96 protein-coding genes, 1 tRNA gene and 2 pseudogenes are annotated in these 115,343 nt (G+C 57.1%); 66 read left to right on the plus strand and 33 right to left on the minus strand.

Annotated features, from left to right (window positions below; all coding sequences use genetic code 11):
• Nucleotides 1-395: OprD family outer membrane porin (locus HGO40_RS01965; protein ID WP_502943179.1), on the minus strand; the 395-nt coding region annotated here is incomplete at its 3' end.
• Between the two features lie 907 nt (nucleotides 396-1,302).
• Here HGO40_RS01965 and HGO40_RS01970 point away from each other — a divergent pair.
• The gene (locus HGO40_RS01970) at nucleotides 1,303-1,647 is read left to right on the plus strand and encodes a DUF6124 family protein (RefSeq protein WP_250961645.1); all 345 of its coding nucleotides are present in this window, start codon (nucleotides 1,303-1,305) and stop codon (nucleotides 1,645-1,647) included.
• Nucleotides 1,648-1,876: 229 nt separating this feature from the next.
• On the plus strand, nucleotides 1,877-2,497 hold the full coding sequence (locus HGO40_RS01975) for a TetR/AcrR family transcriptional regulator (protein WP_250961646.1): 621 nt from the start codon (nucleotides 1,877-1,879) through the stop codon (nucleotides 2,495-2,497).
• Between the two features lie 144 nt (nucleotides 2,498-2,641).
• Here the strand turns inward: HGO40_RS01975 and preA are convergent, their stop codons facing one another.
• The 3 genes from preA to hydA form a co-directional block, all read right to left on the minus strand.
• A complete protein-coding gene (preA, locus tag HGO40_RS01980) occupies nucleotides 2,642-3,916 on the minus strand; it encodes an NAD-dependent dihydropyrimidine dehydrogenase subunit PreA (RefSeq protein WP_250961647.1) in 1,275 nt (424 codons plus the stop codon).
• Nucleotides 3,917-5,284 carry an NAD(P)-dependent oxidoreductase gene (locus HGO40_RS01985; protein WP_250961648.1) on the minus strand — a complete coding sequence of 456 codons (1,368 nt, stop codon included), beginning with the start codon at nucleotides 5,282-5,284 and terminating at the stop codon, nucleotides 3,917-3,919.
• A gap of 182 nt (nucleotides 5,285-5,466) precedes the next feature.
• The gene (gene hydA, locus HGO40_RS01990) at nucleotides 5,467-6,906 is read right to left on the minus strand and encodes a dihydropyrimidinase (RefSeq protein ID WP_250961649.1); all 1,440 of its coding nucleotides are present in this window, start codon (nucleotides 6,904-6,906) and stop codon (nucleotides 5,467-5,469) included.
• A gap of 607 nt (nucleotides 6,907-7,513) precedes the next feature.
• Here hydA and HGO40_RS01995 point away from each other — a divergent pair.
• The 4 genes from HGO40_RS01995 (at nucleotide 7,514) to HGO40_RS02010 (ending at nucleotide 12,488) form a co-directional block, all read left to right on the plus strand.
• Nucleotides 7,514-8,998 (plus strand): NCS1 family nucleobase:cation symporter-1, encoded by a 1,485-nt coding sequence (locus HGO40_RS01995; RefSeq protein ID WP_250961650.1) that lies wholly within the window; start codon nucleotides 7,514-7,516, stop codon nucleotides 8,996-8,998.
• 150 nt (nucleotides 8,999-9,148) lie between these two features.
• Complete coding sequence (locus tag HGO40_RS02000; RefSeq protein ID WP_250961651.1) at nucleotides 9,149-10,432, plus strand: Zn-dependent hydrolase; 1,284 nt, start codon at nucleotides 9,149-9,151, stop codon at nucleotides 10,430-10,432.
• A gap of 85 nt (nucleotides 10,433-10,517) precedes the next feature.
• A complete protein-coding gene (locus HGO40_RS02005) occupies nucleotides 10,518-12,002 on the plus strand; it encodes a helix-turn-helix transcriptional regulator (protein ID WP_250961652.1) in 1,485 nt (494 codons plus the stop codon).
• A gap of 240 nt (nucleotides 12,003-12,242) precedes the next feature.
• Nucleotides 12,243-12,488, plus strand: a complete 246-nt coding sequence (locus tag HGO40_RS02010) for a DUF1652 domain-containing protein (RefSeq protein ID WP_053185383.1) — start codon at nucleotides 12,243-12,245, stop codon at nucleotides 12,486-12,488.
• Nucleotides 12,489-12,669: 181 nt separating this feature from the next.
• Here the strand turns inward: HGO40_RS02010 and HGO40_RS02015 are convergent, their stop codons facing one another.
• Together HGO40_RS02015 and HGO40_RS02020 are read right to left on the minus strand one after the other, a co-directional pair.
• The gene (locus tag HGO40_RS02015) at nucleotides 12,670-14,055 is read right to left on the minus strand and encodes a sensor histidine kinase (RefSeq protein WP_250961653.1); all 1,386 of its coding nucleotides are present in this window, start codon (nucleotides 14,053-14,055) and stop codon (nucleotides 12,670-12,672) included.
• On the minus strand, nucleotides 14,033-14,716 hold the full coding sequence (locus tag HGO40_RS02020) for a response regulator transcription factor (protein WP_053122824.1): 684 nt from the start codon (nucleotides 14,714-14,716) through the stop codon (nucleotides 14,033-14,035). Before HGO40_RS02020 ends, HGO40_RS02015 begins: the two co-directional genes overlap by 23 nt.
• A gap of 276 nt (nucleotides 14,717-14,992) precedes the next feature.
• On the opposite strand from HGO40_RS02020, the gene hcnA reads away from it, so the two are divergent.
• The 3 genes from hcnA to hcnC are packed head-to-tail and all read left to right on the plus strand — an operon-like array spanning nucleotide 14,993 to nucleotide 17,974.
• On the plus strand, nucleotides 14,993-15,316 hold the full coding sequence (gene hcnA / locus HGO40_RS02025) for a cyanide-forming glycine dehydrogenase subunit HcnA (protein ID WP_250961813.1): 324 nt from the start codon (nucleotides 14,993-14,995) through the stop codon (nucleotides 15,314-15,316).
• On the plus strand, nucleotides 15,313-16,722 hold the full coding sequence (gene hcnB / locus HGO40_RS02030) for a cyanide-forming glycine dehydrogenase subunit HcnB (RefSeq protein WP_250961654.1): 1,410 nt from the start codon (nucleotides 15,313-15,315) through the stop codon (nucleotides 16,720-16,722). The genes hcnA and hcnB overlap by 4 nt, the downstream gene beginning before the upstream one ends.
• Entirely contained in the window at nucleotides 16,715-17,974 is a 1,260-nt protein-coding gene (gene hcnC, locus HGO40_RS02035) for a cyanide-forming glycine dehydrogenase subunit HcnC (protein WP_250961655.1), read from the plus strand. Before hcnB ends, hcnC begins: the two co-directional genes overlap by 8 nt.
• 75 nt (nucleotides 17,975-18,049) lie before the next feature.
• Here hcnC and HGO40_RS02040 read toward each other — a convergent pair whose 3' ends face one another.
• A complete protein-coding gene (locus HGO40_RS02040; RefSeq protein WP_250961656.1) occupies nucleotides 18,050-19,123 on the minus strand; it encodes a 3-deoxy-7-phosphoheptulonate synthase in 1,074 nt (357 codons plus the stop codon).
• A gap of 615 nt (nucleotides 19,124-19,738) precedes the next feature.
• Between HGO40_RS02040 and HGO40_RS02045 the strand changes: the two genes are divergently transcribed.
• The 10 genes from HGO40_RS02045 (at nucleotide 19,739) to HGO40_RS02090 (ending at nucleotide 28,936) form a co-directional block, all read left to right on the plus strand.
• Nucleotides 19,739-20,497: a carbon-nitrogen hydrolase family protein gene (locus HGO40_RS02045; protein WP_250961657.1), complete on the plus strand. Its 759-nt coding sequence runs from the start codon at nucleotides 19,739-19,741 to the stop codon at nucleotides 20,495-20,497.
• Between the two features lie 10 nt (nucleotides 20,498-20,507).
• Nucleotides 20,508-20,942, plus strand: a complete 435-nt coding sequence (locus HGO40_RS02050; RefSeq protein WP_250961658.1) for a GNAT family N-acetyltransferase — start codon at nucleotides 20,508-20,510, stop codon at nucleotides 20,940-20,942.
• A gap of 127 nt (nucleotides 20,943-21,069) precedes the next feature.
• The gene (gacA, locus tag HGO40_RS02055) at nucleotides 21,070-21,711 is read left to right on the plus strand and encodes a response regulator transcription factor GacA (protein ID WP_003200277.1); all 642 of its coding nucleotides are present in this window, start codon (nucleotides 21,070-21,072) and stop codon (nucleotides 21,709-21,711) included.
• A 2-nt stretch (nucleotides 21,712-21,713) separates the two neighbouring features.
• Complete coding sequence (uvrC, locus tag HGO40_RS02060; protein ID WP_250961659.1) at nucleotides 21,714-23,537, plus strand: excinuclease ABC subunit UvrC; 1,824 nt, start codon at nucleotides 21,714-21,716, stop codon at nucleotides 23,535-23,537.
• Nucleotides 23,538-23,569: 32 nt separating this feature from the next.
• Nucleotides 23,570-24,130 carry a CDP-diacylglycerol--glycerol-3-phosphate 3-phosphatidyltransferase gene (gene pgsA, locus HGO40_RS02065; RefSeq protein WP_018608070.1) on the plus strand — a complete coding sequence of 187 codons (561 nt, stop codon included), beginning with the start codon at nucleotides 23,570-23,572 and terminating at the stop codon, nucleotides 24,128-24,130.
• A 63-nt stretch (nucleotides 24,131-24,193) separates the two neighbouring features.
• Nucleotides 24,194-24,269 (plus strand) — tRNA-Gly (locus HGO40_RS02070).
• 222 nt (nucleotides 24,270-24,491) lie between these two features.
• Nucleotides 24,492-26,333, plus strand: coding sequence for a tyrosine-type recombinase/integrase (locus HGO40_RS02075; protein WP_250961660.1), 1,842 nt, complete (start codon nucleotides 24,492-24,494; stop codon nucleotides 26,331-26,333).
• A 1,014-nt stretch (nucleotides 26,334-27,347) separates the two neighbouring features.
• Complete coding sequence (locus tag HGO40_RS02080; RefSeq protein ID WP_250961661.1) at nucleotides 27,348-27,713, plus strand: hypothetical protein; 366 nt, start codon at nucleotides 27,348-27,350, stop codon at nucleotides 27,711-27,713.
• The gene (locus tag HGO40_RS02085; protein ID WP_250961662.1) at nucleotides 27,706-28,314 is read left to right on the plus strand and encodes a hypothetical protein; all 609 of its coding nucleotides are present in this window, start codon (nucleotides 27,706-27,708) and stop codon (nucleotides 28,312-28,314) included. The genes HGO40_RS02080 and HGO40_RS02085 overlap by 8 nt, the downstream gene beginning before the upstream one ends.
• Before the next feature lie 208 nt (nucleotides 28,315-28,522).
• Nucleotides 28,523-28,936 carry a hypothetical protein gene (locus HGO40_RS02090; protein WP_250961817.1) on the plus strand — a complete coding sequence of 138 codons (414 nt, stop codon included), beginning with the start codon at nucleotides 28,523-28,525 and terminating at the stop codon, nucleotides 28,934-28,936.
• A 677-nt stretch (nucleotides 28,937-29,613) separates the two neighbouring features.
• Here the strand turns inward: HGO40_RS02090 and HGO40_RS02095 are convergent.
• Complete coding sequence (locus HGO40_RS02095; RefSeq protein ID WP_250961663.1) at nucleotides 29,614-30,492, minus strand: FadR/GntR family transcriptional regulator; 879 nt, start codon at nucleotides 30,490-30,492, stop codon at nucleotides 29,614-29,616.
• A gap of 273 nt (nucleotides 30,493-30,765) precedes the next feature.
• Here HGO40_RS02095 and HGO40_RS02100 point away from each other — a divergent pair, with 273 nt between their 5' ends.
• The 3 genes from HGO40_RS02100 to HGO40_RS02110 are packed head-to-tail and all read left to right on the plus strand — an operon-like array spanning nucleotide 30,766 to nucleotide 34,069.
• A complete protein-coding gene (locus HGO40_RS02100) occupies nucleotides 30,766-31,830 on the plus strand; it encodes a phosphotransferase family protein (protein WP_250961664.1) in 1,065 nt (354 codons plus the stop codon).
• Between the two features lie 20 nt (nucleotides 31,831-31,850).
• Entirely contained in the window at nucleotides 31,851-33,020 is a 1,170-nt protein-coding gene (locus tag HGO40_RS02105; RefSeq protein ID WP_250961665.1) for an Rv3169 family protein, read from the plus strand.
• Nucleotides 33,017-34,069, plus strand: a complete 1,053-nt coding sequence (locus tag HGO40_RS02110) for a spirocyclase AveC family protein (RefSeq protein ID WP_250961666.1) — start codon at nucleotides 33,017-33,019, stop codon at nucleotides 34,067-34,069. Before HGO40_RS02105 ends, HGO40_RS02110 begins: the two co-directional genes overlap by 4 nt.
• Nucleotides 34,070-34,311: 242 nt before the next feature.
• Here HGO40_RS02110 and HGO40_RS02115 read toward each other — a convergent pair whose 3' ends face one another.
• A complete protein-coding gene (locus HGO40_RS02115) occupies nucleotides 34,312-35,088 on the minus strand; it encodes an IclR family transcriptional regulator (protein WP_250961667.1) in 777 nt (258 codons plus the stop codon).
• A gap of 335 nt (nucleotides 35,089-35,423) precedes the next feature.
• On the opposite strand from HGO40_RS02115, the gene HGO40_RS02120 reads away from it, so the two are divergent.
• From HGO40_RS02120 to HGO40_RS02185, 14 genes are all read left to right on the plus strand, one after another.
• Entirely contained in the window at nucleotides 35,424-36,338 is a 915-nt protein-coding gene (locus tag HGO40_RS02120) for an SDR family NAD(P)-dependent oxidoreductase (protein ID WP_250961668.1), read from the plus strand.
• A gap of 141 nt (nucleotides 36,339-36,479) precedes the next feature.
• A complete protein-coding gene (locus HGO40_RS02125) occupies nucleotides 36,480-37,679 on the plus strand; it encodes a cytochrome P450 (protein ID WP_250961669.1) in 1,200 nt (399 codons plus the stop codon).
• Between the two features lie 9 nt (nucleotides 37,680-37,688).
• Entirely contained in the window at nucleotides 37,689-37,853 is a 165-nt protein-coding gene (locus HGO40_RS02130; protein ID WP_250961670.1) for a rubredoxin, read from the plus strand.
• A gap of 63 nt (nucleotides 37,854-37,916) precedes the next feature.
• Nucleotides 37,917-38,714: an enoyl-CoA hydratase/isomerase family protein gene (locus tag HGO40_RS02135; protein ID WP_250961671.1), complete on the plus strand. Its 798-nt coding sequence runs from the start codon at nucleotides 37,917-37,919 to the stop codon at nucleotides 38,712-38,714.
• 28 nt (nucleotides 38,715-38,742) lie between these two features.
• Nucleotides 38,743-39,435 carry an SDR family NAD(P)-dependent oxidoreductase gene (locus HGO40_RS02140; protein ID WP_250961672.1) on the plus strand — a complete coding sequence of 231 codons (693 nt, stop codon included), beginning with the start codon at nucleotides 38,743-38,745 and terminating at the stop codon, nucleotides 39,433-39,435.
• Between the two features lie 114 nt (nucleotides 39,436-39,549).
• On the plus strand, nucleotides 39,550-40,614 hold the full coding sequence (locus HGO40_RS02145) for a hypothetical protein (protein ID WP_250961673.1): 1,065 nt from the start codon (nucleotides 39,550-39,552) through the stop codon (nucleotides 40,612-40,614).
• Between the two features lie 1,566 nt (nucleotides 40,615-42,180).
• Nucleotides 42,181-42,867: a methyl-accepting chemotaxis protein gene (locus HGO40_RS30720; protein WP_502943180.1), complete on the plus strand. Its 687-nt coding sequence runs from the start codon at nucleotides 42,181-42,183 to the stop codon at nucleotides 42,865-42,867.
• A 243-nt stretch (nucleotides 42,868-43,110) separates the two neighbouring features.
• Complete coding sequence (locus HGO40_RS02155; RefSeq protein WP_250961675.1) at nucleotides 43,111-43,923, plus strand: SDR family NAD(P)-dependent oxidoreductase; 813 nt, start codon at nucleotides 43,111-43,113, stop codon at nucleotides 43,921-43,923.
• 208 nt (nucleotides 43,924-44,131) lie between these two features.
• Nucleotides 44,132-44,938, plus strand: a complete 807-nt coding sequence (locus tag HGO40_RS02160) for an SDR family NAD(P)-dependent oxidoreductase (RefSeq protein ID WP_250961676.1) — start codon at nucleotides 44,132-44,134, stop codon at nucleotides 44,936-44,938.
• Nucleotides 44,939-45,301: 363 nt separating this feature from the next.
• A complete protein-coding gene (locus tag HGO40_RS02165; RefSeq protein ID WP_250961677.1) occupies nucleotides 45,302-46,663 on the plus strand; it encodes a DUF1329 domain-containing protein in 1,362 nt (453 codons plus the stop codon).
• Between the two features lie 221 nt (nucleotides 46,664-46,884).
• On the plus strand, nucleotides 46,885-49,221 hold the full coding sequence (locus HGO40_RS02170) for a tetratricopeptide repeat protein (protein ID WP_250961678.1): 2,337 nt from the start codon (nucleotides 46,885-46,887) through the stop codon (nucleotides 49,219-49,221).
• 467 nt (nucleotides 49,222-49,688) lie between these two features.
• Nucleotides 49,689-51,371, plus strand: coding sequence for a DUF1302 domain-containing protein (locus HGO40_RS02175; protein WP_250961679.1), 1,683 nt, complete (start codon nucleotides 49,689-49,691; stop codon nucleotides 51,369-51,371).
• Between the two features lie 219 nt (nucleotides 51,372-51,590).
• On the plus strand, nucleotides 51,591-52,691 hold the full coding sequence (locus HGO40_RS02180; protein WP_250961680.1) for a WD40/YVTN/BNR-like repeat-containing protein: 1,101 nt from the start codon (nucleotides 51,591-51,593) through the stop codon (nucleotides 52,689-52,691).
• Between the two features lie 2 nt (nucleotides 52,692-52,693).
• Nucleotides 52,694-55,201 carry an efflux RND transporter permease subunit gene (locus HGO40_RS02185; protein ID WP_250961681.1) on the plus strand — a complete coding sequence of 836 codons (2,508 nt, stop codon included), beginning with the start codon at nucleotides 52,694-52,696 and terminating at the stop codon, nucleotides 55,199-55,201.
• Between the two features lie 145 nt (nucleotides 55,202-55,346).
• Here HGO40_RS02185 and HGO40_RS02190 read toward each other — a convergent pair whose 3' ends face one another.
• Nucleotides 55,347-56,261 carry a LysR family transcriptional regulator gene (locus HGO40_RS02190; protein ID WP_250961682.1) on the minus strand — a complete coding sequence of 305 codons (915 nt, stop codon included), beginning with the start codon at nucleotides 56,259-56,261 and terminating at the stop codon, nucleotides 55,347-55,349.
• Nucleotides 56,262-56,633: 372 nt separating this feature from the next.
• On the opposite strand from HGO40_RS02190, the gene HGO40_RS02195 reads away from it, so the two are divergent.
• On the plus strand, nucleotides 56,634-58,856 hold the full coding sequence (locus HGO40_RS02195) for an arylsulfatase (protein ID WP_250961683.1): 2,223 nt from the start codon (nucleotides 56,634-56,636) through the stop codon (nucleotides 58,854-58,856).
• Nucleotides 58,857-58,879: 23 nt separating this feature from the next.
• Nucleotides 58,880-60,355 carry an aldehyde dehydrogenase family protein gene (locus HGO40_RS02200; protein ID WP_250961684.1) on the plus strand — a complete coding sequence of 492 codons (1,476 nt, stop codon included), beginning with the start codon at nucleotides 58,880-58,882 and terminating at the stop codon, nucleotides 60,353-60,355.
• Nucleotides 60,356-60,598: 243 nt separating this feature from the next.
• On the opposite strand, the gene HGO40_RS02205 is transcribed toward HGO40_RS02200, so the two are convergent.
• The 6 genes from HGO40_RS02205 to HGO40_RS02230 form a co-directional block, all read right to left on the minus strand.
• Nucleotides 60,599-61,228, minus strand: a complete 630-nt coding sequence (locus HGO40_RS02205; protein WP_250961685.1) for a TetR/AcrR family transcriptional regulator — start codon at nucleotides 61,226-61,228, stop codon at nucleotides 60,599-60,601.
• Nucleotides 61,229-61,335: 107 nt separating this feature from the next.
• Entirely contained in the window at nucleotides 61,336-62,187 is an 852-nt protein-coding gene (locus HGO40_RS02210; RefSeq protein ID WP_250961686.1) for a 3-hydroxybutyryl-CoA dehydrogenase, read from the minus strand.
• A gap of 9 nt (nucleotides 62,188-62,196) precedes the next feature.
• Nucleotides 62,197-63,378 (minus strand): acetyl-CoA C-acyltransferase family protein, encoded by a 1,182-nt coding sequence (locus HGO40_RS02215; RefSeq protein WP_250961687.1) that lies wholly within the window; start codon nucleotides 63,376-63,378, stop codon nucleotides 62,197-62,199.
• Nucleotides 63,379-63,428: 50 nt separating this feature from the next.
• Nucleotides 63,429-64,625 carry an acetyl-CoA C-acetyltransferase gene (locus tag HGO40_RS02220; protein WP_250961688.1) on the minus strand — a complete coding sequence of 399 codons (1,197 nt, stop codon included), beginning with the start codon at nucleotides 64,623-64,625 and terminating at the stop codon, nucleotides 63,429-63,431.
• 28 nt (nucleotides 64,626-64,653) lie between these two features.
• A complete protein-coding gene (locus HGO40_RS02225; RefSeq protein ID WP_502943178.1) occupies nucleotides 64,654-65,904 on the minus strand; it encodes an acetyl-CoA hydrolase/transferase family protein in 1,251 nt (416 codons plus the stop codon).
• Nucleotides 65,905-66,029: 125 nt separating this feature from the next.
• Nucleotides 66,030-67,226: an amidohydrolase family protein gene (locus HGO40_RS02230; RefSeq protein WP_250961690.1), complete on the minus strand. Its 1,197-nt coding sequence runs from the start codon at nucleotides 67,224-67,226 to the stop codon at nucleotides 66,030-66,032.
• Nucleotides 67,227-67,466: 240 nt separating this feature from the next.
• Here HGO40_RS02230 and HGO40_RS02235 point away from each other — a divergent pair, with 240 nt between their 5' ends.
• Both HGO40_RS02235 and HGO40_RS02240 read left to right on the plus strand, forming a co-directional pair.
• Nucleotides 67,467-68,138 (plus strand): hypothetical protein, encoded by a 672-nt coding sequence (locus HGO40_RS02235; protein WP_250961691.1) that lies wholly within the window; start codon nucleotides 67,467-67,469, stop codon nucleotides 68,136-68,138.
• 34 nt (nucleotides 68,139-68,172) lie between these two features.
• The gene (locus HGO40_RS02240) at nucleotides 68,173-69,111 is read left to right on the plus strand and encodes a LysR substrate-binding domain-containing protein (protein ID WP_250961692.1); all 939 of its coding nucleotides are present in this window, start codon (nucleotides 68,173-68,175) and stop codon (nucleotides 69,109-69,111) included.
• A 78-nt stretch (nucleotides 69,112-69,189) separates the two neighbouring features.
• Here the strand turns inward: HGO40_RS02240 and HGO40_RS02245 are convergent, their stop codons facing one another.
• Both HGO40_RS02245 and HGO40_RS02250 read right to left on the minus strand, forming a co-directional pair.
• A complete protein-coding gene (locus HGO40_RS02245) occupies nucleotides 69,190-70,200 on the minus strand; it encodes an NAD(P)H-dependent flavin oxidoreductase (protein WP_250961693.1) in 1,011 nt (336 codons plus the stop codon).
• A 36-nt stretch (nucleotides 70,201-70,236) separates the two neighbouring features.
• Nucleotides 70,237-70,695 (minus strand): PaaI family thioesterase, encoded by a 459-nt coding sequence (locus tag HGO40_RS02250; RefSeq protein WP_250961694.1) that lies wholly within the window; start codon nucleotides 70,693-70,695, stop codon nucleotides 70,237-70,239.
• A gap of 206 nt (nucleotides 70,696-70,901) precedes the next feature.
• Here HGO40_RS02250 and HGO40_RS02255 point away from each other — a divergent pair, with 206 nt between their 5' ends.
• A complete protein-coding gene (locus tag HGO40_RS02255; RefSeq protein WP_250961695.1) occupies nucleotides 70,902-71,651 on the plus strand; it encodes an SDR family oxidoreductase in 750 nt (249 codons plus the stop codon).
• A gap of 67 nt (nucleotides 71,652-71,718) precedes the next feature.
• Here HGO40_RS02255 and HGO40_RS02260 read toward each other — a convergent pair whose 3' ends face one another.
• From HGO40_RS02260 to HGO40_RS02275, 4 genes and pseudogenes are all read right to left on the minus strand, one after another.
• Complete coding sequence (locus tag HGO40_RS02260; protein WP_250961696.1) at nucleotides 71,719-72,192, minus strand: PaaI family thioesterase; 474 nt, start codon at nucleotides 72,190-72,192, stop codon at nucleotides 71,719-71,721.
• 16 nt (nucleotides 72,193-72,208) lie between these two features.
• Complete coding sequence (locus HGO40_RS02265; RefSeq protein ID WP_250961814.1) at nucleotides 72,209-72,985, minus strand: enoyl-CoA hydratase; 777 nt, start codon at nucleotides 72,983-72,985, stop codon at nucleotides 72,209-72,211.
• Between the two features lie 87 nt (nucleotides 72,986-73,072).
• Nucleotides 73,073-74,722 (minus strand): annotated as a pseudogene (locus HGO40_RS02270) (electron transfer flavoprotein-ubiquinone oxidoreductase).
• A 10-nt stretch (nucleotides 74,723-74,732) separates the two neighbouring features.
• Complete coding sequence (locus tag HGO40_RS02275) at nucleotides 74,733-76,652, minus strand: MFS transporter (protein WP_250961697.1); 1,920 nt, start codon at nucleotides 76,650-76,652, stop codon at nucleotides 74,733-74,735.
• Between HGO40_RS02275 and HGO40_RS02280 the strand changes: the two genes are divergently transcribed.
• Complete coding sequence (locus tag HGO40_RS02280) at nucleotides 76,651-77,448, plus strand: crotonase/enoyl-CoA hydratase family protein (RefSeq protein ID WP_250961698.1); 798 nt, start codon at nucleotides 76,651-76,653, stop codon at nucleotides 77,446-77,448. The genes HGO40_RS02275 and HGO40_RS02280 overlap by 2 nt on opposite strands.
• Nucleotides 77,449-77,464: 16 nt before the next feature.
• Entirely contained in the window at nucleotides 77,465-78,700 is a 1,236-nt protein-coding gene (locus HGO40_RS02285; protein WP_250961699.1) for a CaiB/BaiF CoA transferase family protein, read from the plus strand.
• 56 nt (nucleotides 78,701-78,756) lie between these two features.
• Here the strand turns inward: HGO40_RS02285 and HGO40_RS02290 are convergent, their stop codons facing one another.
• The 3 genes and pseudogenes from HGO40_RS02290 to HGO40_RS30730 form a co-directional block, all read right to left on the minus strand.
• Nucleotides 78,757-79,527, minus strand: coding sequence for a DUF2889 domain-containing protein (locus HGO40_RS02290; protein ID WP_250961700.1), 771 nt, complete (start codon nucleotides 79,525-79,527; stop codon nucleotides 78,757-78,759).
• 75 nt (nucleotides 79,528-79,602) lie between these two features.
• Nucleotides 79,603-80,307, minus strand: a complete 705-nt coding sequence (locus HGO40_RS30725) for a methyl-accepting chemotaxis protein (protein WP_502943181.1) — start codon at nucleotides 80,305-80,307, stop codon at nucleotides 79,603-79,605.
• Nucleotides 80,308-80,460: 153 nt separating this feature from the next.
• Nucleotides 80,461-81,303 (minus strand): annotated as a pseudogene (locus HGO40_RS30730) (HAMP domain-containing protein); the annotation flags it as partial.
• A 407-nt stretch (nucleotides 81,304-81,710) separates the two neighbouring features.
• Between HGO40_RS30730 and HGO40_RS02300 the strand changes: the two are divergent.
• From HGO40_RS02300 to HGO40_RS02330, 7 genes are all read left to right on the plus strand, one after another.
• Entirely contained in the window at nucleotides 81,711-82,691 is a 981-nt protein-coding gene (locus HGO40_RS02300; protein ID WP_250961702.1) for an NADPH:quinone oxidoreductase family protein, read from the plus strand.
• Nucleotides 82,692-82,919: 228 nt separating this feature from the next.
• A complete protein-coding gene (locus tag HGO40_RS02305) occupies nucleotides 82,920-84,713 on the plus strand; it encodes a DUF1302 domain-containing protein (RefSeq protein ID WP_250961703.1) in 1,794 nt (597 codons plus the stop codon).
• Between the two features lie 33 nt (nucleotides 84,714-84,746).
• Nucleotides 84,747-86,120: a DUF1329 domain-containing protein gene (locus HGO40_RS02310; protein ID WP_250961704.1), complete on the plus strand. Its 1,374-nt coding sequence runs from the start codon at nucleotides 84,747-84,749 to the stop codon at nucleotides 86,118-86,120.
• A gap of 114 nt (nucleotides 86,121-86,234) precedes the next feature.
• A complete protein-coding gene (locus HGO40_RS02315) occupies nucleotides 86,235-87,299 on the plus strand; it encodes a WD40/YVTN/BNR-like repeat-containing protein (RefSeq protein ID WP_250961705.1) in 1,065 nt (354 codons plus the stop codon).
• An 81-nt stretch (nucleotides 87,300-87,380) separates the two neighbouring features.
• A complete protein-coding gene (locus tag HGO40_RS02320) occupies nucleotides 87,381-89,858 on the plus strand; it encodes an efflux RND transporter permease subunit (protein WP_250961706.1) in 2,478 nt (825 codons plus the stop codon).
• Between the two features lie 80 nt (nucleotides 89,859-89,938).
• Nucleotides 89,939-90,712 carry a protein kinase family protein gene (locus HGO40_RS02325; protein ID WP_250961707.1) on the plus strand — a complete coding sequence of 258 codons (774 nt, stop codon included), beginning with the start codon at nucleotides 89,939-89,941 and terminating at the stop codon, nucleotides 90,710-90,712.
• 78 nt (nucleotides 90,713-90,790) lie between these two features.
• Entirely contained in the window at nucleotides 90,791-91,006 is a 216-nt protein-coding gene (locus HGO40_RS02330; protein ID WP_250961708.1) for a hypothetical protein, read from the plus strand.
• A gap of 65 nt (nucleotides 91,007-91,071) precedes the next feature.
• Here the strand turns inward: HGO40_RS02330 and HGO40_RS02335 are convergent, their stop codons facing one another.
• The 8 genes from HGO40_RS02335 to HGO40_RS02370 all read right to left on the minus strand — a co-directional run bounded on the left by HGO40_RS02335 (nucleotide 91,072) and on the right by HGO40_RS02370 (nucleotide 98,813).
• Entirely contained in the window at nucleotides 91,072-91,917 is an 846-nt protein-coding gene (locus HGO40_RS02335) for an oxidoreductase (RefSeq protein ID WP_250961709.1), read from the minus strand.
• A 95-nt stretch (nucleotides 91,918-92,012) separates the two neighbouring features.
• Nucleotides 92,013-92,981 (minus strand): NAD(P)H-dependent flavin oxidoreductase, encoded by a 969-nt coding sequence (locus HGO40_RS02340; RefSeq protein ID WP_250961710.1) that lies wholly within the window; start codon nucleotides 92,979-92,981, stop codon nucleotides 92,013-92,015.
• Between the two features lie 180 nt (nucleotides 92,982-93,161).
• The gene (locus tag HGO40_RS02345) at nucleotides 93,162-94,118 is read right to left on the minus strand and encodes a spirocyclase AveC family protein (protein WP_250961711.1); all 957 of its coding nucleotides are present in this window, start codon (nucleotides 94,116-94,118) and stop codon (nucleotides 93,162-93,164) included.
• Between the two features lie 74 nt (nucleotides 94,119-94,192).
• Nucleotides 94,193-94,969 carry an enoyl-CoA hydratase-related protein gene (locus HGO40_RS02350; RefSeq protein WP_353050710.1) on the minus strand — a complete coding sequence of 259 codons (777 nt, stop codon included), beginning with the start codon at nucleotides 94,967-94,969 and terminating at the stop codon, nucleotides 94,193-94,195.
• 30 nt (nucleotides 94,970-94,999) lie between these two features.
• Entirely contained in the window at nucleotides 95,000-95,764 is a 765-nt protein-coding gene (locus HGO40_RS02355; protein ID WP_250961712.1) for a glucose 1-dehydrogenase, read from the minus strand.
• Between the two features lie 50 nt (nucleotides 95,765-95,814).
• Nucleotides 95,815-97,098 carry a CaiB/BaiF CoA transferase family protein gene (locus HGO40_RS02360; protein WP_250961713.1) on the minus strand — a complete coding sequence of 428 codons (1,284 nt, stop codon included), beginning with the start codon at nucleotides 97,096-97,098 and terminating at the stop codon, nucleotides 95,815-95,817.
• Between the two features lie 2 nt (nucleotides 97,099-97,100).
• A complete protein-coding gene (locus HGO40_RS02365; protein WP_250961714.1) occupies nucleotides 97,101-97,580 on the minus strand; it encodes a MaoC family dehydratase in 480 nt (159 codons plus the stop codon).
• A gap of 60 nt (nucleotides 97,581-97,640) precedes the next feature.
• Nucleotides 97,641-98,813: an acyl-CoA dehydrogenase family protein gene (locus HGO40_RS02370; RefSeq protein ID WP_250961715.1), complete on the minus strand. Its 1,173-nt coding sequence runs from the start codon at nucleotides 98,811-98,813 to the stop codon at nucleotides 97,641-97,643.
• 442 nt (nucleotides 98,814-99,255) lie between these two features.
• On the opposite strand from HGO40_RS02370, the gene HGO40_RS02375 reads away from it, so the two are divergent.
• From HGO40_RS02375 to HGO40_RS02450, 16 genes are all read left to right on the plus strand, one after another.
• Nucleotides 99,256-99,624 carry a Zn-ribbon domain-containing OB-fold protein gene (locus HGO40_RS02375; protein WP_250961716.1) on the plus strand — a complete coding sequence of 123 codons (369 nt, stop codon included), beginning with the start codon at nucleotides 99,256-99,258 and terminating at the stop codon, nucleotides 99,622-99,624.
• An 84-nt stretch (nucleotides 99,625-99,708) separates the two neighbouring features.
• Complete coding sequence (locus HGO40_RS02380; RefSeq protein WP_250961717.1) at nucleotides 99,709-100,860, plus strand: thiolase family protein; 1,152 nt, start codon at nucleotides 99,709-99,711, stop codon at nucleotides 100,858-100,860.
• Nucleotides 100,857-101,654, plus strand: coding sequence for an enoyl-CoA hydratase/isomerase family protein (locus tag HGO40_RS02385; protein ID WP_250961718.1), 798 nt, complete (start codon nucleotides 100,857-100,859; stop codon nucleotides 101,652-101,654). The genes HGO40_RS02380 and HGO40_RS02385 overlap by 4 nt, the downstream gene beginning before the upstream one ends.
• Nucleotides 101,655-101,666: 12 nt before the next feature.
• On the plus strand, nucleotides 101,667-102,467 hold the full coding sequence (locus HGO40_RS02390; protein WP_250961719.1) for an enoyl-CoA hydratase/isomerase family protein: 801 nt from the start codon (nucleotides 101,667-101,669) through the stop codon (nucleotides 102,465-102,467).
• A gap of 10 nt (nucleotides 102,468-102,477) precedes the next feature.
• Nucleotides 102,478-103,269: an enoyl-CoA hydratase/isomerase family protein gene (locus tag HGO40_RS02395; RefSeq protein WP_250961720.1), complete on the plus strand. Its 792-nt coding sequence runs from the start codon at nucleotides 102,478-102,480 to the stop codon at nucleotides 103,267-103,269.
• A gap of 4 nt (nucleotides 103,270-103,273) precedes the next feature.
• Nucleotides 103,274-104,125: an SDR family oxidoreductase gene (locus tag HGO40_RS02400; protein ID WP_250961721.1), complete on the plus strand. Its 852-nt coding sequence runs from the start codon at nucleotides 103,274-103,276 to the stop codon at nucleotides 104,123-104,125.
• A gap of 1 nt (nucleotide 104,126) precedes the next feature.
• Nucleotides 104,127-105,272, plus strand: a complete 1,146-nt coding sequence (locus HGO40_RS02405) for a CaiB/BaiF CoA transferase family protein (protein ID WP_250961722.1) — start codon at nucleotides 104,127-104,129, stop codon at nucleotides 105,270-105,272.
• Nucleotides 105,273-105,286: 14 nt separating this feature from the next.
• Nucleotides 105,287-106,483, plus strand: coding sequence for an acyl-CoA dehydrogenase family protein (locus HGO40_RS02410; protein ID WP_250961723.1), 1,197 nt, complete (start codon nucleotides 105,287-105,289; stop codon nucleotides 106,481-106,483).
• 2 nt (nucleotides 106,484-106,485) lie between these two features.
• Nucleotides 106,486-107,640, plus strand: coding sequence for an acyl-CoA dehydrogenase family protein (locus tag HGO40_RS02415; protein WP_250961724.1), 1,155 nt, complete (start codon nucleotides 106,486-106,488; stop codon nucleotides 107,638-107,640).
• Nucleotides 107,641-107,659: 19 nt separating this feature from the next.
• The gene (locus HGO40_RS02420) at nucleotides 107,660-108,823 is read left to right on the plus strand and encodes an acyl-CoA dehydrogenase family protein (protein WP_250961725.1); all 1,164 of its coding nucleotides are present in this window, start codon (nucleotides 107,660-107,662) and stop codon (nucleotides 108,821-108,823) included.
• 12 nt (nucleotides 108,824-108,835) lie between these two features.
• The gene (locus HGO40_RS02425) at nucleotides 108,836-109,675 is read left to right on the plus strand and encodes an enoyl-CoA hydratase (protein ID WP_250961726.1); all 840 of its coding nucleotides are present in this window, start codon (nucleotides 108,836-108,838) and stop codon (nucleotides 109,673-109,675) included.
• A gap of 93 nt (nucleotides 109,676-109,768) precedes the next feature.
• Nucleotides 109,769-110,686 carry an SDR family NAD(P)-dependent oxidoreductase gene (locus tag HGO40_RS02430; protein WP_250961727.1) on the plus strand — a complete coding sequence of 306 codons (918 nt, stop codon included), beginning with the start codon at nucleotides 109,769-109,771 and terminating at the stop codon, nucleotides 110,684-110,686.
• Nucleotides 110,687-110,761: 75 nt separating this feature from the next.
• Entirely contained in the window at nucleotides 110,762-111,631 is an 870-nt protein-coding gene (locus HGO40_RS02435) for a MaoC/PaaZ C-terminal domain-containing protein (protein ID WP_250961728.1), read from the plus strand.
• Nucleotides 111,632-111,639: 8 nt separating this feature from the next.
• A complete protein-coding gene (locus tag HGO40_RS02440; protein ID WP_250961729.1) occupies nucleotides 111,640-112,836 on the plus strand; it encodes an acyl-CoA dehydrogenase family protein in 1,197 nt (398 codons plus the stop codon).
• Between the two features lie 80 nt (nucleotides 112,837-112,916).
• Nucleotides 112,917-114,047, plus strand: a complete 1,131-nt coding sequence (locus HGO40_RS02445) for an acyl-CoA dehydrogenase family protein (RefSeq protein ID WP_250961730.1) — start codon at nucleotides 112,917-112,919, stop codon at nucleotides 114,045-114,047.
• On the plus strand, nucleotides 114,048-114,914 hold the full coding sequence (locus HGO40_RS02450) for an alpha/beta fold hydrolase (protein ID WP_250961731.1): 867 nt from the start codon (nucleotides 114,048-114,050) through the stop codon (nucleotides 114,912-114,914). It begins immediately after the preceding gene.
• The last annotated feature ends 429 nt before the right edge of the window (nucleotides 114,915-115,343 follow it).

Here is a 115,343-nt window from a genome sequence, read left to right on the forward strand (position 1 = left end):
GGCCGGGAACGACCGTCGTCGGAACGCAGGATCGGCAGCACCGGCATCCATTCGCCGACCTTCAGCTCAGTCTTCGAGACCTTGGCCTTGAGAGCCACGCCCAGGCGACCGTAGTCGTCAGCCGGGCGACCGTCGTCATGAATCGGCAACAAGGACGTGTTCGCAGTACCACGGCCGCCGTCGAGCTTGACCGAGTACATCCCCAGCACATCCACGCCGAAGCCGACGGTGCCTTGGGTGAAACCGGACTTGGCGTCGAGGATGAAGCTCTGGGTCCATTCTTCGGCTTTGCCTTGGGCGTTGTTCGGGTTGGTGAAGTTGCGGTTGATGTAGAAATTGCGCAGGTTCAACGTGGCCTTGGCGTCATCGACGAAGCCTTCGGCGCTGGCGGTCATCGGCAGAAATGCGGCAAGGCTGCTGCAACCGAGCAGGACCAGAGCGGGGCTGGAGCTCAGAAGGGTACGGCGGTTTGGACGATGGTTGGGCGAAAAACGGACACGTGTGCTCACTATGGCGCTCCCTACTTTTTTGTTGTTTTTATTTGTCATACGTCGTCGTACAACATGGCGATGATTATTTGGAAGCGGCTGCTCGTTGTCAACTGGCCATTATCGGAATTATCCAACTGGGGTGTGCTTCAAAATGAGGCAGTGCAATGGCTGTCGCTGGCGCAGGCCAGGAACGAAAGCGGTGGCACCGAGTGGATACGGGGTTTGAGAATAGCGGGGAGGGGGCTTGGTTGTGCGATGACTGGTCTAAGACATTAGTCGAATGTAGGCGACCGGAAGGCTGAAGCGGGCTCTTGTGGCGAGGGAGCTTGCTCCCGCTGGACTGCGAAGCAGGCCCCGGTTTTTTGTTTCAACGCAGAAATTTTTGGGGCGGCTTCGCCACCCAGCGGGAGCAAGCTCCCTCGCCACAGAGGTGTGTTGTGAACCCTGTTTCCAGTCCAAACAGGCCTGTGTTTATCCAGACGTAGGATTGTTCGGGATTGGGCTACGTTGTCTTGCGCCGTTGCCTACAACTGCGCCAGAATCCGCCGGCTTGTGCGCCTTGGGCCAGGGTTTTATCGTTTCCGGGTCGCTGATTGAATCAGCGATCGGGTTTGGTAGCCCTGGTGTCGGTGCATAGCGTCATCTCTTGCAAGTGCGATCATGCACTTCGCTTTTTGGTGGCCATGCGCAGGGCCTCTTCGGAGGCGCCGGCTCCGATGCCCGGTCTACCAACCTTCGTATGGCCGCCACCCTTATTCGTTTGGTAGCGAAAGGGTGTTGGCTCCCTTTTAAATGCATCGGAGCTTCAACCATGTTCAAAGTAACCCCCAACCCACCCGATACAGATCCATCCAACTCAAAAGCGTTCGACGAAGCCGCCGACCGCATCCTCGACGCCTACCTCAAGCCCAAACCCAGCAAACCCGAGGCCGATCCTGGCCAACTGTTCACCGTGGTCAAAGGCGTCGACACCGAAACCCTGCTGGCCAACCTCAGCGAAAACCTGGCTTCGGCCAACGCCATGGTCAATGACCTGGCCTTCGACCTGAAAGGCTCGAGGCGCCACATTGCCCTGGGCATCCAGCAACTGATCGAACTGAGCGCAATGCTGGCAAACCGCGCGCTGGATAACGTCGAACCCCGCCAGTCGACATAACGCAAAACCCGCTTTTGTGGCGAGGGAGCTTGCTCCCGCTTGGCTGCGCAGCAGCCCCAAAATGGACTGACGCGGTTTTCCAGGGATAGCGCGCCAGCCGGTTTACGACTGCTGCGCAGCCGAGCGGGAGCAAGCTCCCTCGCCACAAAAGCTTTCCCACAAGCGGCATCGGTGTTTTCAAGAGTGGGTGAATGCTAGTCTTGACCAACGCTGTTGCCAGGGAGCCCTCATGGGCAATCACAAGATCGAGATTGGTCGCAGTAACGTCGAGAAAATCCTGTTGGCCGCCGAGAAGGTCTTCGCCGAGAAAGGTTTTGGCAGCACCGCCATGGCCGACATCGCCGCCGAAGTGCAGTTGCCGCGTTCCAACCTGCATTACTACTTCAGCACCAAGAGCGAACTGTACAGCGCCGTGCTGTTCGACCTGCTGGAAGTCTGGAAACAGGACGCCTTGTGCTTCGAAATGTGCGACGACCCGCGGGTGGTGCTCAGCAGTTACATCCGCGCCAAGATGAATCACTCCCGCAGCCGGCCCTACGGCTCTAAAGTCTGGGCCAACGAAATCATCCACGGCGCCCCGACCCTGGGCGAAGCGCTGGACGCCAGCCTCTATGACTGGGCCAAGATGAAGGAAGCGAAAATCCGCCAGTGGGTGGAGGACAAACGCATCCTGCCGGTGGAGCCTTCAAGCCTGCTCTACATGATCTGGGCCTCGACCCAGCACTACGCTGACTTCGATCATCAGATCAATATTCTCAATGACCATCAGCCGCTGTCGGACATGCAGTTCGAACGGGCGGTGCAGACGGTGACCAGTGTGATATTGCGGGGGATTGGGTTGGAGCCTTGAGTTTTTGTGGTGAAGCTGATGGCCCTATCGCGAGCAGGCTCGCTCCCACAGGGGATCGGTGGTGAACACAAAATTTGTGTTCACCACAAATCCAATGTGGGAGCGAGCCTGCTCGCGATGACGGCAGCCCAGGCACCTCAAGTTTCAAGCAGTGACATGATAGGGATTCCTCGGATCATGATTCCAATCCAAAAACGGCTTGCCGGTGTCCACCGTCACCATTTCGATGCAGTCCTGCACCGGGCAGGTGATCTGGCACAGGTTGCAGCCCACGCATTCCTCATCGATCACCTCATACACACGGGTGCCGTCCGCCTGCTTGAGGCTGGCGATGGCCTGGTGCGAGGTGTCTTCGCAGGCGATGTGGCAGCGCCCGCAACCGATGCACGCTTGCTGGTCGATCTTGGCGATGACCTGGTAGTTGATGTCCAGGTACTTCCAGTCGGTGGTGTTGCCCACCGCACGGCCGGAGAACGCTTGCAGGTTGGCGTGGCCCTGGCTGTCCATCCAACGTGACAGGCCGTCCTTCATCTCTTCGACGATGCGAAAACCATGCAGCATCGCCGCCGTGCAGACCTGCACCGCGCCGCTGCCCAGGGCAATGAATTCGGCAGCGTCGCGCCAGCTGCCGATGCCGCCGATGCCGCAGATGGGCAGGCCGTGGGTCTGCGGGTCGCGGGCAATTTCAGCGACCATGTTCAGGGCGATGGGCTTGACCGCCGAGCCGCAATAACCGCCGTGGGTGCTCTGGCTGCCGACGCTGGGCAGGGCCACCATGCGGTCCAGGTCGACGCTGGTGATGGAGTTGATGGTGTTGATCAACGACACCGCATCCGCACCGCCCCGATAGGCCGCGCGGGCGGCGACGCGGATGTCGGTGATGTTCGGCGTGAGCTTGACGATCACCGGCAGCGAGCAATAGGTCTTGCACCAGCGGGTCACTTGCTCGACGTACTCCGGCACCTGGCCGACCGCCGCGCCCATGCCCCGTTCCGGCATGCCGTGGGGGCAACCGAAGTTCAGCTCGATGCCGTCGGCACCGGTGGCTTCCACCAGGGGCAGGATGTTTTTCCAGGATTCTTCGACGCAGGGCACCATCAGCGACACGATCAACGCCCGATCCGGCCAGTCCTTTTTCACCTGGGTGATTTCCCGCAGGTTGATCTCCAGGGAACGGTCGGTGATCAGCTCGATGTTGTTGATGCCCAAGACCTCGCGATTGGCGCCGTAGTGGGCCGAGTAACGCGAGGACACGTTCACCGCCGCCGGGTCCTCCCCGAGGGTTTTCCAGACCACGCCCCCCCAGCCGGCCTCGAAGGCGCGGACGACGTTGTAGGCCTTGTCGGTGGGTGGCGCGGAGGCCAGCCAGAACGGGTTGGGGGCTTTGATGCCGGCGAAGACAATCGACAGATCGGCCATTTACGCAGCCTCCACGTTAAGCATCAGTTGAGCGTTGATCGCCTCGGCGGCGAGTTTGCCGTGCTGCACGGCCTGCACGGTGAGGTCCTGGTCGAGGCTGGTGCAATCGCCGCCGGCGTAGACCCCGGGAACGCTGGTGCGCAGGTGTTCGTCCACCAGGATCCGCCCGTCCTGGCGCTTGAGTTCCCGGGCCAGTGGGTCCACCAGCGCGTTGTCGTCGAAGGCTTGGCCGATGGCTTTGAAAATGGCGTCGGCGGGCAGGTCGAAGGTCTCGGCGCCGATGACCAGTCGGCCGTTTTCCAGGTGGGTACGGGAAAAGCGCATGCCGCGCACCTGCCCGGCGTCATCGAGCAACACCTGTTGCGGTTGGGCCCAGGTCAACAGGCGTACCTGATTGGCCTTGGCGATGTCTTGCTCGTGCAAGGTGGCGCCCATGTCCTCAAGGCCGCGGCGGTAGACCAAGTTGACGTCCCGGGCGCCGAGGCGAGCCATTTGCACGGCCATGTCGATGGCGGTGTTGCCGGCGCCGAGGACGATGCAACGGTCGGCCAGGGGCAACTGACTGAGGTCATCGGCCTGGCGCAGTTCGCGGATGTATTCGGTGGCGGCCAGCAGCCCCGGGGCTTGTTCGTCGCTCAGGCCCAGTTGTTTGCTGGCGGCCAGGCCGAGGCCGAGGAACACCGCGTCGAACTGCTGGTGCAGGTCGCTCAGGTTGAGGTTCTCGCCGAGTTTCTGGCCGTGGCGGATTTCGATGCCGCCGATGTCCAGCAGGAAGTCCAGCTCCCGTTGGGCGTAATCGTCCACCAGTTTGTACTTGGCGATCCCGTATTCGTTGAGGCCACCGGCCTTGTCGCGGGCTTCGAAAATCACCACGTCATGGCCGTGCATCGCACTGCGATGGGCACACGACAACCCCGCAGGCCCGGCGCCAACCACGGCGATGCGCTTGCCGGTGGCGGCGGCCCGTTGAAACGGGTGCGCGCTGAAGTGGGCGTTGTCCACCGCGTAGCGTTGCAGCGAGCCGATCAACACCGGGGCGCATTCATGGGCATTGTTGCGCACGCAGGCTTGCTGGCACAGGACCTCGGTGGGGCAATCCCGGGCGCAACTGCCGCCGAGGATATTGGCCGAGAGAATTGTCTGCGCCGCGCCTTGGACGTTGTCCTGGTGGATGTTGCGAATGAACGAAGGAATATCGATCTCGCTCGGACAGGCGTTCACACAGGGTGCGTCGTAGCAATACAGGCAGCGGGACGCTTCCAGGTGGGCCTGGCGTGCGTTGAGGGGCGGCGCCAGGTCGCTGAAGCGGGCGGCGAGGGTGGCCGGGTCTTCCTGGGAATGGGGGAGATGACTCAAGGGCTGGATCATGGAATGGGCCTCACGGTGTTTGAGGTGCTGCCTCTGGTGGGCAGTGGGGTTTTTCGGTTGCCTGGACTGACGCCTTCGCGAGCAGGCTCGCTCCCACACTGGATCTTGGGTGGGCGCGAAATGGGTGTGCACTGCGGATCCTGTGGGAGCGAGCCTGCTCGCGAAGGCCGAAGGCCTCGATTTCAGCGTTTCACCGCTGTTGGTTTATTCAACTCGGCCCGCTTGCTCAGCAAATCGAACACCGCCGGATACGCCGGCCGTTCGACGTAGCGCCCGGCACCGCGTTCGGCCCGCAGGTCGCCGTCGGCCCACACCAGCCGACCCTGGCTGATGGTGTGGCTGGGCACGCCGCGTACGGTCTTGCCTTCGAAGATGTTGAAGTCCACTTGCTGGTGGTGGGTCTTGGCGGAAATCGTGCGGCTGCCCTGGGGATCCCAGAGCACCAGGTCCGCGTCGGCACCGACGCGGATCGCGCCCTTGCGTGGGTAGAGGTTGAAGATTTTCGCGGTGTTGGTGGAGGTGAGGGCGACGAAGGCCTGCATCGACAATTTGCCGCTGTTGACCCCCTCGTCCCAGAGCACCGCCATGCGGTCTTCGATCCCGGCGGTGCCGTTGGGGATCTTGCTGAAGTCGTCACGTCCGGCGGCTTTCTGTTCGGCACAGAAGCAGCAATGGTCGGTGGCGGTGGTGTGCAGGTTGCCGGACTGCAGGCCACGCCAGAGTGCTTCCTGATGCCCCCGTGGGCGGAAGGGTGGACTCATCACGTAGCCGGCGGCGGTCTGCCAGTCCGGGTGGCGATAAACGCTGTCGTCCAGCAGCAAGTGCCCGGCCAGGACTTCACCGTAGACCGGCTGGCCCTTGCTGCGGGCGTAGGTGATTTCGTCCAGGGCTTCCTGGGTGGACACGTGCACCAGGTACAGCGGCGTGCCCAGGGTTTCGGCGATGCGGATGGCGCGGCTCGCGGCTTCGCCGTCCACTTGCGAAGGCCGTGACAGCGGATGGGCTTCGGGGCCGGTGATGCCTTGGGCCAGCAGCTTGCGGTGCAGGGGATACACCAGTTCGCCGTTCTCGGCGTGCACGGTGGGCACCGCGCCCAATTCCAGGCAACGCTCGAAGCTCGCGACCAAGGTGTCATCGGCGGCCATGATCGCGTTCTTGTAGGCCATGAAATGCTTGAAGCTGTTCACGCCGTGGTGGCTGACCAGCTCGGCCATTTCTTCGCGGACCTGTTCGCTCCACCAGGTGATTGCCACATGGAAGCCGTAGTCGCTGGCGCTTTTTTCGGCCCAGCCGCGCCATTGATGAAAGGCTTCCATCAGTGACTGCTGGGGGTTGGGGATCACGAAGTCGATGATCGAGGTGGTGCCCCCGGCGAGGCCCGCCGCCGTGCCGCTGTAGAAGTCTTCACTGGCGACCGTGCCCATGAACGGCAACTGCATATGGGTATGGGGATCGATGCCGCCGGGCATCAGGTATTGACCGCTGCCATCGAGCACTTCGACAGCCGCCGGAACATGCAGGTTTTGACCAATGGCCTGGATGACGCCGTCGGCGCAAAACACATCGGCGCGATAACTTTCATCATGGGTAATAACGGTGGCGCCACGGATCAACAGAGACATTCCGAGTTCCTCGCAGGCATGACCGACTGTTGTCGGTTCTTTATGTTTTATCCATCACGGTAGGTAAAGTCGTGCCGGCTTACATTCCTGTCACGACTGTCAGGATTAGACGCTAGCTGGAGTTATTGAAATGAGCAAGATTATTTTTTATAAGCTTATGCGTTAATTAACTTATTGAAAATTAAAGATTAATTTAAAAAATCACCAAAATGGTGAGCCTGCTCACCATTTTGACGCACTTGACAGGATCGTTATTTGAGCGAGATTTGTCATGGTAAATCAGCGGCTTGAAAGCGTTAGAAGTGCGGGCCAGACACCTCGCGTTGTTGCGGGCTGCACCACTTTGAATCTCCCGCTCGACAGGGCGTGAAGGTCATCTAGCCTCAATGTCGGAAAGCCGGGACTGAAACAAAGCAATCACTTGGCTTTAAAACGTTAAACATCAAAAGGTTGAAAGGGTTATATCGATCGTCCGGTCAGCTCGGCGCGTTATTCGGCACGGTTATTGAGTGCCGTCGTGGCCTGGCGGGGTGGTGGATAGCACGCGTGCAAGTACTCCGGCCATCGCCAGTCGATGAGCAAAAATAATGAAAACAGTGGAGCGGACATGACCAGATCAACAGTGACCGAGCGCGACGGATTATTCGAGCTTGAAGCCGGCAGCGACGTCCTCGACAGCCCCCGTTATAACCACGACATCGCGCCGACCAAGGTGCACGAGCGAACCTGGAACAAATGGCACATCACCGCACTGTGGGTGGGCATGGCGATCTGCGTGCCGACCTATACCCTCGGCGGCGTGCTCACCGCTTATTTCGGTTTGACGGTGGGCGAGGCGCTGCTGGCGATCCTGTTCGCCAACATCATTGTGCTGATCCCCCTGACCCTGAACGCCTTCGCCGGGACCAAGTACGGCATTCCGTTTCCGGTGCTGTTGCGCTCGTCCTTCGGCGTGATTGGCTCCAACGTGCCGTGCCTGATCCGCGCCCGGGTGGCGTGCGGTTGGTTCGGCATCCAGACGATGTTCGGCGGGTTGGCGATCCACTTGTTTCTCGGCTCGGTGTTCGAAGGCTGGAAGAGCCTGGGCGGCACCGGCGAAGTGATCGGCTTCATGGTGTTCTGGGTCATCATCCTGTGGGTGGTGTTGCGCGGTGCCGAGTCGATCAAGTGGCTGGAAACCTTGTCTGCGCCATTGCTGGTACTGGTGGGGGTGGGGCTGTTGGTGTGGGCGTTGCCCAATGTCTCGTTGACTGAACTGATGGCGGTTCCGGCCAAGCGTCCCGCAGGTGCCGGGGTGACGAGCTATTTTCTTGCCGGGCTGCCGGCCATTGTCGGCTTCTGGGCCACCCTGTCGTTGAACATTCCGGACTTCAGTCGATATGCCAAGAGCCAGAAAGCCCAGATCGTCGGGCAGATCATCGGCCTGCCGTTGACCAGGTTCCTGTTCGCCTCCCTCGGTGTGGTCATGACTGCCGCCTCGGAGAAATTGGTGGGGGTGACCGTCTCCGACCCGGTGACGTTGATCGGGCACATCCAGAGCCCGGTGTGGGTGGCGCTGGCCATGGTGCTGATCATCGTCGCCACGCTCTCGACCTACACCGCCGCCAACATTGTCTCGCCCACCAACGATTTCCAGAACCTGGCGCCGAAACTGATCGGCCGCACCAAGGCAGTGATGCTCACCGGATTGGTAGGGCTGGCGCTGATGGCCCATGAGTTGTTGAAGAAACTCGGCCTGATCGTGTCCGAGGTCAGCCTCGAGTCGGTCTATTCCAACTGGCTGCTGGGTTATTCAAGCCTGCTGGGGCCGATTGCCGGGATCATGGTGGTGGATTATTTCCTGATCAAGAAACAGCAACTGGACCTGGCCGGGTTGTACCGCGACGACATTTACCCGGCCTGGAACTGGAACGGCTTCATCGCCTTTGGCGTGCCGGTGGTATTGACGCTGTTGTCCCTGGGCAGCGATGCGTTCAGTTGGTTCTACAGCTATGGCTGGTTCACCGGCTCGGCGCTGGGTGGGGTGATTTATTACGGGTTGTGCAGCATGCAAGGGGCCAGCCCGGCGGTCGCCAAATCACCTCTGCAATAGCAGATGAATGCGGTGCCTGTGGGAGCGGGCTTGCTCGCGAATGCGGTGCGTCAATCAACATCAATGCTGACTGATACACCGCATTCGCGAGCAAGCCCGCTCCCACACTGGACCGCGTCGAAATGAGATAACTGCCTGAAGGAGATCCCCATGAACGCAGCCCTCGACGTCCTGCAATCCACCCATCAGCACATCAACCGCGACCGCCTGTGGCAATCGCTCATGGACCTGGCCCAGCTCGGCGCCACGGTCAAGGGCGGCGTGTGCCGGCTGGCCCTGACCGACCTCGACCGCCAGGCCCGCGACCTGTTCGTGCAATGGACCGAGGCGGCGGGCTGCACCGTCAGCATCGATGCGGTGGGCAATATCTTTGCCCGTCGCCCCGGGCGCAATCCGAACCTGCCACCGGTGATGACCGGCAGCCACATCGACACCCAACCCACCGGCGGCAAGTTCGATGGCTGCTTTGGCGTGCTATCCGGGCTGGAAGTGCTGCGCACCCTCAATGACCTGAACATTGAAACCGAAGCACCGTTGGAGGTGGTGGTCTGGACCAACGAAGAAGGCTCGCGCTTCGCCCCGTGCATGATGGGCTCCGGGGTGTTCGCCGAGAAATTCACCCTCGAAGAAACCCTCGCCAAGACCGACGCCGAAGGCATCAGTGTGGGCCAGGCGCTCAACGCCATCGGCTATGCCGGCCCGCGCAAGGTCAGCGGGCATCCGGTGGGGGCGTACTTCGAGGCGCACATCGAGCAGGGGCCGATCCTCGAGGATGAGGGCACGACCATCGGCGTGGTGATGGGTGCCCTGGGGCAGAAGTGGTTCGACCTGACCTTGCGTGGCGTCGAAGCCCACGCCGGCCCGACCCCGATGCACCTGCGCAAGGACGCCCTGGTGGGCGCCTCGATCATCGTCGGTGCCGTCAACCGCGCAGCCCTCGGTCATCAACCCCATGCTTGCGGCACGGTCGGTTGCCTGCAAGCCTATCCGGGGTCGCGTAACGTCATTCCCGGCGAGGTGCGCATGACCCTGGATTTCCGTCACCTGGAACCGGCGCGCCTGGATTCGATGATCGCCGAGGTCAAGCAGGTGATCGAAGACACCTGCCGGCAACACGGCCTGACCTTCGATTTGAAACCCACCGCCGACTTCCCGCCGCTGTATTTCGACCAAGGCTGCGTCGACGCCGTCCGCAGTGCTGCCCAAGGGCTGGGCCTGTCCCATCTGGACATCGTCAGCGGTGCCGGCCATGACGCGATCTTCCTTGCCGAACTGGGCCCGGCCGGAATGATCTTCGTGCCCTGCGAAGGCGGCATCAGCCACAACGAAATCGAAAACGCCGCCCCGGACGACCTCGCCGCCGGTTGCGCAGTGCTGCTGCGAGCGATGCTGGCCGCCTCCCAGGCGATTGCCGAAGGACGCATGGCGGCGTGAGGGGGCCGATGCACTATTGCAAAGCCATGTGGTCGTAACTTTCAGCGCATCCATGCTTGAAACCTACTGACCACATGGAGACCCAATGAATCAGCAAGTCCCGACCACCGATACCAACCGTCGTCAATTGCTGCAGATCATTGCCGGGCTGTCCGACGGGGTGATGTTGATCGAGGTCGACCAGACCATTGCCTGGGCCAACGCCGCAGCGTTGGCCATGCACGGCGTCGAGGACCTCAATGAGCTGGGCACCACGGCCCGGCAATACGCCCGGCGTTTTCAATTGCGTTACCGCAACAACCATCCGTTGACCGACGACAACTACCCCATCGCCCGGGTGGCCCGTGGCGATGAGTTCAGCGATGTGCTGGTGGAGGTTACGCCCAAGGCCGACCCGGATCGCACCTGGGTGCATCGGATTCGCAGCATGGTGCTGGCCGACCGTAATGGTGAGCCGGAACTGCTCGTGCTGATCCTCAGCGATGCCACCGAATGGGCCAGCGCCGAGCAGCGTTTCGAAAAGACCTTCGGGGCCAACCCGGCGCCGGCGGTGATCTGTCGTCTCAGCGACCTGCGCTACATCAAGGTCAACCCCGGGTTCCTGGAGATGACCGGCTATAGCCGTGACCAGGTGATCGGGCGTTCGGTGTACGAACTGGATGTGCTCGAAGCCGCCGAGAAGCGTGACCTGGCCATCGAGCGCCTGGGGCAGGGCGCGACCATTCCGCAAATGCAGGCTGAGTTGAAGTTGCCCGATGGCACCAGCAAGCAGGTGATCGTCGCCGGCCAGCCCCTGGACCTGCATGACGAAGACTGCATGCTGTTTTCCTTCATGGACATGGAGCCGCGCCGCAAGGCAGAGACGGCGTTGCGCCAGAGCGAGGAGCGCTTTGCCAAGTCGTTCCGCCTGTCACCCGTGCCCACGCTAGTGTGCAGCGCCGAACAACAGCTGCTGGAGATCAACGAAGCGTTTCTCCAGACCACTGGCTACGCCAGCGAAGAGCTGTTGGGTAAAACCGTGGAGGAAATCGGTTTCCTCGACAAGGCCGCCAGCGTCGCGCTGTTTGCCCGGCTGGAAAAGGCCGCCGCTGTCTCGAGCATCGACGTCAAGGTGCACAAGAAAGGCGGCGAACTGATCGATTGTGAGGGCGCTGCCGACACGGTGCTCATCCAGGACAAGCCCTGCTACTTGCTGGTGCTGATGAACATCACCGAACGCAAGCGCTCGGAACTGGAACTGGTGGCGGCGATCGAGGAGGTGATGAAGGACGCGTCCTGGTTCAGCCGGACCCTGATTGAAAAGCTGGCCAACGTGAAGAGCATCAATGCCCAAGTGCCCAGCGCATCCTTCACCGAGCTGACGGCCCGGGAGCGTGATGTACTGGGGCTCATTTGTGAGGGGCTGGCCGACAAGGAAATCGCCGCGCGCCTGAAGCTTGCGCCTAATACGGTGCGCAATCATGTGGCTACACTGTATTCGAAACTGGATGTCCATAGCCGCAGCGAGGCGATTGTCTGGGCGCGGGAGCGGGGTTTGTTCGCCAATGAATGGCGAATGAAGGCACCATGATAGCCAGTGCAAATGCACCGGGTATGCTGGTGCAAATTCAGGTTTTGCAAGGGGGGGCTGTTCCTTAGGCTGTGAGTGTGCGACATCCTCCGTGATGCCGCGTCCCCCACGAAACACTCAAGGAATACGCCTCAATGTGCTATGAACGAACCCCATACGTGAGCGACAGGATGTCTATGCGGACCAGGAGGTCGGAGCTGTCTACCGTTCATTTGCGCCCCCGGGGCTGAGGTGCATCGTATGACCCATCTGGCCCCCTTGCGTGCCCGCCTTGAAGAAAGCTTTACGCCCTTGGCCTGCGAATGCAGCCTCAATGGCGATGGCACCCTCACCGTGCGCCTGTATCACCGTGAAAGCGGTGAGGTGGACCTGGTGGTAAGCGGCATGAGTGTCGACAGCGTCCGCTCGGAAGAGAGCATCGCCAAGTTGATCGATGAGCTGCGCTACGAGCTGCAAAACACCCCGCCGCATCGCAGTGAGCCCTGATAACTAAAGATTTGGCACACCACACCCAGTGGCGAGGGAGCTTGCTCCCGCTGGGCCGCGCAGCGGCCCCAATATCTGTCGGATGCACACGCAAGCCAAACCCTATCCATCGGTTTTGCGACTGCTTCGCAGCCGAGCGGGAGCAAGCTCCCTCGCCACAGGGGCTGCTCCAGCCCTGTGTTTACAACAACGTCGCCCGGCAATCGAGCACCAACCGCGCGCCGCCGTGCTCGCTGCTGCCCACTTCCAACGTGAACCCATGCAGATTGACGATCGCCGCGACGATCGACAAACCCAGGCCGAATCCGCCGTGCTGGCTACTGCCCTCGGCGCGATAGAAACGGCGAAACACGGCCTTGCGCTCGGCCTCGGGGATGCCCGGGCCGGAGTCGAGCACTTCGATGCGCGTGCTGTCGCCCTGATCGACTCCGCGCAGGATCACGGTGCCCCCCGGCGGAGTGAACTTGATGGAATTGCTCAACAGGTTCGACACAGCCTCGAACAGCAAGGCCCGGTCGCCGTTGAGCAGGGGCAGGGCGTCGGGCGCCTCCAGGATGAAGGTCAGTTCGCCTTCCTCGGCCAGGGGCAGGTAAAAATCATGGAGTTCTTGCAGTAGCTGCAACGGATCGAGGCGCACGAAGCCCGAGCGCCGCTGCTGGTCCTCCAGTTCGGAAATCCTCAACAAACCGCGAAACCGCGCCATCAGGGTGTCGGTCTCGGCGAGCACCTGGTCCATCTGCAAAGCCTCGGCGGAGCCGTCCGGTGCTTGCTGCTGGATGCGATAAAGTTGGGCGCGCAGGCGCGTCAACGGGGTGCGCAGGTCATGGGCGATGTTGTCGCATACACCCTTGACCTCGTTCATCAAGCGTTCGATGCGTTCGAGCATGGCATTGACGATCGCCGCCAGCATGTCCAGCTCATCGCGCCGGCTCGACAATGGCAGGCGATGGGTCAGGTCGCCGGCGACGATGGCTTCGGCGCTGGCCTGCAACTGGCGAATCCGCCGCAGCGGTCGGCGGCGCAACAGGTGCCAACCCGCGACGCCCGGCAGGATCGTCAGCGATACCCCCCAGAACAGCGCGTGCAAGATGATCCGCGTCACGGCGAACAGCGAGCCGTTGTCCCGGGCCAGGACCAGCCAGCGACCGTCCTGGGTCCGGGTCGCCACCGCGTCGCAGCTGTCGGAAGGCACGCCCGGTTGATCGGAGTCGACGCAGCCACCGAGCATGTGGATCTTGCCGTCCAGCGGCAGGTCGGCGGGCACCCGCTGGATCGGTCCGCTCAAATGGCGCAATTGCGGATCGAACAGCCCGTAGGCATCGACGCCGCGCTCGTCCAGCGTCAGGCTGGCCATGAGCGCGTCTTCCAGTTGGTCGCCGTGGATCCGCGCGAACAGGTGTTGGCGTTGCATCAGGGAGTGCTTGGCCAGGCTGTCGAGGTAGCCAAACACTTCGTAATACATGACTCCCATCAGGATCGCGCTCCAGATCACGAACAGCGACCTGTACAGCGCCAGCAGACGGCTGCTGGAGGAGCGCCAGCCCTTAGCGGGGTTCAGCAATGACATAGCCGGAACCCCGTACCGTGCGAATCAGCGGTTCCAGGCCCGGCGGGTCGATTTTCTTGCGCAGGCGGCCGATGTGGACGTCGATCAGGTTGGTGCCGGGGTCGAAGTGATAACCCCAGACTTCCTCGAAGATCATCATGCGCGAGAGAATCTGGCCGCTGTTGCGCATCAGGAATTCCAGCAGCTTGTATTCGGTGGGCAGCAGGCTGAGCAGTTGTCCGTTGCGGCTGGCTTCGCGGCTGATCAGGTTCAGCTCAAGGTCGGCCACCCGCAGCGCGGTTTCCGGCTCGCGGGTGCCATTGTTGCGCCGCAGCAGCACTTCGACCCTGGCGGCCATTTCATCGGTGGCGAACGGCTTGGTCAGGTAATCGTCGCCGCCGGCCCGCAGGCCACGCACGCGTTCGTCCACATCGGAGAGGGCGCTGATCATCAGGATCGGCGTGGCCACGCCCATGGTGCGCAGGGTGGTGACAATCACCAGGCCATCGAGTTCGGGCAGCATGCGGTCGAGGGTGATGAGGTCGTAGTCGCCGCTGACTGCCCGTTCCAGGCCTTCGCGACCGTTGTCGACCCAATCGACATCCAGGCCGTTGCGGGTCAGCTCGGCAACGATTTCACGAGCGGTCACGGCGTCGTCTTCGATGGTCAGGATGCGGTTCATGGGCGGTACCCTGTAGAGAAATTGGAGCGATTGCGCAGCATTCTGCCAAAAATCAGCTGTCGGCTTCCTGAAAAAAAGTTCATGGACCGGCACACCGATTCGCTGGCCTGGATCAACACTTGGTCACAAATAATCCCTAACATGAATTTCGTGCGCACTATCATGTCGCGTCTGTTGCCCCGCTTCGGTGCGCTGTTGCCGGGTGCCGACGCGAACCGGTGAATGTGTGCCGCAAGGAGCCGAAACTTCACTGAACCTTCAAGGAAGAGCAGCATGATGCAACCTCAAGACGTTCTACGCCGAACATTCGATATCCAGCCGTTGACCCGCGCCGACATGACGGTGCGCCTGGACGGGCAAGTCGTCAACGCCGCCCGCGGGGAAACCGTCCTTACCGTCATCCAGTCCCTGGGGCAACGCCAGGTCGCCCGCAACGACCACGACCAGGTCAGCGGCGCCTGCTGCGGCATGGGTGTGTGCCAGTGCTGCCTGGTCAAGATCGACGGTCGCCACAAGCGCCGTGCCTGCCAGACCCTGGTGCGCCCTGGCATGCAGATCGAAACCCGGGTCAACCGCATCACCGAGACGGAGGCGCCATGAGCCTGGATCCGGTGATTGTCGGCGGTGGGCCGGCGGGCATGGCAACGGCCATCGAGCTGGCCTCCCACGGGGTTCGTTGCACACTGCTCGAAGAAGCGCCGCGCCTCGGTGGCGTCGTGTATCGCGGGCCGCTGCGCGATGGCGTCAGCCTCGACTACCTGGGGTCGCGCTACAGTGACGCCCTGGAGAAACTCCACGGTGAATTCCAGCAACACGCCGGCCTGATCGAGGTGCGATTAAGCAGCCGGGTCATCGGCGCCGAAGGCTTCCGGGCGCTGATGCTGCTGGATGCCGACGAGCGTCTGGGGGAGGTCGTTTATTCCCATTTGGTCCTGGCGGCCGGTTGTCATGAACGCAGCGTGCCGTTTCCTGGCTGGACGTTGCCGGGGGTGATGATGCTCGGCGGCCTGCAATTGCAGATCAAGAGCGGCGTGGTCAGGCCGCCAAGCCCGGTGGTGATCGCCGGTACCGGCCCGTTGCTGCCGCTGGTAGCCTGCCAACTGCACGCTTCGGGCGTGGCGGTGGCGGGGGTCTTCGAAGCCTGCGCGTTCGGCCGGATCGCCAAGGAAAGCCTGGCGTTGCTGAACAAGCCGCAGCTGTTCCTCGATGGCCTGAGCATGTTGGCCTATCTCAAGCTCAATCGCATTCCCGTGCGCTATGGCTGGGGCGTGGTACAGGCTGACGGCGAGGGCGAGTTGAGCCACGTCACCGTTGCGCCTTACTCCACGACCTGGGAACCCGACCTCAAACGCACCGAACAGGTGCCGGCCCAGACCCTGGCGGTTGGCTACGGGTTTATCCCGCGGACTCAATTGAGCCAGCAGATGGGCCTGGAGCACGGTTTCAGCGAGGACGGCTATTTGCGGGCGGTGTCCGATGCGTGGCAGCAAAGCAGCGAAGCGCACATTCACCTGGCCGGCGACATGGGCGGGATTCGCGGCGGTGAAGCGGCCATGCTCAGCGGGCGCATCGCAGCGCTGTCGATCCTGATGCAACGCAACGTACTCGCTCCGTCCGAGGCCCTGGCCCAACGGGAACGCTACCAGGCGCAACTGCAGCGGATCATTCGCTTTCGCGCCGCCGTGGATCGCTACACCCAGCGTGGCGCCGGACAAACCGCCTTGCCGGCCGCCGACACGGTGATCTGCCGCTGCGAACACGCCACCCGCGCCGACATCGACCGGTCGCTGGCGCAAGGCGTGCAGGACATGGCCAGCCTGAAGATGCGCACCCGCGTGAGCATGGGCGATTGCCAGGGGCGAATGTGCGTTGGCTATTGCAGCGACCGCTTGCGCGAAGCCACCGGTCGCGCCGACGTCGGTTGGCTGAGGCCGCGTTTTCCCATCGATCCGATTCCCTTTTCAGCGTTCCAGAACGTCGCCACGGAGGCCGTTTCCCATGATTAAGGACTATGACGTGGTCATCGCCGGAGGTGGTGTGATCGGGGCTTCGTGCGCCTATCAACTGTCCAAGCGAAAACACCTGAAGATCGCCTTGATCGACGCCAAGCGCCCCGGCAACGCGACCCGCGCTTCGGCGGGTGGGCTGTGGGCCATCGGTGAGTCGGTGGGCCTGGGGTGCGGGGTGATCTTCTTTCGCATGATGTCGGCCAACCGCAAGCGCCAGACCCAGGGCGCCGCTGTGGCGGTGGATGCCAGCACCCCGCACATCCTGCCCCAGTCGTTCTTCGATTTCGCCTTGCAATCCAACGCAATGTATCCGCAGTTGCACCGCGAATTGATCGACCGTCACGGCATGGATTTCAAGTTCGAGGAGACCGGGCTCAAGTTCGTGATCTACGACGAGGAAGACCGTTCGTACGCTGAGCACATCGTCGCCTGCATTCCCCACCTGGCAGACCAGGTGCGCTGGCTCGACCAGGCGGCCCTGCGCGCGGCAGAGCCGAATGTCAGCCATGAGGCCCTGGGCGCGCTGGAGTTTCTCTGCGATCACCAGGTCAGTCCGTTCCGCCTGGCCGATGCCTACACCGAAGGCGCCCGACAGAACGGCGTCGACCTGTTCTTCAATACCCATGTGACCGAGGTGCTGCGCAACGGCACGCGGGTGACCGGGGTGCAAACCGCCGAGGCGGGGACGTTCAACTGCCGAACCCTGATCAACGCCGCCGGTGCCTGGGCGGCGGACCTGAGCGAGCAGGCCACTGGCGTGCGGATTCCGGTCAAGCCGGTCAAGGGCCAGATCCTGCTGACCGAGCGCATGCCGAAAATCCTCAACGGCTGCCTGACCACCAGCGACTGCTATGTGGCGCAGAAAGACAACGGCGAAATCCTGATTGGCAGCACCACGGAAGACAAAGGCTTCGACGTGACCACGACATATCCGGAGATCGAAGGGCTGGTGCAAGGCGCGGTGCGCTGTATCCCGCAGTTGATCGACATCAATCTGAAACGAACCTGGGCCGGCCTGCGCCCGGGTTCGCCCGATGAGTTGCCGATCTTGGGGCCGATGCGCGGAGTGGCGGGCTACCTCAACGCCTGCGGGCATTTTCGCACCGGCATCCTGACCTCGGCCATCACCGGGGTGCTGCTGGATAAACTGGTGAACAACGAACCCCTGCCACTGGACATCACCCCGTTCCTGGCGGATCGCTTCGAAGTGGCGCCGACGGTAAAGCCCAGGGAAGTGGAGCTGGCCTGAGCAATCGCTGCACATAGCCAGCAGCCACCCGGGGACAAAAACTGTGGGAGCGAGCTTGCTCGCGATGGCGTCAGGTCAGTCAGTGCCTATATGCAGCTTGCGATGAGCCTCACGCAATAGCTGCTCGGTGGACTCCCAGCCCAGGCAACCATCGGTGATCGAGACGCCGTAGCGCATCGACGGGCCCAGCGGCTGGCAGCCTTCGAACAGGTGGCTTTCGAGCATCATGCCGATCAGGGAACGGTTCCCTTGCAGCCGTTGTTCCAGCACGTCATTGAACACCTGGGGCTGGCGCAACGGGTCTTTGCCGCTGTTGGCGTGGCTGCAATCCACCATGATTCGCGCCGGTATTTTCAGGCGGGTCAGGTCGTGGTGTATCTGCGTGACGCTCTGGCGGTCATAGTTCGGCCCACGATGGCCGCCGCGCAGCACCAGGTGGGTGTCGGGGTTGCCCGGCGTCTGGATGATCGCCGGATGCCCCTGGCTGTCGACGCCGAAATGTCGATGGGGGTGGGCCGCAGAGCGCATGGCGTCGCAGGCAATGCCGACTCCGCCGTCCGTGCCGTTCTTGAACCCTACCGGCATGCCCAGGCCGCTGGCCATTTCCCGGTGGATCTGCGATTCGGTGGTGCGCGCGCCAATGGCGACCCAACTGAGCAGGTCATCGAAGTAATGGGCGGCCATGGGTTGCAGCAGTTCGGTGGCGACGGGCAGGCCCAACTGGAGTACGTCGCGCATCAGCGCCCGGGACAAGGTCAGGCCGGCGGCCATGTCATCGCTGCCGTCCAGGCCAGGGTCGTAGGCCAGGCCTTTCCAACCTACGGTCGTGCGGGGCTTTTCTATGTAGGCGCGCATGACCAGTAGCATGCTGTCGCTCACTTCGTGGGCCAGGCGAGCCAGGTTGGCGGCGTATTCGAGGGCGGATTTCGGATCGTGGATCGAGCAGGGGCCGACGCTGACCAGCAGGCGGGCATCTTCACCGTCGAGGCTCGCGCGGATGGCCTGGCGCTGGGCGCTCACTTGGTGGCTCAACGCGGTGCTGAGCGGAAATTGCTGCTTGAGTTGCAACGAGCTGGGCAGACGCAGGGTCAGGGCTTCGTTGGCAGGATTGAGCGTGGACAGCGGCAAAGCGGAGACGGACGATTTCATGATTTGGCTTCCTGGACGGGTGGCGGGTTCGTTCCCGCGCGCCGGTCCTAGTGGGGTGTTCGACAATTGGCCGTATGGGCCCGCAATTGAGGCTTGCCACCGGTAGGTGACCGATCGGAGGCGGCAGGCTGTCCCGAACGGTGGCTGGTAAATCGCCAGGCGGAAAAACTGTCGTAACGGTAATAAGTGGCGTAGTTCATGGTTCAATCCTCAAGTTGTCGGGTGCTGAAAATGTTTGGAGCCGAAAAAACAAAACCCCCGGTCGGGAGGCCGACCGGGGGTTTGGAAAACTCTGGAAGGCGACCCGTTTAAAGTGGGCGCCGGTTGGGTATCAGGCGCGCCAGTGGCTAAACCAATACCCAAAATAAAAGCTGACCGGAGTTTGAACGCTGTTCGCCCGGGCAGCCGCAACCGAGCGCGGGGCGCTGGCGGTTTTAAGCGGTGATAGGGCGTCGAACATGGTCTGTCTCCGATGAATGGCCCTGAGCTTACTAGAGGGCGGGGCGCCGGTTCAATCAGAAAATTCTATCGAGGACATGTAAGTGTTCGTCCTGGCTTGAGTCCGCAGGGCTTTATGACACACTTCAGGTTTGCACCGCCTTCCAGGGATGAACCATGACCGTTCCAACCTTCGCCGCCGCCCAGTCGATTTCCATTGCGGGGGACACTCGCGCCAACCTCGCGAGCCATCAGCGTTTCATGCAGGCCGCCGCTGAACAGGGGGTGCAGTTGCTGGTCTTTCCTGAGTTGTCGCTCACCGGTTACGAACGTGGCCTGGCGGCAGACCTGGCGGTTCTGCCGGAGGATGCCGTACTGCAACCGCTGCGTGATTTGGCGCAAGCGCTCGGTCTGACCACCGTGGTGGGCATGCCGATTCGGCTGTCGACGGACGGCCCGGTGTTGATCGGCGCGCTGGTGCTCGGCGCCGACGGTTCCCTCGGGGTGTACAGCAAGCAGCACCTGCACCCGGGGGAAGAAGTCGCCTTCGCCCCGGGCCATGGTGGCTCGATGCTGGCGATGGGGCAGGATCGCATCGCACTGGCGGTGTGTGCCGATTTTTCCCATGCCAGCCATGCGGCCGCGGCAGCCGGGCAGGGCGCGACGCTGTATGCCGCGGGGGTGTTGATCACCGAGGGTGGCTACGTGCCGGATACGACGTTTTTGCAAGGCTATGCCCGGCATCACGCCATGACCGTGCTGATGGCGAATCATGGCGGCGTCACGGGCGGTTGGGAATCGGCTGGCCGCAGCGCCATTTGGGGGCCGGACGGTTCGCTGCTCGTGGCAGCACCGGGCACGGGCGAGTGGTTGGTGATTGTTCGCCGCGACGCCAACGGCTGGGCCGGGCAAGTCATGCCGGTGGCAGTGCTTTAACGAGGTATTCATGAGTTTCGAATGGCGTGCCGCAACGAACGGGGATATCGACTTCGCCCGGCAACTGACCTGCGACAACATGCTTGCTTATTACCTCAGGCATGATTTGCTCTGGCAGGACGAAGCGTTCGACCTGGCCTGGATCATTCGGCAGAACTGGATAATCAGCCGGGCAGGCCAGGCGCTGGGGTTTGTCAGCCTCAGCCGTGATGCCCGGGCGTTGTACATTCGCGAAGTGCAGATTGACCAGGCATTTCGCGGACAGGGCGCCGGCACCTGGGCGAGCGGACAGGTTTGGGGCTGGGTGGGGCTGGAGCGTCGGCCGGCGCTGCGCCTGACGGTATTCAAGGATAATCCGGCCAGGGCGTTGTACGAACGCATGGGCCTGCGGGTCGTCGGCGAGGACGAGTGTTTCCTGAGGATGCAGCGAGACGCCGGTGCTTGAAGCCTTGGATACCGTGCCGATAAAGATGCGTTGTAACTTTTATCTGTCCCTTTGCGCTAGGTCTGCGGGATGCTTTTTTGCTAAGGTGTCGTGCAACCCAAATAAGACCAAATCGTGAGGTGTCTGCTTGATTAGGGTGTTAGTGGTCGATGACCATGATCTCGTCCGTACGGGCATTACACGAATGCTGGCTGACATCGATGGCCTGCAGGTAGTTGGCCAGGCTGAATCCGGGGAAGAGTCCCTGATCAAGGCGCGTGAATTGAAGCCCGACGTGGTGCTGATGGACGTCAAGATGCCCGGCATCGGCGGCCTGGAAGCCACGCGCAAGCTGCTGCGCAGTCACCCGGACATCAAGGTGGTCGCAGTGACCGTCTGTGAAGAGGACCCATTCCCCACCCGGCTGTTGCAGGCGGGCGCGGCGGGCTACCTCACCAAGGGCGCTGGCTTGAACGAGATGGTCCAGGCCATTCGTCTGGTTTTTGCCGGGCAGCGCTACATCAGCCCGCAAATCGCCCAGCAATTGGCGATCAAGTCGTTCCAGCCAACCAACGATTCGCCCTTCGACGCACTGTCGGAGCGGGAAATCCAGATTGCCCTGATGATTGTCGGTTGCCAGAAAGTACAGATCATCTCCGACAAGCTGTGCCTGTCGCCTAAAACCGTCAACACCTACCGTTACCGTATCTTCGAGAAGCTTTCGATCAGCAGTGACGTCGAATTGACACTGTTGGCGGTGCGCCACGGCATGGTCGATGCCAGCGCCTGAACATGACTGAATTGTTTGATCCCAGCGCGTTCCTCTCCACTTGCAGCGGTCGCCCCGGCGTGTACCGCATGTTCGACAGTGAGGCGCGCCTGCTTTACGTCGGCAAGGCCAAGAACCTCAAGAAGCGCCTGGCCAGTTACTTTCGCAAGACCGGCCTCGCGCCGAAGACCGCCGCCCTGGTGGGGCGCATCGCGCAAATCGAAACGACGATCACCGCCAATGAAACCGAGGCGCTGCTGCTCGAGCAGACGCTGATCAAGGAATGGCGCCCGCCTTACAACATCCTGCTGCGCGACGACAAATCCTACCCCTACGTGTTTTTGTCCGATGGGGCCTTTCCGCGCTTGAGCATCCATCGGGGCGCGAAAAAGGCCAAGGGTCGCTATTTCGGCCCGTATCCCAGCGCCGGGGCGATTCGTGAAAGCCTCAGCCTGTTGCAGAAGACGTTTTTCGTTCGCCAGTGTGAAGACAGCTACTACAAGAACCGCACCCGGCCCTGCCTGCAATACCAGATCAAGCGCTGCAAGGCGCCGTGCGTGGGGTTTGTCGAGCCGCAGGTCTACGCCGAGGACGTGCGTCACTCGGTGATGTTCCTGGAAGGCCGCAGCAATGCGCTGACCGATGAACTGTCGGCGGCCATGGAGGAGGCGGCGGTCAACCTGGAGTTCGAACGGGCCGCGGAACTGCGCGACCAGATCGGCCTGCTGCGCCGCGTGCAGGACCAGCAAAGCATGGAAGGTGGCAGCGGTGACGTTGACGTAATCGCCGCGTTCCTCAACCCGGGCGGCGCCTGCGTGCATGTGAGCAGCGTGCGGGGCGGTCGCGTGCTGGGCAGCAAGAACTTCTTCCCGCAAGTGGGTATCGAGGAGGACGTGGCCGAGGTCATGGCGGCTTTCCTGGGCCAGTACTACATCAGCAGTCCGGAGCGCGACTTGCCTGCCGAGTTGATCGTCAATGTGGTCCATGACGATTTCCCGGCCCTGATCGAAGCCATCGACAAGCTTCGCGGTCGTGACCTGACCATCAGCCATCGCGTTCGCGGCACCCGTGCCCGTTGGCAGCAACTGGCCGTGACCAACGCCGAGCAGGCCCTGGGCGCGCGCCTGGCCAACCGGCAGCACGTGGCGGCGCGGTTCGAGGCCCTGGCCGATGTCCTCAACCTGGACGAGCCGCCGCAGCGACTGGAGTGCTACGACATCAGCCATTCCAGTGGCGAGGCGACCGTGGCGTCCTGCGTGGTGTTTGGTCCGGAGGGCCCGATCAAGTCCGATTACCGCCGCTACAACATCGAAGGCGTCACGCCGGGCGATGACTATGCGGCGATGCACCAGGCGTTGATGCGGCGCTTCGGCAAGCTCAAGGACGGGGAGGGCAAGTTGCCGGACATCTTGCTGGTGGACGGCGGCAAGGGCCAGTTGTCCATGGCCCGCGATGTGCTCAATGAACTGATGGTGCCCGACCTGATCCTGCTGGGCGTGGCCAAGGGCGCGACGCGCAAGGCCGGTTTCGAGACCTTGTATCTCAACGATGCCGCCCATGAATTCACCCTCAAGGGCGATTCGCCGGCGCTGCACCTGATCCAGCAGATCCGCGACGAAGCCCACCGTTTCGCCATCACCGGCCACCGTGCCCGTCGCGGCAAGACGCGCCGTACGTCTACACTGGAAGGTGTGGCAGGCGTCGGCCCGACGCGCCGTCGCGACTTGTTGAAACATTTTGGTGGATTGCAGGAACTGTCTCGTGCCAGCATCGAGGAGATAGCCAAAGCACCCGGTATCAGTAAAAAGCTCGCTGAGTCGATTTATGCAAACCTGCACAGCGAGTAGAATGCCCGTCAACCTCGCAGCCAGTTGTGCCGATGAATATCCCAAATCTGATTACCGTTCTACGCGTCCTGCTCATTCCGATCTTCATTTTGCTGTTCTATTTGCCGTACCACTGGAGCTACGTGGCCTCTGCCTCGGTCTTCGCCTTCGCCGCCGCGACGGACTGGCTGGATGGTTACCTGGCCCGACGCCTCGAGCAGAGCACGCCGTTCGGTGCCTTCCTCGACCCGGTGGCCGACAAGCTGATGGTCGCGGTGGCCCTGGTGCTGCTGGTGCAGGAGCACGGCAACCTCTGGCTGACCTTGCCGGCGGCGGTGATCATCGGCCGCGAAATTGTCGTCTCGGCGCTGCGTGAATGGATGGCCGAACTGGGCGCCCGCGCCCAGGTCGCGGTGTCGAACCTCGGCAAATGGAAAACCGCCGCGCAGATGCTCGCGCTGGTGATCCTGCTGGCCAACCCTTCGGATTTCAGTTTCTGGGTGCTGTTGGGTTACGCACTGCTGCTGGTTTCCGCAGGGCTGACGCTGTGGTCGATGGTCCAATACCTGCGCGCCGCCTGGCCGCATCTGCGGACGGATGTAGAGCCGAAATAAAACTTTTTTGAATCAAAGGGTTGACGGCGTAATCTGAATCTATAGAATGCGCCACACCAAGACGCGGGAATAGCTCAGTTGGTAGAGCACGACCTTGCCAAGGTCGGGGTCGCGAGTTCGAGTCTCGTTTCCCGCTCCAAATATTGCGCTGCAGAGTTCCACTGAATTCTGTAAGTGATTGAAATCAGGGCCTTTAGGCCCTTTTTTCGTTCCAGCGGGAACCACTGAAATCCAGCACTATCCGGTGCGTTTAAGTCCAGAATTGAGTCCAGGATTCTGACGAGCACTGAATCGTTTTAATGCTGGAGCAGTTTGTGTAGCGAGATGAGCATCTGGCCCTGACTCTATTCAGGAGCTCGCGATGGCACTCTCAGAAATGACAGTTCGGCATGCCCGAATCACTGGTAACGACTACACCCTCGGTGACAGTGATGGTCTCACACTCAATGTTACGGCCAGAGGCGGAAAAGTCTGGCTCTTCCGTTATTACTGGGCTGGCAAGCAGAAACGCATGTCCCTCGGTAGTTACCCCCAAATTGGGCTTAAAGAAGCCCGTACCCGTCGTGATGAAGCCCGTACCTTGGTTGCCCAGGGCATCAACCCCTACGAGCATCGTAAACAACAGCGACTTGCTGTTCATGCTGCGAAGGAGCACACCTTCGAGGCCGTGTTCAATCAGTGGGTAGAGTTCCGCAGGCTAAGCCTGAAGGAAGGGCGCCAGAGCACGCTCTCGCAAATCCTGAGAGTCTTCAACAAAGACGTCCTGCCCATACTGGGTGGGCGGTCTATTTACGATATCAATCGTCACGATCTGCTGGATTTGCTGAGCAGGATCGAACAGCGCAAAGCCTTAACGACAGCCGAAAAATGCCGGACGTGGTTCAACCAATTGTTCCGTTATGCGCTGGTGAAGATAGAGGGGCTAGAACACAACCCGGCTTCGGACCTTGATGTGGTCGCGCTCCCCAAACCTCCTGTTACGCACAATCCATTTCTCCGGACGGACGAGCTCCCGGCATTGATGGCTGCTCTTCGAAACTACGGTGGCGCCAACCAAACTCGGCTTGGCCTTCGGTTGTTGTTGCTGACCGGTGTCCGCACGGGCGAATTGCGGTTGGCGACACCCGACCAGTTCGATCTGGAGAAGCGCTTGTGGGTCATACCGGCGGAAGTGGTGAAACAACTCCAGTTAGCGATGCGCAAGCCAGGTAAGCGGGCCCAAAATGTACCACCTTACATTATCCCGCTGTCAGTCCAGGCGCTGGAGATCGTGCGTCACTTGCTGGACCAGGTGGTCCCTGCGCAACGCTACTTGTTTGCGCATCGAAGCGACCTGAGCAAGCGCATCAGCGAGAACACGCTGAATGGCGCGTTACGTCGGATGGGGTACGCCGATCAACTCACCGGTCATGGGATGAGGGCGACGATCTCAACGGCGCTGAATGAGATCGGATACCCGAAGGTGTGGGTGGATGCTCAGCTTTCTCATGCTGATCCGGACAAGGTGAGTGCAGCCTACAATCATGCGGAGTATGTCGAGCAGCGCCGGACCATGATGCAGGACTGGGCGAATCGTCTGGATCTTTGGGGGCAGGGTCAGCTGAAAGCGGCAAGCTCTCCGCTGACCATTCGTTTAGAGGGCGCAGCTTCATTACCTTCGTTGGAAAGCGCGAATGCAAACGCCGTTCTGTACAACGGTGGCTTCCCAGAGACGACTGTCCCAGCCTCCAAAACGTCCGTCAGCAACGAACCGGTCCTTAACGCTGCTCAGTATTCACCAGTCCTACCTGCTCCTACGCAGACTGAACAGCTGCGCGATCCCCAAGTATCTGAAATACAACGCCAGCGCGCCGAGATGCTAGCTACCTATGAAGCTTCGAATAATTTGCCGTTGCTTGTCTTCGCCAAACTGGCAGGCAAATCCCGAGATCAGATCAACCGCGATATCAAGGCTCGGCGCCTGCTATCCCTGAGCCTGGGGAATCGCGGTCAGCGCATTCCCGATTGGCAGCTTGATCCACTTCGGCACAAGTTGGTACTTGCCGCACTAGCGCGGTTTCCGGATGTCGATGCATGGAGGCTTTATGGCGCCCTTTGTAAGCCTCATGAGCGATTAAAAGGTCGCGCGCCAATCGATATGCTCAATATGGAAAATTTCGACGGGACCGCACAAATCGTTTGCAGTGCGCTGGGTTCAAGCTGAGGTGCTGTCTTCGTGCTGTGATAACGGATGTCGCTGCTTGCTTGGGTCCATCTAGCTCGGGCTGCCCTAAATGTGTGGACTTCACGCGTTGCCTGAGGTGCGGCGGAGATGGTCGGCAAGAGGCTTCTATTGCGCAGGAATACACCCTTTGGCATCTCGCTCCCGCCCTCTCTTGTCAGCTCTTCCCTCTCATTTGGGGGCTGCGTCTTGGGGATGGCGGATAACCACCCGGCCTCGTGCCGGGTTTTTTTTCGTTCGGCAGGCACGGCTGGCGGACAAACTTGGAATATCCAGCTACCCCATGTATGGGGTGCTAGGGGTCGAGTGTTCGAATCACTCCGTCCCGACCATATTTTTCAATGACTTAGCACAATCTTCACCGGTTGGGCTTTTTCATATCTGAAAAAATACTCCCACATTTACTCCCACGGATATCTTGGATCTCGGTAGCTATGCCATCTGAGAGGCGTTCGAGTCTTGTGTCCCCCGGACAGCCCCTCGGTGCAAGAACCTGAAGAAGCGAAGACTTTCGTTAATGAGCTGCCGATCTGGACAGTCCGCTAGGCAAGCTTCGGGCGATGGCTGTAGGTAACGCGGAGCTCTCTGTTGCTGGTGAAGTGATCCGGGCATTCGCTTAGACTTCGGCAGAGTCATCGAATATCACATGATTCCAGCGGCGGAGGTTCGTGTCGATGGGTGTTATGAACTTCCTGGTGATGGAGACATAGGGACGATCAGCGCAGTAACCATGTTTTTTGGAGAGAACGACCTTGACTGTATTTACAGGCTTCGGGTTCACCACGCTATGTGGCGCGACTCAGCGTCAACCGCAACCACCCAAGCACTGCATCGATAGCTTTAACAACTAGCACAGTATTTTCAGCTTAAAAAAATCTCAATGTGCCCCCAATTTTGCCCCCACTAAAATGCCGTAGACGAGCGATCACGAATGGCGATTCCCTGCATGATAGTTGGGAGCAATGTGCGACCGATATCGCGTTGTCTGAAAATCGAATGAATGCGATCGTGCGACCTGCACGGCGGGATTCAGATGAGGTGCGTACCGGCTTCGTTGCGAACGAGCGGGAGGCCTATTGCTCAGCACTGGACCTGTCCCAGCTGGACGACGTGATCGAGCGTTATCGGCGCCTGCGGAACGAGCGCGTTTTTGATTGTTTCCAGTGGTGGAAAGAGGTGAGGAACTATTACGACTACGAGACGACCCATCATCTCGTGGAAGGCATCGTGAAGTACGAATGCGAAGATGGTGTACGGCGCGACAGCTTTCCTTACACACGCCTTTTGTTGCAGCGCTCGACGCAGGCGCCGCATCTGGCAGAAAAGGGCGACCAGTCATATCGGATTGATCCAGATGCATGAGTGGTTGCACCGAGCCGCTCAGCGGTTGTCGGACCGTTACGACTACGATAGGGCTTGGCAGCAATTGGTGTTCGCCCAGGCCCTTGAAGTGTATGCGATCGCCCATGATGAGCCGATTGACGCAGAGGCGGCCAAGGACACTGTGCTGGCGATTGGCGGGTGGCTCGAGCTGTATGAAGAGACGCGATGGTCTGCAAGGAAGTCGCGCATTCTAGAGCAACTGGCCACGCTGGACTTCGAGGCTGAAGGGATTGTCTGGATTCCAGAGATTTTCCGAGTGGCCGTGATGGCGGCCCACGCCGGCCAGTTAAAGCTTGCGCAGCGTCTCGTGAAGTATGGCGCTTCCTGTAAACGCAGCCATTCCTCTGTCTCATTTGAGCCGCTGGACGAGTTGATTGAGCTTAAAGCGATTGCCGACGACGCGACCCTCAACGATAAGGAACGGATTGCCAGGCTGGACGCGTTCCTCGACGACGCCACGCAAAAAATTGCGACATTTCAAGAGCGGTTGAGCTATCTCAAGCCGCCAAGCAGATCGAGATGCGTACCAGGAAGTGGATCCAATTACTTCCCCTTTTTTTGGTGGTTGCATGTACAGTGATAGCATTGTGCGCGGAGCAGATGCGGTTTTTATCCTTTCTCACTTGGCACTACATGTTGTGTTGTATTGTTTTTGTATTGGTATATGTTGTGTTTATGATCTGATGCTGGCATATTTTGTCGAAGGCTAACTGATCTTCGCCGCTAGGAACATGAGCTGAAGAGTTTTGGTTAGTTTCCATGACCTTGGCAGGTAGTAGGGGTGGTATGTGTCGGTACCTCTTGATGCGATGTATGACCAACAGCTACGTGCCGCGCTTGAGGCATGGCAGCACTCTTCGACCAGTCGCGTGGTTCTGGCAACGGAAGCCGGTGGCTGGAGGTTTGCTTTTTTTCGGTTCGACGCAACCACCTATGATCCGCAAGAAGCCATCACCGGGGAGTTCGGAGTTTTATCCAGAGACCTGATCTTGCAATGGGCAGGCGACAAACAACTCGTCGCCAAGCTTGAATATGCGGTAATGGACGACCTACCACATGTATCTGTTAACACTGAGTTGTTCGCGACTCTACTGCTTGCATCTATGCCCGCTAAGGCAACAAAGAAAGCTGTCCGGGCATTTCTGACGCAGCGCGACGCTCTGCTGGAAGAAAGCGGTAATAGAACCCCATGCCACCTCTAAAATCTGTGCTTCATAGGCCATCAGGTTGCACCAGCGTATGGCTGCGTCGATCGGGCGATAAAAAACCTTGGCATATGGATTACAGCTTTCAGTTGCGTACATGCGAGCTAAACCTCCCTGCTTCTACTAGGCATGGTCTCCTGCTAATTCAGGTCCGTCGGTACGTAGAGCTTCCATGCAATGGTATAAATCACTTTTAGGTGTCGCCATCGTTCCATGACCGGCGTAGCGGTACGAGCTGCCATTAAAGCACGAGAGCATTAATGTTCATTCGATCTGGGCCGTCTTGCTGACTGGCGGCGGTTTACTGTGCCAACATTCAGCGCTGGTAGGGTTGGGCTCATCCCCCCCAGGAGCGTTTTCGAGAGAGAAATTAAGGGACAATATGGCGGGCCGTAACTGTGGCGGCCGTCTGGTCATTTGAGGCTAAATTTTCTGCAACTAAAGTTAGGAGCTTACCCGCGATCACTTCTACATTGAGCATGGAGTCGTTCCTAGCAGATGGCCAGAGTCCTTTCTAATCCCTCGGCACGTAGATAGCACCTGATTCAGCGGAGCGCTTGTTTCGATTGGTTGTGGTTTTATTTCGATAGCTATCGTAGCGTCGGCCCACCGATTGCCCGTACCGCTTTGGGTCGTTTGCCGAAACTCCTTGGTTGGAGCCGACGATCCCGATATCAGATTAGCCACTGCGCCGCGATTTCAACCCAGTCGTCCAGTGCGCGCACGGCTTTTTCTCTGTTGCCGGATATCATCCCGCGTGCGATCGCCGCGTGGATCTGGACAACACCTTTCACGATGTCGATCCGTTCGCTTTTGCGCGCACGGTAGTAGCGCGATTCGAATCGCGCCTTTCGCAGCAGGATGTCAAGGAACAATTCCAACGACGGATCGCCAGCCAGTTTTGCCAACGTCATGTGGAACGTCTGCAAATCGAGCCCGGAAGCGCTCTCGTCGAGCGACGATTCGAAAATCAGACATTGAGTCAGCGTTTGGCGGGCCGCTTCATCGAATCGCTCGAAACAGCGACCGAGGATGTGCAGCTCCAGTGCGCGTCGGGTCTTGAGCATCTGCTCGCCGTCGAAACGGCGCGACTCCAGGAACACGCCGGCAGGATAAGCCGCGCTATCGACCGTCGGTTCGGTCACGATGAGACCGCCCGAAGCCCCGCGACGCATGGCCGCGATGGACTGCGATTCCAATAGGCGGATCGCCTCCCGCAGCACGCCGCGGCTGACGCCGTAACGCTGCATCAGTTGCGGTTCGGTGCCGAGGTTCGCGCCCAGCGGCCAGCGTGCTACCGCGATTTCGTGGGCGATGTTGCGCGCCAGCACTTCGCTCAGCCGCAAGCCGGGGCGAGTCAACCGCAACTTGAGTCCCGAGCGCGTCGCCCAGCGTTCGGCCAACCGCAACTCGTTGGCGGTGAGCGCACCGAGGCGAGGGGGCTTGCCGCGCGCATCGGCAAGCGCAGAACCCGCCGCGTGTCGCGTCAGATTCGCCATCTCGCGAAAAAACGCCGCCTCGCCGGCCGGCACAACCAGGCTCAGATACACCATACCGGCGCTCTTCAGCCTGCGCCTGTACGCGTCCACTCGTTCGCCAACCGGTTTGCCCACCTTTGTGCTCTCAAGCAGTTTGATAACCAAAGTGTTACACGTAACGGGCAATTAGCCAATGCGGGAAATCCGCTTGGATTAGAGGCCAATCGCGATAATCGGGCCGGGCCAGCTGCGGCGAATTCGAAGGAAATAGGGCTGGTCGCGGTTGTATCGGACGGGGCAAACCCTGCATTCTGACGCTACAACAACAGCCCGAAAGCGACCTCATTCATGAACACTTCTGACGTCACTCTTGAAAAGCAGCAGTTGCGGCTTCAGCCGTGGCTGCAAGCGCGACAGCCGCACTGGCGCAATCTGCACGTGCTGCCCTTCAGTCCGGTCAATTCGGGATTTTCCAACGAGACTTATATCGTCGACGTAACGCATGAGGGCGACCGCGGGGAGACCGTCACGGAACACTTGGTCATACGCCAGGTGCCGACCGGCGTGCGACTGTTTCCGGAGTATGACCTTGCGCCGCAATATCGCTTGCAAGTCGCACTCTGCAACAGCGAGGTGCGCGTGCCGGCCATGCTCGGCTTTGAAGCCGATCCGTCGGTGCTGGGGACACCGTTCTACCTGATGGAGCGCATCGATGGCGTCATCGCCTCTGGCCGTAAGCCCGGCTTTCACGGCCATGGCCCGTTTTTCGATGCCGACGGTCCGCAGCGACGCACGATGTACCTCGATGCACTCGACCAGCTCGTGAAACTGCACCGTTGGCCATGGCGCGACACGGACGCTGCCAACATCTTTGGCATTCCAGCGAACGGTGGCGCCGCTATCGACGCCGAAATCCGCAAGGTCGAATATTGGCTCGACTGGGCCGAAATGGAGCCACTCAGCGTGCTGCGTGCCGGTGTGCAATGGCTTAAGGAACACCGCATCGAGCCAGAGGAACTTGGTGTGTGTTGGGGGGACGCGCGCCCCGGCAATATGGTGTATCGCGATGGAAGTGTCGTCGCGCTGCTCGACTGGGAATTGGCCCATATCGCGCCACCGGAATTCGACCTCGCCTTTTTCGCACTGGTCGACCAGACCATCGCGCAGATGAACGGTGTGCCACGTCTCGCGCATCTACCGGACCTGGAGCAGACCATCGCCTACTACGAGAAACACAGCGGCAGGCCGGTGCGCAATTACCGCTATGCGGAGGTGTTCCAAGCCGTTCGCCTGGCGGCGATGCTGGTGCTGACGGTGCGTGCATCGCCCGTGCATCTGTCGCTACCGGCGGATTATGCGACCAACAACATTCCGACGCATAAACTGGCCGAGATGATCGGTCATCGACTCTGATTCCCACGATTGGAACCAACATGATCACACTTACCGCCGCCGATGAATACATGTGTCACCAGATGGTCGCGTCGTTCGACGAAGTCATCAACACCGATCGCAACTGGACCGAGAAGTCCTACATAGTTGTCTTCGATCAAAGTTTTCAGGTAATGATCGCGATTGGCATGGGCAAATATACCAATCGCAACGTCATGGATGGTTTCGCCTGCGTCGCGGTGCCGGGACGCATCCATAATGTGCGCGCTTCGCGTGAGCTGCGCCCGTCCTGGGACGAGATCAAGGTTGGCCCGATCAGTTGGCAGATTGTGGAGCCACCTAAGAAAAATCGCGTCGTGCTCGGCGACAACGATCAAGGCATCAGCTTCGACATCCTGTTCGAGAGCGACTATCTGCCGGTGGTCGGTAATGTCGGCGTGAGGCGCAACAATGGCATCACGGCGAATCAGACGATCCGTTACTTCCAGCCCGGCCGCGCAAGTGGCACCGTCACTGTCGATGGCAAGACTTATACGATCGCTCGCGAAAGCTCTTACGCATATAAAGACCGCTCGTGGGGCGTGCGCACGATGACGGGTATTCCCAATGAAGGCGCGTTCCACTTCGATGAGCCGTCGGCATTGACTGAAAGCGGCTTGATGCCGACACCTGCGCACGGCGGCGGAATCCTGCACGGTTATCTGAACCTGCAATTCAAGGACTGGGCGGTATCGACCACGTTTACGCAAGGCCCGGATGGCAAGGCCATTGCCTCCGCCACTGGCAGCACGGAGGGCTTCGTCGTCTTTCACGACGGTAGCGGCCGCGCACCGATTCCGATCGTCGAGCGCAAGCTCAATTTCGAATTTTTCCCCGGCACACGGCGCGGGAAAAGTCTGGAAGCGGAATTCGTGCTTGCGGATGGCTCGACTCGCAAGATTTCCTGTCAGTGGCGCAACCTGGCGTGGTATTTCCGTGCGGGTGGTTACTTCGGCTTTCGCGGCTGGTGGCAGGGTAAATACATGGGGCCCTACGCCATCGGCGGTGAAACGCTGGACCTGTCGGACAAGGCTGTGCGCGATGAAATCTATGGTTGTGAGGAAATTGCAGTCGAATGCTCCTGCAATGGCGAAACCGGCTACGGCGTCTTGGAACCGTGGGCGATCGGCGCGTTGCCGGGCTACGGCATCAAGGCGGAGGATTTGGGATGAACTCTCCTATTCACAAGGGCAGCGGTCGCCTCGAGCTGATGCTCACGGTGTTGGTGATTGGCGCGATCGTCGGCGGATTCGTGTCGATGACGGTCACCGGCCCGGAAGGGCTCGCCAATCCGCACCCTGTGGGCACGTATGTGTATGACGGCGTGCCGAGGGCGTTGCCGCCGATGGCTGGCATCGAAAACATGCCCGCTGTTTTTCAAGCAGTCGGTGTGCTTTTGGCGCTCGCGCTATGGGCATGGTTCGGCGTGAAATCCTGGCGCGAAGGCCGAATGCATCCAGTCATTCTTGTGATGGCGAGCATCACGGTGATGGCCGTGTTGATGGAGCCGCTGATTAACTGGGGCATGTATTTGTCATTCGACCCGCGCAGCCCACACCTGCCGATTGCGACACCGTGGATGCGGATAGCTCCCAATATCGAGCCGCTTTCCTGCTTTTATGGGTATCCGTTTTACTTCCTGATACCCGCCATGATCGCCAACGGCGTTTACGCGTCGCTGGTGCGCAGGGTGGCACCAGATCATTACATAACGCGACATCCGCTCTGGTCGTTGGCGGTGCTTGGCTGGGTGATCGGGATGGTGTTCGACTTTGCCGTCGAGCTGCCGTTGCTGCGCTCCAGCTTGTATATCTACAGCCAGGTTTGGCCTGCCATCTCCATCGATGTCGGGAAGACGTGGCAGTTCCCGGCGCTGCTCGCCGTGCCAACCATTGCCGTCACGATGGGATGGTGCGCCGTTCTTCTCCATCGCGACGCGGCGGGATTGACACTCACCGAGCGCATGGCGCTGCGCCTGCCAGGCCTGCGTCGCATGCCGACGTTTGGAAGCTTTTTACTGGCATCGGTGCTGGCCTGCTTCGCGTACAGCGTCTACACCGGCGCTTTTTTCGCGGTCCGCACGTTGGGCCTCGCTACCGCCATTGCGCAACCATGGCCGTTCGAAGATCAGAGGATTTACGACCCGGACGGCTTATATAGAGCAGCGGGCGTGGATGGACCCTTTTACGACGATATCGCCGAAGAAAAGCGCCGGAATTAGATCGATGACCAATGACCTCATCGAAGCGACTCGCCAACTGCTGAACCTGGTGCGAACAGCGATTCTGCGGTGAGCGAAGCAGTTCGGGTATTCGCGCGGCTTGGCGGTGGTGCAGTGTCGGTGGGAAAGGGGAAATTATTACTTCCACGTTACAATTTCAGGCGTGAAGAATTATTGCGCAGCGTAATTCAACTTTATACCTGAAGTATGGGTGCCCGATTCGAGCCGGGCACCTCATTTGGTCAACCGTGACCGAGCAAGCCCGAGGCGTCAGCTGAAACGCTGATCAACAACTCTCGTAATTCGTTGAGTTTGTGCTGCATGCGCTCGGCGGGAGCGGCAATAACCAGGGCGGCGGCGACAGTCCCATCGGTGTTGTAAACCGGAACAGCAATTCCAGCTGCGCCTTCGGAGAGTTCGCTGATGCTGATGGATACACCGGTTTCGCGAATTTCCTTGAGCTGCGTTTTTAGCGCGCCACGGTCGGTCACTGTGCGCCAGGTCATGGCTTTGAGCTTGGCGGTCTTGAGATAGGCGTCTTGACTGAGCTCATCTTGATAGGCTAGCAGTAAGCGACCTGGCGCAGTGCAGTGCAGGGGGCGTGGCGCGCCCAGTGGCGAGACGTAGCGCACAGGGTTCTGCGAGTCAATGCCGTCTATATGCGTGACCACGTGCGAATCCATATCGATGACGGACAGATAGACGCTTTCCCCAGATTTGGTGGCCAACTCTTCAAGAAAAGGGCGCATCAGTTTGGGGAAGTTGCGGGTCGCCAGAATGTCACTCGCCAAACGGTAGATGAATGGCCCAAGGCGGTAGCGACTGCCGCCATGGGTCAAATAGCCTTCTGCTACGAGTGGTCGCAGAAGCGTCAGCAGGCTGCTTTTCGGCGATTCGAGCGTACTGCTCAATTCTGCAAGAGACAGGCCATCAACAGATTTGGCCAAGGTTTCGAATAATCCGAGAATGCGCGTTACAGAGCGTGGGCCCAAAGGCGGTTGGAGTTCAGCTGTGTCCACATCGTTTTCCTTTTCAAGATTTAAAAAAACACTGTCTGCAAGGAACGATCTTTGGTCTCCGTTGGACAGTCCGGACTGGTTATCTCGTACATCATATCAAATGACGTTTAATACCCTTGCGAAACCGCTTTTTTTTTCATCACAAGATTGCAAGGGAATGCCACCACGCTGCTTCAGGAGAGATTGCGGCAGCGCAGCGCTGATCTGTTTGCATATTCGAACGCCGTTCAGTAATATGGCCTCAGCTAACCGTAACGTGTTCTCTCTATTGACCTCGACAGTTCGGGTTTGTTGAGGATTCCTCTAGATTAGAGCCGATATTTGAGGAGTCGGGCATGGCAGATATGGTTGAAGGCAAGGTTGTCGTAGTCACTGGCGCCGGTGGAGGTATCGGGCGTGAGATAGCGCTGCTGATGGCGAAGAACGGTGCCAAAGTAGTGGTCAACGATGTGGGCGCCTCTGTCAGTGGTGAGGGGCAAGACGTTGGACCCGCGCAGAAAGTAGTGGACGAAATCAGGGCTTCTGGTGGCGATGCAACGGCTAATACTGACAGCGTTTCCGACCCGCGCGCAGCCGCAGATCTCATAGAGCAGGCGGTGCAGACCTATGGCCGTATTGACGTAGTGGTCAACAACGCTGGCATTCTGCGCGATCGTTTTTTCCACAAAATGACCGCCGATGAGTTCGATTCGGTGTTAAAGGTCCATCTCTACGGCTCCTTCTACGTCAGTCGGGCTGCTGCTAATTACTTCAAGGAGCAGGAGTCGGGTTGTTTTGTACACATGACATCGACGTCCGGACTCATTGGTAACCTTGGGCAAGCCAATTACAACGCGGCAAAGCTGGGCATCATGGCGTTATCCAAGTCCATCGCATTGGACATGCAGAAGTTCAATGTCCGCTCGAACTGTGTCGCCCCCTTCGCGTTCAGTCGCATGATTGGTGCCATTCCAACTGATACCCCTGAGCAGCAGGCTCGCGTCGAAAAAATCAAGCAAATGACGCCAGCGAAAATTGCGCCTATTTGTGTGTATCTGGCCAGCGATCAAGCCGCCGAAGTCAATGCTCAAGTCTTTGCAGTGCGCAATAACGAGATTTTCCTCATGAGCCACCCACGCCCGATTCGTTCTGTTCAGCGTACGGAAGGTTGGACCCCCGAAACCTTGGCGACTCATGGTATGCCTGCTTTAAAAGGTTCATTCGTACCGATGGACCGTTCGGGAGATGTATTTACTTGGGACCCTGTTTAATTCTCATGGGCGCCGAATAGGTGCTCTTGTTTTGGGCAATAGCAGTTGCTTTACGCTAGAACGACCTCGTCACGTCAATGACGTTAATAAAAAATAATAAAAGCCGCTGATCTGATCCTAAGGCGGCAGAGGAGGAAGAACATGACTTACCCTGATCATTGGACAGTACCTGCGCATGTCCCAGCCCATCTGGTCATTGATTTCGACTACCTTCACCCTGCTGGAGCCGAGACCGACGTGCATCTCGCATGGAAGGTTTTGCATGATGGTCCGGATATTGTTTGGTCCCCTCACAACGGTGGGCACTGGATTGCTACTCGAGCGGACGACATAGAGGTTATTCAGAAGGATGGCGCTCGTTTCTCCCATCGAATAATTAACATTCCCCCTACGCCTCAATTTACATTGGTTCCTTTGGAGCTAGATGTTCCGGAACATACTGCTTATCGGGCTTTGATCACACCGTCTTTTCTACCTCAGGCTATCGCTTCGATGGAAGACGATGTCAGGGCGCTGACGATCGAATTAATCGAAGGTTTTCAAGCCAAAGGTGAGTGCGAGTTCGTCAACGATTTCGCCAAAATGCTGCCGATCCTGATTTTTCTGAGGCTAGTGAACTTGCCCCGCAGCGATCGTCTTGAGTTGCTGACTATGGCTGAAATGGCTGTGCGAGGCAGCTTGCAAGACCGCATCGAGTCGCAGGGCATGCTTCAACGCTATCTGGGCAAATGGATTCAGGAGCGAACGTTGAATCCGGGTAACGACGTGATCAGCCTGATCGTCAACGCGCAGATCGATGGTGCGCCGATCCGCCCCGAGCGGATGTTTGGCATGCTGATTGTGGTGTTGTTTGGCGGGTTGGATACCGTCGCTTCCATGATGGGTTTCATCTGTCGTTTCCTGGCTGAGCATCCGACTAAACGCCAACAACTGGTGGACGATCCGCAATTGATCAATACCGCGGTCGACGAATTAATTCGTCGCCACGGGGTGACCAATACCGCACGAGTCGTGGTGGGAGACTTCGAGTTTAAGGGCGTGCCGCTGAAGGATGGTGATCAGATTCAGGTACCGAATGCGCTTTTTGGTCTGGACGAGCGACGCTTTGCCGATCCTATGGATGTCGATTTGACCCGCAAACCAGTGATTCATGCAGCGTTTGGTAATGGCCCGCATCGTTGCCCAGGCTCGTTCCTGGCCCGTACCGAGATCAAGGTGTTCCTGCAGGAGTGGCTCAAGCGCATACCTGATTTCCGTATCAAGCCAGGTGATCAGCCGCGGACGGCTTCAGGTTCGGTAAATGGAGTGCTTCATTTGCCACTGGTATGGGACGTTAACTAAGGAGTTGACATGAAACAGTGGCAATGCATTTTTTGTGGTTTTTTTTATGACGAAGCCTTGGGTCTGCCAGAAGAAGGCATCGCACCGGGGACGCGCTGGGAAGACATTCCGGAAGACTGGATGTGTCCTGAGTGTGGTGCCGCGAAAGTCGATTTCACCATGATTGAAGTTTGAGTGGTTTGCACCCAAAAGCGTTGGGCGTCCGGGACGTCAAACACCGACTCAAAGGATACGTGAATGAATTTTTCGAGCTATAAAGCGCTCAAGTTGGAGCGCGATGAAAACGGTATCTTAACCGTCACCCTCAATCGTCCGGACTCACTTAATGCTGTCGATGGGGTCATGGATGAGGAACTGGGTAGAGTGTTCACTGAGGCGGGGTACGATGACGAGACCCGCGTCGTAATTCTGACCGGGGCAGGCCGCGCCTTCAGTGCAGGCGGAGACCTCGAGGGAATGCAGCTGGTTATTGATGAGCCCCAGCGCTTCATCGATGGTATGCGCCGTGGTAAACAACTGCTGTTTTCGATGCTCGATTGTCCTAAACCGATTATTGCCAAGATAAACGGTCACGCACTAGGCCTGGGCGCCACCCTGGCGTTGTTTTGTGACCTGACTTACTCGACGTTAACGGCCAAAATCGGTGACCCTCATGTCAGCGTCGGCTTTGTCGCAGGGGATGGCGGTGCGGCCATCTGGCCGCAGTTAATCGGTTACGCGAAGGCCAAGGAGTATTTGCTGACGGGCGACCCTCTGACGGGGGAGCAGGCGGCACGAATAGGCCTGATTAATCATGCTGTCGCAGCCGAAGAGCTCGACGCAACCGTCCAGGCGATGGCGCTCAAGCTCGCCCAGGGGGCATCGAAAGCCATCCAGTGGACCAAGCTATCGGTCAATATTAGCCTCAAGCAGATCGTCAGTTCGGTCATCGATGCTTCGTTCGCCTATGAGGCGCTGTCCAACCAGACCGAAGATCACCAGGAAGCGGTCAATGCTTTCCGGGAAAAGCGCAAACCGGTCTTCAAGGGTCGCTGATTGTTGATGGATTTGGTAGGAGTTGGATATGAGTAGAACAGTGATCGTTACGGGTGGCTTTGGTAGTCTGGGAGTCGCAGTCGGTAGGGCCTTTGCGCAAGCGGGCTGGCAAGTGGCGTTAGTGGATCGGGCGCCACAACCACAGCCCGCAGTATGCGATGAGTTCAGCGGCCATTTATTGCTGGGCAATGTGAATCTCGCTGACTTGACTGAGACGAGCAATGCTTTTTCTCAAGTCGATCACCGCTTTGGTGGTGTTGACGCCTTGATCAACGTCGCCGGTGGTTTTCGCTGGGAAACATTGGACGATGGCGATCTAGCAACTTGGGATTTGTTGTATCAAATGAATCTACGTACGGCTGCAACCTGTTGCAAGGTCGCACTTGCGCATCTGAAATCGCGCGGAGCAGGGCGCATCGTCAATATTGCTGCAGGTGCCGCCATCAAAGCACCACTTGGTATGGGCGCCTATGCGGCTTCTAAGGCCGGCGTGATGCGTCTGACTGAGGCCTTGGCTGAGGAGCTCAAGGACCATTTGATCACGGTGAACGCGATCCTGCCCTCGATCATCGATACTCCGCAGAACCGGGCAGAGATGGTTGATGCCGACTTCACACGTTGGGTGCAGCCATCGCAGATCGCTGAGGTGATTTTGTTTCTGGCTTCTAATGCCGCTTCTTCTATTACTGGAGCATCGATACCGGTGAATGGTCGTATTTGATCTCAATCTGGGTGTCATTACGTTATACATCTTTCCGGTTTGTGATAGTGCGGCACATCGGAGTCGATGGCTAGAAGGTTGCCTAAAATAATTTTTTGAGGAAGGGAGATCGATATGTCAAAGTTCAGCAATATCTACCCGCGTGGACACTTCTTTCAACAGTTAGGAGGCGCTCATTATGCGCAGCCAAAAGATATGCAGGATGAAAGGGGCTTTTTCGGCCTTGTCCCGTCAGCTACCTTTGCCTATGGCAATCTGAAAAGCGAAGATGACGAGATGTATGAGATCGTGCGTCGCTTCTCGCACCATGGCACTGCCGCCACGGGAGAAGAAGCGGAAGATATGGGACGACCTCCTGTGCTGCTGCTATTTCAGTCGACCGAATTGGATCATGAACATCTGCGTTACGACCTTCCAACAATGATGCAGCAAGCACCTACGGACAATGCACGCATCTACATGGAGGGTGATAAAGCTATTTGGGAACAAGCGGAAAAAGAGCAAGGGGGGGCTTTTCGCCTGACGTTCGAGGGTGAAACTTTCACCTGGAGTGAAGAGGATATTTTCGCTCTTTCGGGGACAATAATGCGCCCTGGTTTGCAATGGTATCTGCCAGGACGAGATTACGGTACTTTCTATGTTTCGCAGATCTTCCAGGTGTCTGGTGAAGTTCGCGGGAAAAAAGTGACGGGCATTATCGCTTATGACCAAACGTACATGGGGGAAGGTGGCGATCTCTATGTAAACAAAGATCTGGTGATGCAAAATCGCGGGCATGTTATCTGGTACACGTGGGCGACTCGCTATGAGGATGGAAGTTGGGAGAACGGGCACTTCATGCTTGGCAATGGCCCGCTGGGTTTCGCCCTTTTCACCGACGGAAAAACAGTAACGAGCACTCGTGATATCACCGGTAGAGTTATTCCGCAAGAGGGGAGTCCGTTTGCAAAACGCATTGAGCTAACTATCGATGGTGAGCCTTGGGAATTCATTCCCGAGCCGAGGGGCACAATGCCGGATATGATGCGTAAACATCCACCGACCCCGCAGCAAGAAGGAAGATGGCAGCGCGTTGGTGAGACCCGCAAGCCCGTAACATGGTTTGCATGGGGCGAAACTGAGCCAGATCATGGACTGACCCCTGCTGATAAATTGCCGACCGAGCCGATTTACGAGTAAGCCGAATGATACGAGGGCCTAAGGTCTGCTTTACTATCTTTGCGCCTGGGCCCTCCTCAACGATGCATCCTTAGCGAAATCATCGTATTGCTAATAGTAGTTTTCTTAAAGCCTCTTTGCGCTTTATCAGGGTAGCCTGACCCCAGTGACCGTGTCCCGACGATAACTTCCAGCTAATGCTGGATCGAAGGTGCTGCCCTCGCAGCTCATCATGACCTCATACTCGGCGTACCTGCGGCTTTCAACGGCCCTGCGCCCATTCTTCCGACAGCTTAGCGTCACCACCTCCGATGCACTGGGGGCGTGAGTTTGATAATTTTCAGACCCTTGAATTGGTCTGCCTTCGCAGGGTTTCGTCGAAGGAGTGGCCGGAGCTTCGTGTCGCTGTCGACAACCGCTTCATCTACCGACTCCTGATCCCTTAGCCATGCTCTCGTAAGCAAGGGGGCAGCGTGTATGAAAATGATGAGTTGTAGATGTTAAGTCATTGATATAAATTGAACGTCGTTCATTATTTGGCCTGAGGGTGAGCGGGAAAGGTATGCCTCGTTCAGCCCAATCCTCAGCACATCCGTCACGGTGCGTCTCGCAAGAAAAATAAAAATAAAAATATGGAGTCTAAAAATGCGCATTGGTCCGCTTGGAATACGTAGCAAGCTGTTACTGATCACCGGCCTCGGCACCTTTATGTTGTTGTCTGCGTCGTTATTCGGTTTGTTCCAGGGCTGGAGGGGGGTGACCAGCTATGAGCGACTCATGAACACTGAAGTAGTCAACCTGAACGATGTCCTCAGGTTGACTAGTGTTTTCCGTGAGCAGTGGCTCCAATGGAATCAGATACTGTTGGTGGAATCCGATAACGATGTGCGGCGTTCATACTGGGCTGGTTTCGAGGACAACCAGCGCTGGATTGTGGAGGAAGCGGCAAGGCTTGCCTCGGTGGTTGAAATGCCTATTGCTCAAGAAGCGTTGGAGCGATTGTCACAACAGCGGGAGGAAAGTTTTTCGGTATACCAGCAAGCGATGCAAGCGTCTGAGTCCTCAGTCTTCGACAGGCGCGGAGCCGATGACGCTACAAGAAGTTTGTTCGCACGAGATTTATTGCTAATCGACAGCGCATCCGATGCACTGAGCAGATTAACGAGCGAGCATGGCGAGGCGACAGTCTCGGATGCCCGACAATCGTTGTTATTATCTTTAGTTGGAGTTGGCCTGGCAATTGTCGTTGCCTTTGTGCTGTTTCTTGTATTGGTGGAGCGAAGTATTCTTCGACCCACTCGGTGGCTGGTCCAGGATTTGGATCGTATGGCTCTTGGGAATTTTGTTGAGCCAGTTCGTCAAGCGTCTAATGACGAGATCGGCTTGCTGGCGGGCAGCGCTGCGCAAATTCAGTTGAAGCTTGGACGTATTCTGGGAGAAGTCGCAGGAGCCGTAGGGCAGATTAGTGAGGCGGCGGATAGGCTTGCCTCGGTTTCTGAACAGGCTGGTGGCGATGTGATACAGCAGCGAACCGAGACGAAGCAAGTGGCTGATGCAGTGCATCAGATGAGTGCTATGGTGCAGCAGATGGCTAGCTATGCTGTAGAGGCTACAAATGCTGCAACCCAGGCAGATGACGCATCTGAGGCTGGTGGGCAAGTTGTAGAAGCAACTGTGGAGAGCATTTACTCGTTGGTGGATGATCTGAAGCATACCGCAAGCGTCATTCATCGTCTTGAGAGTGGCAGTGGTGAAATTAGTTCGGTATTGGATGTGATCCGCAGCATAGCCGAGCAGACTAACTTATTGGCTCTTAATGCCGCCATCGAGGCTGCCCGTGCAGGTGAGTATGGGCGTGGTTTTGCCGTGGTGGCGGACGAGGTGCGCAATCTCGCCAGGCGTACACAGGCATCGACCCAAGAAATCCGCGTAATGATCGAGGTGATCCTGGCTGGCACACTGGAGAGTGTCCAGGCCACAAACAGCAGCCTTAACTACGCCCAGTCCACGGTCGATGAAGCTAAGGAAGCTAATACCAAGCTGAGACTAATCGGCCAGGCCGTTCGAACTATTCGTAACATGAATGCACACATTGCAAGTGCAGCTGAACAGCAAGCCATGGTAGTTGAAGACATGAGCCGGCGTGCGGTCAGTATCAGCCAAATATCTGAGCAAAGCGCGACGGGCGTCGTACATGTCACGGAGGCTAGCGAACAATTGGCCGGGCTGGCAAGCGAGCTGCAAGGTTTGGTGGAACAATTTAAGGTTGCCTAACACATTATTGCATGACTTCACATCGAACCGGCTGTCTTTACGGCGCGCGAGGAGGATCGAATCTACTTGCAGGAACGTCTATCAGTCGGACCTATCATCTTAAAATGAGCGATAGGCTTCGACAATGGTAACAACATCTGCAAAAAGGCCGTTTGTTAAGATGAACGATGGTCATCATGTTGAATGACGGAGGCCGAAATGCTAATTTAGCGCTGAGGACAACCCTCTGAAAATGGAGTAGTTATGAACCTTATTCCTGCAAGCCGCTTACTGGATCTCAAAGGTCAGGTGGCTGTCATCACCGGTGCTGCACGTGGCATCGGACAAGCAATTGCCTGCCGGCTGGCCGACGCGGGTGCTTCGATTGTCGCGGTTGACCTTTCCGAAGAGGCATGTGCTGAAACTCTGACCCTGATTTGTTCCGCTGGGGGGCAGGCCAAAGCGGTTGGAGCGGATGTATCGAGTTCCGAGGACATACAGCGTATCGTCCAAACGGCGGTTAAAGTTTTTGGTGGTATCGACATCCTCGTCAATAACGCTGCACTGCGCGGCTGGTCTGCTTGGGACACGCTCACCGAGTCTGATTGGGACCGGTTCATGGCGGTGAATACTCGAGCAGTTTTTTTCTTATCCCAAGCTGTTGCAAAGCAGATGATTGTGCAGGGGCGGGGAGGTGCGATGGTCAACATCGCGTCCACCGCGGCGGCGCACCCGGTTCGTTTCAAAGTTGATTACAACACGGCCAAGGCCGGTGTGGCGATGATGACGCGCTCGCTCGCTGTCGAACTCGGACCGCACAATATTCGCGTCAATGCTGTCGGGCCTGGTGCCACTCGCACACCGGCAGCCGTTCCAAGCACCGGGCAGCAGCAGGTGGGTCTCTCGCCTGATGAGGTCAGGAAATTGGGAGAGGCATGGTTCGCCAGGGTGCCGCTCACTGATAAGCCTGCTGAGCCAGATGAGATCGCGCGCGTGGCGCTGTTTCTCGCTAGTTCGGCGGCCAGCTATGTAACTGCTCAGGTTATCTATGCCGACGGTGGTTACTTGGCTGGCTAATTCGAGGTTCTTCATCCGGGCGGCCAAATATGGGTTGCAAGTGTGTCGGAGCCTGCTCTTTTGTCGCGGAGGAAATAACAGTGTCTCTGAATGGTTTCGGCGGATCCCTGAGTGCGAACCTAAGCTTGGCGAATAGCAACGGTTCGAGTTGAAATGGTCAATTTTATGATCTGTATGCCGGTGATGTGGTCGGTAAAGGAGGGGGAGCATGATTCCTGAACGCTGGAGTGCGATATTCGGCCTTGATGGGAAGGTGGCCGTCGTCACCGACAGCGGCAGCAATTCGAGCCCGGAGGTTGCAGCGTTGCTGGCTGAAGCGGGTGCTACCGTGGTAATCGCAGATCGCGATATCAGTTTGGTTGATCGTGTGGTTGCCGACATTCGAGGGGGAGGCGGGCAGGCAATAGGGATATGCACAGACGTCGAATCGGAAAATTCGGTAATAGCGTTGTTTAGTCAAGTTGCTGCTACCTTTGGATCCCTCGACATTTTGGTTAATTGCGCCGCTCTGAATGCCAATCGTCCCCTGGAAGAGTTTCCACTGAATGTATGGGATGAGGTTCAGTCGGTGAATCTGCGTTCGGTGTTTCTCTGCATGCGTGAATGCATTCGTCAGATGTTACATGCGGAGCGTGGGGGGCGAATCGTCAATATCACCACGATGGGCGCCCGTCACCCTGTATTGAATGGCAATAGTGCTTACGCAGCGGCGCGGGCCGGCGTCACCGGGTTGACTCGCTCGGCAGCCATGGATTACGCGTCCCATGGAATCCTGGTGAATGAGCTCTTGCCCGGTGCAATTCCCGGTAAGGTGCGCTTTCACTCCGATAACTTGGCAGCGTTACAGGCTGGGAAAAACTTCACGGGTCCCGGAGGCGATGCTGCGCGACGCCTTCCCTTGGGATTCGGCTCTCCGGCGGATGTCGCAGCGGCAGTTTTGTACCTGGTTGGCCCGTCTGGCGGCTACTTGACTGGCCAATCCATCGTGCTTGATGGCGGTTTTTTGGTGTCTTAGATCGCTGACATGTCTTGTGTAAATTTGCCGCTGCCCCCCCCTGCTCCGAGGTGAAGCGTAGCTTGGAGCAGGTCCTGTTTTTGACTTGAATGCTGTGTGCCCTCATTGCCTCGGATACGACTGATTGAGTTGGGTCGTTTCGCTGGGTGTGAGACGACGAGGGAGGTGGGGGGAGGCAATCCGCAGGCTTTTGAAGCCTCATTTCTCCCAGCCAAGGCTTCCCTATAAAGGAAGGGTTGCGTCGAAAACCAAACGGTGTTCAAATATAGAAACGTAGTACGCGATTGTGAACGACGATTTTTTTTGGGCCTGCAAACAATTTGCAGGCCCGGGAGAGCCCTGAAGCAGTTGGAGAATAATAAGATGAAATATACTTTCGCGGTATTGGGTGTAGCCCTTGCCATTACCAGTGGGTCCGCTGTCGCCGCCGTATCAACGGAGGAGGCTAACCAGCTAGGTACAACGCTAACTCGCTTCGGAGCAAATCCCAGCGCAAACGCGGATGGATCCATTCCGCCCTACAATCCCGCCACAGCTAAAATCACTCCTCCGTCTAGCTACAAACCAGGCAGTGCTCGATATCCAAGCCCATTCGAGGCGGAGAAACCGCTCTTTACCATCACCGCACAAAATATGGCGCAGTATGCGGAGAAGCTTGACGAGGGGGCGAAAGCATTACTGAAGCGGTTTCCTGAAACCTATAAGTTAAATGTATACCCCACTCACCGTACGGCACCTTATCCAGCATGGGTTCTTGATAACACACTGCGAAATGCCACTCAGGCAAAGTTGATAAACGATCAGGGCGACGGTGTTGAGAATGCCTATGGCGGTATTCCTTTCCCGATACCTAAAAAGGGTCTTGAGATTCTTTGGAATCACCTCTTGGCTTGGCAACCGACCTATGAGGATCAAACCGCGGGCTACATGGTTGACTCTTCGGGTGGTGTTACCACCGTGGGTATGAATCTCGGATATTTTTACACGCCGTATTATAACGCTGACAAGACTGCTCTTGATGGCCCCAACTACCGCATGATGCTGAATAAGGCTATTGGTCCCGCGCGTCGGGCCGGAGAGGCGGCGCTCTCGCATTATCCAATGAATTATGCGGAGCAAGCACAAAATAACTGGAGTTACAGTCCAGGTCAGCGTCGTGTGAGGCTTGCGCCTGAATTTACATATGACACGCCTGCAGCGACGTATGGTGGTGGCATATTCTGGGATGAGATATTTTTGTTTTCCGGGCGCCCAGATAAATTCGATTGGAAGCTGGTTGGCAAGAAAGAGTTGTATATTCCTTACAATGCGAACGATATTCCTCTTAGTAAGCCCGATGATATTCTCGGTAAAAAACACTTGAACCCTGAACGAGTGCGCTGGGAGCTACACAGGGTCTGGCAGGTTGAAGCAGTGCTCAAGCCCGGGCAGCGACATGCTTACTCCAAACGCATCTTCTCTTTTGATGAAGATAGCTGGAGAATGGTCTCCGCTGTCGGATATGATCAGGCAGGAGAGGTTTACCGTGCCGGCTACAGCGGTCTATTCCAGGTGTACGATGGCGATAACTCGTTCATGTTTAATCCTTTCTGGGTTTACGACCTGAGTAAGGGACAATATCTGATTACTCCGCTCTGGGGCGATACTGGTTTCCTTCGTCCTATCAAGCCTCGCGGGCCGACAGCTACGACACCGTCGGCAATGCAGGGCTCAGGCATTCGCTAGCGGTAACCGGTCGCCTTCAGAAAAGTTGGCGACCGGGCTAGTTCAAGCATTCCCGGTTCGAGGCTTATCAGCGATATAAAGGCGTCTTGTCAGTGACAAAAGAACCTGCGAGAAGCAACAGGCAGGGCTCTTGGAAGTGTTGCTAAGGTTGGATGCAGGCCACGTAGATTGTCCATAAATGCTGCTTCCTAAGCGCTATAACTGTGAGGCTTTTCCGAGAAATGCGTCAGAAGACCAAAACCCAAAAAAAACCTGGCGCGGCAAGATCCTTCGGCTTTCTCTATCCTTTGCTCACCGGCTTATTGCTACTGGTTACTTTGGTGATTTGGTTCGTCCTGCAGCGGAGCGAGCCCACGCTACCGCTGCCCGAAGTGGTATCACCGCCAAAAGTCACACACCCGGTAGAAAGCACCTCCGTTTTGGTCGATGAAGGCCAGTGTCAAGGGTGTCACACCCAGCAGTTCAAAGATTGGCGCGGCTCACATCATCAATTGGCGATGCAGGAAGCGCGTGATGACACAGTACTCGGCGATTTTGGCAATCGGACCCTCAAGGAGGGTGGCGAGACTACTCGCTTCTACCGCAAGGACAGCGCGTTTTGGGTCAACACCCCGGGTCCGGATGGCAAGCCTGCAGACTTCCGTGTGGCCTATACATTCGGAGTCACTCCGCTGCAACAATACTTACTGGAATTGCCCGGCGGTCGACTTCAGGCCCTTTCCGTCGCTTGGGACGTCGAGCGAGGGCGTTGGTTCCACCTCTATCCGGGGCAGAACATTGACTTCAAGGATGAACTGCACTGGAGTAAACCGCAGCAGAATGCCAATTTTGTTTGCATCGAGTGCCACACCACCGGTTTCAAACGTAATTTCAACGCGTTGACGGAGAGTTACTCAAGCCATTGGCAAGCTCTAGGCGTCGGCTGTCAATCCTGCCATGGACCCGCCTCTGACCACCTAAAATGGGCTAGCAATCAGCATACCGATTCCAAACGCGGTTTCGATTTGTCTCTTACCCAATCCGACAATGTCACTCAGGTGGAAACCTGCGGACGTTGCCATGCCAGGCGTGCGCCACTTGGGGACGGCTTTCAGGCTCACAAGCGGTTGATGGATGACTATCTGCCCAGTCCACTGACTCAAGCGCTTTATGAGCTGGACGGTAAAATCAAAGACGAAGTTTTCGAGTGGGGGTCTTTTACCCAGAGCAAAATGTTTTCCAAGGGCGTTCGTTGCAGCAATTGCCATAACCCACATAGCGGCGAATTAAAGGCATCTGGCAACGGCGTGTGCCTTCAATGCCACAACCCGGCAGGGGAGAGCTCCGTGCCAGGTATTGATGACAAGGGGTTGAAAGGCAAAAATTCTGACTCCCCTGAGCATCACCAGCACCCGCTCGGAAAACCTGGATCACAATGCATCGATTGCCATATGCCCGGTAAGCTCTATATGGGTAACGACTTTCGTCACGATCATAGTTTCACGCTCCCGAATCCAGCCCGCGCGCTGAAGATGGGTACGCCGGATGCGTGTCTTGGCTGTCATAAGAAAGATGCAACTGACAAGATCCTCCAGCAATTTCAAATCTGGTACGGTTCCGAAGACAAAGGGAGCAAACCGCGTTACGACGAAAGCCTGCGGTTGATCCGTAACGGCCTGCCCGGTGCTTCTCAAGCGCTGCTTGCGCAGCTAGACGCTCAAGACTTGCCCGCCATCCGCCGAGCCACTTTATTGGCCGAACTGTCCGTTTACCCTAGCGAGCGAGCGCAGAGTCTGGCAGTGCGCGACTTGCACCACGGCGATCCTCTCGTTCGTCGTGCGGCAGTGGAAGCTGTCAGCGCTTTGTTGCCGCCGCAACAGCAGGTTGCCCTGCTTGGCCCGGTGCTTGACGACCCTGTGCGCGCAGTGCGTTTCGCTGCCGCCAATTCCCTTTCAAGTCTGACGAGTGTACCGCTTGGTCAATATCAGACACGCTGGGATCGTGCCATCGGCGAGTACGAATCGACGCAGCAGGACCTGGCCGATCGTGCGGAAGCCAACCTGAATCTGGCAATGCTTTACCAAACTCAGGGACGCACCGCCCTGGTCGAGCCCGCGTTGCGTGACGCCTTGCGGCGCAACCCTGATTTCCTCCCTGCCATCGTGAGCCTTGCGCAGTGGCTGGAGGGGAGTTCCCATGAACTGGAGGCGCATCAGTTGCTCGATGATGCCATTAGCGCCCATCCCCAGGCTGCCATGCTATACCACGCAAAAGGCTTAGCGCTGTTTCGCCAGAAAAAACGCGAAGCCGGCATCAATGCGCTTGGTGACGCCGCCCGGCTCGCGCCTGACGATGCCACCTTTAGCTACGTCTACGCCATTGCTCTGCACGACAGCGGAAATTTGGAAGGCGCCATTGAGAACCTTGAGCGTCTGCTCAAGCGTCAACCGAGTGATAGAGAGGCGCGCATGGCCCTGATCGCTTATTACCGTAAAGCGGGTCAACTGGAGAAGGCCCAGGTTCTTCAGTCCGAGCTTAAACAGATAAATCCAGGGGATCCGGCGTTTCGCCAGGAGTGATGGGTTGATCGGATTTCAAATAAGGGCTGGCTCGGAATTGCGGCTGAGACACAGGTATTGTCAACGCCTGTGCATCTGCTTTGCAGGCAGATCAGCGCCCCTCTAGAAAAGTCGCGCGACCGGCTGGTCCGTGCTCCCATATCCTTTCAACTATCGCTTTTCAGGGTTGAGAAAAGCGACGCATCTGCGTGGTTGTTGTCAATTGGCGTTCGTGTGGAACTCAGGTGCTTATCCAAGTCCGATCCAGTTCTCGCGACGCTTGAGCAAGCGTACCGCAATGGCAGGACGAACGTTGTTGACGCCCAAAAACACATGGGATAATCTGAACATCATTCGTATTTATGAACTTTTTTGGTTGAGACTGAGCATCATGGATCGCGTGGCGAGGTATCTGCTGTGGTGAGCTGACTGGCAGATGGGCGAGCTGAATATAACAACAACAACAACAGCAGTAATCGGAGGTCGGGATGTCAAACAAAAAAAATATTAATGGGCAAGCGCACGAGCTTTTATTCGTTACAGCGGTGGCTTTGAGTACAGTTTCTGTACCGGTGCTTGCTTTTGATCTTGATGTCGGGAATCCCGACTTTAGCATCCGGCTTGATACGACGGCCAAATACACCTCCGGTATGAGAGTAGAAGGGCGCGATAAACACATCGCCAGCGCTCCTAATAACGACGAGGGTGACTACAAGTTCGACAGAGGCGAGCTAGTGATGAATCGTCTCGATCTTCTGTCCGAAATGGATGTGATCTACCGCGATCAGTATGGTTTTCGAGTCAGCGGCGCAGGCTGGTATGACGATGGCTACAAAGATCCGTCCGTAGAGCAAAACCCTTCATTGGCAGCTCGCGGGTGGCAGAGCAGCTATACCAAGGACAGCTATTCCGGAAACGTCAAACGATATTATCGTGGCCCTTCAGGCGAAATACTTGATGCCTTTGTATTTGCCAACCTCTCGGCAGGTGACACGCCCATCTACCTCAAGGCCGGGCAACACACCATATATTGGGGCTCCGCAACGTTTGATTCCTTCGCGCAGGGTATCAACTACGGGCAAGCGCCTCAGGACGCGCGCAAGGCTGCTGCGGTGCCGGGCACCACAGCAAAAGAAGCTTTTCTTCCCGTAAACCAACTATCTTTCACCTCTCAATTGCTACCAACGTTCTCGATCGCTGGTCAGTACATGCTCGACTGGAAACCATCCCGTTTTCCTGAGGGGGGGACTTATTTTTCCGGTTCGGACTTCCTTTTTTCAGGGCCGGAGCGCTTCCCGCTCGGCCCTGGCTTCTCTGTTCCACACGCAGACGCACTTGAGCCCAAGGATCATCACGGTAGTTTTGGGCTCAGCGCTACGTGGACCCCGGACTACATGAAAGGTGGTGCTGTATCCGCCTACTACCGGAAGTTTGACGACCCCACGCCGTGGCTGGCGCCTCAGATTTTAACATCGGGTGGCCGTCCCAGTGCCTACCGTTTGGTTTACCCAGAAGACATAAAGCTCTTTGGGTTGGGGGTCAACATGACCGTGCTGGGCGCTAGCGTAGGTGCGGATATTTCCATGCGCAAAAATGCACCTCTGGTCGCATCTGGCGTTAGTCTGATCGACAATGAGGGGCCGCGCGGCGATACCCTTCACGTTATCCTGAACGCTGTTAAATCTTTGCCAAATACCCGGCTGTGGGATACAGGTACCGTAATTGCGGAACTGTCCTATTCACATCTGCTGGATGTTACTGAGCATGAGGAGTTGTTCCGTGGGAAAGGCTACGCCGGTTGTACCAATGCCACGCGCACGGGTAAGGGCGGCGTTGAAGACGGTTGTGCGACCGAAAATTTCTGGGGGGTGTCAACCCAGTTCACCCCTCAGTGGTTACAAGTATTTCCTGGTGTCGACCTGTCACTTCCCATCACGGCTCGGTATGGTCTTAGTGGTAACGGCGCAACGAGTCTCAGTGGTAACGAGGGGGCGTATGCATACTCTGTTGGTATAGCTGCAGACTTCTACCAGAAGTACAAGGCACAGCTTACCTATGCTGATTCCTACGCCGACTACAATTCAATCAACGGTGTTGCGGTTAATGGGAATGGCGGCTACGGGACCAATGACCGTGGCTGGGTCTCACTCTCATTACAGACGTCCTTCTGAATGTCGAATCTGTGAAAAGTTGACTGGCGGTGCCGTTACGTCTCTAGTCATTTCTTTATCGCGCTAAGACATTCAAAAACCAATGTCTTTGAATTGTATTCCGATCGTTTTAGGCGGAAGCGATGGTATCGCGGCGCCCGCGGTCGCAGGGTTGCAACTTTGTGTTTGCAAAGTTTTACCTGCTGGCACGCGGGCGATTCGATAAATACTGGAGGAAACATGTGGCGTCTAACAGGGCCCGCAGTTGTGTTGGCAACACTCTTGCTGCCGATCCACTGCTTTGCCGACCCATTCAAAGATCCGTTGGATCTACCAGCTGCAATCACTGCCAGAGCGACGACTGGCCTTGTGCTGGATATCGCCCAAGCTGGAGACAGATTAGTCGCCGTCGGAGAGCTTGGACGCGTATTGGTTTCTACGGATAAAAGCGCAACTTGGCACCAAGTGGAAACCCCGGTGAGTGTCGACCTTGTGGCGGTAGATTTCCCCACTCCCGATCAAGGCTGGGCCGTTGGCCACAGCGGTGTAGTGCTTCACTCTGAAAATAGAGGACGAACATGGAGCAAGCAACTCGACGGCCGACAGGCGGAGAGTGTCATACGTGACTACTACCGCAAGAGGCTTGATGCCGGTGAGGCTGACATGGAACCCTACCTACGTGATGTAGATCTGAATTATCAGAACGGCGCCGAGATGCCATTTTTGGATGTTTGGTTTCGTAACGAGCGCGAAGGATTCATTGTCGGTGCCTTCGGCTCGATTTTAAAGACTCAGGACGGAGGGCGCAGTTGGTCGCCGTGGATGGACAGGATTGAAAATCCCGAGCTGCTCCACCTCAATGCGATTGCTGGAATAGGCAGCAATGTATTTATCGTTGGAGAAAAAGGCCGCGTTTGGAAATTATCCGACGACGGTGATAGGTTCGTGGAGCACCAGACCGGTTATGTGGGTAGTTTCTTTGGTGTGATCGGAGAATCAAACTCTGTTTTGGCGTTCGGCCTGCGTGGGAATGCATATATGAGTATGGATGGAGGGGGTACGTGGAAGGCGCTCGCATTGCCAACTAAGGCGACCATCTATACCGGTGCTGTTTTGGCGGATGGCCGGGCCGTCATGGCCACGCAAAGGGGAGAGCTCGTTGTCGGGAGTCTGGAGCGGGCCGATTTCACGATCACCCCAACCAGTACTAATGCTCTTTCTACGGGTTTGACTCAGTTGGGGGCGGACTCAATTGTCGTTGTTGGCGTTCGAGGCATACATCGGGAGTCCCTGCCGCAGGTACGGCGTGCTTCTGGTATCGAGTCAGAAAAACAGAGGTAGACATGGGAAGCAATGTTTTGCATCAACCCGAATTACCGGTGATAACCGATAGAAAACTATTTGATGCGGAGTCAGGTAGTTGGCTGGAGCGTAGTGTCTTTAATCACCGATTGCTCATCCTCGTCGTTATTTCGGTCATTTCGTGCCTGCTTGCCTGGCAAGCGTTAAAGCTTCCGATGAATGCCAGTTTTGAGCGGATGATTCCTGAATCACACCCGTGGATTCAAAACTATTTCGAGAATAAGGATTCTTTAGCGGGGCAGGGTAACACCGTTAAGATAGTGGTTGAAAATCGCAGTGGCACTGTATTCGATTCCAAGTACTTGGAGGTGCTCCGTAAGATCAATGATGAAATATACCTGACGCCTGGCGTAGACCGTTCCTGGGTACGTTCATTGTGGATGCCGATTGTACGCTGGACAGAAGTAACTGAAGAGGGCTATAGAGGGGGGCCGGTTATGCCGGATGGTTTTGATGGCTCCCCAGAAAAAATTCAAATACTACAGGATAATGTTCGACGATCAGGCATTGTTGGTAGTCTTGTTTCGAATGACCTTAAATCCAGTTTGGTGCAGGTGCCAATACTCGAAACACTACCGAATACGGGAGCTTTAATCGACTATCGGGCTTTCAATGATCATTTGAATGCAATAATTAGTAAATACGACAGTGACGGTATCGGGATTCATATTGTTGGGTTCGCCAAGTTGGCGGGTGACTTAATAGTCGGGCTCAGCGAGGTGATGACCTATTTTTTAATTTCGGTGGTTATCGCGACGCTGTTTATCTTTGTATATACACGATGCTGGCGCAGTACGCTGCTGCTGGTCTCCGTATCTATGCTCGGCGTGGTATGGATGCTAGGGTTGATGCAGTTGCTAGGATTTGTACTCGATCCCTATTCAATTCTCGGCCCCTTTCTTATATTTGCTATTGGTCTTTCCCATGGCGCTCAAAAAATAAATGGGATTATGCAAGATGTTGGGCGTGGAACCCACAAGTACGTTGCCGCTCGTTACACGTTCCGTAGGCTTTTCTTCACCGGTTTCACGGCGCTCATAGTCAATGTGGCTGGGTTTGCTGTGTTAATGATCATCGATATTCCGGTTATTCGAGATTTGGCACTGACCACCAGTCTTGGCGTGGCAGTGTTGATCCTTACTAAGTTAGTCCTGATTCCAGTCTTGTTGTCTTATACCGGTATCAGTCCCCAGGCGGCTCAACGATCACTTCGCGACGACCTGGAGGAAGAGCGAGGCCGAGGAGTGATCAGTGGTATATGGAGATTTTTTGCGCTATTCACAACGCGTCGTTGGGCGATCACCGCAATATTAGTGTCGCTCGTCATTGGCGCTACGGCGTTAGTAGTGCGCACGGACATTCAGGTGGGTGATCTCGACGCCGGGGCGCCTGAGCTAAGACCGAATTCTCGCTACAACCAAGATATCGCTTTTGTGAACGCCAACTTTGGTCAAACCAGTGATCAGTTCACGGTTATTGTCAAGACTCCACCCGGACAGTGCGAGTCCTTTCAAACCATGACTGAGGTGCTTCGGCTAAGCGAGGTATTGCGAGACGTTCCAGGCGTGCTGGCGGTTCGAAGTGTGGCTGATGCAGTGAAAAGCACATCAGCGGGTTTGTACGAAGGAAATCCTAAATGGATGTCTATTAGTCGTACACCTAGCCTGCTCGTTGCTGCGCGCGGTCAAATCAATGTTGATCAGCCCGAACTTACCAATAATGAGTGCGCTATCACGCCCGTGATTGCTTACCTCAGTGATCATCGAGCGCAAACATTACAGCGCGTTTCGTTGGTCGTACAAGAGTTTGCTAAGCTGCACGACACAGACGAGCGCAAATTTCTCTTAGCTGCCGGTACAGCCGGCATTGAGGCCGCGACTAATATTGTTGTGCATGAGTCTTTTTGGCGCATGCACTTTATATTATATGGTGCCGTGTCTCTTCTTTGCTTCATCACGTTCCGGTCTTGGCGGGCGACGGTCGTTGCGCTGGTTCCGTTGGTTCTTACATCAATTTTGTGTGAAGCCCTAATGGGGGGGCTGGGTATCGGTGTCAAAGTAGCGACCTTGCCGGTCATTGCCTTGGGAGGCGGGGTGGGGGTGGACTATGCTTTGTATTTGCTGAGCATTCAGTTGGCTCAGCAGAGAGGTGGCAAGTCACTTCAGGAGGCGCATAAAATCTCCTTGAAATTTACTGGGAAAGTTGTGGGTTTGGTTGGCTTGATGATGGCGGCTGGCGTGTTTACGTGGATACTTTCGCCAATAAAATTTCAGGCCGATATGGGGATTCTCTTAACCTTTATGTTTCTCTGGAATATGATTGGATCGCTCGTACTGATCCCGGCCCTTTCGTATTTTTTACTGCGCGATACCTTTAGTCTAAATGGCGCTGAACTGGAGCAGCCGGGACGGCTAACTGCGTCCCAGGCCAACACTACCTTAGTGAGCCGAAATGCGGCTAAGCGTTCGATTGAGGGCTCGATAGGATAGCGATATTGTTACAAAAAGGGGCGCGGTGGTTGGCGTAGCCGCCAATGCGCCCCTGGGTTCGACGACCCGGTGCATGGTGCAAAACGATGCTTTTGGTGCTTTGTGATCCTCCAGACTATTTTGCGGGAACCCCAGATGATTCTTTTCAAGGGGATGAAGGGTTAAGCTCTTTCCACGCGTCTTGATAAATCCGATGGATTATCTGCACCACCAAGTCGGCTGAGGGTGACAGCTTTCGACCGGCTAGCGACGCAATGACCAAGTTAGCGGTCAGCGGGTTCTTTTGGTTGGGCTGTGTCTGTTCGATAATTGTGCCTTGATGGCACTCTTTTGCTACAACCGTTCGGGATGTGAGCCATACAGCGTTTGTGCGTTGAACGACCACTTTCAGCGTGAGAAAATCGTCGCAACTGAGACTCGTCTTGAAGGACTGCAGCAGTGGGTGTATCGATTTCATCAACTGCGGCATGCTGCCGGCCATGAATGGATAGGCCGATAAGTCTTCTATATTTAAACTTTTCTGAGTGGCCAGAGGGTGTTCTGCTCTTACAAATAACGACAGCGGCAGTTCACCGAGCGGAGATATCGTAATCCTCGGAGCTTTCCCAAGTTGACCTGAGGAATGAAGAAAAAACTCGATTTCTTCCGCAAGCAGGGCGTCGCGAAGATGGTGGACGTCATTCACATGGGAGCGTACCTCAATCCCTGGATAACGATTGATAAGTTCTGTCAACACATCAGCCATGAAAGCGGCGGCCACCATCGGGCCCATGCCAAATGCGACCTCGCCGAGCTGTCCAGCTTTCGATAAATCTATATCGCGGCGCAGGCCCCCGAGCGTCAAGCGAACTTGCTCTGCTCGCTCAACTAACAGTTGACCTTCACTGGTGAGACGAGCTCCGTGTCGACCCCGCTCAAATAGCTTGACGCCTAATTCATCTTCGAGCGCCTGAATGCTCCGACTCAGTGCCGGTTGGGTGATATGCAGTTCTTCGGCCGATCGAACAAAATTGCCCGTTTGTGCGAGGACTGTCGCATAGCGTAGTTGTCGAAGATCCATAATTTTTATTCATAGAATGATGATCAATTATTCATTGGACGGTATTTTTCTGCAAGTAAATACTTAATCGTTAGGGAGCTTCGTTGACCCAAGATCAGGCTGTTATCTGGCCACTTGAGACGGGAGGCGTTTGAAGTAAGCAGCAGCCAGGGTTTGCGGGTCGACAACGGGTCATTGAGTTGTAACAAACAGCGGGCGCCTGGTTTTTTAGTGGGCTGATGACCAGCCGGCTACGGGGTGGCGCCGTGGAGCAATTGAGGAGAAATCATGCGTAGAATAAGAAAATGGGTGGTTGGACTTGGCCTAGCGTTGACGTTCTTCGGGACGGTCTCTGCGACACAGGCTGCCGAGCCATTCAAAGGCAAAATTAGCATGAGCGGCACAGACTCGGTGCCTGACTGGCCGACGCGGGTGACAGCGCCTAAGGGCGCCCCTAACGTCTTGGTCTGGATGCTTGATGATGTCGGCTTCGCTCAATTGGGCGCATATGGCGGGTTAATTGATACACCGAATATTGACGCCCTTGCGGCGAACGGTCTGCGTTTCAATAATTTCCATACGACGGCCCTCTGCTCGCCGTCCAGAGCAGCCCTGATGACGGGCCGCAATCACCACGCGGTCAGTGTCGGCGGGCACTCGGCGGCGGCATCGGGTTTCCCGGGCTACTGGTCGCAGGTGCCTAAGAGCGCAGCCACTGTTGCCAAGGTTCTCCAGCAGGGAGGCTATGCCACCTACGCTTTGGGAAAATGGGATCATTTACCTAACGAAGATGTCTCGGTGGCCGGTCCATTTGACTTCTGGCCAAGCGGGCAGGGCTTCGATCGCTTCTACGGGTTTCTTGCCGCCGATATCAACAACTTTAAACCTGCCATGTGGTCGGATCACACGCCGATCGAGCCTTTTGTGGGTAAGCCCGATTACCATCTAAGTACCGACATCACCGATAAGGCCTCCGATTGGATCAATAATCTTCAAGCCGCCGCGCCGGGGAAACCCTTCTTTATGTATTGGGCCACTGGCGCGGCTCATGCGCCCCATCACGCCCCCAAGAGCTATATAGAGAAGTACAAAGGCAAGTTTGATATGGGCTGGGATAAGGCTCGGGAGATGATCCTGGAGCGCCAGAAAAAACTTGGGGTAGTGCCAGCAGATACGCGCCTGCCTGAGCGCCCAGCCGATCTCCCTGCGTGGGACAGTCTCTCCGCCGATCAGAAACGTGTGGCCACACGGTCCATGGAGGCTTTCGCTGGTCAGTTGGAGCATGCCGACCACGAGTTTGGTCGCATCCTCGCCACGTTGGAACGTTTGGGTGAACTGGACAACACCGTCGTCGTCGTGACCTCTGACAATGGCGCTTCAGCCGAGGGTGGGCCAGAAGGCACTTACAACGAATATCGCATGTTCAATGGCATGCTGACGAACACGCAAACCAATCTAAAGTTCTTGGATTCTTGGGGTGGGCCAGACACCTATCCAACCTACCCTGCTGGTTGGGCCATGGCAGGCAACACGCCCTTTAAATACTACAAACAGACGGTCCATGAAGGCGGTGTGCGGGATCCGTTGATCATCTCTTGGCCGAAATCCATTCAGGAAAAGGGGGCGATTCGTAAGCAGTTCCATCACATGACGGATCTGATGCCGACCTTGCTGGAAGCTGCAGGTGTTTCGATTCCCAAGATTGTGGATGGCGTTGAGCAGCAGCCTCTAGATGGCGTGAGCATGGCTTACACCTTTAAGGAAGCCGATACTGCCACGCACAAGAAGAGGCAGTATTTCGAGATGTTCGGTAACCGCGGGATGTGGGCCGACGGCTGGAAGGCGGTAGTCGTTCACAATCCTCGGCCATGGGAAATCTATACCAACACGCCTTTTGAAAGCGACGTTTGGGAGCTATACGACACGACCAAGGACTTCAATGAATTGAATAACCTGGCCGAGCGGAACCCACAGAAGCTGGCCGAGATGATGAAGTTGTTCGATGCTGAGGCCAAGCGCAACAATGTTTATCCATTGCGCCCACCTTTCGGAAAGTTCAGAGCACTCCAGTTGGCGGAAAGGCTACGTTCGGTTGACGGCACTTTTGAGTACGTTGGGGGTGGCACGCGGGTTCACGAGCAATTGGCGCCTCCGGTCTTCGGACGTGACTACAGCATTACCGCTCAGTTGGACGGTTCTGGAGCCATCCCTGAGGGCGTAGTCGTTGCCATGGGCGGCAATATGGGGGGCTATTCCCTGTACGTGAAAGAGGGGCGGCCGGTGTTCGGTTACAACTACTTCGGGGAAGAGCGCTATGCCGTGCGTTCCGATACGCGTCTGTCCTCTGGAAAGTCGGAGTTGCGTTTCGAGTTCAAGAATATCAACAAACAGCAAGCGGTGGGGACCTTGTTTATCGACGGTAAGCAAGTCGGTCAAGCAGAGATCTCGCGTTTGGTGCCGATGATGTTTTCGATCAACGAGACGTTCGACATTGGTCGTGATACGGGCAGTCCAGTCATGAACGACTATGGCGACGTCGCAGAATTCTCCGGAAAAATCGACAATATTACTTTCAAAATCGACATCAGCGACCTCAAGGCCGTTGCTACTCAGTAACCGTACTTGCGAGGAGAAATACAATGACGCTTTCGTCTTCTCATCATCGAGAGTTGGGTATTACCGGTAGGCCTTTCGTCGGTGGTCGGTTCCTGCTGGACACGGCGGGTACACCCGTTCAGCACATCAATCCCAGTACCGGCAAGCCGCAGGCAGATCTCTACTTGGGGGCTGCGGTTGAAATCGACAAAGCTGTCGAGGCTGCTAGGGTTGCACAAAAGCAATGGGTTGCGATGACACCCTATGCCCGTATCGGCTGCTTCAAGCGATTGGGGGCTCTGCTCGGCGAACATGCTGAGCAGCTTGCCTTCCTTGGCGCCCGAGAGTCCGGTATCCCGGTGAGTATTCCGTTGCTGCCGATGGCACAGAGCTGGATTGACCACTATATGGGGTGGATCGACAAGATCGAGGGGAGCTACGTTGGCGAGTCCTTTCCAGCTCCGGGGTTTAGCTATACGCGTCGCGAACCCTACGGTGTAGTCGGTGTAATCATTCCTTGGAACGGCCCATTGATAGCGGCTTGCATGATGGTCATGCCAGCCATCGCCGCCGGTAATGGCGTGGTGTTGAAACCACCCGCCTTGGCGCCGTTCGTCGCTTTGCGCCTTGCCGAACTGGTGCTTCAAGCCGGTTTTCCCGCTGGATTATTTAACGTCGTACCCGGTGAGGCGGAGGCTGGTGAGGCCCTGGTTGCTCATCCTCAGGTGGGTAAAATCGCGTTTACCGGCGGTGAAGGGGTGGCTCGTCGTGTCATGCTCGGCGCCGCCGCGAATCTGAAGCCCGTTGCGTTGGAGTTAGGCGGCAAGTCCGCCAATCTGGTTTTTGAGGATGCAGATCTCGATGGGGCGGTCATTCAGGCTGTCTATGGCGCACTTGCCCTAAGCGGGCAAGGTTGTGTCAATCCCACTCGCCTTCTCGTGCATCGTGCCCGCTATGATGAGGTGGTGGCCCGGGCCGCAGCTGTGGCCGACTCTATCAAAGTGGGCGATCCTTTCGCCCCCGATACTGTGTCTGGTCCCGTGATCTGCCAAGCAGCCTGCGATCGTATTCTCGGTAACATCGAGAGCGCGAAAAGGGAGGGTCGTTTGGTGGCAGGAGGGCAGCGGATGGGCGGTGACTTGGAGGCCGGCTTCTTCATCCGGCCGACTGTGTTCGCCGACGTTGTGCCTGAAAGCTTTCTTGCTCAGAACGAGGTGTTCGGCCCGGTGTTAGCTATAACCCCCTTCGCCGACGATGCCGAGGCCCTAGCTATTGCCAACGGCACTCGCTACGGGCTAGGCGCCTATCTCCACACCCAGGACATAGATCGGGCGCACGCGTTTGCTGAACAGTTGGAAGCGGGTTACATCAATGTAAACGGCTTCGCCTCCATGGCGCCCATGTCCCCCTTCGGCGGATACAAGCAGAGCGGTTTTGGCCGAGTGGGTGGCTGGGCGGGTATGGAGGAGTACCTGCAACTGAAGAACGTTTTCGTCGCTCGGCGCGAAGTTCGGTCGTAGGTTAGGTCATTTTCGACTGCATCGTCGGCGATCGCGTGTTTGCTGGAGGCGACGATGGGGTTGTTAATATTGAGACGGGGTTAATGCAGCGAGGAATGGTCAAACTTTAAACCGTTGACCATCCCGTCGTATGGCGGTTGGTACCCCTTATCGAACCTATTCAATCGATTTGGTTTGGGAGACGAACACAGGAGTGGCCGTCTCTCAAACCTTCTTTGGTCCAGTTATTCGCTGCTCAACATCTCAGCCGCAGTCTGCGGATATGGGCAATTCATAATTAGCCAGGAACATATCCAGCGCCGCATTCACCACTGACAGCTGCATGGCAGCAGGCAAAAGTGGCTGACGCCAAATGACCTGTGGCCAGAATGCAAATTCCTTAAGCAGGGCGTGTACCTGATGGGCGATAAAGTCGGGATCGCCTGCCTTGAGTTTATGATCTGCCTGAGCGGCACGAATCCAGATAGCGAAATTTTCCTCTCGCTTGCCTAAACGGCCCACCATGTGCTGCGCGCGTTCAAGGGAGTGAATGGCCGTTGCGGTGACAACCCGCGTCAAGTCCAAGAAGTTGGAGTCGTTGAGGATATGCATCTCCCTCAGCAGAATTTCCTGCAACTGCTCGCGTAAGGGTCGGTTGCCGCGATACGCGAACGCCAGTTCTTGAGCACTGCTGATCCATAACTGATGAAGCACTTCCTCGAATAATTTTTCTTTACTGTAGAAGTGGTTGTACACCGTGCGTTTGGAAACAACAGCATGGGTGGCGATTCTGTCCATGCTGGTGGCATCGAAACCGTTGTTCCGGAATTCGGAAATGGCTGCCTGAATAATCGCAGTGCGTTTTCGATCAGCCAGGCGCCGTGGCGCTTTCATGAATACTCTTCGGGCATGAGCACCAGGATATTCCTACTCACTGAGAGATGGGGGAATTGCAGGGTCGCATTCAACGCAAATGCAGAACGTAACGTTCAGGCCATGTATCAATCGTAAGTGTAGAAACCTCGACCGCTTTTACGCCCCAGATAACCCGCCGCAACCATCTCTTTAAGCAACGGCGACGGGCGATATTTAGGGTCGTTGAAGCCTTGGTGGAAACTTTCCATAATCGCCAGCATTGTATCCAAACCGATCAGGTCGGCCAGCGCCAGCGGACCAATAGGGTGGTTACAACCCAGTTGCATGCCTGTATCGATATCTTTGGCGCTGGCCAAGCCTTCCTGCAAAACGAAGATCGCTTCGTTGATCATAGGGCACAGAATTCTATTCACGACGAAACCTGGGCTATTTCGAGCGGCCACGGGGTTCTTGCCAATTTGCTCTGCCAGCGCAAGTGCCACAGTATGGGTTGCATCTGAGGTTTGTAGGCCGCGAATGATTTCGAGCAATGCCATCAGCGGAACCGGATTGAAAAAGTGCAGGCCTATGAAACGCCCAGGCTGGGTGACCACTGCGGCCAATTCGGTAACAGACAGCGAAGAAGTGTTGGTGGCAATGATGCAGTGGCGGCTGACGACGCTGTCGATCTGTTTGAGAATGCGCTTCTTCAGCTCAAGATTCTCGGTAGCGGCCTCAATCACCAGATCGACGTCGCGCAATAGGGCGTAGTCGGTGGTTACGGATATCCGGGCGAGGGCGTCCTGTTTGTCCGTTGCACAAATGCGCTCTTTGCGTACCTGGCGTTCCAGGTTTGCCGTGAGCGTCGCCACGCCTTTTTCCAGCGCCTCGTCGGCAACATCCACCAGTGCGACACGGATGCCCGCCAGCGCACAGATTTGCGCGATTCCGTTACCCATGGTGCCTGCGCCAATAACAGCAATATGTTGAATACTCACGATAGCTCCTCAAACACGCTCAAAAATAGCCGCGATACCCTGGCCGCCGCCGATACACATGGTCACCAATGCATAGCGCCCGCCAATGCGCTGCAGTTCATGAATGGCTTTGGTGGCAATGATCGCTCCGGTGGCCCCGACCGGATGGCCAAGGGAAATCCCCGAGCCATTGGGGTTGACCTTTGCCGGATCCAGGTTCAGTTCCTGATTCACCGCGCACGCTTGTGCGGCGAATGCGATGTTGGCTTCGATAACATCCAGATCAGAGACCGTCAGACCGGCACGCTTCAGGGCAAGGCGTGTGGCAGGGATGGGGCCAAGTCCCATCAGTTCAGGTTCGATACCTGCATGCGCGTAGGCAACCAGGCGTGCAAGCGGACGCAGGTTATTAGCCTGGACCGCTGCGCCGGTCGCCATCACCAGCGCGGCGGCGCCATCGTTAAGGCCGGAGGCATTACCTGGGGTGACCGTACCATCCTTCTTGAAGGCCGGCTTCATCTTTGCCAGTTGTTCCATCGAGGTGAGGCGCGGGTGTTCATCGACATCGAACAGTTGCATGGCTTTTCGAGTGTGTACTTCAACGGCCGCGATTTGCTCGATGAAGCGGCCTTCCTCGATGGCACGAAACGCGCGCACCTGATCTTCCATGGCCAAGGCATCCTGCATTTCGCGACTGATACTATTGCGCACTGCAATGTTCTCGGCGGTGATGCCCATGTGGATGCCATGAAAGGGGTCTTGCAGGATGCCGAGCATGTAATCGACAGCCTGGGTGTTGCCCATTCGTGCGCCCCAGCGAACGGCGGGCAAGATGTACGGACCACGGCTCATGGACTCGACCCCCGCACCGATGGCGATTTCGGCGTCACCCAGCAACAGGGTTTGAGCCGCCGAGATGATGGCTTGCAATCCGGAGCCGCACAGACGGTTGACGTTGAAGGCAGGGGTTTCTTTCGGGATGCCGGCATTGATCGCGGCAACCCTGGAAATGTAGGCATCTTGCGGTTCGGTGGGAATCACATTGCCCATCACCACATGTTTGACCTGCGCCGGATCGACGCCACTCCGTTGCAAGGCTGACTTGACGGCCGTGGTGGCCAGATCGGCCATCGGTACGTCTTTCAGTGATCCGCCAAAAGTGCCAATGGCGGTCCGGGAGGCGCTGACGATAAATACTTCAGGGATGCTCATTCTCGATCCTTGTTGTTCAGGCTTGTGCTCATGTGGATAGGGAGGCAGGATCAGGTACGTTCGAAAATCGCCGCCAGCCCCTGGCCTCCACCGATGCACATGGTCTCCAGTCCATAACGACCTTTGCGACGCTCCAGTTCATGGAGCAGGGTACTGAGCATGCGCACACCCGTGGCACCGATCGGATGGCCCAGGGAAATGCCCGAGCCATTGACATTGACTCGTTCCAAATCGTGCCAACCCCATCCCTTGAGCACCGACAATGCCTGGCAGGCGAACGCTTCGTTAAGCTCAATCAAATCCATTTGATCCAGGGTCAGTCCGGTCTTGGCCATCAGCTTTTGCACGGCAGGTACCGGACCGATGCCCATCATTGCCGGATGGCAACCGCTAGCCGCCCAGCCCGCCAGAAATCCCATCGGTTTAAGACCCAACTCTTCAAGCTTGTCTTCCGCCACGATCAAGCACGCTGCCGCGGCATCGTTTTGCTGACTTGAGTTGCCGGCGGTAACTGTCCCGTCCTTGATCAGGGGGCGTAATTTTCCCAGTGAAATCAAGCTCGAGTCAGCACGGAAGCCTTCATCCCGGTCGAACAGTATCGGCTCGCCCTTGCGCTGTGCAACGCTGATGGGCACGACCTCGTCATTGAAACGTCCTTCGGACCACGCCTGGGCCGCGCGCTGATGACTTCGCAAGGCAAACGCGTCCGATTCCTCTCGGCTGATGTGGTATTCCCTGGCGAGGTTCTCGGCCGTCTCGATCATCCCCGAGATTTGGCCGAAGCGTTCTTCCGGTTGCGAGCGTTCACGGCCACGCTCAAGTCGGTCATGCATCTTCACGCTGCCAGTGCGTGAACCCCAGCGCATGTCGGTCGAATAATATTCAATGTTACTCATGCTCTCGACACCGCCAGCCAGCACTAGATCTGCGGCCCCGGTCTGTACCATCATGGCCGCTGTGATGACGGCTTGCAGTCCTCCCCCGCAACGGCGATCGAGCTGCATACCGGGCACTTCTATGGGCAACCCCGCCTGCAATCCAATCCAGCGTCCTACGCAGGGCGTTTCACTGCTGGCGTAGGATTGAGCAAAAACGATGTCTTCGATCCGGGCCGGATCCAGTCCTGTACGTTCCAGTATCGCCTTGACTACATGAGCGCCCAGCGCTTCAACGGAGACCGGCCGTAAACTGCCGCCAAAGGTTCCGACAGGGGTTCGTAAGGGCGCAACGATCGCGGCACGTCTCATTACATAGTTCTCCAGATGTGGTCAGCCTTCAAAGGCTGGCAGATTGTTCCAGTTGTTCACGAAAGTCAGGGTGAGCAATGTCCAGCATCTTTAAACGACGCTGTCTGAGGCTCAGGCCTCGCAAATCAGCTACGCCGTATTCGGTGACGATCAGGCCCGCGTCGCTGCGCGGGGTACTGACAGGGCCGTTGATGCGTGAGACGATGCGGCTGTGGATGCCGGAAACGGAAGGCAAGGCAATGATGGGCAGGCCGCCACGGGACCGCCGCGCTCCACGGAGGAAATCAAGGGCACCACCCACAGCTCCAATGTAGGTACCACCGGCAGTTTCCGCGTTGATCTGGCCGCTCAGGTCGACTTCGATGGCCGAGTTCAGCGCCACGAAACGTTCCAGGCTGCCCAGTACCTGCAAGTCATGTGTGTAGGCCGTCGAACGCATCTGGATAGCTGCATTGCAGTGGGCGAAATGATTTAGACGGTTACTGCCCATCAGCACGCCAGCGATCGTGGCGCCCCGGTCGATGGTTTTATGGATGTTGTTGATAACACCTTTTTCCATCAGGTCGACCACTCCATCACCGATTGCACCGGAGTGCACGCCCAGATTGCGATGGCCGCCAAGGGCGCTCAGGATCGCTTCGGGAATGACCCCCAGACCGAACTGCAAGGTAGAACCGTCTTCGATCAAACCGGCAACCTGACTGGCAATCGCCTGTTCGATCGGACCGGGCCTCGACGCAGGACTTTCAAGTGGAGAGCGGGAAGTCTCCACAATGCAATCGAGGTCTTCTTCGTAAAGGTAGCGCTCGCCGAAGGTCCAGGGCGCCTGATGATTGACTTCTGCGATGATCAGGCGGGCATGTTCAAGCGCCGGCAGCAGATATTCATGGGCAAGACTCAAACTGTAACGGCCTTGCTCATCGGGAGGTGCGAGTTGCAGCAACAGCACATCGATTTTCAACGTGCCGTCGCGGATCATTTCGGGGAATTGCGAATAATGGCAGGGCAGGATATCCAGGACGCCGGCTTTGGCCAGCGCACGGTTGGCTCCGCCACCGCAGTACGAAATGAAGTCGACCTGGTCAGCGTGCTCAGGCCGACAGGTGTCGCTATGAGTGATGCCGAGCATGACCCGGAACCGTCCCATCTGCGCCCGCTGCTCCATCAGCATTTGAGTCAACGGCAGAGGTTCGGCATTTGCCTGACCCCAAAGAACGGTATCGCCGGGGCGGATCCATTGGCAAAGGTCCAGGCGCTCAAGGGGTATGTTCTGAGTCATGATGTAATTCGTTATTATGAACTTCGTTCAGAATAACATGATGCTCAGGACAAGTCGCAAGCGCTTTTTTGGCCGCCATAAAAAAGCCCCCGCATCGCGAGGGCTTCGTTCGGACTTACGCTGCATCAGCTCCTGGCGATGAAGTTTTTACCGTTTTCATACATGATTTTGCGTTGTTCTTCGAGGCTGCAAGTGGTCAGTGCCTCACCGATGAAATCAGCCGGGGTCGGCACGCCTTCGGCATGAGGGTAGTCCGAACCGGTGATGATCCAATCGACGCTGCCGGTTTGATCGATCAAGCTGCGGATGTTGTCTTCCGGGTAGGCGACCACCCCGACGTGGCGTTTGAAGATTGTGCTTGGACGCTCTTTCAATTGGCCAGCAGGCCATAGCCCCATCTTGGCCATGCCGCGAACCTTGTCCATCTTCACCAGCATGTTCGGAACCCACTCGGCGCCGTTTTCGGCCGAGAGCAATTTGATGTTCGGGAAGCGCTCGAAGAAATTCCAGAAAATGAAGTTCGAGATGGTCTCGATCACCGGGCGTTCGCTGTAACCATGCATCCAGACAAACGCCGACTGGCGCATCCGCGATTGCTGCATCAACTCGCCCCACACGGCCATGTGATGCTTGAGATAGATGGCCTCGGAAACGTGATAAACGACGCGTACATGGGCTTCGTTGAGGATCGACCAGAAGCGGTCATAGTACGGGTCGGCAGGGGAGCGGCCGATTTCGTTCGGGCCCATCGGCATCAACACCAGCCGAGCACCGTTCTTGACAACAAATTCCGCCTCCTTGATTGCCGAGTCGATGTCAGCCAGGGAGATCAACGGGGCTGAGTAGATACGGTCAGAGTGGTTGAATTTCCACTCATCGAGCATCCAGCGGTTATAGGCATGCAACACCCCGGCAGCCGCCTTGGGTTCGTCGAGGTAGCTGACGGCTGCAACCATGTTGCCGCAGTACATGAAGCAGCCTTCCACGCCAAACTCATCCATCTTTTTGAGCCGGTCCTGGGCGTTGTACATGTCTGGGGTCATGTCGACGCGCATTTCTACTTCACCATGGCCGTCCTTCATGGCACGCAACCATTCGTGCAACTTGCCAGGCGGAGGAACCTTGCCGTCTGCAGTGAAGTACCCGGCGCTGACTTCAACCTTCTTCTGGCCTACGTAAAGGGCATATTCACCGTCGGCACCGACGCGCCATTGAAAGCTCCAATCTTTTTCCAGTTCCTTGGGCAGGTAGCGGCTCCAGGAGTCCGGTTGCTCGTAGATATGGGTATCGCCATCGAAAATTGCGCCGTTGTACGTGCTCATCACTAAACTCCGGTTACCATTTTTATGAATGATGTTCACACTTTTTGTGCGTAGGGTCATTCTTATTCATAGGCTTGGGATGTGCAAATGCAATATCGTATTTCGTTAAATTAATATCATTTTGATATGGATTGGCGATTCAGGGCCTCATTCCCTGCGATCATTACCTGAGGCGCTGCTCATACGACATTCGTTGGGACGCACCCAGGCCTACCCTTGCGTTGCCCAGTAGCACTGGATATGGTTTTTGTGTTTGTATTTATGTATGTCGTTCAATATTTCTCGGTGCGCGTTTCATTCCGCATCCCTGATCGTATCAACCATGAGGTTCACATGGCACAACAGCTGCCCGCTTTTCCTGCCCTTGCGAAGGTAATGGTGACTCTTTTCATCGAAGGGACCGCAGAGTTTGTCGACGACTTTCTTTTCTTGTGTGAACCGGTACCGAGTCTTGATGCTGGAGATTCTGTTGCACTGGAGCTGCATTTCGATCCCTTGCTGGCGGAGGCGGGTTCGCTCAAGCTCGAGAGTGGCGAAGTCGCTCGGCATGAAGCGGCCTGGCAGAGCGACGTAATGCGCTCACAAAACGCCACTGTCAAAGCACGCATTAGTGCTGCTAACACACCGAACGGCAAGCGTCGCCAATTGGAAGTGGATTTCAGAATGGAAGCTGATCTACAGCCCGAGACGGTCAAGCTCGCTGAGCTTTTTCTGATTCGCCAACTGAAAAGTCATTTCCCGAATGGCAGCATTGCAGCCAGCTGGAAAGCAGACCTCGGTGATCAAGGGATTTGGTACGGTGATACGCAATTTGCCTACAACCTGATTCAGCCGGGTGTTGCCGGTCTGCACCCTGAAGTCCATGCTGGCCTGGTCGAGCATTTTTCGGACCCGCGGTGGCGTTTCATCTGAGTGTTTCTAAAATCGATTTCAGTGGGTGGCGATGATGGAACTTCGGCAGCTCAGGCATTTCATCGTGGTGGCCGAGGAGTTGCACTTCGGTAGAGCGGCTACCCGCCTCGGGATGGCGCAGCCGCCGCTTAGCCAATCCATTCAGCGGCTGGAGGAATCGCTTGATGCGCGCTTGCTGGACCGTACCAGCCGGCAAGTCAGTCTGACACCGGCGGGTAAAGTATTGCTGCGCGAGGCCTATACCATCATTGCGCAGATCGATTTCGCCGAGCAGGCAGTGCTCCGCCAGGCCCGCGGAGAGCTGAGCCGACTGCGTATCGCTTTTGCTCCCATGAGTGTGATGCGCATCCTGCCGGCGGCGGTCAAGTTGTTCAATGAACGCTGGCCCAGTATTGAAGTCCAGTTTGATGAGCAGCTCAGCACCCAGCAAGTTGAAGGATTGCGCAATGGCAGCCTGGATATCGGTATTCTGAACCGCAACATGGTCAACACCGATGGTCTCGATGTTCGGGTCATCGAGTATTCCAGGGTCATTGCGGCGGTTCCGGCGAAATGGAACCTTGGCAAAGAAAACGGAACCCTGCGGCTTGCTGATCTCGCCGGGTATTCGTTTGTCCTGTCACCACAGCATCTAACGCCGCACTTTCATGCCGCACTTGAGTCTGCTTGCCGTAAGGCCGGTTTTTCGCCCAAGCGCATTCAGCAGGTAGCACAGCCTTACAGCATGTTTAATCTGGTTGCGAATGAGCTGGGGGTCGGCTTCGTTCAGGACACGGCGCGGCACTTGCCCATCGAGGGGGTGCGATTCGTCACGATACGTGATTTACCTGATTCGCTACATGGCGAAGCGGCGATCGCTTGGGTACCGCGAGCATTGACCCCTGCGTTACAAGCCATGATTGGTTTGCTCGAACGTATCGCAGTTCGTGAACGTGCCGCCCAGGGCGAGGGGCCAGTGGATCACTCAGAGTGAATGACTGATTGTATCGCCGACGATTCAGCGTCAAGACCAGGACACCGTTGTCGCGGTGTTGGATCAGCACGTCACCTGTCACTCTTGATTTCCACCTGCGCACGACAGACTGTTCAGGCGATGCAGGGCCCGTGCAGCGTCGTCGAGCAACTCGTCGAAAATGAGTTCGACCGGTTTGATCGCATCCGCGAAGACCACAGCCGGTCCGTAGTCCAGCATGCCAGTGCTGCTGTCGCCACTGGCGTAGGCCTGGGTGGCCAGAGCGCCATTCACATGCGGCCGGTACTGTTCGAAATCGACAATTCTGGCCTCGTCCAATTCCAGGACTGCGCGTGCACTGGCGTTATGCAACACGCGGTGGTGGTCGCGTATGGCTTTCTTGACCACCACGCTTTCGCTGCCATCACCGCGCACCACTAATTCTTTGTAGTTCTCATGAATGTTCAGCTCTTCAGCAACCAGCATGCGTGAGCCCATGATCACGGCATCCGCTCCCATGGCTAGAGTCGCCGCCAGTTGCTTGCCTGTGCCAATACCGCCGCCGATGATTACTGGCAGGTCGAGTACCGCGGGGCCGTGTGCGGCTTGAACCATACTGCTGATGCCGAAGATGCCAGGATGGCCGCCGCAATCATTTCCTACGATGATCACGGCATCGACGCCAAACCTGGCAGCCGTGTGGGCGTATTTCACTGCCGGCACCTTGTGCAATACTTTGATCCCCGCTTCCTGCAACCGCGGGACGATCAGCTCTGGGCTGGCACCAGCGGTTTCCACGCAGTGCACTTGCTCTTCGACAAGAATTGCCAGTTGCTGATTCAGTCGTTCAATACCACCTGCCTGGCGTGAAATGTACAAGTTGACGCCAAACGGCATGCCACCTGTCAGGGCCTTGCAGATCCGTAATTGGTCGCGGAATTCCTCCGGATCGGGAAACCCCGCAGCAACGATGAAACCCATCCCGCCAGCTTTGACGACCGCTGCGACATAGCGGGCATCAGAAACCCTCGGCCCCATTCCCCCGCAAAGAATCGGATGCCGGATACCCAGCATTTCCGTGATACGTGTTTTGAACAAAGCGTTGCGCATGAAGTAGTACCCAAGTTGAACAGAAATAGGGCCTGATTATGATTCTTGCAGGCGAGCGGCCACTTCAGGTAGCACGTCACGGCTGTTGTAAAAATTTCCACGACCGGACGCAACCAAGGCCCCTGAGCCGTCGCTGATCCGTGCGTGCGCACAGCTCAAGCGATTACCACGGTGGATGAGCTCGCCAATGATGCGCAGCTCGCCCAGATTCGCTCCTCTATGGAAGTCAGTGTGCAAGTCCACGGTCGACGTTCCACAGCCGGTGGCGGCCATCACCGTATAGCCGCACGCGACGTCCACCAGGCTGCTGATAACTCCTCCATGCACACGTTGCAAAGCTGCAGTCCCGACGAATTCCGCGCGTCCGGGAACTCGCAACTCAATGGTGTCTGAACCGACTTTTGTTACCTGTAAGCCTAGCCAGACATTGAACGGGTTTCGGTCGATGACTGCCTGCAACTCGTCGACGGTCAGACCAAATTCGTAATGCGACATCGCTTTGCTCCGGGAATTATTTTATTCTGCCTGGAATGCTTATATATGAACGATGTTCATAAAAACAACCATTGGCGATGGCTTTTTCGACAGGGCAGATAACCTTAGGGGTTGGGGCTGCCTTCTGCATCGAGTTTGCTGAGGTCGAATGGATCGGATAGACAGGTAATTCAGCCTTGTCGGCGCTACGAAACGGGATTTGAATTATGCGGACGATTGTTGTTTTGGGAGGCGCTGCGGATATCGGCAAAGCAACTGCTGATGCATTTCGAGCGCGTGCATGTCATGTCATTACGGTGGATAAATCAAAAGCTGATGTCGTCGCTGATCTATCCACGCAGGCGGGCCGCGACATTGCCATTGGAAAAATCAAGCGCAAGGCCGAGGGGCGCATTGATGCGATCATTGTCGGTGGGGGAAGCTCGACAGGGGATCCTGAAGCGATGGTCGGACTCATTTTTTTTGCTGCAACGTACATTGTTGAAGGGTTGCGCAGTTTGCTTCAGGCCAGTTCTACACCACGGGTTGTATTTGTTTCTTGCGAAGCGATCATCCACCCACATGACTTGGGAATTGTGGACGCCTGTCTGGCCAGGGATGAAGATCAAGCGAAAGCCGCCGCTGCCAGCGCACCTGATTTTACCTATGCGTCTTCCAAGCTCGCGCTTTCTTACTGGGTCAAGCAGCAAGCGGTCAGGTTGAAATGGGCAGGCATCGGTATTCTTATGAATGCCGTAGCCCCAAGGGAGGGGCGCATGCAAATGTCCTTTGCTGGTTCTGAGGATACGGCTGCTGCGCATAGGGTAACGCTGAGACGTATTGGACGTTCCGACCAGCCGAACGAGGCTGCCGCCCTCATCGTTTTCCTGGCAAGTCCTGAAAACACCTGCATTGTGGGTCAGACTATTTTCTGTGACGGCGGCGCAGAAGCCGCGCTGCGCCCTCATCATGTTTGATTGACAGTTTTGCTCCGTGCAGCTCTGCCCGGAGGGGCTCGCCCGGCGTTTTCTGTTGAAGTGCTGATCAAGCTTTAGGCAAAGGCTTCACATCGACGTCGAGCGGTTTGTTTATGTACTTGAATGTCCCGCTGGCGGTGGCAATCAACTGGCCATTTTTGTCATGCAGTTCACCATCACAGAAGGCGAGCGAACGAGTGCCGTGACATAACCGGCCACTGGCTCGCAGTCCGCCGTCGATGGCGCCCCCGGGGCGCATGAAATTGCACTTCATTTCTACCGTCACGCTGGGGCGGTTTTGCGCGTCCTGGTTGCGCGCGGCGCTGGCCATGGCCATGTCCAGCAAGGTCATGATGAGCCCGCCATGGGCTTGCATTTGACCGTTCATGTGTTCCCGTTCGAGCTTGACAATCATGATGCCGCCGCCACTTTCGCGCGGTTCGACCAGCACTTTCAGATGGTCGAGAAAAGGTACTTCCATGCGGTATTCGGAATAAGGGATTGCCCTTGCCGAAGAGACTGGAACAGTAGCGTTGGTCATACTCAGCTCCTCCCGCTCAACGATCGGTAAATACCGCCGCACGCTTTTCCGTGAACGCAGCCCTCCCTTCCTTTTGATCGCTGGTGCCGAAGGTGACATAAGCCATGCGGCGCTCGGACAGCACGCCCTCGCTGAGGGAGCTTTCAAACGCTCGGATTACGCACTCTTTGGCGATCATCGAGACTGGCAAAGAAAAGCTGGCGATCTTCTTTGCGGTTTTCAGGGCTTCTTCCAGTAATTCATTTACGGTGACAACCCGACTGACCAACCCGCATCGTTCAGCCTCTTCGGCGAACATGGGACGTCCGCTGAGAATCATCTCCATGGCTTTGGATTTGGCAATGGCTCGGGTCAAACGCTGAGTACCTCCCGCCCCGGGGATCGTTGCCAGGGTAATTTCCGGCAACGCGAAGCGCGCATTGTCGGCGGCGATGATGATGTCGCACATCATCGCCAATTCGCAGCCGCCCCCCAGCGCGAGGCCTGCTACTGCAGCCACTACCGGTTTGCGGCATCGCGTTGCACGCTCCCAGTTGGTGGTCACGAACTGGCGCTTGAACACGTCCATCATGTCCCACTCGCGCATCATCTTGATGTCGGCGCCAGCAGCAAAGGCTTTGTCGCTGCCCGCGATGACGATGGCGCCGATGTCGTCGTCGATTTCAAACGCATCGAGTGCCTGAGTCAGTTCATTCATCAACTGATCGTTTAACGCGTTATAGGCATCAGGTCGATTCAGACGGATCAGACCGACCTTGCCATGCACTTCAACTATCAAGGTTTCCAGAGACATTGTTTTGTAAGTCATGTTGCGCTCCAGCCAGAAAAGAGGCCATTCGTTAACGAAATAGTCGAAAGACCAGATCAGCTAAATGATGATTCACATGTTCGGGTAAGTCGGGCCGCCGGCACCTTCCGGCACCACCCAGGTAACGTTCTGTGCAGGATCTTTGATGTCGCAGGTCTTGCAGTGAACGCAGTTCTGGGCGTTGATCTGGAAGCGCTTCTAGCCGTCTTCCTGGGTCACCACTTCGTACACGCCGGCCGGGCAATAACGCTGGGCAGGCTCATCGTAGAGCGGCAGGTTCTTGGCGATCGGGATGCTTGGGTCGGTCAACTTCAGGTGGCACGGCTGCTCTTCTTCATGGTTGGTACCGGAGATGAACACCGAGCTGAGTTTGTCGAAGCTGATCTTGCCGTCTGGTTTCGGGTAGTCGATCTTCTTACAGTCGGCCGCAAGCTTGAGGCAAGCGTAATCCGGCTTGGTGTCGTGCAAGGTGAACGGCAGTTTGCCGCCGAAGATGTTCTGGTCGAGCCAGTTGAAACCGCCGCCGACGATGGCGCCGAACTTGTGGATCGCCGGGCCGAAGTTGCGGCTGGCGAACAGTTCGTCGTAGAGCCAGCTCTTCTTGAACGCGTCGACGTAAGTGGTCAGCTCTTCGGTGCCGTCTTTTTCAGCAAACAGCGCCTCGGCCACGGATTCAGCGGCGAGCATGCCGGACTTCATCGCGGTGTGGCTGCCTTTGATCTTGGCGAAGTTCAGGGTGCCGAGGTCGCAACCGATCAGCGCGCCGCCCTTGAAGACCATTTTCGGCAGCGAGTTCAGGCCGCCTTTGCAAATGGCGCGAGCGCCGTAGCTGATGCGCTTGCCGCCTTCCAGGTACTGCTTGAGCACTGGGTGATGCTTGAGGCGCTGGAACTCGTCGAATGGCGACAGGTAGGTGTTGCTGTAGGAAAGATCGACGATCAGGCCGACGACCACCTGGTTGTTTTCCAGGTGATAGAGGAATGAGCCACCGGTGTTCTCGGTGCCCATGATGTCCAGCGGCCAGCCAGCGGTGTGGACCACCAGACCTGGTTGATGCTTGGCCGGGTCGATTTCCCAGATTTCTTTCAGGCCGATGCCGTAGTGCTGGGCGTCGGCATCGCTGTCGAGGTTGAAACGCTTGATCAGTTGCTTGCCGATGTGGCCACGGCAACCTTCGGCGAACAGCGTGTATCTGCCACGCAGTTCCATGCCTGGGGTGTACAGGCCTTCTTTCGGATTGCCTTCGCGGTCAACGCCCAGATCGCCAGTGATAATCCCGCGAACCACGCCGTTCTCGTCGAACAGCGCTTCCTGAGCGGCGAAGCCTGGGTAGATTTCCACGCCCAGGTTCTCGGCCTGCTGGGCCAGCCAGCGGCACAGGTTGCCCAGGGAGATGATGTAGTTGCCTTCGTTGTGCATGGTCTTGGGCACAAAGAGGTCGGGAATCTTCTGCGCGCTGTCGGCGTTCTTGAGAACGAAGATGTCATCGCGGGTGACTGGTGTATTCAGCGGGGCGCCAAGTTCTTTCCAGTCAGGGAACAATTCGTTCAGGGCGCGTGGTTCGAACACGGCGCCGGACAGGATGTGAGCACCGACTTCGGAGCCTTTTTCGACCACGCAGACGCTGATTTCCTTACCGGCTTCGGCGGCCTTCTGCTTCAATCGGCAGGCGGCGGAAAGACCAGCGGGGCCGGCACCGACGATGACCACGTCGAATTCCATGTATTCACGATCAGACAAGATTCTCTCCTCCTGGGGGGTGTTTGACGGCGGCTGCAATGGCCTCCGTTCCGGATTCTGGTGTGTCGGCCTGAGCCCCTGGAAAACGCGCGACGATGTATAGCGACATCACCGCGGTAGATCCGGGTTTCAGGTATTGACGCAAGTTTTGCTCAAGTTCCAGATCCGCCAAGGTTGCGCGTGATCGTTGACGTTGATGCTCACCCCACGACGCAATGATGAAGCGTTCGCTGAAGTGATCTGGATTGGCTACGTCGCGATACAAGAGCCAATAACTGGCGCCATCACGGCGCCGGATCTTGCCCAATGCGTAAAGGCTTCGAGTGAAGGCGAGCCGATGTTCGCCGGATACTTGATAGTCCACTTGAACTGCAACCGGGCCATCGTCCGGCTGGAGGTCGCCAACAACGGTTGGTTCTGCCCAATGTTGTGACGGAGTGACCTCAGCGTCATGCCCCATGCGCATTGGAAATTTGTAGGTCAACAGCACCCCAAGAACGATCAATACAGCCGCAAGAGATACGGTTTGTGCAACGTTGAGATGGCTGGCAATGCTGCCCCAGACGACACCTCCCAGTGCCATTGCTCCCTGAAAAATGAGCATGAATACCGCCAGCGCGCGCGCACGAACCCAGGCGGGCAAGCTGGTCTGGAAGGCCGCACTGACAGTCGAATTGAAGCTGATCCAACTGGCACCCGCGACAATCAATGCCGGGCAGACCACCGCCAGCCAAGGTACCCAGGCGGCAATCAGCATTGCCGTTGCAAAGGCCAGGTTCGACACCACGACCAATCGCTGCAGATTACTCAAACGGTGACGCCAGCGCTGCAGCAGCAAACCACCACCCACTGCGCCAGCCCCTAGACTACCCAGTAGCAGACCATAGCCGCTCGCTCCTGCGGCAGACATGTTTTTGGCTATCAATGGAAGCAGTGCCCACAGCCCGGCCGCGCAACTGATGAAGGCAACGGTGCGAATCATGTGGCCATGAAGAGACTTGGCATAGCGCACGTAACGCAGGCCTCCGCGCATGGCAACAAACAGCTTTTCCGAGGTCTGCGGCGGCAGGACTTCAGGCCGATACATGAAGATGAAGATGCCTAAAACCATCAGGAACAGAAAAATGTTGATCACAAAGACGGCTGTGGCTCCTGATGCAGCTATTACAAGGCCTGCAATCGCCGGGCCCACCGCGCGCGCAGCGTTGTAGGCAACGCCGTTGAGGTTGATGGCGGCAAGCAACGCTTCCCTCGGGACCGCATCAGATGTTGAGGCTTGCCAGGCCGGGATGCTTGCCGCGCTCCCACTACCGAGCAGGAACGTCAGTAGCAGTAAGCTCCAGGGCGTCATCGCATCGAAGTGAAGCAGCAGACAAAGCAGTCCCGTCGCCAGCAGCATCCATGCGTGGGTGAGCAACAGCAGTTTTCGTTTTTCGACCAGATCCGCCATGACGCCGGCCGGCAGGCCGAACAGGAAAGCGGGCAAGGTGATGGCCGTCTGTATCAATGCGACCATCAGCGGCGAGTCACTAATCGACGTCATCAACCACGCTGCTGCCACGTTCTGCATCCATACCCCGATGTTCGCCGTCAGTGTGGCGATCCACACCGCCCGAAACAGGGGGTAATGTAGCGGTGGCAGGGGAGATTGCGCCCTTGCCTCGGCCTGTACGTCTTCGCGCTGCGCCATGCGTCCGTCCGATTTCTGCCCGGTGTCAGAGAACCGCCCTGAATGGTCCGGACTATTGCCAATATTGTGATCAGTGTTTAGCATTCTGAATACGGCGCTGAAGACTGTCAATGCGCTTGAAAACGTACAGGTATTTCCCGATACGCGATTGCAGCGATAGGCGTCGTGGCTGTTTCCGGTCCGGTGCCGATCGATTAACGTCAGAAAAGAGGAATTGTGCATGACCGATACACGCGATCCAGATGGCCAGGTCACGGCTCGGCAGCAAGGTCATATTCTGCTGATTGGTATCGACCGCCCGGAAAAACGCAACGGTTTCACGCCCAAGATGTTCGAAGAGTTGGCCAAGGCATTTACTCGTCTGGAGGAGTCGCCAGACCTGTTTTGCGGATTGTTGTACGCCGAAGGCGACCACTTTACTGCGGGCCTGGATATGCCCAGGATCGTGCCTCTGCGCAAGGAGGGTAAGCCACTGTTTCCTGCCAGTGAAGCGGACCCTTTCAACCTGCGCGAACCGCTGCGAAAGAAGCCTGTGGTCATTGCGCTCAAGGGCATATGCTTCACTGTTGCCGTCGAACTTATGTTGGCCAGCGACATTGCCGTTGCCGCAGACAACTGCCGTTTTTCTCAACTGGAGGTCAAACGCGGAATCATGGCCGGTTGCGGCGCGACGATTCGTATGGTGGAGCGTACTGGCTGGGGCAATGCAATGAAGATCTTGCTCACCGGCGACGAGTTCAGCGCTCAAGACGCTTACCGGATGAACTTCGTGCAGGACGTCGTGGCGCCTGGCGAAGAGTTTGCCAAAGCCCTTGAATATGCCGAAAAAATTGCCGCACAGGCACCGCTGGCCGTTCAGGCGACTCGCGAAAATGCGCGGATTTCTCTCGGTCAGGGGTGGCTGACTGCGTACTCCAAAATTCAGTCGACACAGAAGTTTCTGTACAACACCGAGGATGCCAAAGAAGGCGTTCAGTCATTCGTGGAAAAGCGGACCGCGCGTTTTATCGGCCGCTAAAAAGGAAAACAACAAAATGGCTAAAGGCCCGCTTTCTCGCATTCGTGTGCTTGATATGAGTCGCATTCTGGCCGGTCCCTGGGCGGCGCAGATGCTCGCCGATCTGGGCGCCGAGGTGATCAAGATCGAACGCCCTGGCAAGGGGGATGATTCACGCCAGTTCGGCCCACCGTTCCTCAAGGATGGCGAAGGTCGCAATACGCGTGAGTCCTCGTTTTACATCAGCACCAATCGCAACAAGAAATCCCTCAGTTGCGACATTTCCAAGCCTGAGGGGCAGGCGTTGATTCGCGCGCTGGTCGCCAGATGCGATGTGTTGCTGGAAAACTACAAAGTGGGCGATCTCAAGCGTTACGGACTCGATTACGAGAGTCTCAAAGCCGTCAATCCGCAGCTGATTTACTGCTCGCTGACCGGATTTGGCCAGACCGGGCCGTATTCCCCGAGGCCCGGTTATGACTCGATTTTCCAGGCTATGGGTGGATTGATGAGCATCACCGGCCTGCCGGATGACGTTGTTGGCGGCGGGCCAATGAAAACCGGGCCGAGTCTGGCTGACATTCTTGCCGGGCAATATGCCGCCTATGCGATCCAGGCTGCGTTATATGCTCGCGACATGCAAGGTGAGCCGGGCCAGCACATTGATGTGTCGCTGCTCGATTCGCTGATCGCGTCGACGTCGCATTATGCCAGTCAGTATCTGATTTCGGGGGACGTGCCTGTGCGCCGCGGCACGGAAGGCAATGGCGGTATGCCGTCGCGGATGTTTCGTTGCGCCGACGGTGACATCATGATTGTTGCGGGCAATAACGAACAATATGCGCGATTCTGCGAAGCGCTCGGTCATCCGCAATTGACCCGCGATGAGCGTTTCGCCGAGATCGCATTGCGCGTGGTCAATCGGCGCGCACTGGGTGAGGTTTTCGAGCCACTGATTGCTCAGTGGAAATTGCAGGATCTTCTGACTGCACTGGACAAGGCCGGTGTTCCTGCGGGACCGATCAACACGCTCGATCAGGTGTTTGCCGATCCGCATGTACAATCGCGCAACATGTGCGTGGAGGCTGATCATTCGTTGTCGGCCAACGGCAAGGTCAAACTGGTGGCCAATCCAGTGAAATTTTCCGGCACGCCAATCACTGAGTACACAGCACCGCCGATCCAGGGCGAGCACACTGACGAAATTCTCAGGGAGCTGCTGGGTATGCAAGATGCCGCGGTTGAAGATCTTCGACTTAAAGGTATCGTTTGATCGCGGACTGTCTCGACGGTGACTTTTTGCCGTCGGGGCGGGACGTTCCTACACCCTCAGTCAAGAAAGCGCAGCAAATCATCCGGTCGCTCACTGAAGTCCCGAACAGTATTCATCATGGGGTGTGCGCGCTTGATCACGTTTGGCTGGAACGCATGGCAGGCTCCCAGCAGTTCGTCACCTGGTTGGTTGCGAGTGGCGCGCATGGCATCAACGTCGAACCGTCGTGCATGAGCGACCATGATCGCAATCTGCAGGATGTAGGCCGCTTCAAGCTGATCGCCCCGATAGTGCTCGGCTGCCCAGCGTGAGAACCCGCTGCGCAACGGTTTGTCGGCGTGTTCAGCAGGCTTCAGCAATCTGTCCATGTCAGTTTCCCAGGTCAGTAGTTCCGTGCCGTCTAATTGAACGCACGCGCGGCTGCGACCGTTAACCAGATCCGGTACCTGGATGTCATACAGGCGACAGGTACTTTCGCGAAAGGCCTGAGCCATGGCCAGCCAGAGTAAATCATGCAGGTGAGTACAGTGCAGCCGAGGCGAGGACCCGCCGCGAAATGCCAGTCGATTTCCGGTCAGTGGCTGGCCGACCAGCCCGGCCAGCAACGCCGGAGCCTCGAGGCAGGCAACCGTAGGAATTCGCAGGCTTTGCGCATGGATTCCGGTGATTCGGTTTCCGTCATGCTCCAGCCTCAAGCGGAATGCATGATAGTCGTCCTCCAGTTCGGCAGTGACGGACTGAGCTTCGCGACGCAGCAGTATTCGGCGCCGGAAAGCGCCTTGTCCGTAAGCAGAATTAAGCGGCGCATCAAATTCATGGTTGATCAATCAATCACCTCCGCCAGCGCGCTGGCATTTGCTTGATAGGCGTTCATTTCCAGGGGTAGCCGAATGCGTAACGAGTCAAACGCGAAACTGCCCGGCTGTTGCTTGCAGTGACCGGGCCAGCGCGTTGAGCTGACTGGAGATGTCTGAGGTCTGGCTGGCAGCGGTGCTGTTTTCCTCGCTCATTTGCGCGACCATTTCGACGCGCTGTGCAATGTCGCGGGTGGCGATATCCTGTTGCTCGATGGCGGTCGCGATCAGGTTGATTGCCTTGGACACCTGATTGGCGCTGGCCCGGATAGTGTCCATGCGCACTGCGGCCTGAGTCGACAGGCCTTTGCCGGCGTTCACACGGCCGGTCACGCTGTGCATGCCGGTCATTGCTTCGCGGGCTGAGTTTTGCATGGTCACCACCATCAGGGTGATTTCCTCGGATGACCTGGAAGTCCGCGCGGCCAGTTGCCGGACCTCATCGGCGACGACCGCGAACCCCCGTCCCTGTTCACCGGCACGTGCCGCTTCGATTGCGGCATTCAGCGCCAGCAAATTGGTCTGTTCGGCGACATCCTTGATCACCTGCATGATCATGGAGATTTTGTCCGATTGCTGGCCCAGGTCGTCTATGGTCAACCCGGTATCATCGACGGTCGATGCGATCAGGTCCATTTCAGTGTTGCTGCGAGTAATGATCTCGCTGCCCTGGCTCGCGGTCTCGCCCGCTTCGTGGGCACGCAGAAGTGCGTCGCGAGTGCTGACAGCAACATGGCTGATACTCACACTCATCTGCTCGACGGCGGCGGCAATCAGTGCAGCGGCTTCGCTCTGGTTATTGGACGAAACCGAAACTTTGTGCGAGGCATGGTAGGCACCCTCAGCAGCACTGGATAACTGCTCGGCGTTATTCAGCACCTCACGCAAGGATAATTGCAGCTTGCCCAACAGCTGGTTGAAGGCTTGCGCGGCCTGGCTGGTTTCGTCGCGCCCGACCACCGGTACACGCAGGGTGAAATCGTTCGTGCGGGAGACATCGACGATGGTTCGCCGCAGGCTGTCCAATGCCCCGGCGATGCTGCGAGCGAACAGGAACGTCATCAGCACCAGTCCGGTCAGCGCGATGATGAAAATGAACAGCATTTGCTCGGACGCTTGTTGCCGAGCGGCTACACCTTCGGACATGGCCTCTTTGGCATATCTTTTGTTAAATTCGATCAGTTGGTCCAAGGCGACGGCCAGGTTGTTGATCGAGCCTTGGGAGACCTGATCCAGTCCGGTGACTTCACTCATGTTCTGGCGTAATTGGTTCCATTCCTGATCCTGGCGAAGTTGTGCCAGCAGGCGGTGGATCGAATTGTTGGTGTCTATAAAGTTTGCCCATTCGCTTTGGACAACTTTCCAGGCGTCCATTTCCTCAGGTTTTTTCGGCAGTTGTGCATAGGCATCATAGGCCTGTTGTGCCTTGGCTTCCGAGGCCTGCTTATCCTGCGCCACGGAGGTATAGAAATCGTGGGCTTCTTCGATGATGGGGCCCTTGTCCTCAACAGATTCAAACTGATCGAGGTTCCAACCGATCAATTCACGAGTCGAATTGATGGTGCCGAGCTGGCCAAGACGCAAAGTCAAAAGATTGCTGACGGCTGGTGCGCGCTCGTTTGTGATCAAGGTCAACTGCACACCTAACTGCCTGACGCCGTTCCAGCCACTGAGACCGACCATCAGCAGCATCAAGGTGGCGAAAAAGGCAATGAAAGCCAGTTTCGATTTGATCGAAAAGTTGCTCATGAGCTCATGAACTCAAGCCTCAGAGCATAGGTGCGCCCGAGACCGCCTCCAGAGCCTGTAATGATGGCGACACGACCGCTGAAATCGACCTTGCTCATCAATTTTTCCTCAGAATATTGTTAGAATTGTCCTCCGATTATTGAACGACGTTCGCATAAGTGTCTAGCGAGTCGAAAATTAAATCAGCAGATTTTGATCCGTAGGCAGCTTGCTCCCAAGTACCTGAAAATCGGCAGGGCCATTGGAGGAATGGCTTCTGCTCCGACAGGCAGCATGTTTCGCTGGGTTAACGCGGAGGCAGAGGACGATGTACGTGGGCAAAAAATCCGCGTTCTAAAATGCGAACGGCGTTCTGATATTGTGTATTCTTATTGTATCTATCTGACTGTTCGCCGGGGAATCGAAAAATGAAAGTTGTCTTGTGCACTCGTTTTGGTTCCCCTGATCAACTGATCGTGAAAGAAACGCAAGCGCCTGAACCAGGGCATGGAGAGGTCGTCATTGCGGTGCACGCCAGCGGCATTGGCCTGCCTGATGCATTGATGGTGCAGGGCAAGAGCCATGTGGTGCCGACGCTTCCGTTCTCCCCTGGCTGCGAAGTCGCGGGTGTCATTGTGCGAATCGGGGCCGGGGTGTCTGGAAGGTCTGTGGGAGAACGCGTTTTCGCTTACGTAGGCGTGGGTGGTTATGCCGAAGAGGTCTGTATCGAGGCGTCTCGGGCACTGCCTATTCCATCTGGAATGAGTTTTGAAATAGCCGCTTCTTTTGCGTTGGCCCATGCTACGGCTTACCACGCATTGAAAGATCGTGCCGGTCTGCTGGCCGGAGAGACGGTGGTTGTGCTGGGTGCCGCAGGCGGTTTGGGTTTGGCCGGCGTAGGGATCGCCAAGGCAATGGGGGCACGAGTCATTGCGTGCGCGTCAAGCGATGAGCGCCTGGAACTTTGCCGTCAGCAGGGCGCCGACGAGCTGATCAATTACCAAAGTGTTCAACTCAGACTGAAGCTTCTCAGCTTGACTGACGGGGCGGGCGTTGACGTGGTATTCGACCCCGTGGGTGGGGCTTACAGCGAGTCGGTAATGCGCAGTCTGGTCTGTGGCGGTCGTTATCTGGTGGTCGGTCTTGCAACAGATAACATTCCCAATGTCCCTCTGAATCTGCTGCTCAGCAAAGGCGCGTCGATTCTCGGTGTTTCTTACGACATCTTCAGCGCGCGATCAGCCGCTCACAGTACGGCCAACCTTGATGAATTGCTCGGTTGGCAAGCTCAAGGGGCGCTGATTCCCAAGGTTCCGATTTCTTACGCCCTTGAAGATGCGGACGTCGCGCTTGATGCACTGTTGCGGCGTGAAATTGTGGGCAAGGCCGTGTTGGTGATGAATCGCTGAACCTTTCCATTCGCTGCCGGAAATGCCTCCGGTCACCTGGAGTTCGTATTGACAAGGAAGGTGACCTGTACAATTATCGGAACGGCGTTCATTAAGAATGATATGAATTGCTTGCCTCTACAAGCTCGAAAAGTAGAGGGCATAAAACCGCAAACAGGGAGTCGCTATGGGTTGATAGCCTCCTACAGGCCCTGATGGGGGCGGCATCCGAGAAGGAGAAAAACAATAATGAATCTTCGCTCTACCCAACTTGACCCTGGCCCGCATCGATCGCATGTCTTGCAGATATCACTGCTGGCAATCGCCGTTGCAGGGGGCATCAGCGACGCCAGCGCCGTAGGCCTGGACTTCGGTAACCCCGATATCCAAAGTCGTCTCGACACCACCGTAAGGTACAACATTGGTATCCGCGGGGAAGGGACCGATTCACGTTTGAAGTTGGGTCCATCGGGTACGGCGGACCCAAACAATAACGCTGTGGCACTGGGTAATAACCGCTTCAAGAGCGGTGACGTCATTCTGAATCGCCTGGACGTGCTTTCTGAGTTTGATTTTGTCGTTCACGACCGGTATGGCTTCAGGGTCAGTGCCGCGGCCTGGTATGACCCTACTTACGGCGGTGGTGTTGACGATTCCACTTCGAACGAATTTCTGTCTAAACAGTTTTTCAAGAACGGCAAGTATTCCGATTACACGCGTAACTACACGACCGGCCCCTATGGGGAGATTCTCGATGGGTTCGTGTTTGGCACATGGGACTTGGGCCAGACTACCACGTCGTTGAAGTTTGGACGGCACAACATCTACTGGGGCAACTCGTTGTTTCCGCAGTCCAAGCAAGCGTCGATCGCTTACAGCCAGGCAGCCCTCGACCTGCAGAAGGCCGCGTTCAGTCCAGGACTGGAGGCCAAGGAATTGTTCCTGCCGCAGAATCAATTCACGGGTTCGATGCAGCTCAACCCAGAATTCTCGCTGGCATGGCAATACTCATTGGAGTGGCGGCGAGATCGGTACCCTGAGGGCGGTACTTTCTTCGAGTACGCGGCACCCGCATTTTACGGTGCCGACGGCCCTGCCATTGGCGAGACCAAGAACAAACCGGGCAGTGGCGATCACGACTGGGGTGTCATGGCGAAATGGCAACCCGACTTCATGGATGGCGGCAACATGAGCGTGGTGTACCGCGAGTTCTATGAGAAAACGCCGAACCCTTTTGCCGTTGCCGAGAATGGCTTGCTTGATCGAGTCTATAACCCGAAAAAGAACCAACTGATCGGCTTCGCGATGGAGAAGAACATCGCGTCCGTCAACTTTGGCCTGGAAGCTACGTATCGTCGTAATGCTCAGCTTTACACGACGATTACCGGCAGGCTTGCCGAAGTCGCACCGGGTGTCATCGCCGGTTTCGATTCGCAGAATGCTCCACGGGGCAACGTCTATGGCCTGGTGCTGAACGCGGTCAAACTTCTGCCTGAAACCTCCTTCTGGGATGCCGGTGAAGTCGCGGCCGAGCTGGCGTTTCAGCACCTCGACAAGGTCACATATAACCCCGATTTTGGTGTCACTGCAGGCGGGGTATTCACCCCACTCGGAGGCAGTAACTTCCCACTTGATGGCTCGAACTCACCCCTTTGCGCTGATCGCAGCGGAGCGCCTGGGTCGGGCGGCAAAACCTACGGGTGTGCGACTCGTAACTCGACGGTCTTTTCGACCAACTTCACGCCTCGCTGGTTACAAGTGTTTCCAGGTGTCGACATGAGCTCACCGGTGTTTGTGTCGTATGGCGTACAGGGCAATGCGGCGACTGGCGGGTTAGTTGGCGCGGAGGGACAAGTCAGCTACTCCGTAGGCGTACAGGCTGACATTTACCAGACGCATACGGTCAAGCTGGCATGGAACGACAGTTGGTCACCGAATCACACGACTCATCCTGCCTCCGGCGGTGAAGGGGTCACTGGGTCTGGAACCTGGTGGCAGAACGACCACGGCTGGTTGTCATTGAGCTTGAAAACTTCTTTCTGAGTTTTTCAAAAATGCGAAACGGACGGGATAGATATGAATTATAAAAAATACCTTCTTTCCATTGCTGTGTCCTACGCGGTAGCAAGCTTGGCTTTTGCGGCTCCGAGCGCCGATGAGATCAAACAGATTGGCACAACGCTCACCGAGTTCGGTGCGACAGTTGCAGGTAATAGCGATGGCAGTATTCCTGCGTATGATCCGGCAAAGGCGCTGACAAAACCCCCGGCAGGTTACTCGCCGAGGGACCCGAAGGGTGGTTTTCCTTACGTAGACCCCTACGCCGATGAGAAACCGCTGTTCTCCATTACAAGCAAGAACATGGCTCAGTACGCCGATAAACTCGATGATGGCAACAAGTCGTTGCTGCAGCGATACCCTGATTACCGGATTGATGTTTATCCAACTCATCGCAGTGCGCCGCCGTTGCCCAAGTTCGCGCATGACAACACGATCAATAATATTTCCAAGCCTAAGCTGGAAGGTGACGGCACGGGGCTGGCCGACGCTCAGGCGCAAGTGGCGTTTCCCATTCCAAAGAATGGCAACGAAGCGATGTGGAACTTCAGCACACGTTTCTTTCGCCCTTATGAGGTCGGCAATTTTGCAACGTTTTTGATCGATAGCTCCGGCGAAAGAACCCTGGTGACCGATTCGACGGTGAACTACGAACACGGGTATTGGGATCCCTCCAGGTCCAGTTCCGAATATGTTAATCGCCTGATCAACACCAACAATGCACCCGCGGCGAAGTCAGGTTCCAAAGACATGCGATATTCACCCCTGCGCATGGATGAGAAAACCGACAGCGCCTGGTCGTACTCGCCAGGTCAGCGCCGTGTGCGCCTGGCTCCGGAGTTCAAGTACGACACGGTTTCCGCACAGTACGGTGGATTGATCACCTTCGATGAAATCACCGGTTTTGACGGTAAACAGGATCGCTTCGACTTCAAGCTGTTGGGCAAAAAGGAAATGTTCATTCCTTATAACACCTACCGTACGGCCTCCGCCAAAGTGGATGATCTGGTCAACAAAGGCTTTGCCAACCCGGACAAGGTGCGTTGGGAACTGCATCGCGTTTGGGTCGTGGAGGCCAATTTGAAGGCAGGGCAGCGCCACGCGAACCCTAAAAAAGTTTTCTTCCTGGATGAAGACTCCTGGAACATGGCTGCCTACAACTCCTATGACGCGGCTGGCAAATTACACCGGTCACAGAACTTCATGCTGTTCGTCGGCTACGACAGCACACCGATGATGCGCAGCGAAGGGGTGTTGATCTACGACCACTCCAAAAGTAACTACGCATTGGCTTCCCTGCCTTTTGACACGCGCACGGGTTGGCGCGTTGCTGAGCCTTTTTCGCCTAACTTACTGTCGCCTGCGGCCATGGCGGGGGCAGGAATTCGCTGAGTACTTGAATCGAGAGAGCAACCGAAGTGCGTTGTCATTTGGCTATGCACTTCGTAATAACAATAATGAAAAGCGGAGGGGGCGATACCTCCTCTGACTCATTTGGAGGTGCTCTTGAAAAATCACCGCTATCTATGCGTTGGTTTGTTGTCATTGGGCCTGCTGACCTTTACGACGTTGTCCGCACAACCCTACCAGGATCCGTTGGATGCGCCATCGCAAGTCAATCGCTTGGCGAGCAGTTCACAACTGACCGCCGTTGGCATGGCCGGCCAACGAATTGTCGCGGTGGGCGCGCGAGGCATGATCCTGTTGTCTGACGATCAGGGCAACACCTGGCAACAAGCCAACGTGCCGGTGAGTTCGGATCTGGTCGCGGTGCAGTTTACCGGTGATACCCAAGGCTGGGCGGTCGGGCACGACGGCGTTGTTTTGCACAGTGCTGATGCAGGTGCTACCTGGGTAAAACAGCTGGACGGCCGCAACCTGGAAAAGTTGTTGACCACACACTTCGGGGAGCTGGCAGCCAAGGGTGATGAAAAAGCCCAACAGTATCTCGATCTGATCAAATTGAATTTCGCCAACGGACCTGAGCAGCCTTTTTTGGGGGTGTGGTTTGAAGACGAGCAAAACGGCTTTGCGGTGGGGGCCTTTGGAACCATCGTTCAGACGCGCGATGGCGGGAAGACTTGGGAGTCATGGATCGAGAAGGTCGATAATCCCGAGATGTTTCACTACAACGCGATTGCCGGCATTGCAGGGCAAATCTACATTTCCAGTGAGCAGGGAGCAGTGTTCAAGCTCGATAGAGCACAGCAACGTTTCGTCAAATTGTCCTCGGGCTACACCGGCAGCTTTTTCGGCCTTTTGGGCAATCAGGATTATCTGCTCGCCTTCGGGCTGCGGGGCAATGCTTACAAGTCTGTCGATGAGGGGCAGACATGGTCGCGACTCGACACCGCCAATACGACAGGCCTGGTCGCCGGTGTGATAGATGAAAAAGGGCGTATTTTGCTGGCCAGTGTAGCCGGCGCGGTCATCGAGAGCCGCGACCAGGGCAACAGTTTCAAACCGATTCCGGATGTTCGCCCTGCGCTGTTCGCCGGATTGACGGTGGCTGCCCCGAACCGGATCGTCGTTGTCGGGTTGTCCGGTGTCCAGGTCATAGGCCTCCAGTGAATGACTGGCGTCGATAAACTCGGTTGGGTGGCGCCAGTCACTTTCAGGTTTTACTGAACAATAATAATCGAGAAGATAAATATGGCTATTCCTGCCGGCGAGCAGGGTGACATGCATGTCATCCGGGATCCCAAGGATTTTGATCGAAACAGTGGTATCTGGCTCGAGCGGTTTATCTTCAACCATCGATTGCCAATATTGTTTATCTGTCTGCTGGCAACGGTTTTCTGGGTCTGGCAAGCGGCAAAGCTGCCGGTCAATGCCAGTTTCGAGAAGATGATTCCGCAGTCCCATCCCTATATTCAGAACTACTTTCAGAATAAGGACGCACTCCGGGGCATGGGCAACTCTGTTCGTGTCGTGGTGGAAAACACCGACGGTTCCATTTTCGATAAGAACTTTCTTGAAGTCCTGCAAAAAGCCAACGACACCCTGTACTTGATGCCAGGCGTCGATCGCTCTTCGTTGCGCAGCCTCTGGACTTCCAGCCTGCGCTGGACCGAAGTCACGGAAGAGGGCTACCGCGGCGGTCCGGTGATGCCAGATCCGTTCGACTGGTCAGCCCAAGCGATGGGGGCGCTGCGCGATAACATCCTGCAGGCCGGTATTGTCGGCAACTTTGTAGCCTCGGATTTCAAGTCGAGCCTGATCGTTGTGCCGCTGATGGATAAAAATCAGGAAACCAACCTTGCGCTGGACTATCGTGAGTTTTCCCATCAACTGGAGAGCCAGATTCGAACCCTGGAAACCGACACGATCAAGATTCATATCATCGGGTTCGCCAAGTTGGTCGGGGATTTGATCGACGGTTTATGGCAAGTCGGCGAGTTCTTTGGCATCGCAGCCGCTGTCGCTGCCTTGTTCGTGTTCCTGTACACGCGCTGTATTCGCAGCACGTTACTCCTGGTTTTCTATGCAACGCTCGGCGTGAGCTGGCTGCTGGGTATCCTCAGCGTCATCGGCTACGTACTTGACCCTTATCTGATATTGGTGCCATTTCTGATTTTTGCCATCGGGTTGTCCCATGGTGCGCAGAAAATGAACGGCATCATGCAAGACATTGGCCGGGGTACCCACAAGTATGTTGCCGCTCGTTATACCTTCCGTCGTTTGTTTCGGGCCGGGTTGACCGCGTTGTTGGCCAATGTGGTTGGTTTCGCTGTGCTGATTATCATCGACATTCCGGTGATCAAGGAAATGGCAATCAGCATGTCCATCGGTGTTGGCATTCTGATCTTCACGATCCTCGTGCTGGTGCCCGTCTCGCTGTCCTATGTCGGTGTCAGCAAAAGCGCGGCGCAACGCAGTATTCGTCAGGAGCTGGGGGAGGGGAGCAGTGCATTCTGGGAGTTATTCGCCAGTTTCACTCAACGTGGTCGGGCTACCAAGGCCGTGCTTGCGGCCGCAGTTATTACAGCGAGTGGTTTCGCTGTGAGCACCCACGTGAAGATCGGTGATCTGGATGCGGGCGCGCCCGAGCTGCGCGCCGATTCTCGTTACAACCAGGATGTTGGTTATCTGACCCGCAATTATGCGCTTTCCAGCGATCTGTTCGTTGTCATGATGAAAACGCCTAAGGGTGGATGTCTGCAGTACGCCTCACTTGTCGAGGCCGATCGGATGAGCAACATGCTGCGCCAGGTCCCCGGGGGGCAGATGTCGCTCTCGGCTGCCGACTCTGTGCGCATGGTGTTCTCCGGACAGAATGAAGGCAGTACGAAATGGCTGAGCATCCCGCGCAATCCGAGTAATCTCAACGGAGCGATTGAGCAGGTTCAGGTCGATAAACCGGAGCTGGCGGATCGCCGCTGTTCCATCACCCCGATTGTTACTTATCTGGCTGATCACAAAGCGGACACACTGGCGCGGGTCGTCAAAGCGTCGGAGGAGTTTGCCAAACTGCACGACACCGATGATCGCAAGTTCTTGCTGGCGGCGGGTAGTGCCGGTATCGAAGCGGTCACGAATATTGTCGTGGAAGACGCCAACACCAAGATGCTGCTGGCGCTGTATGCCGCGGTAACGTTGTTGTGCTTCATCGCTTTCCGTAACTGGAAAGCTACAGTTGTCGCGGTTGTGCCGTTGTTTATCAGCACAGTGTTGTGTGAGGCCTTGATGGTGGCGTTGGGGATCGGCATGAAGGTCGCAACGTTGCCGGCTATCACGTTGGGGGTGGGTATCGGGGTTGACTACGCTCTTTACCTGGTCAGCGTGCAGCTTCATCAACAGCGTACGGGGCAAAGCCTGATCGATGCCTATCGGCATGCACTGCAATTTACTGGACGAGTTGTCGCGCTGGTGGGTTTGACCCTGGCTGCAGGCGTGGTCACTTGGGTCTGGTCACCGATCAAGTTCCAGGCTGACATGGGCGTTCTGTTGACCTTCATGTTCCTTGGCAACATGGTCGGCGCGTTGATTTTAATACCTGCACTTTCCTATTTCTTGCTACGCGGCCCGGCTGATTCAGACGATTTACCCCAAGCGGGAAAAAGAGAAACGCAACCTTTTTCCAGTGAATCAGAATCTGCCAAAACGCTGGCCGCTTCTTCGGTGCAGTGAGTTGCAATTCTGCGGTCACCGCACCGGCTCAGGGTCAGCCTGAGCCGGTGTTTTTTTCGAGCCGAATCCCGGGGTGAATCATGTACCTGCCTTTGCAAGTCGATGAAATCAGCGCGTCCTGGTTGAGCGAGGCCTTGACCCCAATCTGCCCGGGAGTCGAGGTTCAGAGCGTTCGTGTGGTTGATATCATGCCGGGAACCTCCACCAAAATTCGCGTGGAATTGGCTTATAGCTCAGTCGGGAATGCTGCCGCGCTACCTCGAAGGCTGATCGTCAAAGGCGGATTCGAGGAACACAGCCCGTCGATGGCGTTCATGTATGCCAAGGAGGCTCGAACCTATCGCGAAGTGCTGCCTCATGTCGCCATGAAAACACCCCGTTGTTACTTTGCGCAAAGTGACGAAAACCCTGACAGCCACCAATCAATCATCCTGATGGAAGACCTGAACCTGGCGGGTGTGCGATTTTGCAATGCCCTGCGTCCGCAGCGTCTTGATCAAGTCAAAAGACGCCTGCAGGCGATGGCTCGTTACCATGCGCAGTGGTGGAATCACGCCGACCTTCAATCCGGTGCCCCTATGGCCTGGATTGAACCCCGGATGACTGGCGACACCCTGGTATATGCCGACCGCTATCTGCAACCAGAAGTCTGGCGCAGCTATATCGAGTCCCCGCGTGGCGCGGCAGTATCTACTCGATTGCACGATCTGGACTGGATGCGCAGCGCCTTTGTCAAACTCGCCGAGTTGCATCAGGCCCATCCGCCGACGCTCTGTCACGGTGACACCCACTTGGGGAATCTCTATGAGGATCCGCTAGGCAATCCAGGCTTCCTCGATATGCAAGTCAATTGAGCACCGTGGTTCGCCGATGTCACTTACCACCTGATTTGCGCATTGGACATTGCGGATCGGCGGGACTGGGAAGGGCAGTTGTTACGTTACTATCTGGCGTCCCTGACCGAGGAAGGCGTGACCGCACCGAGCTTTGAAGAGGCACTGGATTGTTACCGTCGGGAAATTGCGTGGGGATTGTTTGTGTTTCTCATCAATGAAACCCGCTTCCAGACCGAGTCAGTGAATACGGCATACGCTGCACGGTTTGGTGACGCGGCCCTGACCCACGGCACGCTGGAGATGATGCGCTGAAGCTGCACTTCGTTAGCACCACACCTGGACGCAGCGGCAGACTCGTCCGGGAGAAACGAGCTGGATCACGTGAATGCAGTCGCGGTCGAAATGCTTTCCCAAGCGTCAATCTCGGCCGCGACACTGGAGAGTTTGTGCCGTATGGCAGTCACGGCATCGGCACCGAGCACCAGGCGTAAAGGGGCCTTGGGTGCATCGAGCATCTGAAGAATGGCGTGCATGCCTTTGACCGGATCGCCCGGCTCATGTCCGAAATATCCGCTGATATGTTGCCTGGTTTTTCCGGCGGGTGTCAGATCGTAGGCGGCTATCGGTTCGGCCACGATTGACAGCGAGCTACCCGCGAAATTAGTCCGGAAACCACCCGGTTCGACCAGCGTGACTTCAATGCCGAAAGGCACCAATTCCGCCGCCAGCGATTCAGTCATTCCTTCAAGGGCGAATTTAGCCGAGCAATAGAGGCCGACTCCCGGCATGCCAATCATGCCGGCCAGGGAGGAGAAATTGATGATGTTGCCTTTCTGGCGGCTGCGCATATGGGGTAATAGCGCCTGAATCAAACGCAGTGGGCCGGTGAAGTTGGTGTCCATCACCCTCTGAAGCTCTTGCGACGAGGCTTCTTCAATCGCCCCGAACAGACCATAACCGGCGTTGTTCACTAGGATGTCGACATGCCCCAGTGCGGCGAGTGACTCGGCTACAGCCGGGCCGATCCGGGCTGCGTCGGTCACGTCCAGGCGGACACCGTGAGCACGACCAGGCGCCAGAGCTTCGAACTCGGCGATTTGCTCAGTACGACGCAAGGTTCCGACAACCGAGTCGCCCCGTGCCAATGCAGCCTGAGCGAGTACCCGGCCGAATCCACTGGATACCCCGGTGATCAGCCAGTTTTTGTTGGAATCTGAAGTCATTGCAGTCTCCTTATTGTCTTTTTTCTACTGTGATGAAAGCACGCTTCAAGTCAGTGACTAACGTCCGAGATCAACGATGTGCAAACGCAAAAAACTCAGTCCAGTATGTTTTTCAAACGTTCGCCGATGATGTGGCGCGCGTCGTCAACGATGCGCTGGATCAGTTCAGCGCAATCGGGAATGTCGTCGATCAGTCCGACTCCCACTCCAGCGGCAAAGGCGCCGTCATCCGGATCGCCGGCAGTCGCCGCTCGCACCCAGCGGTGGCTGCTTGCCAGGGCAAGCAGCTCTTCGTGACTGATGTCGCCTTTTTCCAGCTCGAGGATTTTTTCGGTCAATTCGTTTTTCAGCACGCGAGTCGAGTCGCCGATGGAGCGGCAGACCAGCGCCGTATCGCGCTCTGTAGCCTGCAAGTAACGTTGTTTGACCGCCTCGTGCATGATTGACTCGCGGGTCATCATGAAACGGGTGCCCATGCTGATTCCCTCGGCACCCAGCGCCAGTGCCGCGACCAGGCCCTGGCCGTTGGCAAAACCGCCGCAAGCCACCACTGGAATCTCCAGCCTGGCGACAGTCGCGGGGATCAGCACCAGCCCCGGCACATAGTCTTCGCCCGGATGCCCGGCGGCTTCGAAACCGGTGATACTCACCGCGTCCGCACCCAACTGTTGAGCCTTGAGGGCGAAACGCACGGAGGTGCACTTGTGCAGCACCTTGATTCCGGCTTCGTTGAACGCGGCGATGAAGCGTGCCGGATTGCCGCCGGCGGTTTCCGCCGCACGTATGCCGCTCTCGATGATCACCTGGGCATAATCCTCGGGGTTGACCCCCAGGCCCGGCAGAATGGTGAGGTTTACGCCGAAAGGCTTGTCAGTCAGCGTGCGGACCTTGGCAATTTCCTCGCGCAACGCATCGGCCGAGGGCAGGGTATGCGCGGAGATAAAACCAAGTCCGCCAGCGTTGGCTACCGCCGCCACCAGTTCGGCGCGACCTACGTGACGCATGCCCCCCATGATCAGGGGATAGTCGATGCCGAACAGCCGGGTGATACGTGTGGTGAACATGCGTGCTTGACTCGCAGTTTGTCAGTCAGATTTGGCCACCGTCGTCACACCAGAACGTCTGCGGCCCGCCGAACGCTTGTGCCGGGACGGCGCGAGGCATGCTGCGTTGGAATTAAAAGGCCGCCAGTCGTGGAACAGGCGGCCGGAGGTCACCCGAAACGGGTGAAGATCACGCTCTTCTTATTTCTGCTCATTGCTGAGCCAGCTTGGCATGTCAGATGGCCATGGATCCGCGTAAAGCGCGTGTACACCCATGGCTGATGTGTAAGCGAGATTGAGTACATTACAAAAGGCGATGAATGCGAGTATGCGCAAGAGTGTACGTAGCCTCTGGGAGACAGGCAGTTGGTCGACGCCGCGCTCGATAGCGGTTCTTCCATTGTCATCGGCATGCAGTAACAGAAATGCGCAGGCGATGATTGTCGAAGGAAACAGAATAACCTCGTAGATCGGAAACTGGTAGAAATTGCCACCCCAGAACGAGAAACGCTGGAAGGCGATGGGCCAAGCGTCGAAATGAAGGTAGCGGGTGGCTACGATATCGAGTAGACCCATTGAGATCCAGACGCCAACGAAACCTGCCAATGTGAGGCCGGCGATACCGACTCCCGGCCATCGGGCTTGCGCTTTTTTCATAAACTTCAGGCCAATGAGGGCCGTGCCTGCAAACGCATAAAAATAAGACGGTGGATCAATCAACAGTGGCTCGGCAATCCGAGATCCGTTTGCAGACTGCCAGCCTGGAATTAATTCACACCAGCACCCGTAGTTAAAGGCATAGGCGTTATAGGTGAACATCGGGCGTAAAAAGTTGAGAAAAGGATCGAGCCAGTACGCTGATAGCCATCCAATCATCAATAGACGGGTGCTGTCGATGGTTCTGGTTTGACGGATGCCGCGAAAAAACCAGACGAGAGCAAATGCCAGGGTTGTGATGCTCAGCACTTCGTAAATGGTCATTGCCAGGCGTGAGTAAATTGGAATCGGGTCGTCGCCGCGAAGTGTCGGACGAAAATCGGGGGAGGTTATCCAGGCACCATATACGTACAACTGTGTTACGAGAAACACCAAACCCAGTGCCGCCCAAAGTAGAACAATCCTGGAGCCTCTTGTCCTGTGTCCCAACAATGTATTCATTCTTATTTTCCTGGTACGTCTAACTACAAAGACGGAGCGGGGAGGCCGCTCCTTATGCGCAAGGTCTCGTAGGGTTACTTCACGTATTTGCGGAACTCAGGCTTACGTTTTTCGCGGAACGCGTTACCGCCTTCCTTGGACTCTTCGGTGTCGTAGTACATGGCCAGTGCCTGCATGGCGAAGGCGCCGATGCCGCGAATGTTTTCGTTGTCCATGTTGAACGAGCGCTTGGCCAGGGCAATGGCGGTAGGGCTCATCATCAGGATTTCGTCGCACCATTTTTTGACTTCTGCATCCAGCTGGTCGGCGGGCACTACCGCGTTGACCAAGCCCCAGTCCAGTGCTTGTTTCGCACTGTAGCGGCGGCACAAGTACCAGATCTCCCGAGCGCGTTTGTCGCCCGCAAGACGGGCGAGCAGGGCGGTACCGATGCCTGGATCGACCGAGCCGACTTTGGGTCCGACCTGACCGAGTTGTGCCGTCTCCGAGGCAATGGCCAGAGCACACAGGGTAACCAGCACATTGCCGCCGCCGATGGCATATCCGTTGACGCGGGCGATGACGGGCTTGGGGATATCGCGGATGATGCTCTGCAGTTCTTCGATCGGCAGGCCAACGTCCCCACGACCGGCATGACGGCCACCCGACTGGTCGCTGCCGGTACTAAAGGCTTTGTCTCCCACGCCGGTAAGCACGACGACGCCGATGTCCTTGCTGTACCCGGCTTTGCTGAACGCCTGTATCAGCTCTTCACAGGTGTCAGACGTAAAGGCGTTATAGACCTGAGGACGGTTGATCGCGATGGTCGCGACACCGTTGTCTTCGGTGTAAAGAATGTCTTTGAATTCCATGGGCAGTTTCTCGAATAAGAGGTGGTTGAGTCAGCCGACCATCGTCAGGCCGCCGGAGACACTGATCACCTGGCCAGTAATGAAACCCGCATCATCGCTGGACAGAAACAGGACCATGCCCGCAACATCTTCGGGCTCGCCCATGCGGCCGAATGGCACAGCGCGTACCAGGCCCGCCTTGATCTTCTCGCCTTTTTCGCCTTGGGCCAGATTGTCCAGCAAGGGCGTGGCGGTGGGGCCTGGGCAAACGACGTTGACCGGGATTTGTTGCCGGGACATTTCCCGGGCCATGGTTTTACTGAACGCGATCAATCCGCCTTTGCAAGCCGAGAACACCGCTTCCATGGACGAGCCCACGCGCCCGGCGTCTGAGGAAATGTTCACCACTCGGCCCTGACCGCGCTCGCTCATCCGTTTGAGCACGGCATGGTGCATGTTCAACGGGCCGTACAGGTTGATCGCAATGACCTTGTCCCAGAACGGTTTTTCGGTCTGCAGAAAAAACGCGCCGACGTCCCAGCCAGCATTGTTGACCAGCACATCGATCGGACCGACTTCTTCCTCGACCCGCGCCACCGCGGCGTTAACGCCGTCGTGGTCGGTGATGTCAACGGTGTAGCCTTTGGCTCGGCCGCCGGCAGCTTCTAATTCGCCTGCAAGTTTATTGGCGGCCTCGCCGTTGAGATCAAACACCACGACCGTCGAACCTGCTTCGCAAAAGCGGCGGCAGATGGCAGTACCAATGCCTCCGGCGCCACCGGTGACGAGTACGACTTTGTCTTTCAATCCTTTCATGTTCCATACCTTCATTGGGCCGTCGATTCGCGGCGGCGCTGCGGGATTATTCAGTCTCGGGCGGTGCTGGGCGCTGCTGCCATCGGTATCGGTTCAGGGGGCGATACGCCACCAGCGGCCGCTTTGCGTCCCGCCGTTTTAGACAGGCGTGTCGCGACATCGGGGCTGTAGCCAACTTCGGCAAGAATCTCCAGGCTGTGTTCACCCAAGTTGGGCGGCAGATACCGAACATTGCCTGGGGAGGCGGAAAACTGAACGGGGATTGATGTCATCACCAGTTCACCCTCGGTGGGGTGTTCAACATGTTGGAAGAACCCCGTTTCCCTCAAATAGTCGACCTTCATCAACTCATTGAGTTCACGCACCTGGCCATGTGGAACGTCCGCATCGGCGAAAATCTTCTCCCATTGCGCCGATGACTTCGTGCCAATGGCGTCGCTGAGAATTCCGTAAAGCTCGTTGATGTTGCGCATCCGTTCGGTCATTTGAGAGAAGCGGATATCCTCGAGCAGTTCCGGCCTTCCGATCGCGCTGAGAACCCGGCGCCACTGTTCATCGTTCACCGCCAGCAGGCAGATATGTCCATCCAGCGTGGCGTAAGGCCTGCGATGTTTGGAGAACATCCGGCTATAACCGAGCCCTTCGCCGTTGGAGGAGCCCAGGGCGCCTTCCCAAAGATGCTCGAAGAGGTTGAACTGCAGCATGGTCTCGAGCATGGGTACCAGGACCTGCTGCCCTTCGCCGGTTCGTTCGCGGTGCAGTAGCGCCATGCTGATCGAAGAGGCCAGGACGTAACCGCAGAACTTGTCGACGATCACTGTCGGAAAGTAACGCGGCTGACCGTCCAGCCCGCGATTGATGTCCGCCAGGCCGCTCTCGCCCTGAATCACGTCGTCGAACGCCGGCATGTCCTTGAACGGGCCATCGCCGCGATAACCCGGTGCAAAGGCGTAGATTATTTTCGGGTTACGTTCGCGAATTTTCTCGTAGCAGATACCCAGTCGCTTTGCGGCACTGGGACGCATGCTATGGACCAGCACATCGGCCGTTTCCACCAGCTTGAGCAGCGCCTCCATGCACTCCTCCTGCTTGAGGTCCAACACCACGCTGCGTTTGTTGCGGTTCATGATCAAGTAAAACACCGACATGCCGGGATTCTTGCCTGGGCCGTTCTGGCGATTCTGGTCGCCGGCAGGTGGCTCGACCTTGATGATGTCGGCGCCCATATCACCAAGGAGCTGGGTCGCCACCGGACCGAGCACATTGATCGACAGATCAATGATCCGTAAACCCGACAGTGGGCCGGTAGGTTTCTCCAATTGCTCTTGAACCATGGTCAGTTACCCTTGTAGTGCTTGCCTTTGACCAGGCGCAACGGGGTGTAGACCTGTACCAATGTGCCGTCTTGCTTGATGATCCGGTTGCGCGTGCGAACCAGGCCCAGACCAGGTCGGTTGGTGCTTTCGCGGCACTCGATGACTTCACATTCAACGTGAATGGTGTCGCCAACGAATACAGGGGCTTTGATGTCCAGTTCCATGTTCAGAAAAGCAAAGCCCACACCCTGCATCGTGGCCTGAGTCAGCAAACCCTCGGCAAAGGTGAAAACCAGCGCTCCGGGCGCAACACGGCCCTTGATCGCCGATTGCTCTTTGAGAAACTCGATATTGGTGAACAGCACTTCCAGCATGCCGGTGACTGAAACAAAGTTGACGACATCAGTTTCGGTCACCGTTCGCCCGACGGTCTGGAACTTCCGTCCAACGGGCAAATCTTCCCAGTGAATACCCAGGCCTACGGTCTCAATCTGCTCCATGGTTATTTCCTTTTAGTTCTTGTTGGTTGATGGCAAGCGGGGTGCCGCCGCTTACTGGGGTCATGAAGCATCGCGCCGGGCAACGCGGCCCAGGACACTGTCTGCGATGATGTTTCGCTGGATCTGGTTGGTGCCTTCGATGATTTGCACCACCTTGGCATCGCGGAAATACCGATTGATCGGATACTCATTGGAAATACCCGCGGCACCAAACAGTTGGACCGCGTCGGTGGCGACCTTCATGGCGACGTCCGAGGCAAACATTTTTGACATGGCTGCCATCGGTGCCAGTTCACGACCACTGATACCGGCATCGACCATCGAGGCGGTGCGGTACACCAGTTGGCGAGCTGCTTCGGTTTGGGCAACCATGTCCGCCACCATCCAGCGGATGCCCTGGAATTCGCTGATCTTTTGCCGAAAAGCAACACGGTTCTGGATGTAGTCGATCGAATGATCAATGGCGCCCTGGGCAAGCCCCACTGCCCGGGCGGCGATCAGTGGCCGGCTGGTGTTCAAGGCCTCCATGGCGACCTTGAAGCCCTCTCCACCTTCGGGACCGAGACGGTTGTTATCTGAGATAAAAGCGTCATCGAAGAACAGTGGGCAGGCAGGAATGCCGCGTGCCCCCATCTTGTGTTCGGGGGCGCCTATGGTCAGGCCCGGGGTGTTGCGGTCGACGATAAACAGATTGATGCCAAGCTTCGTGCCGTCTTCAGCTACGGTTTTGGCCGCGACCAGAATGAAATCGGCGATGTGCGAATTGGTACACCAGATTTTTGCGCCGTTGAGTACGTAGCCGCCTTCTGTGCGCCGTGCAGTGGTCTTGATACCGGAAACGTCTGAACCGCTTTGCGGCTCGGTGAGTGACAGAGCTCCACGCAAGTCACCTGAAGCAAGTCCAGGCAGTAGCCTTTGCTTTTGTTCTTCGGTGCCGCCGCCGAGGATCGCACCAAATGGCGTCCATTGGACCACCAGCAGATAACCCGTGTTGTAGCAGACCCGGCCCAGCTCTTCGACCGCTATGCACGCAGACAACAGGCTGTTGGTGCCTCCATATTCAACGGGAAACGGCAAGGCGAAGAGGCCGAGTTCCTTGAGCAAGGCGAACATGTCATGGGGGTAATCGCCGGTGCGATCAATTTCATCTGCTCGTGGAGCAACCTTTTCACGGGCTACACGGCGGATAAGATCCTGAATCTCACGCTGATCGTCGGTCAGTTCATAGCTCACGGTTACCTGGACTCCAAAAAGGTCTGCACTGCAAACGGCATCACGCTCTGGAAAGTCGCGTTGCCTTGTAACGTCGGCGTTTGTTTTTGTTCAGGTGATGGCAATCAATGGCAGCACACTGTTTTCTGAACGTTGTTCGTAAAAATAAACAGCGTTCAGCTTTTGTGTCAAGCGCATTCAATTTCGGTTTTAGCCTGCTTGTCGGGTAAGCGCGCTGAAACGGCCGTAGACACGGGGATTCGTGGGTTTTTGGTTTTTTTTATGCGGAGGGGAGGGAGAGGAGACAAGTCCGAGCGGGTGCCAAAAAATAGAAACTGCGTTTCTTAATGTGTATGGTTTGTACCTGTGCAATAGAAGAAGCAAGCTTGACCACTGAGTGCTGAGGCGATTAGCATTCGGAATGCTGTTCATAAAACACTCATCAGCGAACATAGGTGTACCCATGGAAGCATTGCTCCCTGAGTCAGAGTACCAACACCATTTGTCCGAAGGACGTTTCATGTTGCAACGTGCCAGGCAGAGCGGTGCTTATGTGTTCTACCCTCGCGTTGTCGAGCCTGGATCGGGCAGCACTGATCTGGAGTGGGTGCCGGCTTCTGGTCGCGGTGTGGTGTATTCCACCACAGTGGTTCGTCAGCGCCCGCCAACGCCTAATTACAACGTTGCGTTGATCGATCTGGACGAAGGTGTGCGAATGATGAGCCGGGTAGAAGGTATTGAGCCCGAGGCTGTTCGTATTGGTCAGGCTGTTCGGGCGAAGATCGTAAAGGATGCAGCTGATCTCGCAGTATTGGTTTTTGAACCGGCCTGATCGAAACCGTCGCGCCGTCTTCAGAATCAGGCGGCGTGAGTTACCTTCTATTTACCTGCAGCCATAAAAACTAGGCAGGAACCTATGGAATACAGTTTACGCGGGCGTACGGCGATTGTTGCCGGAGCCACTTACGGCATCGGTGAAGCGCCGGGCCTTTCTTCGATGGATCTCGCTGCCAGCGCCAGCGTTCGTGCCCTGGCACAAGTTGGCCTGACGCCTGCTGACGTCGATGGGTTGTTCGTTTGCGTTCCGGACGACATGCTTTCAGGACTGACGTTCGCTGAGTATCTGGGTATTCATCCAACGTTTACCGACAACAACCGCAGCGGCGGCTCCGCTTTTCAGATTTACGCCCATACGGCCGCCATGGCGCTGGCTACCGGGCAGATCGATGTAGCATTGATCGCTTACGGCAGTAATCAGAAAAGTGCGTCCGGAAAATTGATTCAATCTTCCAGACCGTCACCTTGGGAGACTCCATATCGGCCAATGAACCCGGTGTCTTCCTATGCGCTGGCTGCCGCTCGCCACATGCATCAGTACGGAACGCCCCGCGAGCATCTGGCTGAGGTGGCCGTCGCCGCGCGCAAGTGGGCGCAACTCAATCCTGACGCTTACATGCGTGATGATTTGAGCATCGCTGATGTGCTCAACGCCCGTATGGTTTCCGACCCCTTGAGTGTTCGTGATTGTTGCCTGGTGACGGATGGCGCGGCGGCGGTGGTCATGGTTCGTGCAGATCGTGCTCGTGACCTGGTGGCCAACCCGGCTTATGTCTTGGGTGCCGGCTCTGCAACCAGTCATCGCGAGATCGCTTCGATGCCTGATCTGACTGTGACCGCCGCCCGTGAGTCCGGGCGCCGTGCTTATGAAATGGCTGGAGTCAAACCTGCCGACATTGATGTAGTCATGCTTTATGACGCCTTTACCATCAACCCGATCCTGTTTCTTGAAGACCTGGGCTTCTGTCCAAAGGGCGAGGGCGGCAACTTCGTGGCCAATGGCGGCATTGCGCCGGGCGGGCATCTGGCAGTCAATACCAATGGCGGCGGACTGTCGTGCGTTCACCCGGGCATGTATGGCTTGTTCACCATGGTCGAGGCGACACAGCAACTGATGGGGCAGTGCAACGCTCGCCAGGTTCCTGAGGCAAAACTGGCCATTGCTCACGGTAATGGTGGGGTTCTGTCCAGTCAGGCCACGCTCATTCTTGGAACGGCGGACACGTTATGAGTACATCCGGGCAGATTCAAGAAGCCGATATCGTACAGATCAGCCGTGACGGTGCAGTAGCGATTGTCGCCCTCAACTATCCGAAGCGGCGCAACGCCTTCTCGCTGAACATGCGCCAGGCCCTGCTCCAGTCCCTGACCCAACTGATGCATCACGACGAATGCCGCGCCATTGTATTGACCGGTGCCGACGGCACGTTCTGCGCCGGTGGTGACATTTCGGAAATGAAGGCGCGCACGGTACTCGAGTATCGCGAGCGCAACCAACTGCCGTTGGATATCTTCAAACTAATGGTCCAAGGCCCTAAGGCCATCGTTGCCGCCGTCGAAGGCGTCGCGATGGGGGCCGGAGTGTCACTCGCAGCGGCCAGCGATTATGTGGTGAGCGCCTCGAACGCTCGTTTCGCGTGTGCGTTTGTCAGGGTCGGTTTGATGCCTGATACCGGATTGTTCTGGTCGTTGAGTCAGCGAGTGGGTGGCGGCAAAGCCCGTGAACTGATGCTCACAGCCCAGGAGTTCAGTGGCGACGAAGCGGTACGTATCGGTTTCGCCAATCAACAGGTCGAATCGGGGCAGGTGCTGGCCGCTGCCCTGTCGGTTGCGCAGTGTTACGCGCAGATGCCACCGCTGGCGATCGCCCATCTGAAAACCGCCCTGGCCACTGGTATCGATTCGCTGGATGAAGCAATCGAGACTGAAGTCAACCTGCAACCGATTCTGCGTCGTAGCCAGGACCATCTGGAGGCGACCAAGGCCTTTATGGAAAAGCGGCCCGCGGTCTTCGTCGGCAATTAAGGAGCAGCGGATATGAACGCATTCAACCTCAAACATGCTGATGAACGTATTCAGGTCAGCCGCGACGGGGCCGTTGCCATCGTCACGATCGCCAACCCCGAGCGACGTAATGCAATGGGTCGGCAAATGCGCCTGGCTCTTCGGGAAACCATTCACCACTTACTCGTTGCCGACGCAGACTCCCGTGCCATTGTTTTGACCGGTGCCGGCGGGCAGTTCAGTGCTGGCGCCGATATTTCCGAGATGACCAAACGCACAGTGCCGCAGAGTCGGGAAATTATCGATGAGTCCTGTCAGGTTGTGCGCGACATGCTCGGAGGCCCCAAACCTGTCATTTGCGCCGTTGAAGGCGTGGCATTTGGCGCCGGCCTTTCGTTGGCTGTGGCCACCGATTATCTGGTCGCGGCTTCTTCGGCACGGTTTTGTGCGGCTTTCCTGCGCATAGGCCTGATTCCTGACACCGGCATTCTCTGGACGTTGCCCAAGAAAGTCGGCATGAGCAAGGCGCGCGAGCTGCTGTCCTTGGCGAACGAGATCGACGGCATCGAGGCTGGGCGTATTGGTTTGGCCAACCAGGTGGTCGAGCCGGGGCAGGCGCTGAATGCCGCTATTGCCTATGCCCGGCAACTCGCCGAGCAACCTCCTTTGGGCATGGCCTTCCTTAAGGCGGCATTGTCCTTTGGTGCCGACGATATGGACGCGTCGCTGCGTGCAGAAATCGACTACCAGCCACTGTTGCGTCAATCGCAGGACCACCTGGAAGCGGCCAACGCTTTTATCGAGAAACGCACGCCCGTATTCACCGGGCAGTGAGGAGAGACTCATGAGCGAGCACAACGACTTGGTCCAGGTGCACCGCGAGGGTGCGGTGGCCATCGTCACCATGAACTATCCGCAACGTCGCAACGCCTTCTCGATGAAGATGCGTCTGGCTTTGCTTGATACGGTTCAGATGCTGTTTCATGACGACAGCGAGAGTCGAGCGATTGTTCTGACTGGCGCCGAAGGGCATTTCTATGCGGGCGGCGATCTGTCCGAAATGACCTCGGTGGCTCCCTCGCTGCTGGCCATGCGTGAGCGTATCGCCATTGGAACACGCCTGTTTCGCCTGATTTTCGCCGGTACCAAACCGGTTGTTGCAGCGGTCGAAGGAAACTGCATGGGCGCGGGCCTTTCGCTTGCAGCCGCCTGTGATCTGGCGGTCGGCAGTTCTACCGCCAAACTGGCCTGTTCCTTCGTCAAAGCGGGATTGATCCCCGACACGGGACTGCTCTGGACGCTGCCGCAGAAAGGCGGGGCGGGTAAAGCGCGCGAGCTGATGCTCAGTGGCGCGACGTTCGATGGTATCGAGGCCGGGCGCATCGGGCTGTTCAATCAGGTTGTAGAACCGGGTTCGACATTGGATCAGGCCGTGGCTCGCGCCACGCAGATAGCCCAATTTCCGCCGGTGACGGTGGCCTTGCTCAAGGCCAGTCTGGTCAACGGCAGTAACAACATCAGCGCGGCATGGCGTCGTGAGGTGGACCTTAATCCACTGACGCGCCAGACCGAGGATCATCTGGAGGCTGTCGCAGCCTTCATGGAAAAACGCCAACCGACTTTTAGCGGGAACTGAAGCCATGTATGCAAGCAATCTGCTGGCCGGAAAGAAAATTCTCATCACTGGCGGTGGTACGGGGCTGGGCAAGAGTATCGGCAAACGCTATCTGGAACTGGGTGCTGAATTGGTGATTGCTGGTCGCCGCCTGGACGTGCTGGAAGCGACTGCCAGCGAGTTTCGCGAGGCGATGCCAGGCGTCAAGGTAAGTACGGTCCAGGCTGACGTTCGGGTTGCCAGCTCGGTCGAAGCGATGATGGAGACCATCTGGCAGGATGGACCTCTCGACGTGCTGCTATGTAATGCGGCAGCGAATTTCATCGCCCGAACCGAAACGCTGTCTCCACGCGCTGTAGATGCGGTATTGGACATCGTTTTGCACGGTAGCTTTTATTGCGCGATCGCCGCCGGTAAACGCTGGATTGCTGAAGGTCGTCGCGGCAACGTGAATAGCACGGTTTCTACCCCGACCATGACCGGCTCGGCATTCACCGCGCCGAGCGCTGCGGCCAAGGCCGGCGTTCTGGCGATGACCCGTAGCCTGGCGGTGGAGTGGGGGCCCAAGGGTATCCGCTTGAACTGCGTGGCACCGGGACTTTTCCCCACGCCCGGTGCCTGGGAGCAGTTGTACCCCAAAGGTTCGCAGGTCGAACCCCAGGACCAGGGCGTGCCGTTGCGCCGTTTCGGTGAACATCAGGAGTTGGCTGACTTGTATAGCTACCTCGCGTGCGATGGCTCCGGTTACATCACGGGCGAAATGATCGTGATGGACGGTGGCCGCTGGATGCAAGGCGTCGGCGGGCCTACGTTCCGCGCCATGCAAGACTGGTCGGAAGAACAGTGGGATGCCATGCGCGGCAAGGGACGCGAATAACATGGCCGGTCCGCTGACGGGATTCAAGGTGGTCGAACTGGCGGGTATTGGTCCAGGACCGATGTGCGCGATGTTGTTGGCAGATCTGGGCGCCACGGTCATCCGTATTGACCGCAAGGAACCGGTCAAGTTGGGGATAGAGCGACCATTGCAATACAACACGTTGTTGCGCAACCGCTATGCGATCGCGTTGGATCTCAAAGATCCGATGGGCGTCGAAACCGTACTCAAACTGGTCGAGCAGGCCGATGCACTCATCGAAGGGTTCCGCCCGGGCGTCACTGAGCGCTTGGGACTGGGCCCGGATGATTGTCTGGCACGCAACCCGCAGCTGGTCTATGGGCGAATGACCGGATGGGGCCAGACGGGCCCGATGGCGCAATACGCCGGGCATGATCTCAATTACCTGGCGCTCACGGGTGTGCTCGATGCGATCGGTCGCGAAGGTCAACCGCCGAGCATTCCGCTCAACCTGTTGGGGGACTATGCCGGAGGGTCGTTGTATCTGGCTCTGGGCATTCTGGCCGGCGTGCTTGAGGCTCGACAGTCCGGAAAAGGGCAAGTGGTCGATGCTGCCATCGTCGACGGGGCCGCGCATCTGGCGACCACGTTCTTCGGCATGCTCGCCGCGGGAATTTGGAAAGAGGGGCGTGGGACCAACATCACCGACAGCGGCTCACCCTTCTATGACTGCTATCCCTGCAAGGACGGCAAATTCATCAGCATCGGGCCGATCGAAAGCAAGTTCTACGACCAGTTGTTGAACCTGCTGGACATCGATCCGCTCAGCCTCGGCGCACAAATGGACCGTGACGCCTGGCCCCGGGCGAAGGAGATTCTGGCCGAGCGCTTTGTGTGTCGCACTCGTGACGAGTGGGTCAGCCTGCTTGAAGCCAGCGATGCCTGTGCCGCTGGCGTGCTGAGTTTCAAAGAGGCCGCCGAGCATCCGCACCTCAAGGCACGCGGCACCTTCATCAACGTTGACGGCGTCGTGCAACCCGCGCCGACGCCGCGCTTTTCGCGCAGTACGCCGACACCCCCGAGTGCACCTAAACCCATTACGCCAGAGAACTCCAACGCAGCGCTCGCCGCATGGTTCAGTTCTAGCGAAATTTCGGCTCTGCGCAGCAGCGGCATTATCGACTGACGAGGATTTTTTCCATGGATCTACGCTTTACGGCTGAGGAAGCTGCCTTTCGCGACGAAGTCCGGGCCTTCCTCACAAGCGCTGTCCCTGCTGCTGTCCAGCGCAAGGTTGAACTGGGTCAACGCCTCTCCAAAGAGGAAATGGTCAGTTGGGTGCGTATTCTCAACGCCAAAGGCTGGGCTGCCCCGGCCTGGGCTCCTGAGTGGGGTGGCCAGGGCTGGACCGCGACTCAGCAATATATCTTCAAGGAAGAACTGCACATGGCACCGGCTCCCGAGCCGATCTCGTTCAACATGAACATGATCGGGCCGGTGCTGATCGCCTTCGGCACCCAGGAGCAGAAGCAACACTTTCTGCCTCGAGTGGCGAACATGGACTACTGGTTCTGCCAGGGGTTCTCGGAACCAGGGTCAGGATCTGACCTGGCCTCCCTGCGGACTTCTGCCGTTCGCGATGGCGACCATTACGTCATTAACGGCCAGAAGATGTGGACGTCAACCGCGCACCACGCTGACTGGTGCTTCCTGCTCGTGCGCACCGATCCGTCGGCTAAAAAACAGCAGGGCATCACTTTTATTTTGCTGGACATGACCACGCCAGGCATCACCGTGCGCCCGATCGTGACCCTGGACGGGCACCACGAAACCAATGAGATGTTTCTCGACAACGTCCGTGTTCCGGTCAGCAATATCGTCGGCGAAGAGAACAAGGGGTGGGATGTCGCGAAGTTTCTCCTCGGTAGTGAGCGCGGCGGTATTGCTCGCGTCGGTTTGTCAAAATTTCGTGTTCGACGCGCCAAGCAGCTTGCTCAAGACGTCGTGGTGGGTGATGGGCGTCTGGCTGATGATCCCCGGTTCCGTGAGCGCGTCGCCGCCATCGAAGTGGAGCTCAAGGCTCTGGATATGACCCAGATGCGGGTCATTGCCGACAGCGACAAATATGGCCATACACCCGATCCGCGCAGCTCAATCCTGAAAATGAAGGGGTCGGAGTTGCAGCAGGCCGCGACGGAGTTGCTGATGGAAGTGGCGGGCTACAACGCGATGGAGTTCGACCAGCCGTTCGTCATCGGTGAGCGTGAGTCACAGGGTGATGACGACTGGGCGCTGACCATCGCCCCCAATTACTACTGGGTCCGCCATGTGTCGATCGTCGGCGGCTCCAACGAGATCCAACACAATATTCTCGCCAAGACGCTGCTGGGGCTTTAAGCATGAATTTCGACCTCAACGAAGAACAACGCTTGCTCAAGGATGCGGTTGATCGACTGATTTTGGATCAATATGCCTTCGACCAGCGCGCACGCTATCAGGACCAGGCGGATGGCTGGAGCCGCCAACTGTGGGCGCAGTTTGCCGACCTTGGGTTACTGGGTCTGCCTTTTTCCGAAGCAGACGGCGGCTTCGATGGCGGTTCAGTCGAAACCATGATCGTGATGGAGGCCATCGGGCGAGGGCGGCTGCTCGAACCTTATCTTGCAACCGTGGTGCTGGCCGGTGGCTTGCTCAGCGCCGCGGGTAACGATGCCCAACGTGCCGAGCTGGTGCCCGCGTTGATCGGTGGTCAATTGCTGTTGGCGTTTGCCCACAGCGAAATTCAGGCGCGCTATGACCTCGCAGATGTTGCGACTTGCGCTCGCCAGGAGGGTGATAGCTGGATTCTGGACGGTGCCAAACGTTTCGTTCTGCATGGTGATTGCGCCGACAAGTTGCTGGTATCCGCCCGCGTCAGTGGTAATCGGCGAGATCCTGATGGCATTGCCTTGTTTCTGGTTGATGCGACTGCCGAAGGAGTGTCGCGTCGTGGCTACTTGACGCAGGATCGCTTGCGCGCCGCAGACGTCACGCTGAGCGGGGTCCGGGTTGACGCCGCTGCGCTGGTTGGTGAAGCAGGAGACGCGCTTGCACACATCGATCAAGTCGTCGATGCGGCAATCGCCGCACTGTGCGCCGAAGCCGTCGGGGCGATGGAGCAGGCTTATGTGCTAACCGTGGACTACCTCAAGGTTCGCAAGCAATTCGGTGTCGCCATCGGCTCCTTTCAAGCGTTGCAACACAAGGCTGTCGACATGCTGGTGATGATTGAGCAGGCGCGCAGCATGGCGCTCTACGCCAGCATGATGGTCAGCGATCCAGACCCGCTGGAACGCCGCAGGGCGATCTCGGCAGCGAAGGTGCAGATCGGTCGTTCGGCGCGTTTCGTGTCCCAGCAAGCCGTTCAACTGCACGGTGGTATTGGCGTCACCGAGGAGTGCCAGATCGGTCATTACATGCGCCGTCTGTCGATGCTCGAATTCATGTTCGGTGACACCGATCACCACCTTGCCCAACTGGCCCGCGATGGCGGCTTGATCGCAGCGAACGCCTGATTTTCTGGAGAGCGAACCGATGAAACACAATGCTAATGATCCGTACCGTGACCTGCGTGACTCTCTGCGCGACCTGTGTGCCGAGTACCCCAACGAATACTGGCGCAAAGTTGACCATGAGCGGGTCTACCCGGAAGCGTTCGTCGATGCATTGACCAAGGCGGGCTGGATGGCTGCCTTGATTCCAGATCAGTATGGCGGCTCGGGTCTGGGCTTGACTGAAGCCTCGGTGATCATGGAAGAGATCAATCGCAACGGTGGCAACTCCGGTTTCTGCCACGGCCAGATGTACAACATGAATACTCTGTTGCGAAATGGATCCGAGGCCCAGAAAAACCTCTACTTGCCCAAGATTGCGAGCGGTGAACTGCGCTTGCAATCGATGGCCGTCACTGAGCCTTCCACCGGTACCGATACCACCAAACTCAAGACCATGGCAGTCAAAAAAGACGGCCGCTACGTGGTCAATGGTCAAAAGGTATGGATCTCCAGGGTGCAGCATTCGGACCTGATGATTCTCCTCGCTCGTACCACACCACTGGCCGACGTGAAAAAGAAATCCGAGGGCTTGTCGTGCTTTCTCGTTGACCTGCGTAGCGCCATCGGAAATGGCATGACCGTGCAGCCGATTCCGAACATGGTGAACCATGAAACCAACGAGCTGTTCTTCGACGATCTGGAAATTCCCGAAGAAAACCTGATTGGCGAAGAGGGCATGGGGTTCAAGTACATCCTCGATGGGCTGAACGCCGAGCGGGCGCTGATCGCCGCGGAATGCATCGGCGACGGCTACTGGTTCGTCGACCGAGCCACCCAGTACGCCAACGACCGGATCGTCTTCGATCGGCCCATTGGCAAGAACCAGGGGATTCAATTCCCCATCGCCGAAGCTTACATGGACATCCGTGCGGCCGACCTGATGCGCTATCAGGCCTGTTCACTGTTCGACAACCATCAGCCGTGCGGCGCCGAAGCGAATATGGCCAAGCACCTGGCGGCGACCTCGTCCTGGAAAGCCGCCAATGCCTGCTTGCAGACTCACGGCGGTTTTGGGTTCGCCTGCGAATACGACGTTGAACGCAAGTTCCGCGAAACCCGGCTGTATCAGGTCGCTCCGATTTCGACCAACCTGATTCTCTCCTATGTAGCCGAGCATATCCTCGGTCTGCCACGTTCCTTTTAATCGGAGTTACGTATGGCCGTCGAAACGAATGGCGCCGGATCGAATCCCTACGAATCGATTCTGTACGAGGTGAAGGACCGCATTGCGACCATCACCATCAATCGTCCCGAACAGCTCAATACCTGGAATGACACGGTGGCTGCCGAGGTGTATGAGGCCATGCAAAAGGCCGGCGCCGACAAGGGGGTTCGGGTGATCATTTTTACCGGTGCCGGCAAGGCGTTTTGCGCCGGGGGTGACATCAACAGTTTCGGAGGTGATCCGAATCAGTTGATGACAAAACTACCCCGGCCATTCGACATGCGTCAGCGTCCGGACTGGCAGACCCGCTGCTCCTACTATCCGGCGATTCCTAAACCGGTGATCGCCATGCTCAACGGCGCCACTGTCGGTATCGGTTTGATCCATGCGCTGTTCTGCGATATCCGCTTCGTCGCGGAGGACGCCACGATTACTACGGCGTTCGCCCGTCGTGGCCTGACCGCCGAGTACGGCATGGCCTGGATTCTTGAAAGGCATGTCGGGCAGGCTCCCGCCCTCGATCTGTTGCTTTCAGGTCGCAAGATCAAGGGCCGCGAAGCCGAACGCATGGGCATGGTCAACAGGGCGATTCCCGCCGACCGATTGGTTGAGGAAACCTATGCGTATGCCCGCGACCTGGCTGAGAACTGCTCGCCACGGTCAAGGCGAGTGATGAAGCAACAAGTCTGGGAAGTGCCGTTCCAGACCTGCCATGAAGCCGTCATGAGCGCCGGGCTGGACATGCCCATCGCCAACCAGGGGCCCGATTACAAGGAAGGTATCGCCAGCTTCATGGAGAAACGCCAACCCGGTTTTCCAGACGACGTGTGAATTTCGCATTGCGTGACGGTCAGGCGAAATCAAAAAATATAGCGTCTCGGTGAGCTGCACCCGGCGCTGAAACAATGACAAGAGGATGCAGACATGAGTGCAATGCTGGAAGGTAAAGTCGTAGTAGTCAGTGGGGCAGGTAACGGCATTGGCCGGGCAATCGCGCTGGAGATGGCGGCTGAAGGCGCGCGCGTGGTGGTCAACGATCTGGGGTCTTCCGTGCACGGCGAGGGCACGGATACAGGCCCCGCGCAGCGCGTCGTCGATGAGATCAAAGCCCTGGGCGGTGACGCCGTGGCCAGCACTGACAGTGTCGCAGGTTGGGATTCGGCGCACCGCATCGTGCAAACAGCCATGGACACCTTCGGCCGGATCGACGTCGTGGTGAACAACGCCGGCATTCTGCGCGACCGGATGTTTCACAAGATGGATGAGCAGGAATGGTTGGCGGTGCTCAACGTTCACCTCAACGGCTCGTTCTTTCTGGCACGCGCAGCCGCCCCGCATTTTCGTCAGCAAAACTCCGGCTCCTACATCCACATGACGTCCAACACTGGCCTGGTGGGTAATGTCGGGCAGGTCAACTACGCCGCAGCCAAGTTGGGTATTGTCGGCATGTCCAAGGCCATTGCGCTGGACATGGCCGCTTTTGGTGTCCGCTCCAACTGCATCTCGCCCGCGGCCTGGAGCCGGATGATCGGCGCAGTTCCAACCGATACGCCTGAGAAAAAACTGCAAGCCGAGCGTATGGAAAAAATGATGCACCCGTCTAAACAGGCACCCTTGGCCGTGTTCCTTGCCAGTGATGCGGCCAAGGATGTCAACGGACAAATTTTCTACGTGCGGTCTAACGAAATTATGTTGGTCAGCCAGCCGCGGGTCACCCGTTCAGTGCACCGCGATGAAGGCTGGACCGCACAAACGGTAGCCGAACACGCGATTCCTGCCCTGCGCGCAAGTTTCCTGCCGTTGCAACAGACTCACGAAGTCTATAGCTGGGACCCAATCTAAGTCGCTGGACGATGGCGCATAGCTAATGCTATGTGCCAACTCTGGTTGTGCCAGGAATGCCCTGAGGGCTCGAACATGTTGAATTACGAAAAAGTCAGACATTGGCCCATTGAAGAGGTCACTCAGACCTGGACCGAACGCGACACTATCATTTACGCCCTTGGATTGGGGGTAGGTGGCGATCCTTTGGACGCCACGCAATTGCGTTTCACCTATGAAAAAGACTTGCAGGCTGTGCCCACGCTGGCTGCCGCCATTGCCTGGCCAAAATCCTGGATGCGCAATCCGGAGACCGGTATCGACTACTTGAAACTGGTCCACGGCGAGCAAGACACCCGGTTGTTCAAACCAATGCCGGCGAGCGGCACCGTCACCAGCAAGACACGGATCAGTCGGATCTGCGACAAAGGTGCAGGGAAGGGCGCTATCGTCGAACTATTGCGCGACATCATCGATACCGACACCGGAGAGCGCATTGCCGAAACACGCCAGATTTCGTTTTTGCGCGGGGACGGTGGTTACAGCGAAACATCCGGTGTGAGTGATGAGCCCCCGCAGACGCTGCCGGGCGTACCAGAACGGGCACCGGATACCGAGTTCGAATTGACTTCACCCATTCAGGCCGCGCTGATTTATCGCCTGTCCGGAGATCTGAATCCGTTGCACGCCGATCCCGAAGTCGCGAAGAAGGCGGGCTTCAGTAAACCGATCCTGCACGGTCTGGCCACCTACGGCATGGCGGCGTTCGCGGCGATCACTGCTTGCGCAGGTGGCGATGCCCAGCGCTTGAAGCGCATCGCCACACGCTTTAGCTCCCCGGTTTATCCAGGTGAAACCTTGCGCTTTCAGTTTTGGGAAGGCAGCAATGGCCAGTGGCATATGCGGGCTAGAGTCGATGCGCGCGATGTTGTGGTCCTCAACAATGGCCTCATCGAACTGGATTGAGAAGACCCATGAACCTTAGCGAAAGCCCGGAAGAAAAAGCCTTCCGCCAAGAAGTGCGCGATTTTGTTGCGGCCAATCTGCCGGCAGACATCCGCGAACGGGTACTTAATTTCAAGCATCCTGTTCGTGAGGATTATGTGCGCTGGCAGCGTATCCTCGCCGCGCAAGGGTGGGGCGCACCGGCCTGGCCCGTGTCTTTCGGTGGAGCCGGATGGAGTTCGGCCCAGCGCAACATTTTTGACGAAGAATGTTTCTGCGCCGGTGCTCCGAGGCAAATGCCGTTCGGCCTGTCGATGGTCGCTCCGGTCTTGCAAAAATTCGGCAGCCCAGCCCAGCAGGATCGTTTTCTACCGCGCATCCTGAGCATGGAGGACTGGTGGTGCCAAGGCTACTCGGAACCTGGTGCGGGCTCCGATTTGTCCTCCCTGAACTGTAAGGCCGAACGAGACGGCGACTTTTATAAGGTCACAGGCCAGAAAATCTGGACCTCCTTTGCCCAATGGGCGAACTGGATTTTCTGCCTGGTCCGCACCGATTCTTCGGGACGACAGCAGGAGGGCATTTCGTTCCTGCTGATCGAGATGAACACCCCGGGTATTCAGGTTCGTCCGATCAAGACCCTGGACGGTGGGCACGATGTCAACGAAGTGTTTTTCGATAATGTCAGGGTCCCCGTGGAAAATTTGGTCGGCGAAGAGCATCGCGGCTGGAACATCGCGAAGTACCTTCTCGGACACGAGCGTACCAACATCGCGGGCTTGGGCAACTGCAAACGTTTCATGCGTCGCTTGAAGGAAATCGCCAGCAATGTCAGCAAACACGGCAAACCGTTGATTGAGGATTTGCGCTTTCGCGACAAGATTGTCCGGATTGAAATGGAATTGCTGGCCCATGAATGGTCGCTGCTGCGATTGATCGATCAGGAGCAGAAGCAGCAGGGCAAGGGCATTGAGGCCTCGTTGCTGAAAATCCGTGGTTCGGAGATCCAGCAGACGCTGACTGAACTGATCATGGAGTGCGCCGGGCCCTATGCGGTGCCGTTCACAGGCGAGGCGTTGGATGCCGATTCTCAGGTAGACACGGCCAATGGTGAGTTGCTCAACGCACTCGCGCCGCATTACCTGGACTGGCGCAAGATATCGATCTACGGCGGCTCCAACGAGGTGCAGAAAAACATCATCGCCAAGCTGACTCTTGGCCTCTGAATGTACGGATCAGCCACGACGTGTTCAACCCGCGCAATGGCGCACGAAGTCGTGGACGGATCGGTAACGAGGGTAACGCAATGGACTTCTCTTTAAACGAAGAGCAGCGCATGCTGACCGACATGGTCGGCCGCTTCATTGAACGCGAGTACGGGTTTGAAGACCGTCGCAAACTGGGGGAGACCGACAGAGGCTGGTCAACCGACAACTGGGCAGCGTTGGCCGATACCGGGCTCCTGGCATTGAATGTTCCAGAAGCGCATGGAGGTCTTGGGGCGTCACCGACTGAAACCTTATTGATCATGGAGGCCTTCGGTCGAGGCCTGTTGCTCGAACCGTTCATGCCCACGGCGGTGATCGGTGCCGCGTTGCTCGACAGAAGCGCGAGTGAACATCAGAAGAGTGAAATGCTCGGCAAATTGGCGACCGGTGATTTACGCACCGCATTTGCGACACTCGAGCCACAGGGACGATTTGATTTGGCCGATGTCCTGACCTCGGCGAACAAAAACGCCGATGGCTATGTGTTGAGTGGGCGCAAGTCCGTCGTGGCTCATGGAGACTCGGCTGATTGGCTCATTGTTTCCGCACGGACTTCGGGCGGGCAGCGTGAACGCGATGGCATCAGTCTGTTCCTGGTGCCTGCGTCGGCGGCAGGAGTCAAGATTCGAGGCTTTGCAGGGTTGGACGGCCAGCGTGTCGCAGAGATTGAACTAATCGATGTCCAGGTCGCTGCAGAGGGCCTTCTGGGTGAAGCCAATCAAGGTTATGAAGATCTGGATTGGGCGGTTGACCGTGGCCTGTTTGCCTTGTGCGCCGAGGCAGTGGGCTGCATGGCGAGGCTGACCGAGTTGAGCGTGGAATACCTGCAGACCCGCAAGCAGTTTGGCAAACCGATTGGCAGCTTTCAGTCCCTGCAGCATCGCCTGGCGGATATGCTGGGTTATGTCGAACAATCGCGCTCCATTACCTTGTATGCCGCTTCAGCGTTAGACGGCCCCGTCGAACAGAGGCGCAAGGCAGTTTCCGCCGCCAAGGCTATGATTGGTCGGGCAGGGCGCTTTATCGGCCAGCAAGCGGTGCAATTGCATGGCGGTATGGGGATGACCGATGAGCTGGCAGTCGGGTGGTATTTCAAGCGACTGACTTGCATCGATATGACCTGGGGTGACAGCGATCACCATGTCGAACGTTACAGTGAGATGCTCTAGGTGAGTGCCCGGACCGAGCCTACTCCGGCATGGTTTAGCGATGCCGTTGACCAAAAGGCGACATCGCGGTACACCGAGTGTGATGGTTTTACCGTGCATTATCTGGCTTGGAATGAGGAGGATCGGCATAAACCGGCGATCCTGCTCGCACATGGCTATCGAGCCCATGCCCATTGGTGGGACTTTATCGCCCCATTCTTTTGCGAGAACTACAGAGTCTTTGCGCTGGATTTTTGTGGGATGGGCGACAGCGAATGGCGGCCGACCTACAGTGCAGAAACATTCGTCGACGAACTGCGTGCAGTCATTGAGCACGCGGGTTTGTCGCCTGTGACGCTGATCGGCCACAGCTATGGCGGGACTCGAGTTCTTAGAGCGTGCACGAAGTTTGCAGAGCTGATCGAGCGGGCGATCGTTGTCGACAGCTTCGTAGCCTTCATTGACAGCGATGAGCCCGCGACGCCGCGTCAGTATGGCGGTCACTTTTACCCTGATGCCGACAGTGCTATCCAGCGATTTCGTCTGCTGCCTGAACAGCCGGTGCATGACTGGGCGCGAGCGTATATCGCCCGTCATTCATTGCGCAAAGCCAAGCAAGGCTGGACGTGGAAATTCGACCCCGATTTACCGTATGCGATTTTCGAACGAGATGGCGAAGCATTACTGCGCGAGATCAGGGTTCCGCTGGACATGGTCTGCGGTGAGCACAGCGTGGTTATGGACGGAGCGAGGGCCCGGCGTGTCGGAGAGGTGTTAGCGGCGCAGAATAACGCTCGGGGGCCAGTGATCATCCCGGACGCGTATCACCATTTAATGCTTGATCAACCGCTCGCGTTGATTAGTACATTGCGGGCACTTTTGGCCTAAACCAGGACGTTCACGGTGGCACAGTCCAAATGGGCTTCTGTGCCATCGGTCACTTATCTAAATGCGGTAGCCTGGCAAGACTCCCCCATCATCCATTCAGCCTCGGCTGCGTTCAATGCAATGAGGCGAAACTCACAGCAGGCATTGTGCATTGGATAGGATTCGCCTGGCATTTGCTCATTGCCGCCTGACGCTCAGCAATGTGCCATTCGTTGGTTGCCACCGAGATGACGATGATCGAGATGAACAAAAAGCATACAGTTATTATTGTTTTCATGTCTTCTACCTGCGTCTGGGCAGTGTTATTTGAACTCCAACGCCTGTCTTTACGGCGACCTGCGAAGGTGTTGGTGTAGCGGTTCGACCGATGCTGCCACATCATTTCATATTTGTGAATGATGTTTACAAATATAAATAGCACAAGGCAGG

Source organism: Pseudomonas sp. CG7, assembly GCF_023701885.1.
GTDB lineage: Bacteria > Pseudomonadota > Gammaproteobacteria > Pseudomonadales > Pseudomonadaceae > Aquipseudomonas > Aquipseudomonas zanjanensis.

What these genes read in the sequence shown, in the direction of transcription:
- HGO40_RS02410 (WP_250961723.1), top strand. Translation starts at nt 105,287, where the DNA reads ATGGATCTACGCTTTACGGCTGAGGAAGCTGCCTTTCGCGACGAAGTC.
- hcnA (WP_250961813.1), top strand. Translation starts at nt 14,993, where the DNA reads ATGCAACCTCAAGACGTTCTACGCCGAACATTCGATATCCAGCCGTTG.
- HGO40_RS02415 (WP_250961724.1), top strand. Translation starts at nt 106,486, where the DNA reads ATGAATTTCGACCTCAACGAAGAACAACGCTTGCTCAAGGATGCGGTT.
- HGO40_RS02305 (WP_250961703.1), top strand. Translation starts at nt 82,920, where the DNA reads ATGAATCTTCGCTCTACCCAACTTGACCCTGGCCCGCATCGATCGCAT.
- HGO40_RS02340 (WP_250961710.1), bottom strand. Translation starts at nt 92,981, where the DNA reads ATGTTCACCACACGTATCACCCGGCTGTTCGGCATCGACTATCCCCTG.
- HGO40_RS01975 (WP_250961646.1), top strand. Translation starts at nt 1,877, where the DNA reads ATGGGCAATCACAAGATCGAGATTGGTCGCAGTAACGTCGAGAAAATC.
- HGO40_RS02105 (WP_250961665.1), top strand. Translation starts at nt 31,851, where the DNA reads ATGATCACACTTACCGCCGCCGATGAATACATGTGTCACCAGATGGTC.
- HGO40_RS02095 (WP_250961663.1), bottom strand. Translation starts at nt 30,492, where the DNA reads ATGGTGTATCTGAGCCTGGTTGTGCCGGCCGGCGAGGCGGCGTTTTTT.
- HGO40_RS02355 (WP_250961712.1), bottom strand. Translation starts at nt 95,764, where the DNA reads ATGAAAGGATTGAAAGACAAAGTCGTACTCGTCACCGGTGGCGCCGGA.
- HGO40_RS02420 (WP_250961725.1), top strand. Translation starts at nt 107,660, where the DNA reads ATGAAACACAATGCTAATGATCCGTACCGTGACCTGCGTGACTCTCTG.
- HGO40_RS30725 (WP_502943181.1), bottom strand. Translation starts at nt 80,307, where the DNA reads ATGAGTGTGAGTATCAGCCATGTTGCTGTCAGCACTCGCGACGCACTT.
- hcnB (WP_250961654.1), top strand. Translation starts at nt 15,313, where the DNA reads ATGAGCCTGGATCCGGTGATTGTCGGCGGTGGGCCGGCGGGCATGGCA.
- HGO40_RS02335 (WP_250961709.1), bottom strand. Translation starts at nt 91,917, where the DNA reads ATGACTTCAGATTCCAACAAAAACTGGCTGATCACCGGGGTATCCAGT.
- pgsA (WP_018608070.1), top strand. Translation starts at nt 23,570, where the DNA reads ATGAATATCCCAAATCTGATTACCGTTCTACGCGTCCTGCTCATTCCG.
- uvrC (WP_250961659.1), top strand. Translation starts at nt 21,714, where the DNA reads ATGACTGAATTGTTTGATCCCAGCGCGTTCCTCTCCACTTGCAGCGGT.
- HGO40_RS02135 (WP_250961671.1), top strand. Translation starts at nt 37,917, where the DNA reads ATGAATTTTTCGAGCTATAAAGCGCTCAAGTTGGAGCGCGATGAAAAC.
- HGO40_RS02010 (WP_053185383.1), top strand. Translation starts at nt 12,243, where the DNA reads ATGACCCATCTGGCCCCCTTGCGTGCCCGCCTTGAAGAAAGCTTTACG.
- HGO40_RS30720 (WP_502943180.1), top strand. Translation starts at nt 42,181, where the DNA reads ATGGCTAGCTATGCTGTAGAGGCTACAAATGCTGCAACCCAGGCAGAT.
- HGO40_RS02020 (WP_053122824.1), bottom strand. Translation starts at nt 14,716, where the DNA reads ATGAACCGCATCCTGACCATCGAAGACGACGCCGTGACCGCTCGTGAA.
- HGO40_RS02390 (WP_250961719.1), top strand. Translation starts at nt 101,667, where the DNA reads ATGAACGCATTCAACCTCAAACATGCTGATGAACGTATTCAGGTCAGC.
- HGO40_RS02230 (WP_250961690.1), bottom strand. Translation starts at nt 67,226, where the DNA reads ATGAGCACGTACAACGGCGCAATTTTCGATGGCGATACCCATATCTAC.
- HGO40_RS02260 (WP_250961696.1), bottom strand. Translation starts at nt 72,192, where the DNA reads ATGACCAACGCTACTGTTCCAGTCTCTTCGGCAAGGGCAATCCCTTAT.
- HGO40_RS02445 (WP_250961730.1), top strand. Translation starts at nt 112,917, where the DNA reads ATGGACTTCTCTTTAAACGAAGAGCAGCGCATGCTGACCGACATGGTC.
- HGO40_RS01995 (WP_250961650.1), top strand. Translation starts at nt 7,514, where the DNA reads ATGACCAGATCAACAGTGACCGAGCGCGACGGATTATTCGAGCTTGAA.
- HGO40_RS02280 (WP_250961698.1), top strand. Translation starts at nt 76,651, where the DNA reads ATGACCGATACACGCGATCCAGATGGCCAGGTCACGGCTCGGCAGCAA.
- HGO40_RS02015 (WP_250961653.1), bottom strand. Translation starts at nt 14,055, where the DNA reads ATGTCATTGCTGAACCCCGCTAAGGGCTGGCGCTCCTCCAGCAGCCGT.
- HGO40_RS02240 (WP_250961692.1), top strand. Translation starts at nt 68,173, where the DNA reads ATGGAACTTCGGCAGCTCAGGCATTTCATCGTGGTGGCCGAGGAGTTG.
- HGO40_RS02385 (WP_250961718.1), top strand. Translation starts at nt 100,857, where the DNA reads ATGAGTACATCCGGGCAGATTCAAGAAGCCGATATCGTACAGATCAGC.
- HGO40_RS02400 (WP_250961721.1), top strand. Translation starts at nt 103,274, where the DNA reads ATGTATGCAAGCAATCTGCTGGCCGGAAAGAAAATTCTCATCACTGGC.
- HGO40_RS02215 (WP_250961687.1), bottom strand. Translation starts at nt 63,378, where the DNA reads ATGAGCATCCCTGAAGTATTTATCGTCAGCGCCTCCCGGACCGCCATT.
- HGO40_RS02160 (WP_250961676.1), top strand. Translation starts at nt 44,132, where the DNA reads ATGATTCCTGAACGCTGGAGTGCGATATTCGGCCTTGATGGGAAGGTG.
- HGO40_RS02180 (WP_250961680.1), top strand. Translation starts at nt 51,591, where the DNA reads ATGTGGCGTCTAACAGGGCCCGCAGTTGTGTTGGCAACACTCTTGCTG.
- HGO40_RS02225 (WP_502943178.1), bottom strand. Translation starts at nt 65,904, where the DNA reads ATGACTCAGAACATACCCCTTGAGCGCCTGGACCTTTGCCAATGGATC.
- preA (WP_250961647.1), bottom strand. Translation starts at nt 3,916, where the DNA reads ATGGCCGATCTGTCGATTGTCTTCGCCGGCATCAAAGCCCCCAACCCG.
- HGO40_RS02245 (WP_250961693.1), bottom strand. Translation starts at nt 70,200, where the DNA reads ATGCGCAACGCTTTGTTCAAAACACGTATCACGGAAATGCTGGGTATC.
- HGO40_RS01970 (WP_250961645.1), top strand. Translation starts at nt 1,303, where the DNA reads ATGTTCAAAGTAACCCCCAACCCACCCGATACAGATCCATCCAACTCA.
- HGO40_RS02185 (WP_250961681.1), top strand. Translation starts at nt 52,694, where the DNA reads ATGGGAAGCAATGTTTTGCATCAACCCGAATTACCGGTGATAACCGAT.
- HGO40_RS02350 (WP_353050710.1), bottom strand. Translation starts at nt 94,969, where the DNA reads ATGGAATTCAAAGACATTCTTTACACCGAAGACAACGGTGTCGCGACC.
- HGO40_RS02005 (WP_250961652.1), top strand. Translation starts at nt 10,518, where the DNA reads ATGAATCAGCAAGTCCCGACCACCGATACCAACCGTCGTCAATTGCTG.
- HGO40_RS02435 (WP_250961728.1), top strand. Translation starts at nt 110,762, where the DNA reads ATGTTGAATTACGAAAAAGTCAGACATTGGCCCATTGAAGAGGTCACT.
- HGO40_RS02165 (WP_250961677.1), top strand. Translation starts at nt 45,302, where the DNA reads ATGAAATATACTTTCGCGGTATTGGGTGTAGCCCTTGCCATTACCAGT.
- HGO40_RS02250 (WP_250961694.1), bottom strand. Translation starts at nt 70,695, where the DNA reads ATGTCGCATTACGAATTTGGTCTGACCGTCGACGAGTTGCAGGCAGTC.
- HGO40_RS02325 (WP_250961707.1), top strand. Translation starts at nt 89,939, where the DNA reads ATGTACCTGCCTTTGCAAGTCGATGAAATCAGCGCGTCCTGGTTGAGC.
- HGO40_RS02220 (WP_250961688.1), bottom strand. Translation starts at nt 64,625, where the DNA reads ATGAGACGTGCCGCGATCGTTGCGCCCTTACGAACCCCTGTCGGAACC.
- HGO40_RS02405 (WP_250961722.1), top strand. Translation starts at nt 104,127, where the DNA reads ATGGCCGGTCCGCTGACGGGATTCAAGGTGGTCGAACTGGCGGGTATT.
- HGO40_RS02145 (WP_250961673.1), top strand. Translation starts at nt 39,550, where the DNA reads ATGTCAAAGTTCAGCAATATCTACCCGCGTGGACACTTCTTTCAACAG.
- HGO40_RS01985 (WP_250961648.1), bottom strand. Translation starts at nt 5,284, where the DNA reads ATGATCCAGCCCTTGAGTCATCTCCCCCATTCCCAGGAAGACCCGGCC.
- hcnC (WP_250961655.1), top strand. Translation starts at nt 16,715, where the DNA reads ATGATTAAGGACTATGACGTGGTCATCGCCGGAGGTGGTGTGATCGGG.
- HGO40_RS02375 (WP_250961716.1), top strand. Translation starts at nt 99,256, where the DNA reads ATGGAAGCATTGCTCCCTGAGTCAGAGTACCAACACCATTTGTCCGAA.
- HGO40_RS02120 (WP_250961668.1), top strand. Translation starts at nt 35,424, where the DNA reads ATGGCAGATATGGTTGAAGGCAAGGTTGTCGTAGTCACTGGCGCCGGT.
- HGO40_RS02100 (WP_250961664.1), top strand. Translation starts at nt 30,766, where the DNA reads ATGAACACTTCTGACGTCACTCTTGAAAAGCAGCAGTTGCGGCTTCAG.
- HGO40_RS02175 (WP_250961679.1), top strand. Translation starts at nt 49,689, where the DNA reads ATGTCAAACAAAAAAAATATTAATGGGCAAGCGCACGAGCTTTTATTC.
- HGO40_RS02430 (WP_250961727.1), top strand. Translation starts at nt 109,769, where the DNA reads ATGAGTGCAATGCTGGAAGGTAAAGTCGTAGTAGTCAGTGGGGCAGGT.
- HGO40_RS02050 (WP_250961658.1), top strand. Translation starts at nt 20,508, where the DNA reads ATGAGTTTCGAATGGCGTGCCGCAACGAACGGGGATATCGACTTCGCC.
- HGO40_RS02360 (WP_250961713.1), bottom strand. Translation starts at nt 97,098, where the DNA reads ATGGTTCAAGAGCAATTGGAGAAACCTACCGGCCCACTGTCGGGTTTA.
- HGO40_RS02380 (WP_250961717.1), top strand. Translation starts at nt 99,709, where the DNA reads ATGGAATACAGTTTACGCGGGCGTACGGCGATTGTTGCCGGAGCCACT.
- HGO40_RS02190 (WP_250961682.1), bottom strand. Translation starts at nt 56,261, where the DNA reads ATGGATCTTCGACAACTACGCTATGCGACAGTCCTCGCACAAACGGGC.
- HGO40_RS02205 (WP_250961685.1), bottom strand. Translation starts at nt 61,228, where the DNA reads ATGAAAGCGCCACGGCGCCTGGCTGATCGAAAACGCACTGCGATTATT.
- HGO40_RS02040 (WP_250961656.1), bottom strand. Translation starts at nt 19,123, where the DNA reads ATGAAATCGTCCGTCTCCGCTTTGCCGCTGTCCACGCTCAATCCTGCC.
- HGO40_RS02275 (WP_250961697.1), bottom strand. Translation starts at nt 76,652, where the DNA reads ATGCACAATTCCTCTTTTCTGACGTTAATCGATCGGCACCGGACCGGA.
- HGO40_RS02255 (WP_250961695.1), top strand. Translation starts at nt 70,902, where the DNA reads ATGCGGACGATTGTTGTTTTGGGAGGCGCTGCGGATATCGGCAAAGCA.
- HGO40_RS02075 (WP_250961660.1), top strand. Translation starts at nt 24,492, where the DNA reads ATGGCACTCTCAGAAATGACAGTTCGGCATGCCCGAATCACTGGTAAC.
- HGO40_RS02285 (WP_250961699.1), top strand. Translation starts at nt 77,465, where the DNA reads ATGGCTAAAGGCCCGCTTTCTCGCATTCGTGTGCTTGATATGAGTCGC.
- HGO40_RS02125 (WP_250961669.1), top strand. Translation starts at nt 36,480, where the DNA reads ATGACTTACCCTGATCATTGGACAGTACCTGCGCATGTCCCAGCCCAT.
- HGO40_RS02195 (WP_250961683.1), top strand. Translation starts at nt 56,634, where the DNA reads ATGAGCGGCACAGACTCGGTGCCTGACTGGCCGACGCGGGTGACAGCG.
- HGO40_RS02170 (WP_250961678.1), top strand. Translation starts at nt 46,885, where the DNA reads ATGCGTCAGAAGACCAAAACCCAAAAAAAACCTGGCGCGGCAAGATCC.
- HGO40_RS02300 (WP_250961702.1), top strand. Translation starts at nt 81,711, where the DNA reads ATGAAAGTTGTCTTGTGCACTCGTTTTGGTTCCCCTGATCAACTGATC.
- hydA (WP_250961649.1), bottom strand. Translation starts at nt 6,906, where the DNA reads ATGTCTCTGTTGATCCGTGGCGCCACCGTTATTACCCATGATGAAAGT.
- HGO40_RS02080 (WP_250961661.1), top strand. Translation starts at nt 27,348, where the DNA reads ATGAATGCGATCGTGCGACCTGCACGGCGGGATTCAGATGAGGTGCGT.
- HGO40_RS02140 (WP_250961672.1), top strand. Translation starts at nt 38,743, where the DNA reads ATGAGTAGAACAGTGATCGTTACGGGTGGCTTTGGTAGTCTGGGAGTC.
- HGO40_RS02395 (WP_250961720.1), top strand. Translation starts at nt 102,478, where the DNA reads ATGAGCGAGCACAACGACTTGGTCCAGGTGCACCGCGAGGGTGCGGTG.
- HGO40_RS02365 (WP_250961714.1), bottom strand. Translation starts at nt 97,580, where the DNA reads ATGGAGCAGATTGAGACCGTAGGCCTGGGTATTCACTGGGAAGATTTG.
- HGO40_RS02345 (WP_250961711.1), bottom strand. Translation starts at nt 94,118, where the DNA reads ATGAATACATTGTTGGGACACAGGACAAGAGGCTCCAGGATTGTTCTA.
- HGO40_RS02110 (WP_250961666.1), top strand. Translation starts at nt 33,017, where the DNA reads ATGAACTCTCCTATTCACAAGGGCAGCGGTCGCCTCGAGCTGATGCTC.
- HGO40_RS02310 (WP_250961704.1), top strand. Translation starts at nt 84,747, where the DNA reads ATGAATTATAAAAAATACCTTCTTTCCATTGCTGTGTCCTACGCGGTA.
- HGO40_RS02045 (WP_250961657.1), top strand. Translation starts at nt 19,739, where the DNA reads ATGACCGTTCCAACCTTCGCCGCCGCCCAGTCGATTTCCATTGCGGGG.
- HGO40_RS02155 (WP_250961675.1), top strand. Translation starts at nt 43,111, where the DNA reads ATGAACCTTATTCCTGCAAGCCGCTTACTGGATCTCAAAGGTCAGGTG.
- HGO40_RS02425 (WP_250961726.1), top strand. Translation starts at nt 108,836, where the DNA reads ATGGCCGTCGAAACGAATGGCGCCGGATCGAATCCCTACGAATCGATT.
- HGO40_RS02130 (WP_250961670.1), top strand. Translation starts at nt 37,689, where the DNA reads ATGAAACAGTGGCAATGCATTTTTTGTGGTTTTTTTTATGACGAAGCC.
- HGO40_RS02085 (WP_250961662.1), top strand. Translation starts at nt 27,706, where the DNA reads ATGCATGAGTGGTTGCACCGAGCCGCTCAGCGGTTGTCGGACCGTTAC.
- HGO40_RS02265 (WP_250961814.1), bottom strand. Translation starts at nt 72,985, where the DNA reads ATGTCTCTGGAAACCTTGATAGTTGAAGTGCATGGCAAGGTCGGTCTG.
- HGO40_RS02000 (WP_250961651.1), top strand. Translation starts at nt 9,149, where the DNA reads ATGAACGCAGCCCTCGACGTCCTGCAATCCACCCATCAGCACATCAAC.
- HGO40_RS02235 (WP_250961691.1), top strand. Translation starts at nt 67,467, where the DNA reads ATGGTTTTTGTGTTTGTATTTATGTATGTCGTTCAATATTTCTCGGTG.
- HGO40_RS02200 (WP_250961684.1), top strand. Translation starts at nt 58,880, where the DNA reads ATGACGCTTTCGTCTTCTCATCATCGAGAGTTGGGTATTACCGGTAGG.
- HGO40_RS02440 (WP_250961729.1), top strand. Translation starts at nt 111,640, where the DNA reads ATGAACCTTAGCGAAAGCCCGGAAGAAAAAGCCTTCCGCCAAGAAGTG.
- HGO40_RS02320 (WP_250961706.1), top strand. Translation starts at nt 87,381, where the DNA reads ATGGCTATTCCTGCCGGCGAGCAGGGTGACATGCATGTCATCCGGGAT.